This is a genomic window from Pseudomonas sp. Leaf434 (assembly GCF_001425545.1).
Taxonomy (GTDB): Bacteria; Pseudomonadota; Gammaproteobacteria; order Pseudomonadales; family Pseudomonadaceae; genus Aquipseudomonas; species Aquipseudomonas siliginis.
This window is the reverse complement of record NZ_LMQZ01000001.1, coordinates 230687-346029: the sequence shown is the minus strand read 5'-3', so window position 1 is coordinate 346029 and position 115343 is coordinate 230687. Positions and strand designations below refer to the sequence as shown.

Below are 115343 nucleotides of genomic sequence, written 5' to 3'. Positions count from 1 at the left end.
CGATGTCGACCGGCTTCTGGCTCAGATCGGACGGGAAGAATGTCACGCCAATGTCGTTGGCCAGGGTTTCCAGTTGCTTGATCGCGGCCGGACGGTAAATGTCCGCAGACACGACCATGACCGACTTCTTCTTGCGCTCTTTAAGGAAGCGCGCCAGCTTACCGGCAGTGGTGGTTTTACCCGCGCCCTGCAGACCGGCCATCAGAATCACGGCTGGCGGAACGGCACTCAGGTTGAGGTCTTCGTTGGCCGCGCCCATCAGGCTTTCGAGTTCGGCCTGGACGATCTTCACGAACGCCTGGCCCGGCGTCAGGCTGCGCGACACCTCGGTGCCGACAGCGCGCTCCTTGACCGAATTGACGAAGTCCTTGACCACCGGCAGTGCGACGTCAGCTTCGAGCAACGCCATGCGCACTTCACGCAGGGTGTCTTTGATATTGTCCTCGGTCAGCTTCGCCTTGCCGGTGACATGGCGCAGCGTCTGCGAGAGACGGTCGGTTAAGTTTTCAAACATTGCGCGATCCTTTCAGGCCCTGTACGAACCGGGATAATGGCGGCCCAGACCGGAATCAACATGTGCTCGGCGAGCCTGCGGCGTGGGCAGGTCGCGGATTATAGCGAAGACTGCGGCCGGCGGACACCTCGCCGTCAGCTTGCGGAGTCTTTCGTGCCGTGGCGGTTCTATGCCAAACTCAGCGCCTTTCGGGCTCGCCTAACAGGATTTATGCTCCCCTTGTCACCCAGTTTGCTGACCACCCTCGCCGCCGCCCTGCTCTATGCCGCTGCGACCGTCTATCAAAGCACTCGCCTGGCCACCGGCGCCAAGGCGAACAAGCGCCTGCTGGTCAGCCTCGGCGTCTTCGCCGTGCTCGCCCACGGCGCCAGCCTGCTTACTCATCTATTGACCCCGATCGGCCTCGGCCTGGACTTCTTCAGCGCGTCCAGCCTTATCGCCGCTGCGGTGATTGCCCTGACTCTGCTGGCCTGTTCGCGGATCCCGGTGGAAAACCTGCTGGTGCTCCTGTTCCCGCTCGGTGCGATCACGGTATTGCTGGCGCAGTTCGCGCCGACCGGCACAGTGCAGATCATCGACGAAGAGCCGGGCATTCTCGCGCACATTCTACTGTCGATCCTCGCCTACGGCATGTTCACCATCGCCGTGTTCCAGGCGTTGCTGCTGCTGGTTCAGGACCATCAGCTCAAACACAAGCACCCGTCCGGGCTGATCAAGAACTTCCCGCCCCTGCAAACCATGGAAAGCCTGCTGTTCGGCTTTCTCTGGGCCGGCTGGACGCTGCTGTCGCTGTCGCTGATTTCCGGTTGGCTGTTCGTTGAGAATCTGTTCGCCCAGCATCTGGTGCACAAGACCCTGCTGGCCTGTCTGGCATGGATCGTCTTCAGCGTGCTGCTGTGGGGTCGCAACCGACTGGGCTGGCGCGGCCACAAGGCGATTCGCTGGACCCTCGCCGGTTTCTGCCTGCTGATGCTGGCGTACTTCGGCAGCAAACTGGTTCGTGAATACATACTGCACATCTGACGGGCGGCATAAATGGACGGTTTGCCCATAGGGCCGATGCTCGCGGTATTTGTCCTGCTGATCTTATGGTCAGGGCTGTTTACCGCCGTCGAAATCGCGCAGCAGCACTTGCTCGCGCAACGGATCGCCTCGCGCGCCAGCGACAAGCCGCTGGCGAAGCTGAGCTTCCCGCTCGACAGCCTGATCCTCTGCAACACCCTGTGCCGCGCCCTCGCGGTGATCCTCGCGACGCTGCTGGCGATTTTTCTCTGCGAAGAAAATGGCCCGTGGGCGGCCTGCCTGGGCGCCGGTGGCATCCTGTTGGTGTTCGCCGATTATTTCCCACGCACCGTGGCCCGGCGCTATCCCGACGCCGTGCTGGCGTTCGGCAATGCCCTGCTGGCCGTACCGATGAAAATCGTCTACCCGTTCGCGTGGCTGTTCAGCCGGGTCAGCGCTTTGCTGCTGAGCCCGTTCACGCGCAAGGCTCAGGTGGTGCAACAGAGCGAGGACGAGTTGCCGGCCGATCACGATGATGATCCCGAACATCCGGTCCGCGCCCACCCGGTGTCGGGCATTCATGCGCTGGACAACATCACGGTCAACGACATTCTGGTGCCGCGCAGTGACGTCGACGGCATCAACCTCGACGATCCGATCGAAGAGATCATCGAGCAACTGCGCGAGAACAAGCGCACGCGTCTGCCGGTGTTTCACAGTGACATCAATCAGGTCGAAGCGGTGCTCAACACTCGCCAGATCGGCCATTTGCTGAGCAACGGCGGATTGACCCGCGAGGCGCTGCTGGCCGCCAGCTACGAGCCCTACTTCGTCCCGGAAAGCACGCCGCTGCAATTGCAACTGCTGAACTTCCACAAACAGCAACGCCGTCTCGGCATGGTCGTGGACGAGTACGGTGAAGTGCTGGGCATCGTCACCCTTGAAGACATTCTCGAAGAAATCGTCGGCGAATTCGAAAGCGAGCACAGCCTCGACAATCCGCACATTCATCCCCAGGCCGACGGTCGAATGGTGATCGATGGCGCCGCGTCGATCCGCGACCTGAACAAGTGCCTGGGCTGGCACCTGCCGAGCGACGGGCCGAAGACCCTGAACGGCCTGGTCACCGAAGCGCTGGAAACCATTCCGGAAAGCGCGGTGTGCCTGAAGATCGGGCGTTATCGACTGGAAATCCTCGAGACCGAAGAGAACCGGGTGAGCAAGGTGCTGATCTGGCATACCTCTTCTGCTCCTGCTTTGGTGCCCGCCAGATAAAAGATCAAAAGATCAAAAGATCGCAGCCTTCGGCAGCTCCTACCCTGCGATCTTTTGCGCTTGTTTGATCGTTAGCCCCCTTCCTATAATCGAGGCGCTTACCCAAGCGCCGTCGATCCCTGTGCCTACCCGGCACTGCCCGGATCCTGGCTGTTTCCGCTGCAAACCGACGACTGTTCCTACTCGAAACAGCGCTCGCGCCCTACCCCACATCCCTGGGTGTTCCACCATAATAATTCGCTCCACTGGAGCTCATGACTGTCAGGGATCACCGCATGACGACCCATACCGCTTACAGCGAAACCGCGCCTGCCCAGCCGACCAATTCCGCCACCCGCGTGGCCACGGCAAGCTTTATCGGCACTGCTATCGAGTTCTACGACTTCTACGTTTACGCCACTGCTGCGGCGCTTGTGATCGGGCCGGTGTTCTTTCCGCAGACCTCCGGCACGGCGCAGATGCTTTCGGCGTTTCTCACTTTCGGCATTGCCTTCCTCGCCCGACCACTGGGTTCAGCACTGTTTGGCCACTTCGGCGACCGCATCGGGCGCAAGTCGACGCTGGTCGCCTCGCTGCTGTTGATGGGCGTGTGCACCACCTTGATTGGCGTGCTACCGGGCTACGACAGCATTGGTGCCTGGGCGCCGATTCTGCTGTGCGTGCTGCGTTTCGGTCAGGGCCTGGGCCTTGGCGGCGAATGGGGCGGTGCGGCGCTGCTGGCCACGGAAAACGCGCCGAAGGGCAAACGCGCCTGGTTCGGCATGTTCCCGCAGCTCGGGCCATCGATTGGTTTTCTTGCGGCCAACGGCCTGTTTCTGACCCTGGCGATGACCCTGGATGATGAACAGTTCCGCAGCTGGGGCTGGCGCATTCCGTTTCTGCTCAGCGCGGCGCTGGTGATGGTCGGCCTGTATGTGCGCCTCAAATTGCATGAAACGCCAGTGTTCGCCAATGCGATCGCCCGTCAGGAGCGAGTGAAAGTGCCGCTGGTCGAGTTGTTCAGCCAATACTGGGCGCCGACCCTGCTCGGTGCGGCGGCAATGGTCGTCTGCTATGCGCTGTTCTATATCTCGACAGTGTTTTCCCTGAGCTACGGCGTATCGACGCTGGGTTACAGCCGCGAAACGTTCCTCGGCCTGCTGTGCTTTGCCGTGTTGTTCATGGCCGCCGCGACGCCATTGTCAGCCTGGGCCAGCGACCGTTACGGGCGCAAACCGGTGCTGATCATCGGTGGCGTGCTGGCGATTCTGTCCGGGTTCCTGATGGAACCGTTGCTGACGCAGGGCTCGACCTGGGGCGTGGCGCTGTTTCTGTGCATCGAGTTGTTTTTGATGGGCGTGACATTCGCACCGATGGGCGCGCTGTTGCCTGAGCTGTTTCCGACCCACGTGCGTTATACCGGCGCATCAGCGGCGTACAACCTGGGCGGCATCGTCGGGGCCTCGGCGGCGCCGTTCTTTGCGCAGAAACTGGTGGCGATGGGCGGGTTGAGCTATGTCGGCGGGTATGTGTCGGCGGCAGCGGTGTTGAGCCTGATCGCGGTGTTGTGTTTGAAGGAGACGCGCAATAACGATCTGAATCAGGTTGCCTGACAGAAGATCAAGAGCTTCGCGAGCAGGCTCGCTCCCACAGGGAAATGCATTCCAAATGTGGGAGCGAGCCTGCTCGCGAATAGCTGCCGCGACCCGGTTTACAGCTCTACAACAACCGCCTGAGACGCACGAGTCGCCTTGGCGCGAGCAGCCTCGATCGACTCATCCCGCGCCAGCGCCACGCCCATGCGGCGCTGACCGTTCACTTCCGGCTTGCCGAACAGACGCAGCGCGGTATCCGGCTCGCTCAACGCAGCGCCCAGATTGGCGAATGCGGTCTGGGTCGACTGGCCTTCCACCAGAATCACTGCCGACGCCGACGGGCCGAACTGACGGATCAGCGGTACCGGCAGGCCGAGAATAGCGCGGGCGTGCAGAGCGAATTGCGACAGGTCCTGGGAAATCAGCGTCACCAGCCCGGTGTCATGCGGCCGTGGCGAGACTTCGCTGAACCACACCTGGTCGCCCTTGATGAACAGCTCGACGCCGAACAGACCACGACCTCCCAGCGCCTCAGTCACAGCTTTGGCAACACGCTCGGATTCAGCCAGAGCAATCGGGCTCATGGCCTGTGGCTGCCAGGATTCCTGATAGTCGCCCTTCTCCTGACGGTGACCGACCGGTGCGCAGAACGTGGTGCCGCCAATGTGGCGCACGGTCAGCAGGGTGATTTCGTAATCGAAATCGATGAAGCCTTCGATGATCACCCGACCTTTGCCGGCGCGACCGCCCTCTTGCGCGTAATCCCAGGCTTTTTGCACATCATCGGCGCTGCGCAGCAGGCTCTGACCCTTGCCCGACGAACTCATTACCGGCTTGACCACGCAGGGGAAACCCAGGTCCTGAACGGCTTTGCTGTAGTCCTCGAAGGTGTCGGCAAAGTGGTACGGCGAAGTCGGCAGATCCAACTCTTCGGCAGCCAGACGACGGATGCCTTCGCGGTTCATGGTCAGTTGCGCCGCACGCGCGGTCGGAATCACGGTGAAGCCTTCGGCTTCCAGCTCGACCAGCGTGGCGGTGGCGATGGCTTCGATTTCCGGCACGATGAAGTGCGGCTTCTCGGCTTCGATCACTGCACGCAGAGCAGCGCCGTCGAGCATGTTGATCACGTGGCTGCGATGGGCGACTTGCATGGCCGGCGCGTTGGCGTAGCGGTCGACGGCAATCACTTCAACGCCCAGGCGCTGCAGTTCGATTACCACTTCCTTGCCCAACTCACCACAGCCACACAGCAATACGCGGGTCGCGGTTGGCGACAATGGAGTTCCGATACGGGTCATCTCAGGTCCTCAAAGGAAGCGGATCATCGAGGAAAGCCACGCAGGTGCGCTTTCCATGGGGAGAAAGCGCGGCATTTTACATGAACCCGAGGGTTTGGCTTCAGCTGGCGACAGCCTGTTTGCGATCACGCCAGGCCATGATCAGCCAGACGGCGGTGACGCCAGCGAACTTCGAGGCCAGCGCGGTGATGATCACCGGCGGCGTCAAGGCGTCGATCATGCCGAAGAAGATGAAGGTATCCAGCGGAATGCTCAGCGCCGAACTGATCCATAAACGGTCGCGCAACGGCCGCTTGGTGACGCTGAACACCAGCCAGTCGATGCACTCGGAGACCGCGAACGCCGTGGCGCTGGCCAGCGCGATGGAAGGGTCGGACGTGATGTAGGAAAGCACCAGCGCCGCCAGCATCGCCACGATCGCGCCGTGACCGAAGCGCGTTTGCACCATGTCGCGCAGCACGAACACCAGCCCGCCCCAGGCCGACCAGATGATGTCCAGGTGCGGTGCGGTGGAAAAGGCGAAGTTGATCAGCACGACGCTGCTGATGTAGGCGATGAGAAAGATCATGGGGGCGGCCTGTCGATTTGGCGCACAGGTTACTTGAGCGCTGGTATTGCGCCAATAGGTGCGGTGACAGGACCGACGTCTTCGCGAGCAGGCTCGCTCCCACATTTGAATGCATTTCAAAGTGGGAGCGAGCCTGCTCGCGAAAGCGGTGGTTCAGACGCCTGACTTCGCGGGAATCATCCAGACCAATCCACTCGCCTTCGCCCGTTCATGACACAACCCCAGCACCACGCGGCGCTCGTCATTGTTCATGCGGCCCCAGCGGGTGATCTCCGCGACCGTGCGCTGGCACCCGGTGCAAACATCTTCTTCGTCCAGCGCGCAGATATTCACACACGGCGACGCGACTGGTCGTTCAACAGTCGTCATTGTTCCTGCTCGACCAGATCGCGGGCGTAACGCTGCGAGTTATGCACATAGTGCGCGGCGCTGGCTTCGAGCATCTTTTTCTGCGCCTCGGTCAGTTCACGCACGACCTTGCCCGGCGAGCCCATCACCAGCGAACCGTCGGGAATTTCCTTGCCTTCGCCGATCAGCGAATTGGCGCCGATGATGCAGTTCTTGCCGATCTTCGCGCCATTGAGAATCACCGCGTTGATGCCGATCAGACTGTAATCGCCGACCGTGCAGCCGTGGAGCATCGCGTTGTGGCCGATGGTCACGCCGGTACCGATGGTCAGTGGATAGCCCATGTCGGTGTGCATCACCGTGCCATCCTGCACGTTGCTGTTCTTGCCGATGAGGATCAGTTCGTTGTCGCCGCGCAATACGGCGTTGAACCAGACGTTGGCGCCCTCTTCCAGGCGGACCTTGCCCACTAGTACGGCATTGGGCGCGACCCAGCTCTGTGGATGGGTTTCGACACGGGCGTCGCCCAGGCGGTATTTCATTTTGTTTTCCTCGGGCTCACGGCCGTTCGAACGACGGCTCAGGTATCGATAAAACTTTTCGGCGGTCGGTGCAGGCTGATTTTGGCGTCATAGAGCAGGTTGATCAACTCGACGATCATGATCGCCGTCAGGCCCCAGATCTTGTACTCGCCGAAGCGATAGCTCGGCACGTACCAGCTGCGGCCCTGATAGTCGATGCGATGGGTATGCTCGCGCGGGTCCTTGCGGAAGAATTCCAGCGGTACGCTGAAGACGGCGGCGATCTCGGCATCGTTGGGCTGGTATTCGACAAAGTCGGGAATCACCCCGACATACGGCGTTACCTTGATGCCGTGCAGGGAAATCAGCGGACTCAGCGGGCCGATGACTTCGACCAGACCCGGCGGCAGGCCGATTTCTTCTTCGGCTTCGCGCAGCGCGGTGAAGATCAGGTCCGGGTCTTCCGGGTCGCGGCGTCCACCAGGGAAGGCGACCTCGCCGCCGTGGGTCGAAAGCCCGCTGGCGCGCAGGGTCAGGACCAGTTCCGGTTCGTCACTGCGGGTGATCGGCACCAGCACGGCGGCTTCGGGAAAACGTGCGTCGGTCTCCAGCGTGCGCGGTGTGTGGTTGCTTACCCTATGCAGTAGCTCGTCCAGCATGAGTGTTCTCGATCGGTGCCTTGCTCCGCATCATGCACCAATCAAAGCGAGCGCCCAAGCCCCCGAAACCCGTCGTGTCGCGAAACGACAACTTGCCGACCGGCCCCGCTGCACGCCAAGATAGGCGCAGCATTCAGGAACCCGAGCATGAAATTTTGCAGCCACTGCGGTAACCCGGTCACCCAGCGCATTCCCGAAGGCGACTCGCGGCTGCGATTTGTCTGCGACAGCTGTCAGACCATTCACTACCAGAATCCCAATATCGTCGCCGGTTGCGTGCCGACCTGGGGGACGAAAGTGCTGCTCTGCCGCCGCGCCATCGAGCCGCGTCTCGGTTACTGGACGCTACCTGCCGGCTTCATGGAAAACGGCGAGACCATCGAGCAGGCCGCCATCCGCGAAACGGCTGAAGAAGCCTGCGCCCGGGTGCGCAACCTGAGCATTTACACGCTGATCGACGTGCCGCACATCAGCCAGGTGCATGTGTTCTTCCGCGCCGAACTGGCCGATCTGCAATACGCGGCCGGGCCGGAAAGCCTTGAAGTGCAGCTGTTCGAAGAAGCCGACATTCCTTGGGACGAGCTGGCTTTCCGCACGGTCGGGCGTACCTTAGAATGCTTCTTCGCTGATCGGCGCGTCGAGAAGTATCCGGTTCGTTCGGAATCGATTCCGCCATTGGTTCAGCCGGTGATTGTTGGCTAGAAGATCAAAAGATCGCAGCCTTCGGCAACTCCTACCTAAAACCTGATTGCGTCACTCCCTGGGGAATCGTTTCAATGCGCTGGTTGCTTGCCCTGTTGTGCCTGTCGTTCGTCAGCGTTTCGCAAGCGTCATTCGTGACCACCGTGACGCCCTCGAACACTCCACTGATCGAAAAAGTCCTGGTACTCAAATCAGCCCACCAACTGCAGCTGATTGCCGACGGCAAGCCGCTGAAGACCTATCGCATTTCCTTGGGCAAGGGCGCGAAGAAAGGCCCGAAACTGATCGAGGGCGACAAACGCACACCCGAAGGTTTCTATTGGATCGACTGGCGCAAGACCAGCGAGAAATTCAACCTGTCGATGCACATCTCCTACCCGAACATCAGCGATGCCGCCCGCGCGCGTCGTGAAGGCGTTGAGCCTGGCGGGATGATCATGATCCACGGCACTCCGGACTCGGCAGACAACCCGGAACAGCTGTTCCATACCCTCGACTGGACCGATGGCTGTATCGCCATGCGCAACGTCGATATGCGTGAAGTGTGGAATCTGGTACCGGACGGCACGATGATCGAGATTCGTCCGTAACCTCGACCGCTGGTCACCGCAAAAAAAATAAATCAAAAGATCGCAGCCAGCGACGGCGCCTACAGGGGTGATACCACTCTCAACTGTAGAAGCTGTCGCAGGCTGCGATCTTTTGCTTTTTATAGGCCATCACTAATACCACTTTAAACACTGCCCCCTGAAAACCGCCAATCCACTGGGTCATACGCCGGTTCATCGCGTTGACATGGTATTCAAGTGGTATTAGCTTCCGTCGCACAAGCGAGCCACAACAATCCTATACTCGCGACGGAAACGACCTACATGAACGACCTCCAGCCCCTACGTCCCGACGATTCCCAGCCGACGCCGCTGTACTTGCAACTGGCGCGCAATCTGGAAGCGGCGATTCATGCCGGGCAGTGGAAGGCCGAACAGGCGATGCCGTCCGAGCGTAACCTCAGCGACCAGCTCGGCATCTCCCGGGTCACCGCACGCAAGGCGCTGGAAGTCTTGCTCGAGCAAGGCCTGATCCGCCGCCTGCAAGGCTCGGGCACCTTCATCACCCCACGCCTGGAACAACCGCTGTCGCGTCTTTCCGGCTTCAGCGAAATGCTGCGCCTGAAAGGTTTCGTGCCGAGTTCGAAATGGCTGGAGCGGGAGATCACCCTCCCAACCCACGAAGAACTGATCCGCCTCAGCCTGTCGCCGAATGACAAGGTGGCGCGCATGAAGCGCCTGCGCAAAGCCGATGACACGGTCATGGCGATCGAGATGAGCACCCTGCCCGCGTCGATCATGCCCAGGCCGCAAGCGGTGGGCGATTCGCTTTACGAATACCTCGACGGCATCGGCAAACCGATCGTCCGCGCCCTTCAGCACATCCAGGCAATCAACGCCTCGGACGAATTCGCCGCACTGGTCGGCATCGCCCCCGGCACCGCCATGCTGCTGATGACCCGGGTCGGCTATCTGGAAGACAACACACCGATCGAAGTCACCGACACCTATTGCCGCAATGACTACTACGACTTTGTTGCAGAGCTTCGTCGATAAAGAGCTTCGTAGATAAAGAGCCGCGTCGCTGAGCGCGGCCCCAAGCGAGAACGAAAATGTCCGAAGACAACATCCTCACCGCCAGCGGCTGGGTTCGCGGCCGGCTGATTCACGAACACGGCAAGATCGTGTCGATCGAAGGCGTGCCCTGCGATCCGGCGGCTAACGATCTGCCCTATCTGCTGCCGGGCTTCATCGACCTGCATGTGCATGGCGGCGGTGGCAAAGACATCATGGAAGGCGCCGAAGCCTTCGAAACCATCAGCAGAACCCACGTGCGTTTCGGCACCACCTCGCTGTTGGCCACGACCATGACTGCGCCGAGCGCGGAGATCTCCAGCGTCCTCAAAGAGGTAGGAGAATTCTGTGAACAGCGTCCGAAAGGCGCCGCGCGAGTCCTCGGCGTGCACCTTGAAGGCCCGTACATCAACCCGGGAAAACTCGGCGCTCAACCGAACTTCGCCCACACCGCGTTGATGGCAGAAGTCGAAGAATATCTGGCGCTGGCGCCGATCCGCGTCATCACCATTGCCCCGGAAATCGCCGGTCACGACGGGTTGATTCGCGAACTCAGCAGCCGTGGCATCCGCATGCAGATCGGCCACACCCTCGGCAGCTACGAGGAAGGCGTCGCCGCGCTGGCTGCCGGTGCCAGCAGTTTCACTCACCTCTATAACGCTATGAGCCCGCTGCATCACCGCGAGCCGGGCATCGTCGGCGCAGCACTGGCCCACGCCAAATACGCCGAGCTGATTCCCGATCTGCTGCACGTGCACCCCGGCGCCATCCGCGTGGCCCTGCGCTCGATTCCGTGCCTGTACTGCGTCACCGATTCGACCGCCGCCGCCGGCATGCCCGACGGTGAATACAAGCTCGGCAGCCACACCGTGACCAAATGCCTGGGCGGCGTGCGTCTGCCCGACGGCACGCTGGCCGGCAGCACCCTGACCATGGATCAGGCCCTGCGCAATCTGGTGAAGATCGGTTTGCCGATCGCCGAAGCCTCGCAGCGTCTGTCGCAATTTCCCGCCGACTATCTCGGCATCACCGAACGCGGGCGCCTTGCCCCCGGCGCCTGGGCCGACTGCGTGCGGCTCGATCGCTCACTCACACTGACCGCCGTCATGGTCGAAGGAGAAGACATTGACTTCAAAAATGCTTGAAGAGGCGCTGTCCTCGTTCGAGGCCGTGCAAGCCCAACTGCAACAGCTCGACGCGCCGATGATCGAGATCGCCGGGCGCCTGCGCCGCCAGCCGCCGCAAGTGGCGATGACCGTCGCCCGTGGCAGCTCCGACCACGCGGCGAGCTACTTCGCCTACCTGACCATGCAGCAACTGGGCGTGCCGGTGGCCTCGTTGCCGATGTCGGTGGTGACCATGCAGCAGGCGCCGCTGAAAGTCAGCGGTCAGGTCGCCTTTGCGTTTTCGCAGTCGGGGCAGAGCCCGGATCTGGTCAACAGCCTGCGCCTGTTGCGCAAACGTGGCGCGCTGAGCGTGTCGATGGTTAACGCTGCCGATTCGCCACTGGAAGCGGCCTGTGAATTCAGCCTGCCGCTGCTCGCCGGCACGGAAAGCAGCGTCGCTGCGACCAAAAGCTTTATCGCCACCCTCAGCGCCAGCGCGCGTTTGATCGCGCACTGGAAAGAGGACAGCGAATTGCTGCAAGCCCACGATGCGCTGCCAGAAGGCCTGCGCGAAGCGGCTAAACAGGACTGGAGCTTGGCCATCGAAGCCCTGCGCGATTGCGAGCGCCTGATGGTGATCGGCCGCGGAGCCGGTTTCGCCATTGCCCAGGAAGCGGCGCTGAAGTTCAAGGAAACCTCGGCGATTCAGGCCGAAGCGTTCAGCAGCGCCGAAGTCCGTCACGGCCCGATGGCATTGATCGACGAACACTATCCGCTGCTGGTATTCGCCCCACGCGGCGCCGAGCAGGCCGGCCTGCTGAGCCTGGCGGCGGAAATGCGCCAGCGCGGCGCCCGGGTCTTGCTCGCCGCGCCGGATGACGTCAGCGAACGCGACCTGACCCTGAGCCGCGCCGAACACCCGGCCCTCGACCCGATTCTGGCGATCCAGAGTTTCTACGTAATGGCCGCTGGCCTGGCCGAGGCGCGGGGCATGGACCCGGATCAGCCGCGCCATTTGAGCAAAGTAACCCGCACGCATTAAGTCCGACTGACTGCACACCTGATGAGACCCAGCCATGCCCGACAACAATAAAGAGCTGACCCTCAGCGCCCCGCTCAGCGGCCCGGTACTGACGCTCGCCAACGTCCCGGACGCGGTGTTCGCCAGTGGCGCGATGGGCGACGGCATCGCCATCGACCCGCTCAACGACACGCTGTATTCGCCCTGCGCCGGCGTGGTCATCCACGTCGCGCGCAGCAGCCATGCGGTGACCGTGCGCGCCGACAACGGCGCGGAAATCCTCCTGCATCTGGGCCTCGATACCGTTGAGCTGAACGGCGAAGGTTTCGCCATGCTGGTCAAGGAAAGCGATCGCGTCAGCCTCGGTCAGCCGCTGCTGCGCTATGACCTGGACAAGGTCGGCCAGCACTGCAAAAGCCTGGTCAGCCTGTTGATCCTGACCAACAGCGCGGATTTTCAGGTGCGGCCGATCACCCTCAAAACAGTGAAAGTCGGCGAGCCGCTGCTGCACATCATCGCGCGCAATGTGGTGGCGGCGAATACCGATACAAGCGGCGGGCCTGAGGTTCGTGGCCAAGTGCAGGTCGCTCATCGCGGCGGCTTGCATGCGCGCCCGGCTGCGCTGATCCGCCAGACCGCCCAGGTTTTCAGCAGCCATTCACAGCTGCACTTCAACGGTAAGTCGGCGCCGTGCAACAGCCTGATCGGTTTGATGGGTCTGGCCATTGGCGAGCAGGATGAGGTGCAGGTCAGCTGTCAGGGGCCGGACGCCGATGCCGCATTGCAAGCTCTGCTCAGCGCATTGGCCACGGCGCTGCCGGACGATCTTCACGCGCAAGCGCCGGTCAGCACTGCGGCGCCGAAACGCCCTGCCGAGGCAGGTGTGTTGCACGGTGTTTGCGCGGCGCCGGGGCTGGTGGCCGGGCCGTTGTTTCGCTTGAACGCGATCACCTTGCCGGCGGATACGGGCCATCACGATCCGGTGCAACAGCAGCCGATTCTTGAAACGGCATTGAACGCGGTGCGCAGCGAAATCGCCGCCACCCTCGCCCAGGCGAAAAAGCACAGGAACGCCGACGAAGAAGCGATCTTCGCCGCACACATGGCGCTGCTCGAAGACCCGGCCCTGCTCGACGCCGCGCAGCAATTCATCGCGCAAGGCACCGCAGCGACGCACGCCTGGAGTCAGTCGATCGACACCCAGTGCGACATGCTGCAAGGCACCGGCAGTCCGCTGCTGGCCGAACGTGCCAACGATTTGCGCGACCTCAAGCAACGCGTCCTGCGCGCTCTGCTTGGCGAGGCCTGGGGATACCAGGTGCAGGCCGGCGCCATCGTTGCCGCCCATGAACTGACGCCGTCGGATCTGCTGCAACTCAGCGCGCAAGGTGTCGCCGGGTTGTGCATGGCCGAAGGTGGCGCGACCTCGCACGTCGCGATACTGGCACGCGGCAAAGGTCTGCCGTGCCTCGTCGCTTTGGGCGCGCAATTACTTGAGCAGCCGCAGGATCAGGCCGTAGTGCTCGACGCTGACGGCGGGCGCCTCGAATTGACGCCAAACGCCGAGCGCCTGAGCGAAGTGCAACAGGCACAAATCGAGCGCCGGCAGCGCCGCGACAGCCAACAGGCCAAAGCCCATTTACCCGCTGAAACGCGCAATGGCGTGCACATCGAAGTGGTCGCCAACGTCGCCTCAAGCAGCGAAGCGGCAGACGCATTTGCCAACGGTGCTGATGGTGTAGGCCTGTTGCGCACCGAGTTTCTCTTCGTCGATCGCCAGACGGCACCGGACGTCGAAGAACAGCGCAGCGCCTATCAAGCGGTGATCGATGCCATGGGCGACAAGTCGGTGATCATCCGCACCATCGACGTCGGTGGCGACAAGCAACTCGACTACCTGCCACTGCCCGCCGAGGCCAACCCGGTGCTCGGATTGCGCGGCATTCGTCTGGCGCAGGCGCGCCCGGAAATTCTCGATCAGCAACTGCGCGCGCTGTTGCAGGTCACGCCGTTGCCGCGTTGCCGGATTCTGTTGCCGATGGTCACCGAGGTCGACGAGCTGCTGCACATCCGCCAGCGCGTCGATGCCTTGTGTCTGGAGCTGGGGATTACCGAGCGCCCGGAAATCGGCGTGATGATCGAAGTCCCCGCCGCCGCGCTGCAAGCCGAGCAACTGGCCGAACACGCCGACTTCCTCTCGATCGGCACCAACGATCTGTCGCAATACACCCTGGCCATGGACCGCGACCACGCCGGGCTGGCGGCGCGGGTCGATGCCCTGCACCCGGCGTTGCTGCGCCTGATCGCCATGACCTGCGAGGGTGCGGCGGTACACAAGCGCTGGGTCGGCGTCTGCGGCGCCCTCGCCTCCGACCCGTTGGCGACGCCGGTGCTGATCGGCCTGGGCGTCACCGAACTGTCGGTGAGCCCGGTGCAGATCGGTGAAATCAAGGACCGCGTGCGTCAGCTGCATGAAGCCGAATGTCAGCGCCTGAGCCGCGACCTGCTCAAGCTGGCCAGCGCCGCCGCCGTTCGCCACGCCTGTCATCAACATTGGCCTCTGCGCTAACAAAAACAAAAAGGACAAACGCCATGTACCAACTCTTCATCGAAGGCCTGCAACGCCTGGGCCGCGCGCTGATGCTGCCGATCGCGATCCTGCCGATTGCCGGCCTGCTGCTGCGCCTGGGCGACACGGACCTGTTGAACATCGCGATCATTCACGATGCCGGGCAAGTGATCTTCGCCAACCTGGCGATGATCTTTGCCATCGGCATCGCCGTCGGTTTCGCCCGGGACAACAACGGCACCGCCGGCCTGGCCGGAGTGATCGGTTATCTGGTGATGATCTCCACGCTCAAGGTGCTCGATGCGAGCATCAACATGGGCATGCTCGCCGGGATCGTCAGCGGCCTGATGGCCGGTGCGCTGTACAACCGCTTCAAGGACATCAAGCTGCCGGAGTACCTGGCGTTCTTCGGTGGCCGCCGTTTTGTGCCGATCGTCACCGGTTTTGCAGCGGTGGGGCTGGGCGTGCTGTTCGGCTATATCTGGCCGCCGATCCAGCAGGGCATCAATGCGTTCGGCGCGCTGATGATGGAAAGCGGCAGCATCGGCGCCTTCGTCTTCGGCGTGTTCAACCGCCTGCTGATCGTCACTGGCCTGCACCACATCCTCAACAACATGGCGTGGTTCGTCTTCGGCAACTTCACCGACCCGACCACTGGGGCATTGGTGACCGGCGATCTGTCGCGTTATTTCGCCGGCGATCCGAAGGGTGGGCAGTTCATGACCGGCATGTTCCCGATGATGATCTTCGGCCTGCCCGCCGCGTGTCTGGCGATGTATCGCAACGCGTTGCCGGAGCGGCGCAAGGTGATGGGCGGGATCTTCCTGTCGATGGCGCTGACCTCGTTTCTCACCGGTGTGACCGAGCCGATCGAATTCGCCTTCATGTTTCTCGCGCCGTTGCTGTTCCTTCTGCACGCGCTGCTGACCGGGCTGTCGATGGCGATCACCAACGCCCTGAACATTCATCTGGGCTTCACCTTTTCCGGTGGTTTCATCGACATGATTCTCGGCTGGGGCAAGTCGACCAATGGTTGGCTGGTGGTGCCGGTCGGGCTGGCTTACGCGGTTATTTATTACCTGGTTTTCGACTTCTGTATCCGTCGTTTCAACCTGAAGACGCCGGGGCGCGAAGACGTCGCCAGCGCCGAAAAAGCCGTGCTCTCGGAAACCGAACGCGCCAGTGCGTATATCAAAGCCTTGGGCGGCGCCGAGAATCTGCTCACCGTCGGCGCCTGCACGACCCGACTGCGCCTTGAGATGGTCGATCGCAACAAGGCCTCGGATGCCGAGCTGAAAGCGCTGGGCGCGATGGCGGTGGTGCGCCCGGGCAAGGGCGGCAGTTTGCAGGTCGTGGTCGGGCCGTTGGCTGACAGCATTGCCGATGAGATTCGCTTGGCCATGCCTGCCCTGGGCCGTACAACTTTGGCAGAAACCGTAGTAATTGCCGATGAGCCGACGACTGTCGCGCTTACCCGCAACGAGGCGCAGCAATGGCTGAATGCGCTGGGCGGTCGCGACAATGTGCTGCAACTCGATTGCATCGCCATGACCCGTATTCGCCTGCAACTGGCCGATGCCAAGGCGCCGTCCGAGGCGCAGCTCAAAGCGCTCGGCTGCCTGGGTGTCAGCCGGTTGGACGGTGGCGTCTGGCATTTGCTGGTGGGGGACAAGGCCGCGAGTTTGAGTGGCGCGATCGAGGCGTTGCTGAGTCGCGGGGAGATCCGCGCGCAGGTTTGATCTGCGCGGGTGGCGGGAGGGCTGGAGCGGGCGCCGAAAATACGGCACGCGCACGATACATGAATACCACCCTCCTCCACGCCCTGCTCGCCATGCTGGCCCTTCATCCCCAGCATGGAAATCGTGCCCATGAGCACCCCCAACGCACCCACACCCGATGAGCTCAAAAACGATCTCAACCAGATCGGTCGTCTTCTCTTCAACACCGAAACCCCGCTGTTGCCCGAGCACAAACCGAGCACCGAGCAGGCTCATCTCAAACGCCTCGAAGAGCAGCTGAAAACCTATCGCGACGGCTACCTGCAACGCAGCCGTGCGCTCTATCAGGCGCTGACAACCACCGACCTGCAGAGCGAGGCAGGCAAGCAACTGATCGCCACGCTGAAGGTGCGCCTCAACACGCAACTGATCAACATGGATCTGCGTGACGAGATCAACGGCAAAGCGGCAAAAACCTTCCTCAAATACGACGCCGGCTTCACTGCGCTTGAGTACGAAGCGCAACAGGCCGTCACCGATCGCCTGCTGCACCCACAGGCCGGCGAGCTGATGCAGAAACTGGCACTCGGCCCGCTGTTGCGTCCGGCCATGTATGCGTTGCAGTTCACTTATCAGCAAACCACTGTCGAGCTGGCCGGGGCCTTTGTTGTGACGCAAAAAGACACCCCGAAAGTCAGCGATCTATTGACCGACCAGAGCGCGGGCTTCGTCGTGTTGTTCACACCGGCCAGGGGCCTGGAGTTGTTCAATTCCCTGGCTGATCTCGATGCCCATCTGCTCAAGACCATGCAGCACAGCATTAGCCGTGGCGAATTGATGCAGCTGCTGCCCAGCCGCTACCACGATGTCGGTACAGCGGGAATCTGGCCATTGCAGCTGGCGCCCATCGACAGCAAACCGCTGTTCGAACACATCTACGATGCCTTGATCGAAAAGCGCACTCAGGATATCGAACATGCATTGAGTTTCGCCGCCAATCCGCAGCAGGATGCCGCTGTACTGATCGCCGAGCTGGAGCGCGCCATCGGCGCTGCGCTGCCGGATCTCACCCCGCGCCTGGCACTTCAGGCACAAACCCTGTTCGAGCGGCATTTGCGCAACAGCGCCCCGGACTGGTACCGCAGCGCCGACGTCGCCAAGCGGGCCGAACTGGCGTTGCACCTGGGCAACTACAATCAGGCCCGGCAAAACCTGCTTGACCTGATGGGTCCGGCGGTCAGCCTGATGGCCGTGGCCCGCCACCAATGGCTGGAACGGCTGAGTGATGATCTGCAAATCGACGACCTGGAACCGGACAAGCTGCAGATCATTACGGATCGGCAGGTCCCCGGATTCGGCGCTTATGTGCACAAGAGCAATTTGCTCGAGCTGACCTTGCGCGGCCCGCACACCGGCGATGAGTTACCAGGCTCGGCGTTTCTCAGCCACACCCGGCTGACTTACAACGACCTGCCGTTATCCGACGAGTACGCGGACGTAACGCCCGCCTGGGTGATCAAGCAGGCACTGGAGCTGGAACCGCGCGTCGACTTCGCACGCTTGCAAACGCAGATGCAGGCGAGATCCGCGATCAAACCTGCGATCGAGCAGATGCTCGATCAGCGCATCGTCGCGCTCGCCCATGCCGCAGCGCTGCAAGGGCACCTGCTCGACGGCGATCTGCAAATGCTCCAGCGCCTGCGTAACGGCAGCGATCCACAGCTGCGCGCCGCCACCCTGTCTTTGCACGGCGCCCAGCTGCAGGATCTTTGGGTGCTGCGTCAGACCGACGAATCCGGTGCGATCCGCCGCCTGCTGCTCTGCACACCGCAGGCGCCCCGTGAACGCCAGTTCGAGGCGTTCGACAGCGAGCGCCAATTGCAGACCCATCTCTTGGGTTGGGCCAAGCAGAATGACGCCGCCGAAAGCATGGCCGGCTATCTGATCAGCCGCGCGCCGATGCGCTTCCGTTCGACCCTGCGCAAGGTGTTGTCGGGGCTGAGCCTCAAGCCGGAAGCAGCAGAGCACCAGAAAGTCACGTTCGACCACCTGGGCAACCATCTCGATTGCCTCAAAGCGATGGCTGAACACATGCTCGCCACACGCATCGACGACTACGATTTCAGCACCCCGGTGTGGTATCGCTCGACCACTGCGGCCAATCGCCGAAAACTCTCGACCCTGAGCGACGACGCTGAGGGCGCTTTGCGCGCGTTCAATCAGCATCCGCTGTCGGGCGGACGTTTTCAGGCGTTTGACGATTTCGTGCATGCGCAAGCGAAGATCAGCCTGAACCGCTTGCTCAAACGCCCTGCCAATGACGTCGATCCGGACACCGTCTGGGCCTATTCGCCAAAGTCGATCGTGCCCTCATGGACGCCGAAACCGCTGACCTATACCCGGCTGTATCGCGACGGCTATGCCGACGGCGTCGGTTTTCTCGACCAGAAATTCTCACGCTCGGCGCGCTTCAAAGGTCCGCCAGGCGTCGATATCAGTAGCCTGACCGCGCAGAACGTAGCCCGCTCGGTCACGGGGGTCTGGATCGGCAAACGCTATACCGACAAAGTCAAAAACGAGCTGCAGGATTCGAAAAGCGAAGGCTACGCGTTCCGACGCAACGCGACGCTGGCCATCACTCAGCGCCAGATGCAAAGCGCCGCGCTGGAATGCCAGCTGCAAGGACATATCGCCAGCAGCGACCTGCAATGGCTGCAGCAAAGCATCAGCAGCATGGATCAAACGTCGGGGCAGACCCGGACGAAATACCCGATCCACCGGTTGATGATCGACGGCGAATGGGTGATCGATGCCTGGTTGTTCAGCCATGGCGGCGATCCGGTCCTGCTGTATACGCCGGACGCACCGGACGGCGTGCGTTTTCGCGAAGCGCGCCTGTTCAATTACCTGCTGCTGCAGTCCGGCATGATCGAATACCTGACCCAGCGGGTGGGTGTCAGTGCCCAGACCCGGGTGCGCACGTACCTGGAAAACATCCGCAAGAAAATGCCCAAAGACCTCAACAGAACCAGCCCCAGCCCCGCCCGTTATGACTCGATGCGCCCGGCCGACGCCGTCAGCGACCTGCGTACCGCGCTCTACGACATGAAGTTGCAACGGCGGATCGACAACGTCCATGCCACGACCACCAGTCGCGCCGAAATGATCGCCGGCCTGATCTGGACGAGCGTCGAATGGGTCGCTGCCATCGCCACCGCGCCGTTCCCGCTGTTGAGCCTGAGCACCGGCCTGTTGCTGGCCTTCAAGGACGCGATGCTCGCCCTGCATGCCTATCGTCAGGGAAATAACAACGAAGCGTTCCGGCACTTGCTCGGTTATCTGTTCAACAGTGCTGGCGCGGTGCTGACGGATCTGCGTCCGGCGCTGCGTTCACTCAAGCCCGTCCGGCGCCCGTTGCGTCGGGCTGTCACCACCGTTGGCGACGAGCAAGAGGATCTTCTGCCATTGATCGATCAAATGGCGACCGAACCGGTCCGGGACGATATGCATGCCGTCGTTTTCAGAGGGCAGTCGTATTACGCCAGCACGACCCCGGACGCACTCGGCCGTTATTTGCTCTACCGCCCGGATCCGAATGGCTCCGGACTGCTTTCGACCGGCATTCTGACCGTGCGCAACTCCGACGGAGTGATGGTGCGCAGCGGCCTGTCCGGCGGTGCACCAAAATACGAAGCCGTGCCCGAGACACCCGGCCCGCATAAGGACTATGGAGTCGCGATCAAGTACCGGGATCTCGTTGAAGAGTTGCTGGACCCGCAATCGCGACGACGAATGCTCCAGGAGGGCGAGCATTACATGGGCTTCTCACCCCAGGTCATCCTGGTCAACGTGGTCGACAAAATGGCCAGCATGCGCCAAGCCTATCTGCAACAGGTGGAAAAACTCACCACGGACGCCACGCGCCATTTTGCCCAACTCGCACCGCTGCCCGCTCGCGCCGAAGTGCCGGCGGTTGCCGCCAACACCTCATTCGCACAGTTGATTGCCAGCGATGCATTCGCCGCAAAGAATCTGGTCATCGGTGCACAGCCCGGCTCCATCGCCAGCAAACAGGCACTGATCGAAAATCTCGACGTGCTTTTGGAGAACGGCTACAAGCACCTCTTCCTCGAATACCTGCCGGGAGACGTATTTCATCTCAAACTGGAAAAATTCAACAAGGGAGAATCCTGGCGCCATATCAAGAAACATCTGAAAGCGCTCGATAAAGCCATGGGCCATGAGCCAGACGCGCCTTTCTCTTACCTGGCGCTGGTGCGCAAGGCACGGGAAAAAGGCATGAGCATTCATGCGCTGGACGGCTCGACCAGTTATCAACTCGAAGGGATCATGGTGATGTCCAGGCTCTCGCCTTTGACCCCGCGAAACAACCGCATCAGAAACTTTTATTCGCACAAGGCGCTTGCCACCGATATGGCCGAGATCGGCGAAGAGCGCTGGATTGCCCTGACCGAGCAGTCGCGCATGACCACGTTCGACAACACCCCGGGCCTGGCCGACCTCCACGAGGCCGTTGCCGTGCGTATTGAAGACATCGACTTGTACCAACCCGCACGCATAAGCAGGGACGCGCCCGGTGCCATCGCGGGAGACGCGACAGCGCAAGGTGATTACCTCCTACAGATGCCGAGTGCCTACAAGGCACCTCTACCTGTCTCCAAGCCGCCCGCCGCAGCTAGCGCCGTTGAACATTTCAGCGAGTTCGATATTGCTTCGCCACTGCGCGACGATATTGCTGAAATGTTGCATAAGCCCTACTCCATGGATTCCCATTACACCCCGACAGTAGCCAGTGAAAGAACGGCCTACGAGGCTTTCCTTGCCCAACGCAAACGTCTGGAAAAAACCGCCAGGGACGCTTTTACCGACTACGTCCCACCCGATGCGCCGATCCTGCCGGTGCTCGCCTCCGACTGCACATTCGAAGCTTTTTTACGGCAATTGACCGACGGACGTCTGAATCTGCTGATCGGCGAAGCCCACGTCGATGTAGCGAGCAAAGCGCTGCTGAAAAAGCACATGAAAGCCCTTAAGCAAGCCGGTTATGACACGTTGTACGTCGAGCACCTGCTCACCGACCTGCACCAGGCCGATCTCGACACTTTTCTGCGTACCCAGCGCATGCCCGACAGGCTCAAGGCTTATCTGCATCGTCAGGATCAAGGGCAGATGCCGAATTACACAGGGAACGATACGTACACGGCGGTCTGTCAGGCGGCGGCCAAATACAACATTCGCATCAGAGCCCTCGATTGCACGGCGTCCTATCACCTCAAGGGCGTGTATGACGAACACGTCTCGCGAAACGAGATGTTCAGCTATTTTGCAACCCAAGTGATCGAGGCTGATCAATTGGCCAACGGGCCGCATAAATGGGTGGCCTTCATCGGCAGTGCGCATACCAATTACAACCTCGGTGTGCCAGGTCTGGCCGATACACTGTCCGCCGTCAGCCTGCACGTGCGCGACACAGCCCCTGAACTGGCCCGGGATATTCACCGTGGGTCGTGGGAATTTGTCAGCGGCAAGCACGAGGCCAACGTCAGGGCTTTGAGCAGCGATTTTGTGATGGAGGTGGCCGTCCCCGGAACGAAAAAGCCTGCTGCGACGCCTTCTGTCAGTCGCAGCAAACTGACCGAACCCGGAAACTTCCTTATAGAAAATGCAGACACCCGCAACGCCAGCGTGGTGCATAAATCCAGGTCCGGCGAGATCGTTGAGACGCCGATTCAGATCAATGACAAGGGTCTGTTCTTCGTTGATCGCTGGGAGAAAAAAGATCAGACCTTCACCTACCTGCGCACGTTGATCGACATGCTCGTCACAGACGTGAAGCTGACACAGGTGACGTGACGCCCGGGCGATTGCACGTTGTGGAAAACCACTGGGCTTGACGGCCCAGTGGTTTTTTCATGCCTGAGGATCCACCCGATCCAGCGCACGGTTCACCGCCAGCTCAGCGAGCATGATGATCTGCTGAATCGCCAGCGCCGTATTGCGCTGCGGTCGCCCCAACTGATCAGCGAAATCACTGGCCAGAGTGTTGGCTGAAGCGAGCGATTCACAGGCATGGGCGAGCAGGGTTTCGGTGTCGATTTCCGGCTGGATGAGAAACATGGTGCTGGGCGGGTGCGCCTTGCCAGGTTGCGGGCACAGGTAAAAATCCAGAGCCCGCTTGATCGCTTCGCGGTTTTTCGCGAGGTCGTCGGCGCGGATGGTTTGTTCGAGGGGGGAGGGTTCGTATGGTGGATCAGGCACAGGTTTTGACATTGATACGTTCCTAATCAATAGCCAATCACTTGCCGTTTCTCACGCGGCGGAGTGGTGGCAGCAGTGTGCGGGGTGAGAAACCGGTAGGAACAAGCCCGGCCGGACCGAAGTCCGCCCGCACACAGCCGCCATAACAATGCAGACAGCAGGAATGCCGGCGGCGATTATGGTGGTACTGATTGTGGATTAACAGTTCCTAAGGGTTCTCACACCCGATCGCCGAAGTTTCGGCGACACCAAAAGACTAGAGATCGCGCGTCCGACGGACAACCTGAAAACCTTGTGGGAAGGTTCTGCGAACTCAGATACCGCTTTAAACACACTCCAGATCGCCACCCTCACCCTAGCCCTCTCCCAGAGGGAGAGGGGACTGACCGAGTTGTTCAGGCGAGGTACGCCGACGTGAAAGTCCGAGTTGAACTCAGGATTTGCAAACCACACAAAATCGGCCCCCTCTCCCTCGGGAGAGGGCTGGGGTGAGGGGCAGCAACAACACAAATCAAAAGCCGGACACACACGCTTTTCACCACTCAATAGGCCGAGTATTGATCCGGGCGTGGGAGCGTAGCGACCGTCTGGCGCAGCCAGACACAGCGGAAGGAGGTGCAGCGAAGCAAACCGGAGCCGCTGCGCCCGGATCAGTCCCGGAGCGAAGGAATCCGAGCCTGCGAGGGCCGAACGTAGGAGCAAGCGTTTTTTTGCTTACTTTTTTTAGGCGTTTGTAAAAAAAGTGAGTCGCCGTAAGGGCGAAACCGCCAGCCGCCACACCCGAAGCAACGGATATTCACCCAAATCAAAACAAAACCAAGGCCAACAAAAAACCCGCAGACAATCCCTCATCTGCGGGTTTCCCGTTCAAGCAGCAAAGAAGATCAGAAATCCTCCAGCCGCCACACCTCATAAGCCGGCGTCTCATACGGATGACTGAGTTTCAACGCCGCCACAACAGCCACAATCAACTCATCCGCAACGACAAGCTCAACCTTCCATTCCTCAACCCGCTCAACCTGCCCCGCCTCACCGATAAACGGCTGACTGCCGTCCAACGGTCGAAACTGGCCCAGGCCAAGCACCTGCCACGCACAGTGGTCATAGTCACCGATCCGCCCACCACCGGCAGCGAACACAGCCCCTTTGACTACCTCGACATGACTGTCAGGAACAAAAAACGCCAGCTTGTACACAGGCCTTAGTTCACCCAGACGCGCGCATTACGGAACATGCGCATCCAAGGAGCATCCTCGGTCCAGTCTTCCGAACGCCACGAGTTCTGCACCGCACGGAACACACGCTCCGGGTGCGGCATCATGATCGTCACGCGACCGTCACGGCTGGTCAGACCGGTGATCCCGCGCGGCGAGCCGTTCGGGTTTGCCGGGTAGGCTTCGGTGACCTTGCCGTGGTTGTCGACAAAACGCATCGCCACGCAACCGGACAGATCGGCTTCCAGCAGTGCTTCTTCGCTGGCAAACTCGGCATGACCTTCACCGTGGGCGATAGCGATCGGCATGCGCGAACCGGCCATGCCCTGCAGGAAGATCGAGTTCGATTCCTGGATCTGCACCATCGCCACCCGCGCTTCAAACTGCTCGGAGCGGTTGCGCACGAAGTGCGGCCAGAACTCGCTGCCCGGGATCAGCTCGTGCAGGTTGGACATCATCTGGCAACCGTTGCACACGCCCAGCGTGAAGCTGTCGTTACGCTCGAAGAAGCCTTGGAACGCATCGCGGGCGCGGCTGTTGAACAGCGCCGACTTGGCCCAGCCTTCACCGGCGCCGAGCACGTCGCCGTAGGAGAAACCGCCGCAGGCCACCAGGCCCTTGAACTCGTTGAGGTCGACACGACCGGCGAGGATATCGCTCATGTGCACGTCGATCGCGCTGAAACCGGCGCGGTCGAATGCGGCGGCCATTTCCACCTGACCGTTGACGCCCTGCTCACGCAGCACGGCAACCTGTGGGCGGATGCCTTTCTTGATGTAAGGCGCGGCGATGTCCTGATTGACGTCGTAGCTGAGCTTGACGCTCAGGCCCGGGTTGTCTTCTTCCAGCAGCGCGTCGAATTCCTGCTCGGCGCAGTCGGCGTTGTCGCGCAGACGCTGGATCTGGTAGCTGGTCTCGGCCCACTGACGCTGCAGCAGACGACGCTGGCCTTCGAACACGGTGTCACCGTTGAAGGTGATGTTGATCTGGCCATTGTTGATCGGCTGACCGATCACCGACACGCAGTCGCCCAGGCCAGCGGCGCTGAATTGCGCGAGGATGTCCGGGGTGGCGTCCTGACGAACCTGGATCACCGCGCCGAGTTCTTCGTTGAACAGGATCGCGGCGATTTCCGAAGCGGATTCGGCAACGCTGTCCAGGTTCAGGCTCAGACCGCAGTGGCCGGCAAAGGCCATTTCCACCACGGAAGTCAGCAGACCACCGTCGGAACGGTCGTGGTAAGCCAGCAGGTGACCGTCGGCGTTGAGGCCCTGGATCACCGCGAAGAAGGCTTTCAGGTCTTCGGCGTCATCGACGTCCGGCGCATGCTTGCCGAGTTTGCCGTGGACTTGCGCGAGGATCGATGCACCCATGCGGTTCTGGCCGCGACCGAGGTCGATCAGGATCAGGTCGGTGGTGCCCTTGTCCATGCGCAGTTCCGGGGTCAGGGTCTGACGAATGTCAGCCACTGGCGCGAAACCGGTCACGATCAGCGACATCGGCGAAGTGACGGTCTTGTCTTCGCCGTTGTCATTCCAGCGCGTGGCCATGGACATCGAGTCCTTGCCCACCGGAATGGTGATGCCCAGCTCAGGGCACAGCTCCATGCCGACCGCTTTCACGGTGTCATACAAACGCGCGTCTTCGCCCGGGTGACCGGCCGCCGACATCCAGTTCGCCGACAGTTTGATGTCGGAGAGCTTGTTGATGCGCGAGGCGGCAATGTTGGTGATGGTTTCGCCGATGGCCATGCGGCCCGAGGCCGGCGCGTCCAGCAGCGCCAGCGGAGTACGCTCGCCCATCGCCATGGCTTCACCGGTGTAGACGTCGAAACTGGTGGCGGTGACGGCAACGTCGGCCACCGGCACTTGCCATGGGCCGACCATCTGGTCACGGGCGACGAGACCGGTGATGGTGCGGTCGCCGATGGTGATCAGGAAGCTTTTGCTGGCCACGGCCGGATGATGCAGAACGCGTTCGATGGACTCGCTGATGTCGAGGTTCGACGGATCGAAGTCATCGCCCAGCTCGGCTTCACGAACCACCGAACGGTGCATGCGCGGCGCCTTGCCCAGCAACACTTCCAGCGGCATGTCCACCGGGTTGTTGCCGAAGTGGCTGTCGGTGACGGTCAATTGCGGTTCGGCAGTGGCTTCCCCGACCACGGCAAACGGGCAACGCTCGCGTTCGCAGATCGCCTGAAAGCGCTCGAAATCTTCCGGGCCGACCGCCAGCACGTAACGTTCCTGGGATTCGTTGGACCAGATTTCGTGCGGGGCCATACCCGGCTCGTCGTTTGGAATGTTGCGCAGTTCGAAACGGCCACCGCGATCGCCGTCGTTGACCAGTTCCGGGAAGGCGTTGGACAGACCGCCCGCGCCAACGTCATGGATGAAGCTGATCGGGTTCTTGTCGCCGAGCTGCCAGCAACGGTCGATGACTTCCTGGCAGCGACGCTCCATTTCAGGGTTTTCACGCTGCACGGAAGCAAAATCCAGATCCGCCGAGCTGGTGCCGGTGGCCATCGACGAAGCCGCGCCGCCACCGAGACCGATCAACATCGCCGGGCCGCCGAGCACGATCAGCTTGGAGCCGACGACGATCTCGCCTTTCTTGACGTGTTCTTCACGGATGTTGCCCATGCCGCCAGCGAGCATGATCGGCTTGTGGTAACCGCGAACTTCGTCACCGTGCGGGGTGGTGATCGATTGTTCGAAGGTACGGAAGTAGCCGGTCAGGGCCGGACGGCCGAATTCGTTGTTGAACGCAGCGCCGCCGAGCGGGCCTTCGATCATGATGTCCAGCGCGGTGACGATGCGCTCAGGCTTGCCGTACGGCACTTCCCACGGCTGTTCGAAGCCCGGGATCTGCAAGTTCGATACGGTGAAACCGGTGAGGCCGGCCTTGGGCTTGGCGCCACGACCGGTTGCACCTTCGTCACGGATCTCGCCACCGGAGCCGGTGGATGCGCCCGGGAACGGAGCAATCGCGGTCGGGTGGTTATGGGTTTCAACCTTCATCAGGATGTGCACCGGCTCCTGCACCGCGCCGTACTGGCGGGTTTCAGGGTTCGGGAAGAAGCGGCCGGCAACGTTGCCGACAATCACCGAAGCGTTGTCCTTGTAAGCGGACAGCACGCCTTCGCTGTGCATCTGATAGGTGTTCTTGATCATGCCGAACAGGCTTTTTTCCTGGCTCTGGCCGTCAATGTCCCAACTGGCGTTGAAGATCTTGTGGCGGCAGTGCTCGGAGTTGGCCTGGGCGAACATCATCAGTTCGATGTCGTGCGGGTTGCGCCTCAGACCGTTGAAGGCGTTGACCAGATAGTCGATCTCGTCTTCGGCCAGGGCCAGGCCCAGCTCGGTGTTGGCCTTTTCCAGCGCGGCGCGGCCGCCACCGAGGATGTCGATGGCGGTCAGCGGCTTCGGCTCGGCGTGGCTGAACAGTCCGGCGGCCTGCTCGAGGTTGGCCAGCACGATCTGGGTCATGCGGTCATGCAGCGCGTCCGAAATCAGCTGGGCTTCGGCTTCGCTGAACTGCCCTGCAACATAGAAGGCGATACCGCGTTCCAGGCGCTGGATCTTGCTCAGGCCGCAGTTGCGGGCGATGTCGCTGGCCTTGCTCGACCACGGCGAGATGGTGCCGAAACGCGGCAACACCAGAAACAGACGACCGGTCGGCTCTTGAACCGGAACACTTGGGCCGTACTTCAGAAGGCGCGCTAGCACCTGCTGTTCGTCGCCGGTCAGGACGCCGGTGACTTCGGCGAAGTGAGCGAATTCAGCATACAGGCCACTGACAGCTGGAACCTTCTGGCTCAGTTGCTCAAGGAGTTTGCTGTGGCGAAAGGCAGAAAGGGCAGGAGCGCCGCGCAGGATCAACATCTTCGGGACAGCCTCGGGAAGGGGTGTGCTTTGAGGCCGTGCATTCTAGCCTAAACCGACCTCAACATCACCCGAAACGCTACGCACGGTTGCACTCGGGTAGCAATCTGTGTTTCTGCCTTCGGGGTCAGGTAAATCGAGCGTTTCAGCATGGCTTATTTTTACTGTAACAAAATGCCCTGAAGGCCCGTATTCAAGGGATTTCGCTCGGATTTGTGATCGCTAGCAGACTAGTCCTACGCTGTCGAGATATGGCGCTCGTGGCCGTTTGCGTATACTGCGCAGATGTTTTTCCCAACGGCTTTGCGTCCGCGATACGCCAAATGGCTGATCGCAACCGGACTCTTCCTGATGCTCGGTGGCTGTGTTGATAAACCCAACACACTCGAGCGCGTAAAGGAGGATGGTGTGCTGCGCGTGGTTACCCGCAACAGCCCCGCCACCTACTTTCAGGATCGCAGCGGTGAAACCGGCTTCGAATACGAGCTGGTGAAGCGCTTCGCCGACGATTTGGGCGTCGAGCTGAAGATCGAGACGGCCGACAATCTCGATGACCTGTTCAACCAGGTCGGCAAGCCGAACGGCCCGGTACTCGCGGCCGCCGGTCTGGTCAGCAGCGATGAACGCAAGAAGCAGGTGCGGTTCTCCCACTCCTACCTCGAAGTCACCCCGCAGATCATCTACCGCAACGGCCAGTCGCGCCCTACAGATCCGGCGGATCTGGTCGGCAAGAAGATCACCGTGCTCAAGGGCAGCACCCACGCCGAACAACTGGCCGCGCTGAAACAGAAATATCCCGGCATCGAATACGAAGAATCCGACGCCGTTGAAGTGGTCGATCTGCTGCGCATGGTCGATGAAGGCCAGATTGACCTGACCCTGGTCGACTCCAACGAAGTGGCGATGAATCAGGTGTACTTCACCAACATCCGCGTGGCCTTCGACCTCGGCGACGCGCGCAGCCAGAGCTGGGCGGTGGGCCCGGGCGAAGACAACAGCCTGCTCAATGAAATCAACGCCTATCTGGACAAGGTGCAGAAAAACGGCACCCTGCAACGCCTGAAGGACCGCTACTACGGCCACGTTGATGTGCTTGGCTACATGGGCGCCACCACCTTCGCCCAGCACTTGCAGCAGCGCCTGCCGAAATACGAACAGCACTTCAAGAACTACGCGAAGAAAGAGAAAGTCGACTGGCGCCTGCTGGCCGCCATCGGTTATCAGGAATCCCTGTGGCAGCCGACGGTGACCTCGAAAACCGGCGTGCGCGGTCTGATGATGCTGACCCAGAACACCGCGCAGGCGATGGGCGTGTCGAACCGCCTCGATCCCAAGCAGAGCATTATGGGCGGTGCCAAGTACCTGGCTTATATGAAAGATCAGCTCGACGATTCGATCCAGGAACCGGATCGCACCTGGTTCGCCCTGGCGGCGTACAACGTCGGCAGCGGTCATCTGGATGACGCGCGCAAACTGGCGGCGAAGGAAGGCTTGAATCCGGACAAGTGGCTGGACGTGAAAAAGATCCTGCCGCGCCTCTCGCAGAAGCAGTGGTACAGCAAGACCCGCTACGGTTACGCCCGCGGTGGCGAGCCGGTGCATTTCGTGGCGAACATCCGTCGCTACTACGACATCCTGACTTGGGTGACCCAGCCGCAGCTTGAGGGCGATCAGGTGGCCGAGGGCAATCTGCATGTGCCGGCGATCGACAAGTCGAAACCGGCGCAAGAGCCCGCCCCGCTCTAACCCAAACCTCAAATCCAACTGTGGGAGCGAGCCTGCTCGCGAAAGCGTCGTGTCAGTCGACATTATCTTTGACTGATACATCGTTTTCGCGAGCAGGCTCGCTCCCACAGGGGTTTTGTGCAGCTGCTCAGGATTTGGCAGCAGCCAGAATCAGCGCTTTCATTTCCGATACGGCGGACTTGAAGCCCACGAACAACGCATGCGCCACCAGCGCGTGGCCGATGTTCAGTTCGTTGATGCCTTTGATCGCCGCCACGGCCTCGACGTTGTGGTAATGCAGGCCGTGCCCGGCATTGACGATCAGGCCCTGCGCCAGTCCAAACGCCACGCCATCAGCGACGCGTTTGAGCTCTTCTGCCACTTCAGTCGGGGTTTCGGCATCGGCGTAACGCCCGGTGTGCAGCTCGATGGCCGGTGCACCGATGCGCTTGGAGGCGGCGATCTGGCGCTCGTCGGCGTCGATGAACAGCGACACTTCGCTGCCGATCTTCGACAAACGCTCGACCGCAGCCCTGATGCGCTCCTCCTGCCCCGCTACATCCAGGCCACCCTCGGTGGTCAGTTCCTGACGGGTTTCCGGGACCAGGCAAATGTGCGCCGGGCGAATGCGCTCGGCGAAAGCCATCATTTCTTCGGTGACGCCCATTTCGAAATTCATGCGCGTTTGCAGCACATCCTTGAGCAGCAACACGTCGCGCTCCTGGATGTGACGGCGGTCTTCGCGCAGGTGCACGGTGATGCCATCGGCGCCCGCCTCTTCTGCATCCAGCGCCGCTTTGACCGGATCCGGGTAGCGCGTGCCACGGGCCTGACGCAAGGTGGCGACGTGGTCGATGTTCACGCCGAGAAGAATGCGATTGCTGCTGGTCACGGATGCGCTCCTGAATTGAGAGGTTCGGCGCACAGCATATCAGGGCTTGCGAAACAGCTCGCGACTGACAAGCGGACGCCCGCCCAAATGCACCGCCAGCGCCTGGCGCATCAGACGCTTGGCCGCCGACAGCGCACCGGGCGCCGACCAGTCGGCTTCGGCCATGGCCAGCAGCTCGGTACCGTTGAACAGGCCGGGTTGCAGCAGATACACCCGCTCGAGTCCGGCGTCCACTTGCAAACGGTAGAGGCCGTCAGCAGCGACGGGCTCACCGTGCATATCGGTGTTCATGGAAAAGCCGTAGCCGAGATCATCCAGCAATCGCCATTCGAAGGAGCGCAACAATGGCTCCAGCGGTCGACCTTCGGCCAGCGCCAGCAAGGTCGCGGCGTAATGATCGAACACCGCCGGATGCGGATCTTCGGCAGGCAACAGGCGAATCAACAGCTCGTTGAGATAGAGGCCGCTGAACAGCGCCTCGCCGTTGAGCCACGCAGAGGTGCCAGAACTCTCCATGCGCCCGACATTCTTCAGCTCGCCCTTGCCACGGAACTCGACCTCCAGCGCCACGAACGGCCGCGCCAGCGTCCCGGCCTTGCCCCGCGCACTGCGCAACACCGCCCGCAGCCGACCTTGCGGCGTGAGGAAATCGACCAGTGCGCTGGTTTCGCGATAGGCGCGCGAATGCAGGACATAGGCGGGTTGGGCGGGAGGCGGGTTTTGCGACATTGAGTTCTCGATGAAGAAACGCGGTTTTACATACAACCCAAAACCACTGTGGGAGCGAGCCTGCTCGCGAAAGCGGAGTGACAGTCAACATCAATGCTGAGTGTTACATCCTCTTCGCGAGCAGGCTCGCTCCCACAGTGAGTAGCGGTGTTTTCGAGATCGCTACTTACAGATCGCCATAACCCAGCGAACGCAGCGCGCGCTCGTCATCGGACCAGCCGCCCTTCACCTTGACCCACAGGTTGAGCATGATCTTGGAGTCGAACAGCAGCTCCATGTCCTTGCGCGCTTCGGTGCCGATGCGCTTGATGCGCTCGCCCTTGTCGCCAATGATGATTTTCTTCTGGCCGTCACGCTCGACGAGAATCAGCGCGTGGATGTGCAGGGTCTTGCCCTGCTGCTTGAATTCTTCGATTTCGACGGTGATCTGGTACGGCAGCTCGGCACCCATCTGGCGCATGATTTTCTCGCGCACCAGTTCGGCGGCAAGGAAACGGCTGCTGCGGTCGGTGATCTGGTCTTCCGGGAAGAAGTGATCATTCTCCGGCAAGTGATCGGCGATGACCTTTTCCAGCGCTTCGAGATTGTGCCCGTGCTGCGCGGAAATCGGGATGATCTGGGCGTTTGGCAGCTGTTCCTGCAACCAGCTCAGGTGCGGCATCAGCTCGGCTTTGTCTTCGATGCGATCGGTCTTGTTCAGCGCGACGATCAGCGGGCCGGTCACGTATTGCACACGCTCGAGCACCATCTGGTCTTCGTCGGTCCACTTGGTGCGGTCGACGACGAAGATCACCACGTCGACGTCTTTCAACGCCGCCGAAGCGGTTTTGTTCATGTAACGGTTCAGGGCCTTTTCGCCACCCTTGTGCATGCCCGGGGTGTCGACGTAGATCGCCTGGACGTCGCCCTCGGTCTTGATGCCGAGCATGTTGTGGCGAGTGGTCTGCGGCTTGCGCGAAGTGATCGCAAGCTTCTGCCCGAGGATGTGGTTGAGCAGCGTCGACTTGCCGACGTTGGGACGGCCGACGATGGCAACGTAGCCACAGCGAGTTGCGTTTGTATCAGTCATTGCCATTCTCCACGCCCAGGGCAATCAGTGCTGCGGCGGCCGCTACCTGTTCGGCAATACGACGGCTCACACCCTGACCTCGGCTTTTTTCATTCAGTAAGACCACTTCGCATTCGACGAAGAAGGTACGGCAGTGCGGTTCGCCCTGAATATCCACCACTTCGTAGCGTGGCAGTTCGCAACCGCGCGATTGCAGGTGTTCCTGCAAGCGGGTTTTCGGATCCTTGTTGGTGTCGACCAGCGTCAGGCCTTCGAATTCGCCGGCTAGCCACGCCAGTACGCGCTCGCGGGCGACGTCCATGCCGGCATCGAGGTAGATCGCACCGATCAGAGCTTCGAGGGCATCGGCGAGAATCGATTCACGGCGGAAACCACCGCTCTTCAGTTCACCTGAACCCAGGCGCAGATAATCACCGAGGTCGAAACCGCGAGCCAGTACGGCCAGCGTCTCACCTTTTACCAGCCGTGCGCGCAAACGCGACAACTGACCTTCGCGGGCCAGCGGGAAGCGATCGAACAGCGCCTCGCCAGCGACGAAGTTGAGGATGGCATCACCGAGGAATTCCAGACGCTCGTTGTTGCGCCCGGCAAAACTGCGGTGCGTGAGGGCCAGCAGCATCAGCTCCTGGTCCTTGAAGGTGTAACCGAGCTGGCGCTCGAGACGGCTTAGAGAAACGCTCACGGTTTACCCACGCTGAGTTCGTGGCTGGTTTCCACTGCCATCGCCGGGGTACGGCGCAGGCCTGGGACAATTAACGCTGTGTTCAAAAAATAGATCCTGGCGATTGCGAAGCCGATTGTGCCGGCTCCAGAAATGCATTCGGCGCTGTGGTCAACAGCGCCGTGTTTGATTACTTGATCAGGCCGACCCGCGAGAAATTCGGCAGGTGGCTGAGTTTCGGCTCTGGCCAGCTCATCCAGACCGCGAAGGCCTTGCCGACAATATTCTTGTCGGGAACCATGCCCAGCAGATCCTTGGGAATGTTCGGATCATCCCAGTAGCGGCTGTCGTTCGAATTGTCGCGGTTGTCGCCCATCATGAAGTAGTGCCCGGCAGGCACCGTCCACGAACGATCCGGAGTGGCGCGGTAACGGCTCATTTCCTTGCGGATCAGGTGCTCGGCTGCGCCGAGTTTTTCCTGATAGAGCTCCGCACTGCCCAGCGAACCTGCTTCGGCGCCGGCCATCTTCTCGGCGATCGACTCACCGTTGACGAACAGACGCTTGTCGGCGGTGTAACGCACCGTGTCACCCGGCAGGCCGACCACACGCTTGATGTAGTTGACGTTCGGGTCGCTCGGGTAGCGGAACACCATCACATCGCCGCGCTGCGGGTCACCGACTTCGATGATCTTCTTGTCGATCACCGGCAGACGGATGCCGTAGGAAAACTTGTTCACCAGAATGAAGTCGCCGACGTCCAGGGTCGGTTTCATCGAGCCGGACGGAATCTGGAACGGCTCCACCAGGAACGAACGCAGCACCAGCACGATGAACAGCACCGGAAAGAACGACTTGCCGTATTCAACCAGCAGCGGCTCTTTGTTCAGCTTCTCGACCACCACAGGCTCGGGTTGGCTGACACTGCCTTGATAGGAGGCAATGGCAGCCCGCCGACGCGGTGCCAGGAACAGCAGATCAATCAACGCCAACAGGCCGCAGACGAACACGGCGATGACCAGCAACAGCGGGAAATTTAGCGACATAGGACCTGATTATTCCAACCTGAGCACGGCGAGGAAGGCTTCCTGTGGAATTTCCACGTTGCCGACCTGTTTCATGCGTTTCTTACCGGCCTTCTGCTTCTCGAGCAGCTTCTTCTTACGACTGACGTCACCGCCGTAGCATTTGGCCAATACGTTCTTTCTGAGCGCCTTGACGGTTGTCCGGGCCACGATCTGACCACCGATGGCGGCCTGAATCGCCACGTCGAACATCTGACGAGGAATCAGTTCTTTCATCTTCTCGGTCAACTGGCGACCTTTGAAGTGCGAATTGTCACGGTGCACGATCAATGCCAGGGCATCGACCTTGTCGCCGTTGATCAGCACGTCCAGTTTCACCAGATTAGCCGATTGGTAACGATCGAAATGGTAGTCCAGCGAAGCATAGCCGCGGCTGGTGGATTTGAGACGGTCGAAGAAGTCCAGGACCACTTCGTTCATCGGCAGGTCGTAGGTGACTTGCACCTGATTGCCGAGGAACAGCATGTCGACCTGAACGCCGCGTTTCTCGATGCACAGGGTGATGACGTTGCCCAGGTGTTCCTGCGGTACGAGGATATTGGCGCGCACGATTGGCTCGCGCATGTCCTCGATCGCCGACACATCCGGAAGCTTCGACGGGTTGTCGACGTAAATCGTTTCACCGGTTTTCAGCACCAGCTCGAAAATTACTGTCGGCGCGGTGGTGATCAGGTCCAGGTCGTATTCGCGCTCGAGGCGCTCCTGGATGATTTCCATGTGCAGCATGCCGAGGAAGCCGCAACGGAAGCCAAAGCCCAGGGCGTCGGAGCTTTCCGGGGTGTACTGCAGCGACGAGTCGTTCAGGGTCAGCTTCTGCAGCGCTTCGCGGAAATCCTCGAAGTCGTCGGAGCTGACCGGGAACAGACCGGCGTAAACCTGTGGCTGAATGCGTTTGAAGCCCGGCAGCACCGGCACGTCCGGCGTGGAGCTCAAGGTCAGGGTGTCACCGACCGGCGCACCGTGAATATCCTTGATGCTGGCGATGATGAAGCCCACTTCGCCGGCCTTCAGATCAACGGTGGCGGTGTGTTTCGGGTTGAACACGCCGACGCTGTCGACCAGGTGCACCTTGCCGGTGGACTTGACCAGAATCTTGTCGCCCTTCTTCACACGGCCGTGGCGCACGCGTACCAGGGAAACAACGCCCAGGTAGTTGTCGAACCAGGAGTCGATGATCAACGCTTGCAGCGGATCTTCGATGTTGCCGGTCGGCGCAGGAATGGTGTGCACCAGACGCTCGAGCACTTCGTCGACACCCAGGCCGGTCTTGGCGCTGCAGGTGACGGCGTCGGTAGCGTCGATGCCGATGATCTTCTCGATCTCGTCCTTGACGCGATCCGGCTCGGCCTGGGGCAGGTCGATCTTGTTCAGTACCGGCATGACCTCCAGGCCCTGCTCGATGGCGGTGTAGCAGTTGGCCACGGACTGGGCTTCGACGCCCTGCCCCGCATCGACCACCAGCAAGGCACCTTCGCACGCGGCCAGGGAACGGCTGACTTCGTAGGTGAAGTCGACGTGGCCCGGGGTGTCAATGAAGTTCAGCTGGTAGGTGATGCCGTCTTTGGCTTTGTAATAGAGGGTAACGCTGTGGGCCTTGATGGTGATCCCGCGCTCACGCTCAAGATCCATGGAATCCAGTACCTGGGCTTCCATTTCACGCTCGGCCAGGCCGCCGCACATCTGGATGAAACGGTCAGCCAGCGTCGACTTGCCATGGTCAATGTGGGCGATGATGGAGAAATTGCGGATATGACTCAAATCACTCACGGATCAACACTCAAAAAGGCTGCAGGCTTGGCCCGCCGAAAAATAGCCGGGAATTGTACCTGATACACGGCGCAAGCGTCACGTTCGCCTGTCACCCGGATCGCATGCAAAAACGCCCCGGTCTGGCGACCGAGGCGTTTTCAGGGCTCAAGCGCTGAATGAAAGCTTGTTCATCAGCCCGCTCGCCTGAGCAGCCAGACACCCGCCAGCGCACACACGCCGGCCGGCACCAGCACCGCAAACAGCGGCGAGAAACCGAACACCAGACTCGATGGCCCCAGCAGATCCTGGACGATGCGGAAGGTGAAGCCCACCAGCACGCCAGTGAAGACCCGCTGACCAAGGGTCACCGAGCGCAGTGGGCCGAAGATGAACGAGATCGCCATCAGCACCAGCGCGGCGGTCACCAGCGGCTGCAACACCTTGACCCAAAATGCCAGCCAGTAGCGACCATTGCTCAGGCCCTGCTCCGCCAGATAGTGGATGTAGCCCCACAGACCGCTGATCGACAGCGATTCCGGCGCCATCACCACGGTGCTGAGCAGCTGCGGGCTCAACGCCACGTCCCACTCCTCGCTCGGACTGTTGACCACTTCAGTACTGCGCTCATGGAACAGCGTGGTGGCAACGTCGGTGAGCTGCCACTTGGTGCCGTCGAACTCGGCCTTCTTGGCGAAGCTGGAGCTGAGCAGATGGCGCTCCTTGTCGAAGTGATAGCGCGTCACGCCGTACAACAGACCGTTCGGCTGAACCGCGTTGATGTGGATGAATTCCTCACCCTGACGGTGCCACATACCGTGCTTGGCGCTTTGCGCGTCGCCGCTGCCCTGGGCCAGCGAGCGATTGGCCTGGGCCATGCTTTCGGTGGCCGGGGCGACGTATTCGCCGATCAGCACGCCGGCGAGCATCAGCACCAGCATCGGCTTCATGACAGCCCAGACGATACGGCCGATCGACACGCCAGCAGCGCGCATGACCGTCAGCTCACTGCTGCTGGCCAGACTGCCGAGACCGATCAGGCAGCCGATCAATGCGGCCATCGGCAACATTTCATACAGCCGGCGCGGTGCGGTCAGCAATACAAAGCCGAGCACGTCGACCAGCGTGTAGGTGTCGCTGACGTCGCCCATTTCATCGATGAAGGCAAACAGCGTCGCCAGGCCGAGGATGATCGCCAGCACAGCGATGATCGCCATGAACACGCTGCTGCCGATGTAGCGGTCGAGTTTAACCACGGGCCACCTCCAGCGCAGCGCTGCGACGGCTGGCCAGTTTCAGACGCAGCGGCTCCCAATACAGCAGGCCGAGGCCGATCACCAGGAAGATCGCGTGCACCCACCACAGGCCAAGGGCCGGCGGGATCTTGCCTTTTTCAAGGGCGCCGCGAGCGGCAATCAGGATGGTCAGGTAAGCCATATAAAGAAGAATCGCCGGCAGCAGCTTGAGGAAACGCCCCTGGCGCGGATTCACCCGCGACAGCGGCACCGCCATCAGGGTCACGATGAACACCAGCAACGGCAGCGACATACGCCATTGCAGTTCGGTTTTCGAACGAATGTCGTCGCTGCCCCACAGGGACGAGGTCGGCATCGCGTCACGGTCGGTGACTTCTTCGCTTACGTCCGGCTTGGGCAGCAGCACGCCGTAGGTTTCGTAATGAATGGCGCGGTAATCGGCCTGCCCCGGGCTGCCGTCATAGCGATAGCCGTTGTCGAGAATCAGATAGCGATTGCCATCGGGGCGGATTTCCTGACGGCCCGACTCGGCCACCAGCACGGAAATCCCACGGTCCTTTTTATCGGCGCCGAGGTTCTTCTGCGAGATGAACACGCTGCCGAGATTGACGCGATCGTCGCTCAGGGTTTCGGTGTAGGTCACCCGAGTGCCATCACGCAGGGCCTGGAAGCGGCCCGGCTCGAGGGTATCGAACTCGGTCAGCGCGTCCTGCTTGTTCAGCAGCAGCTGAAACTGGTTGGCGCCCTGCGGAGCCAGACCGAGGCTCAGCCACGCCACTACCAGTGCCACCAGCGTCGCCGGAAACAGGGTCATGCGAAACAGCTTCTGCTGGCTCATGCCGGTGGCCGAGAGCACGGTCATTTCGCTTTCAAGGTACAGGCGACCGTAGGCCAGCAGGATCCCGAGGAACAGGCCCAGCGGCAGAATCAGTTGCAGGAAACCCGGCAGACGAAAGCCCATGATCAGGAACAGCGAGCCCGGATCGAGCTGACCGGCTGCAGCCTGCGCCAGGTATTTGATGAAGCGACCGCTCATGATGATGACCAGCAGCACGGCACTTACGGCGCTGAGGGTCAACAGGACTTCGCGGGACAGATAACGGAAGACGATCAAACCAGACACTCCAGGGTTGTCAGGCTAAGGCGGCCAAACAAGCAAACACATCGACCGGCCCGCCATGCAGAGCGGTCGAAAAAAGATGCGGCATTATCCTGTGATTGGGTGCGCCTGTCACTGCGCACACTCATCCATCGCTGTAATCCTTTGCTGAGGGTTGTCAGGCGCGGGGAGCGAGGTTCAAACTGCGGCCCTTGTCGCAGGCTTTGGCCTGCGCCTCTTCTATCTATAAGCAGGCGACTGCGGACAGCGTCGAACGCCTGCGTGTTGACCATTCATTCAGGGATCCGGACATGGAACTGGTTGTAAAAAGCGTTAGCCCAGAAACGTTGAAAACCGCCACCCTGGTGGTTGCCGTCGGCGAAGGCCGCAAACTCGGTGTCGCCGCCAGACTGGTCGACGAGTCGAGCGGTGGTGCCATCAGCGCCGTGCTCAAGCGTGGCGACCTGGCCGGCAAGGTCGGTCAAAGCCTGCTGCTGCACAGCCTGCCGAATCTCAAAGCCGAGCGCGTGTTGCTGGTCGGCGTGGGCAAGGACGAGGAGCTGGGCGACCGTCCGTTCCGCAAAATCGTTGCCGGCATCCTCAACACCCTCAAAGGCCTGGGCGGCGGTGATGCCGTGCTGGCGCTGGATGAAGTCATCGTCAAAGGTCGCGACAGCTACGGCAAGACCCGCCTGCTGGCGGAAACCCTGGTCGACGGCGGCTACACCTTCGACCAGTTCAAGAGCCAGAAAGCCGAACCGCGCGCGCTGAAGAAAATCACCCTGCTGACCATCAAGGCTGCGCAAGCCGAAGTGCAGCGCGCCGTGAACCACGCCACCGCCATCGCCAACGGCATGGCCTTCACCCGCGATCTGGGCAACCTGCCGCCGAACATCTGCCACCCGACGTTCATGGGCGAACAGGCCAAGAATCTGGGCAAAGAGTTCAAGGATCTGAAAGTCGAAGTCCTCGACGAGAAGAAGATCAAATCCCTCGGCATGGGCTCGTTCTACGCAGTGGGCCAGGGCAGCGCCCAGCCGCCGCGCCTGATCGTCATGCAATACAACGGTGGCAAGAAATCCGAGAAGCCATACGCGCTGGTCGGCAAGGGCATCACCTTCGACACCGGCGGCATCAGCCTGAAGCCGGGCGCCGGCATGGACGAGATGAAGTACGACATGGGCGGCGCTGCCTCCGTGTTCGGCACATTGCGCGCCGTGCTTGAGCTGAAACTGCCGATCAATCTGGTGTGCATCCTCGCCTGCGCCGAAAACATGCCGAGCGGCAATGCGACCCGTCCGGGCGACATCGTCACCACCATGAGCGGCCAGACCGTGGAAATCCTCAACACCGACGCCGAAGGCCGTCTGGTGCTGTGCGATGCGCTGACCTACGCCGAGCGCTTCAAGCCACAAGCGGTGATCGACATCGCCACCCTGACCGGTGCTTGCGTGGTGGCCCTGGGCGCACACACGTCCGGCCTGCTGGGCAACAACGACGAACTGATCGAGCAACTGCTCAGCGCCGGCAAGGCTGCCGACGACCGCGCCTGGCAACTGCCGCTGTTCGACGAGTATCAAGAGCAGCTGGACAGCCCGTTCGCCGACATCGCCAACATTGGCGGGCCGAAGGCCGGCACCATCACTGCCGCCTGCTTCCTGTCGCGCTTCACCAAGAACCTCAACTGGGCGCACCTGGACATCGCCGGCACGGCATGGACCAGCGGCGGCAAGGACAAGGGCGCCACTGGCCGTCCGGTTCCGCTGCTGACCCAGTACCTGCTCGATCGCGCCAAAGCCTGACACCGCTGATGGGCGGCGGCGCCACTTTCGGGTGACGCCGCTTGCCGCTCTGGAACCGCAATGACCAAAGTCGACTTCTATATCCTGCCCAGCGCCGATCCTTCAGCGCGTCTGGATTTCGCCTGCAAGCTCACCGAGAAAGCCTGGCGCATGGGCCATCGCATCTACCTGCATTGCAGCGATGCGGCCCAACGTGACGATCTCGATGCGCGGCTGTGGGCATTCAAGGGCGAAAGTTTCGTGCCTCACGGCCCTGCCGACAGTGAGCCCGACGGTTTGATCGTGCTGGGACACGGGGCAGACTGCGGTGAGCACCAGGATCTGCTGGTCAATCTCGATCTGAAAGTCCCGGCCTTCGCCAGCAAATTCGCCCGCGTGGCGGAAGTGGTGGTGGAAGATCCGACCATCCGCGCAGCGGCGCGGGAGAGTTTCCGTTTCTACCGCGAACAGGGCTATTCTCTGCAAGACCACCGTTTACAGCGACTCTGAGCATTCCAATGGACACTCCGAAACCGCAACAGAAATCCGCACACCTGCTGGACGATCTCGAATCGATCCGCCAGTTGCTCGGCGATGACAACCTGCAACCGCCGCTGTTGACCGATACGGTCGATGACGGCGAACAGGAACAGATTCCGATGCTGTTCGATTCCGTCGGCAATCAGCCGGCGGCCGTCGAGCCGCCACCAGCGCCGCCGGCTGCCCCGGCTGCCGCACCGGTCGATAAAGGCCCGGATGCCTTGCTGCACCTGGACAGCGAACTGCGCGCCGCCGCGCAATTGATCATGCAAGACGTGATCGACGACTTCGCCCCGCACATCGAAACCGAAATCAAACGTCGCCTGGATGCGCGGATGGAGCGGCTGCTCAGCCAGTACGAATAAGCCGCTGGTGTAGGAGCTACCGAAGGCTGCGATCTTTTGACTTTGCTTTCAAAAAAAACAAGATCAAAAGATCGCAGCCTTCGGCAGCTCCTACATTTAGATCTCCGCCCGACCTCCCCCGCTCGCCCTCGGCACCACGCCCCGCTATACTTCCCGGCTTTTCCTGAATAAATGCCAATAGGGTCCCGCCGCGCATGGATAAGACCTACCAGCCGCACGCCATTGAAACTTCCTGGTACAAGACCTGGGAGTCCGAGAACTACTTCGCCCCGCAAGGCGCGGGCGAGTCCTACACCATCATGATCCCGCCGCCGAACGTCACCGGCAGCCTGCACATGGGTCACGGTTTCAACAACGCGATCATGGACGCGTTGATCCGTTTCCGCCGCATGCAGGGTCGCGACACCCTGTGGCAGCCGGGCACCGACCACGCCGGTATCGCCACGCAGATGCTGGTGGAGCGCCAACTCGAAGCCCAGGGCCAGAATCGTCACGATCTGGGCCGGGAAAAATTTCTCGAGAAAGTCTGGGAGTGGAAAGATCAGTCCGGCGGCAACATCAGCCGGCAGATCCGCCGCCTCGGCTCGTCCGTCGACTGGAGCCGCGAGCGCTTCACCATGGACGACGGCCTCTCGGAAGCGGTCAAGGAAGCCTTCGTGCGTCTGCATGAAGACGGCCTGATCTACCGCGGCAAGCGTCTGGTCAACTGGGACACCAAACTGCACACAGCGATTTCCGACCTCGAAGTGGAAAACCACGAAGAGAAAGGCTTCCTGTGGAACCTGAAATACCCATTGGCCGATGGTGTAAAAACCGCCGAGGGTGATGACTTCCTGATCGTCGCCACCACCCGTCCGGAAACCATGCTCGGCGACTCCGCCGTCGCGGTTAACCCGACCGACGAGCGCTACAAAGCGCTGATCGGCAAATTCGTCGAGCTGCCACTGGTTGGTCGCCGCATCCCGATCATCGCCGACGATTACTGCGATCCTGAATTCGGCACCGGCTGCGTAAAAATCACCCCGGCCCACGATTTCAACGACTACGAAGTCGGCAAGCGCCACAACCTGCCGCTGCTGAACATCTTCGACAAGAACGCCAACGTGCTGCCTGCCGCTCAGGTGTTCAACCTCGACGGCACGCTGAACGAGAGCATCGACGGCAAGATTCCGGCCGAGTTCGCTGGCCTGGAACGTTTCGAAGCGCGCAAGCAAATCGTTGCCGCGTTCGACGCTGCCGGCCTGCTGGTGAGTGTCAACGATCACAACCTGAAAACGCCAAAAGGCGATCGTTCCGGCACGGTCATCGAGCCGTGGCTGACCGACCAGTGGTACGTATCGACCAAGCCGCTGGCCGAGCCGGCGATTGCTGCCGTTGAAGACGGTCGCATCCAGTTCGTGCCCAAACAGTACGAAAACATGTACTTCTCGTGGATGCGCGACATCCAGGACTGGTGCATCAGCCGTCAGCTGTGGTGGGGCCACCGGATTCCGGCCTGGTACGACGAGTCGGGCAAGGTCTACGTCGGTCGCGACGAAGCCGAAGTCCGTGCCAAGCACAACCTCGGCCCGGACGTTGCGCTGCAACAGGACAACGACGTACTCGACACCTGGTTCAGTTCCGGCCTGTGGACCTTCTCGACCCTGGGCTGGCCTGAGCAGACCGAGTTCCTGAAGAAATTCCACTCCACCGACGTGCTGGTCACCGGTTTCGACATCATTTTCTTCTGGGTTGCCCGGATGATCATGATGACCATGCACCTGATGAAGAACGAAGACGGCACGCCGCAGGTTCCGTTCAAGACTGTGTACGTACACGGTCTGGTACGCGACGGCCAAGGCCAGAAGATGTCCAAGTCCAAGGGCAACGTCCTTGACCCGCTGGACATCATCGACGGCATCGACCTGGAAACCCTGGTGCAGAAGCGCACCTCGGGCCTGATGCAACCGAAACTGGCGAAGAAGATCGAGAAAGCCACCCGCGAAGAGTTCGCCAACGGCATCGAAAGCTACGGCACCGACGCCCTGCGCTTCACGTTCTGCTCGCTGGCCTCGACCGGTCGCGACATCAAGTTCGACATGGGTCGCGTCGAAGGCTATCGCAACTTCTGCAACAAGATCTGGAACGCCGCGCGTTACGTTCTGGACAAGGGCGAAGACTGCGGCCAGAACGGCGAAGCCTGCGAGCTGTCGCTGGCTGATCGCTGGATCATCTCGCAGCTGCAACGCACCGAAGCCGAAGTGACCCGCCAACTGGATCAGTTCCGTTTCGACCTCGCCGCGCAAGCGCTGTACGAGTTCATCTGGAACCAGTACTGCGACTGGTATCTGGAACTGTCCAAGCCTGTGCTGTGGGACGAGAACGCGCCGGTCGAACGTCAGCGCGGCACTCGCCGTACGCTGGTGCGCGTGCTGGAAGTGGCGCTGCGTCTGGCGCATCCGTTCATGCCGTTTATCACTGAAGAAATCTGGCAGCGTATCGCGCCGCTGGCCGGTATTCAGGGCAAAACGATCATGCTGCAGCCTTGGCCGGTGGCCAACGAGGAGCGCATCGATCCGGCGGCGGAAAACGACATCGAATGGCTCAAGGAACTGATGCTCGGCACGCGCAACATTCGTGGCGAGATGAACATCGGCCCGGGCAAGCCACTGCCGATCTACCTGAAGAACGTCAGCGCTGAAGACCAGCGCCGCCTGACCGAGAACGAAGCGCTGCTGAAGAAGCTGGCGCGCCTGGAATCGATCACCGTACTCGCCGCTGGCGAAGAAGCACCGCTGTCCGCCACCGCACTGGTCGGCGAAATGGAAGTGCTGGTGCCGATGGCCGGTCTGATCGACAAGGGCGCCGAACTGGCGCGTCTGGACAAGGAAATCCTGCGTTTGCAGGGCGAAGTCCAGCGGGTTGGCGGCAAGCTGTCCAACGCAGGTTTCGTCGACAAGGCCCCGGCCGAAGTCATCGAGAAGGAACGCGCCAAACTGGCCGAGGCCGAACAAGCCCTGGGCAAGCTGGCCGAGCAGCATGCGCGGATTGCCAGCCTGTAACGGCAAACCGCACTGAAAAAGGGAGGCCCAAGTGGCCTCCCTTTTTTATTCCTGAAAAACCTTGAGTCCCCTGTGGGAGCGAGCCTGCTCGCGAAAGCGCTGTGTCAGCCGACAAATCTGCCGGATGTGAAACCGCCTTCGCGAGCAGGCTCGCTCCCACAGTTTGAACGGTGTTGCCTTCAGATGTGGGACAATGCCCGCCACTTTCAGCCATACCCGAATCGACCACGCCCATGACTGCCCCCCGCACACCCAAACCTGCGCGCAAGAAGCCTGACGCCGCGTCCCCGAGCAAAGCCGTCGAGCCGCGCGAGAAGGCCAGCCTGCATCCGCGCAATCGCCATCAGGGTCGTTACGACTTTCCGGCGCTGATCAAGACCACGCCGGAACTGGCCAAGTACGTGATCACCAACCCGTACGGCAAGGAAAGCATCGACTTCGCCAGCCCCGACGCGGTGCGTGTGTTCAATCGGGCGCTGCTCAAGGCGTTCTACGGCATTCAGCATTGGGATATCCCGGCGGATTACCTCTGCCCTCCGGTTCCGGGGCGTGCCGACTATGTGCACTTTCTCGCTGACCTGCTGGCGAGCATGAACGACGGTAAGGTTCCGCGCGGCGCGATCGTCAATGTGCTGGATATCGGCATGGGCGCCAACTGCGTTTATCCGTTGATCGGCAACAGCGAATACCGTTGGCACTTCCTCGGCTCGGAGATCGACCCAACAGCCGTGGCGGCGGCGCGAGCCATCGTGCAGTCCAACGATCTGAGCAAGGTGATCCAGCTGCGCCAGCAGGAAAACCGCAAACACATCCTCATCGGCTTGCTGGAGCCGGGCGAGCGCTTCGACCTGACCATGTGCAACCCGCCGTTCCACGCTTCGATGGAAGAAGCGACCAAGGGCAGCGAGCGCAAATGGCGCGCCTTGGGCAAGGCCGACCCGAAACGCAAGCTACCGGTGCTGAACTTCGGCGGGCAATCGGCGGAGCTGTGGTGTGAAGGCGGTGAAGCACGCTTCGTGACGCAGTTGATTGCCGAGAGCGCGAACTTCCAGCACAAGGTGTTGTGGTTCAGCACACTGGTGTCGAAGGCCTCGAACCTGCCGGCCATCGAGACGGCACTGAAGAAGGCTGGCGTGCTGGAGAGCCAGGTCGTGGAGATGTCGCAGGGCCAGAAGCAGAGCCGCTTTGTCGCCTGGACCTTCCAGACCAAGTCCGAGCAGCAGATCTGGCGACGCGAGCGCTGGGTTCGCTAACACACAGCAGATCCCCTGTGGGAGCGAGCCTGCTCGCGAAGGCGGCGTGTCAGTCAGCTTCAATATCGACTGACCTACCGCTTTCGCGAGCAGGCTCGCTCCCACATTGGCACTGCGATTCAGTCGCTAAATTGCAGACACAAAAAAACCGTGCCCCGGATCACTCCGAAGCACGGTTTTTTTATCGCTGCGTCTTACTTGTTCACAGCGTCGGTCAGGCCTTTGGCCACAACCAGCTTGATCACTTTCTTTGCAGGGATTTCGATGGCAGCGCCAGTCGAAGGGTTACGGCCGGTGCGGGCAGGACGCTCGGTCACTTTCAGCTTGCCGATACCTGGCAAGGTGATTTCGCCGCCGTTTTCCAGCTGATCGGCAACGATTTGGCCCAGTTGGTCCAGAGCGTTACGCGCGGTGGTTTTCGGCGCGTCGATAGCTTCAGCGATGTCGGCGATCAGTTGGTCTTTAGTAAGAGCCATGTAGTGTTCCTTCCCTATCAAATTCATATGGATTGCAGAGTGCAGTGTCAGCCATCGAGCCCGATCTTCTGGATCTGGCACCCTCGGCGATTAACCACGACGAGTCGGGTTATAGATGCCGAAATCAGGGTTTGGTTCGACCTGACAAATGCTGAATGCACGCTTAACGCAGTGACTTCGCGTAAGACCGGGCAAAACTAGCACAGCGACAAGGAAATATCCGCCTCTAGCTACCCATTTGGTCAGCTTTATTGCGCTAAATCGGTAAAAAACCGCTTAAGGCCGGGCGCGCGCCCCGGTTTTGCCCTGCAACCCGCGCCAAAACCAGTGGTTGCGGTACACTGAGCGCTTTTTCGGGGGAGCCTGCCCTCCTCCCTTCCAACAGCCGAGAAGCCCATGCCGATCCGTCATTGCATCGTCCACCTGATCGACAAAAAACCCGACGGCACGCCCGCAGTTCTGCACGCCCGTGACTCTGAACTGGCCGAGTCCGCCGCCATCGAAAACATGCTCGCCGACCTCAACGAAAGCTACAACGCAAAACAGGGCAAAGCCTGGGGCCTGTTCCATCCGGAATCCGGCGCATTCCCCTTCAGCGGCTGGCTGAAGGAGTACATGGAAGGCGGCCGTGACTTCACCGCGTTCAGTAAAGTGGCGGTCGAGCATCTGCAGAAGCTGATGGAAGAATCCAACCTGTCGGTGGGTGGCCACGTGCTGTTCGCCCACTATCAGCAAGGCATGACCGACTATCTGGCGATCGCCCTGCTGCATCACAGCGAAGGTGTGGCGGTGACCGACGAGCTCGACGTGACGCCCTCGCGCCATCTCGACCTTGGCCAGTTGCATCTGGCAGCGCGGATCAATGTCTCGGAGTGGCAGAACAACAAGCAGTCGAAACAGTACATCTCGTTCATCAAGGGCAAGAATGGCAAGAAGGTCTCGGAGTATTTCCGCGACTTCATCGGTTGCCAGGAAGGCGTCGACGGCCCCGGCGAGACGCGCACACTGCTCAAGGCCTTCAGTGACTTTGTCGAGAGCGAAGACCTGCCGGAAGACTCGGCCCGCGAGAAAACCAAGACCCTGGTTGACTATGCCAGCAGCCAGGCCAAGCTCGGCGAACCGATGGGTCTTGAGGAGCTGTCGGAGCTGATCGACGAAGAACGCCCGAAAGCCTTCTACGATCACATCCGCAACAAGGACTATGGCCTGTCGCCAGAGATTCCGGCAGACAAGCGCACCCTCAATCAATTCCGTCGTTTCACCGGCCGCGCCGAAGGTTTGTCGATCAGCTTCGAAGCGCACCTGCTGGGTTCGAAGATCGAGTACGACGAAGAGAACGGCACCCTGATCATCAAAGGCCTGCCGACTTCGCTGACCGATCAGTTGAAGCGGCGTAACTGATGCTCGGCAATGTGCTGAAAAAAGTCGCCCTGGTATTGCTGGTGGTCGTGGTCTATCAGAACTGGGGCAAGATCGAGCGGGTGTTCAATCCCGCGCAAATGGTCTCGCCGCAGACCCGGGCGCAAGCCAATGTCGTGCTTTATGCCACCGACTGGTGCGGCTACTGCAAACAGACCAAACGCTTTCTCGACAGCAAGGGCATACCGTTCAAGGAGTTCGATATCGAGAAAGATGCTGATGCGCGCAAGGCGTATGAAGCATTGGGTGGACGCGGGATTCCGCTGATCGATGTGAACGGCACGTTGATTCGCGGGTTCGATCCGGACGAAATCCTTGCAGCCCTGAAATAACCAATGTGGGAGCGAGCCTGCTCGCGAAAGCGCTGCATCAGCCAACAACCATGTTGAATGATCCATCGTCTTCGCGAGCAGGCTCGCTCCCACAGGTTTTGCAGCTGCTTGATAAATCAGCGCGCTTCGATACGGAAACCAAAACGCGGAAAGTGCACATGCACCACGCCGCCACGTTCGTCTTCACGGCGAATGATCAGCTCTTCACTGCCAGCAAACAACAACTCGCCTGCCACCGGATCAACGCCGTAATCGACAGCGGCAATTGCCACTTGCTGTCCCGTCTTGAAGCCGTTCGGATCAACGAACCGCTCATCCGGCAATGCCGCTGGCGTCGCGTTACGCGCGACCTCCAATGCCTCGGCAGAGGACATCTCGCTCGCTGCGCCATGGCCGAACCCCAGCACCCGACCCAGCCACGCCGCAACCGCCGGATATTCATCCACCAGCGGCGCCGTGACGTGGGTCGCCTTGAGGAACCACATCGGATGCGCCAGGGCGAAGTCGGCAATCGATGGCTCGCCGAAGAGGAAGTCGCCCTGCTCGCGCTGCAACTGCTGCTCCAGACGCGCCATGATCGTCGGCCACTGATGCTTGGCCTGCTCGGCGGACAGACGTGTGGCGCTGCCACCGCTGAACAACCCGGCGCGGTCGGCCAGGAATGCCTTGATCGCTTCCGGCGGCAATTTGCCGAAACGCACCGCCACTGACTCCGGCTGGAACACCAGGCTCACCGCGTGCTGGAACACCACCGAATCGGCCCACGCCGCGAAACTGGCGGTGGTCATTTCCTGGCCTTCGGGAAAGAACGCCGGCAGGGCTTTTTCCTGCTCCAGGCGTCGAGCGATCAGTGCGGTGTCGCAATAGATGTCAGCACCGATCTGCAACACTGGGGTCTTGCGGTAGCCACCGGTCAATGCCGTCAGATCAGGCTTGGGCATCACCGGGGAAATATGCACCGAACGCCAGGACAGGCCTTTGAAGCCCAGCAGCAGGCGCGCCTTCTCGGCAAATGGAGAGGTCGGGTAATGGTGCAGAATCAACTCGGACATGCTCGGCTCCGCCGCTGGAAAAGTGAATCCGCAGCTTAGCGCGCATTGCCTGACAGGCCTACCGATCTGCCTGATGGGAACCAATCAGTCAGATTGATAAGACGCGACCAGGCATTCCTTGGCGCTCTTCTTGAGCTTTTTGATCAGCCGTTCCTGGCGCAACGCATCGCTTTTGTCGCGGCACAGTTCGGTGTAGACCAGCGCCATCGCCGGGCTGGAAAGAAAGAACCGCGCGCCCTTGCCGCTCTGGTGCTTGGCGAAACGCCGCACAGGGTCGTCGCTGATTCCGCAATACAACGAGCCATTGGCGGCACGCACGAGGTAGACGAACCAGGATTTGCTCACTGGCTCGGCAGCATCGACGGATTGTTCGCTAAGGCTGGTCACTTCGGGATCTGAACGTGTAGGAAAACAGGCGGCGATCTTATCAGCGCCCGGCCTGAAATGCCTTCAGTCCCTTGCGCGCCTGGGCACGTACGGCGTTGCGCACCAGCGGCGTCCAGCCCAGCAGCAGGCCTTTGAAACCCAACGCCTGCCGCGACCAGCGCCACAGATCGAAGTGGTCGTGGTGCTCACAGATCTTGCCGTCCCGGAAGACGAAGCGCGCCTGGATGTCGTTGACCACGACGTTGCCGGTCTGACTGAACAGGTAAGTCGCCACCCAATGCGCGCCGCCGGTGCGCTCGTCGGCGCGGACATTGTCAAAAGTCAGGGAGAAATCCTTGGCGCGGGTAGTCAGCATGCGCCACATGTCGCCGGCATCGCGCCCGCGCAACTCGCCGAAGGCCGGATCGCTGAAGACCACATCATCGGTGTAGCAGGCGGCCATGGCTTCTGCGTCAAGGCGCTGAAAGGCTTGGTAGAAGCGGGTGATCAGGGCGCTATGGGCTTCGCTCAAGGCAGTCTCCAAAGAAATAGGTACAGATTGCCAGCACCATAATCTGCCGCGCGCAGAAACACTATCGGCAATACGCAAAACCCTTGTGGGAGCGAGCCTGCTCGCGAAGGCAATTCAACATTCAACATCCATGTTGACCGAAACACCGCTTTCGCGAGCAGGCTCGCTCCCACATTTGCACCCAGTGCATTCAGATCTTTTCGCTTTGCACCTGCACATACAGCGCCCGCCCGGCACCCAGCCCGGCGAGGATTGCACCGGCGCCGATAATGCCGAAAATCCAGCCCAGAGCATTCCAGCCGCCGGTCCAGTCATGCACCACGCCCACGGCAAACGGCCCCATGGACGCCAGCGTGTAGCCAAAACCCTGGGACATGCTAGACAGGTTCGCCGCGACATGGGAATCGCGCGAGCGCAGCACGATCAGGGTCAGGGCGAGACTGAACGTGCCGCCCTGCCCCAGTCCGAGCAGAATCGCCCAGCCCCACAGACCTTCGATCGGTGCGTACAGGCAGCCGAACAGGCCGGCCAGGGTCAGCGCCATGACCACGACGATCGCCAGGCGCTGATCCTTGCCCCGGGTCGCCAGCCACGGCGCGGCCAGCGAACTGGCCAGCTGAATGATCACCGAACCGGACAGCACCAATCCGGCCTGAGTCGGTGTCAGCCCGCGCCCGATGAGGATCGACGGCAACCATCCAAACACGATGTAGGCCAGCGACGATTGCAGGCCCATATACAAGGTCACCTGCCAGGCCAGCGGATCACGCAGCAACCCGCGCACGCGATAAGCGACGTTGTGCGCGCCATGCTTCGAGCCAACTTGCGGCAACCAGAAAACCGCCGCCACCAATGCCGGAATCACCCAGAACCCCAGGCCCATCGCCCAGCTGTTGCCGAAGTGTTCACTCAGCGGCACGGTCGAACCCGCCGCCATCGCTGCGCCCAGGCACAGCGCCATGGTGTAGACGCCGGTCATGGTCCCGGCATGTTTGGCGAAATCGCGTTTGACAATGCCCGGTAACAGCACGCCGACAATGCCGATGCTGGCGCCCCCAAGCACGCTGCCGGCGAACAGGCCGATCTCGCCGAAATTACTGCGCAGGATAATCCCGCCGGCCAGCGTCAGCAGAATCCCCAACACCACCCGCTCGGCACCGAAACGCCGCGCCAGAATCGGCGCCAGCGGTGCGAACAAGCCCAGGCACAGCACTGGCAACGTGGTCAGCAATCCCGCCTGCGCCGCAGACAGCCCGAGGCTTCTGGAGACCTCGCTGAGCAATGGCGCCATGCTCGACAACGCCGGGCGCAGGTTCAGCGCCACCAAAATCAACCCGAGCAGCAACAGCCACGGGCGTTTTACCAATGGGTGGCTTTGCTGGACCTGCTCGTCATCAGCCTCGGCATCGATCAGCAGTTCTTCAAGTTCGGCGGAGCGTTTCGACGCTGTGGATAACTCACTGCGGGACATGGTTTTCTCGGTTTCAAGGTTCATTGATCAACTGCCTCGACAAGGCTTTGGCCCGCTCCGGGTCGCGTTGCTCGACCGCATCGAGCAAGTCGATGTGCAGATCAAACACTTCCTGACGGCGCGGGGAGATATTCAAGGTCTGGCGCAATTGCGCGCCGACGATGCTGGAGAAATATCGATACAGCTCGCTGAGGGTCGGGTTGTGCGCGGCGTCGACCAGTCGGCGATGGAACACCAGATCGCAGGCGATGTAGGTGTCGATATCGCCGTGGTAGTGGCTGCCGCTGGTGCCGAGCGCTTCGCGCAGGGCCGCCAGATCCTCATCGGTACGGCGCAACGCGGCCAGGCCGATGGCCTCGACTTCAAGGATGTGTCGGGTCTCCCGAGCCTGCTCCAGCGAACAGCGGGATAGCGCTTTAAGTGTGTCGAGCGGGTCGACCACCGCCCGAAGATAACTGCCGTCACCCTGGCGAATTTCGATCAATCCCGAGAACGCCAGAACACGCATCGCCTCACGCACCGTGTTGCGGCTGATGCCCAGCTCGGCGCACAGCTCAGGTTCGGTCGGCAGACGCTCGCCGACCTGCCACGCACCGCTGTTGATGCGCTGACGCAGTTGATCCAAAGCCTGATCGACTAGGGACCGCTTGATCAAAGGGGAAATATCTGACATGTGCCTCGCCTTTTCATCCAATCATAGGATGAATTTTCCGACATGTTAGTCAGACCCATGTAGGACGGCAACCACCTAGGGTCAATCGGAGACACATGGAGCGGCATTTTCGATTGGTCAAAATTACCCTTTAAGGGTAATTTCAGGGACAGGGTTTTGGCTTCTTATGGAAAAGAACACACCCCATTACGACTTGACAGTCGTGAAGGCCGAAGTAGTTAGACGAGGCAAAGAAGCCTTTACACGTTATGCACTTGAGACAGGCCGGGACATGGGCATGTCCTGGAAAGTGATGATGCAGGTTGTGGCAACGCTTGAGCGGCGGATGCTCTACAAATCCATGACCTCTTATTCCAACCATCGTAACTGGCACGACGTCTATCACGTATCGTTTCGAAATCGGGAGATCTATATCAAAGTGACCTACTGCACGAGCGGTGGTTCTCCGGTGATCTCCTTCAAGGAGAAAAACACATGAGCAAGAGGCAATGCCTGAGTTGCGGCACCGAACACGCAATGCACCACTTTCAAGATCGCAGTCTCGACGTCAATTACAAACAGTTTTCGCGGCCCGTACACCTTCTCGCCGGCTGGGAGTGCAGGATCTGTGGCGAAATCATTTTTGACAGTGGTACCGACAGTGCCGAGCGCTACGTAGATGCCGGCGATCAATTACTCGAAGACGTACTTCGGCTGATCGGTACCGAAATGAAGCGTATTCGCCGAAAGCTCCATCTCACTCAAAGAAGTGCGGTGAAGTGGCTGTCAGGAGGTGGGCATAATGCGTTTTCACGATATGAACGCGGCGAACTGGCTCCGCCGCAGCCGTTGTTCACACTGATGCGGCTTCTGGATCGTCATCCCGATCTGCTAGAGGAAATTCAGGCACTTCACGCAGACGACGGTCTCAAACAACTTCTGGAAACTCGTTACCCGGAGCGGGAACCTGTTCTGGCCAGATGAGCCCAGATAAAACAAACCCGGAACTGAGTCCGGGTTTGTTTCAGCGCCTGACGGGCATCAATGCAAAATCTGACTCAAGAACAACTTGGTCCGATCATTCTGCGGATTATCAAAGAAGTCGTTCGGCGCCGCCTGTTCAACGATTTCGCCCTTGTCCATGAAGATCACGCGGTTGGCCACGGTGCGGGCGAAGCCCATTTCGTGGGTCACGCAGAGCATGGTCATGCCGTCTTCGGCCAGACCGATCATGGTGTCCAGAACTTCTTTCACCATTTCCGGATCAAGCGCTGAAGTCGGTTCGTCGAACAGCATGATTTTCGGCTTCATGCACAAGGCGCGGGCGATCGCCACACGCTGTTGCTGACCGCCGGAAAGCTGCCCCGGATATTTGTGCGCCTGCTCCGGAATGCGTACGCGCTCCAGGTAATGCATGGCGATTTCTTCGGCCTTGCGCTTGGGCATCTTGCGCACCCACATCGGCGCCAGGGTGCAGTTCTGCAAAATGGTCAGGTGCGGGAACAGGTTGAAGTGCTGGAACACCATGCCGACTTCGCGGCGGATCGCTTCGATCTGCTTGAGGTCGTTGGTCAGTTCCACGCCGTCGACGACGATGCGGCCCTGCTGGTGTTCTTCCAGGCGATTAAGGCAACGAATCGTCGTCGATTTGCCGGAACCCGACGGGCCGCACAGGACGATACGCTCGCCTTGTTTGACATTGAGGTTGATGTCTTTCAGCACGTGAAACTGGCCGTACCACTTGTTCACGCCCTGCATCTGGATGATGCCTTCCGGACCCACAGGCTTTTTGATTGCTTCGCTCATTTACAGAGAACTCCTAACGCTTGTGGCCAGTGTCGAGCTTGCGTTCCAGATGCATGGAATAGCGCGACATACCAAAACAGAAAATCCAGAACACCAGGGCGGCGAACACGTAGCCTTCGGTGGCCATGCCCAGCCATTTCGGGTCGGCGGCGGCTTGCTTGACGCTGTTGAGCAGGTCGAACAGGCCGATAATGATCACCAGGCTGGTGTCCTTGAACAGCGCAATGAACGTGTTGACGATGCCCGGGATTACCAGCTTCAGGGCTTGCGGCAGAATCACCAGGCCCATCGAACGCCAGTAACCGAGGCCCATCGCCGCAGCCGCTTCGTACTGCCCTTTGGGAATCGCTTGCAGACCACCACGCACCACTTCGGCGACGTAGGCTGACTGGAACAGGATCACGCCGATCAGCGCCCGCAGCAGCTTGTCGAAGTTCATGCCTTCGGGCAGGAACAGCGGCAGCATTACCGAGGACATGAACAGCACCGTGATCAACGGCACGCCGCGCCAGAACTCGATGAAGGTCACGCAGACCACACGAATCGCCGGCATGTTCGAACGTCGTCCCAGCGCCAGCACGATACCCAGCGGCAACGCCCCGGCGATGCCGACGGTGGCGATCACCAGGGTCAGCATCAGGCCGCCCCACTGGCTGGTCGGCACGGTGGTCATTCCGAAACCGCCATGCAGCAAAGTGAAGGCAATGATCGGGTACAGCACCAGGAAGCTCAGGCCGTACACCGCTTTACGCGGCACGCGCGAGATAAACAGGGGGGCTGCGCCAATGACCGCCAGCCACACGGTCAGGTCAACGCGCCAGCGCAGTTCGGTCGGGTAGTAGCCGTACATGAACTGGCCGAAACGCTGCTGAATGAACACCCAGCAGGCGCCTTCCTTGGTGCAGTCGGCGCGGGTGGTGCCGACCCAGTTGGCGTCGACGATCGCCCAGCTGAGGATCGGTGGCACGACCAGGTAGATCAGATAGAACGCAAACAGCGTCAGCAGGGTGTTGAGCCAGCTGGAGAACATGTTCGCGCGCATCCACGCCACCACGCCGATACTGCTGTTCGGTGGAGGCATGTCGGGTTTGAAAGTATGAGTACTCATGCGCTTTTCCTTACCGCTCGATCAGCGCAATGCGCTTGTTGTACCAGTTCATCAGCAGGGAAATGCTGATACTGATCGCCAGGTACACGCTCATGGTGATGGCAATCACTTCGATGGCCTGCCCGGTCTGGTTGAGCACGGTGCCGGCGAACAGCGAAACCATTTCCGGGTAACCGATGCCGGCGGCCAGCGAGGAGTTTTTCGCCAGGTTCAGGTATTGGCTGGTCAGCGGCGGAATGATCACGCGCAGGGCTTGCGGGATGATCACCTTGCGCAGGGTCGGGCCGTTGCGCAGGCCAAGCGAACGCGCCGCTTCGGTCTGACCGTGGCTGACCGACTTGATCCCGGAACGCACGATCTCGGCGATGAACGCTGCGGTATACACAGTGAGCGCCAGGGTCAACGCCAGCAGTTCCGGGATCAACACCCAGCCGCCGACAAAGTTGAAGCCCTTGAGCTCAGGCATTTCCCAGTGCAGCGGAGCGCCGAAGATCAGCGCGCACAGGGTCGGGATCACCAGCGCAATTGCCAGGCAGGTCCAGAACTTGTGGAACGGTACGCCGGTTTCTTCGAAACGCTTGTTGGCCCAGCGGCACATCAGCACGATGCCGACGATCGCCAGCACGATGCTGATCACGAATGCCCAGAAGCCGTCAGCGGCGAGTGCGGCCGGCATGTTCAGGCCACGGCTGCTGACGAAAAAGGTGTCGCCGAAGTTGTGGCTGTTGCGCGGCCCCGGCATGGTCAGGAACACCGCGAAGTACCAGAACAGGATCTGCAGCAGCGGCGGAATGTTGCGGAATACTTCCACATACACCGTCGCCAGTTTGGCAATGATCCAGTTCTGCGACAGCCGCGCTACACCGACGATGAAACCGAGAATCGTCGCCAGGATCACGCCGATAAATGTCACCAACAGGGTGTTGAGCAGGCCGATGACAAACACCCGCGCATAACTGTCCGCTTCGGTGTAGTCGATCAGGGTTTGAGCGATGCCGAACCCGGCACTACGCTCCAGAAAGCTGAAACCGGAAGTGATACCCCGGTGCTGAAGGTTGGTTTGCGTGTTGTCGAACAGGTACCAGCCAAGCGAGACCACCGCCACAACGGTGATGATCTGGAATAGCCACGCACGCACTCGTGGATCGCTGAGGCTGAGCCTCTGCTTTGGTGCGCCGATTGAATTTTGCATGAAGTGCCCCGGAAGAAATGGAACAAGAACATCACCCGGCGGTTGGCCCGCCGGGCGATAGAACCATTAGCGCACTGGTGGTGCGTACTGAATGCCGCCGTTGTTCCACAGGGCGTTCAGGCCACGGTCGATTTCCAGCGGAGTGCTCTTGCCGAGGTTTTTCTCGAAGATTTCGCCGTAGTTGCCGACCTGCTTGACGATCTGCACAACCCAGTCTTTCGGCAGTTTCAGGTCTTTGCCGTATTCGCCGTCAGCACCGAGCATACGGGCCACGTCCGGGTTCTTGGTGGACTTGGCTTCAGCTTCGACGTTCTTCGAAGTGATGCCGGCTTCTTCGGCATTGAGCAGCGCGTAGCCGACCCAACGCACGATGGCCAGCCACTCGTCGTCGCCGTTACGTACGACCGGACCCAGTGGTTCTTTGGAAATGGTTTCCGGCAGAACCACGTAGTCCTTCGGCGAGGCCAGCTTGCTGCGCTGGGCGAACAGCTGGGACTTGTCGGAGGTCAGCACGTCGCAACGACCGGATTCCAGCGACTTGGCGCTTTCATCGGAGGTGTCGAAGGTGATCGGGGTGTATTTCAGACCGTTGCCACGGAAGTAGTCGGAAACGTTCAGTTCGGTGGTGGTACCGGCCTGGATGCAGATAGTCGCGCCGTCGAGCTCTTTGGCACTTTTCACGCCCAGCTTGTTGTTCACCAAAAAGCCGATGCCGTCGTAGTAGGTGATGAAGCCCGGGAATTTCAGGCCCATGCCCGCGTCACGGGAGCTGGTCATGGTGGTGTTGCGCGACAGGATGTCGATCTCGCCGGACTGCAGCGCGGTGAAGCGCTCCTTGGCGTTCAACTGGCTGAACTTGACCTTGTTGGCGTCGCCGAAAACGGCTGCGGCCACAGCGCGGCAGACGTCTGCATCGATGCCGAGGATCTTGCCGGTCGCATCCGGTACCGAGAAGCCCGGCAGACCGTCGCTCACGCCACACTGCACGAAACCTTTTTTCTGTACCGCATCCAGGGTTGCACCCGCCTGAGCGAACCCGCTGACGCCGAGTACTGCTGCAGCAGTCACGACCGCCAGAGTGGATTTCAACATCTTCATTCAAACCTCCAGTTTTGCTCTTGTTGTGTCGGAGCTTGAGTCCAGTCGCACCCTTTTGAGGCGTTGTTGACCCGTGTTGGCTTTTTTTGGGGTCAACCGACGTAAGACCTTCGCTATGAGTCTAGTAGGAGAAAATCCACATCATGGATCACTCACTTCTCACCAATCGGCCGAACGGGCTGTAGCCCTTTCACGTTCGCTAAGCCCGTAGCGGCCATTGGCGAACATCCATCACCGGATTCGTTGCTATCCCATCACGCGACTGACACTGATAGTGTTACCGCCACGCGTAGGACGCTTCGTACGCAAACCTCCATAGCAAACGCCGTACCACACCGCTTGCGAAAGTGATTGCGCGACACGTCAATAGCTAAACTTGTAACCTTGCGACATCTTGTTAACGGATCAACCGGGCGCGCACTTCAATCACGCACTCAATGAGAGCGCCCGCACATTTTTGGAGCAGACATGACCGAGCCCTTGATTCTTCAGCCTGTTAAGCCCGCAGACGCCTGCGTGATCTGGCTGCACGGCCTCGGCGCCGACCGTTACGACTTCCTGCCGGTGGCCGAGGCGTTGCAGGAAAGCCTGCTGAGCACGCGTTTTGTGCTGCCGCAGGCGCCGACGCGTCCAGTGACGATAAATGGCGGATATGCCATGCCCAGCTGGTACGACATCAAGGCCATGAGCCCGGCCCGGGCGATCGACCGTGACCAGTTGGAAGCTTCGGCAGAGCGCATCATCGAACTGATCGAAGCCGAGCGCGCCAGCGGAATAGACGCCTCGCGGATTTTTCTCGCCGGTTTTTCCCAGGGCGGCGCGGTGGTTCTGCACACCGCATTTCTGAAGTGGCAGGGGCCGTTGGGTGGGGTGCTGGCGTTGTCTACTTACGCACCGACATTCAGCGACGAACTGGAGTTATCCGCCAGCCAGCAGCGCATTCCGGTGCTATCGCTGCACGGCCAGTTCGATAACGTGGTGCAGAACTCGATGGGCCGCAGTGCTTACGAGCATTTGAAGAAGCATGGTGTCACCGTGACATGGCAGGAATACCCAATGGAGCACGAAGTGTTACCTGAAGAGATTCGCGACATTGGTGTCTGGTTGAGCGAACGACTGCGCTGATTGTCGACCAATCCCTGCCCATTGATCCCTCCTACTACGCCGCGCCCGATTCTTGCATTACACTGGCCGGCGTACATTCCTTAACCAATTGATGAGATGACCGTGCTCAAAGCACTCAAGAAAATGTTCGGTAAAAGCGAGGCTGAGCAGCTCGCGCCAGTTCCCAGTGCGCCGTCGCACGCCCCCGGTCATCGCGCCGATGCCCCGCAGGCCGACCGCCCCGCTCCCGCAGCCGCACCGAAGCCCGAAGAAAAACCCGCTGCGGCCGCGCCAATGGCCGTAGAGCCTGCACCCGGCGAAGCGCCGAAACCGGCCAGACCGCGTCGCGAACCGAAGCCCAAGGCACCGGTCATTCCATGGAAACTCGAAGACTTCGTCGTCGAGCCACAGGAAGGCAAAACCCGCTTTCACGATTTCAAGCTTGCCCCGGAACTGATGCACGCCATCCAGGACCTGGGCTTTCCGTACTGCACGCCGATCCAGGCGCAGGTGCTGGGCTTCACCCTCGCCGGCAAAGACGCCATTGGCCGCGCGCAGACCGGCACCGGCAAGACCGCCGCGTTCCTGATCTCGATCATCACCCAGTTGCTGCAGACGCCGCCGCCGAAAGAGCGCTATATGGGCGAGCCGCGTGCGCTGATCATCGCGCCGACCCGCGAACTGGTGGTGCAGATCGCCAAGGACGCCGCTGACCTGACCAAATACACCGGCCTCAATGTCATGACGTTCGTCGGCGGCATGGACTTCGACAAACAGCTCAAGCACCTCGAAGCGCGGCATTGCGACATCCTCGTCGCCACGCCGGGCCGCTTGCTCGACTTCAACCAGCGCGGCGACGTGCACCTGGACATGGTCGAAGTGATGGTCCTGGACGAAGCCGACCGCATGCTCGACATGGGTTTCATCCCGCAGGTACGGCAGATCATTCGCCAGACCCCGCCGAAGTCCGAGCGCCAGACCCTGCTGTTCTCCGCGACCTTCACCGAAGACGTGATGAATCTGGCCAAGCAATGGACCACCGACCCGGCGATTGTCGAAATCGAAATCACCAACGTCGCCAACGAGAACGTCGAGCAGCACATCTACGCCGTGGCCGCTGCCGACAAATACAAGCTGCTCTACAACCTGGTCAACGATAACGGTTGGGAGCGAGTCATCGTGTTTGCCAACCGCAAGGACGAAGTACGCCGCATCGAAGAGCGTCTGGTGCGTGATGGCATCAACGCCGCGCAGCTGTCCGGCGACGTGCCGCAACACAAGCGCATCAAGACTCTGGAAGGCTTCCGCGAAGGCAAGATTCGCGTGCTGGTGGCCACCGATGTCGCCGGTCGCGGCATCCACATCGACGGCATCAGCCACGTGATCAACTTCACCCTGCCGGAAGTCCCGGACGATTACGTGCACCGCATTGGCCGTACCGGTCGTGCCGGCGCCGATGGCGTGTCGATCAGCTTTGCCGGCGAGGACGACTCTTACCAGTTGCCGTCGATCGAAGAAAAGCTTGGTCGCAAGATCAGCTGTGAAACCCCGCCGACGCATCTGCTGCGTGCGGTTGAGCGCAAGCGTCCGCAGTAAGCGCCACGAAATGAAAAAGCGCAGCCGGCAACGGACTGCGCTTTTTTTATGCCCGATGGTTGCTCGCCAGAACTAAAAGTCCATAATGGAAAAATAAGTTTAGTTTCGGAGCGCGAAATGTCCAGTACGCCCTATGTGATCGATCAAGCCCAGGCCCATGAGCTATTGGCGCGTATCGATGTGCCGCAGATCCTGCACAAGCTGTTCCGCGATCTGGCGGCCGGGAACGCCGTGCAGCCGGCGCAGCAATGGGTCGAGTTTCCGCAGGGTGCCGGCGACTTCATCAACTACTTGGGTGTACTGGCCGAGGACGGCGTGTACGGAGTGAAGACTTCGCCGTACATCGTCCGTGAGCAGGGAGCGCTGGTGACGGCATGGACCCTGCTGATGTCGATGAAAACCGGCCAGCCGCTGCTGCTCTGTGATGCCGGCGAACTGACCACCGCGCGCACCGCCGCGACCACGGCCGTGGCGGTCGACGCCCTCGCCCCGTTGAATGCCCAGCGACTGGCGATCATCGGCAGCGGCAAGGTTGCTCAAGCGCATCTGCATTACGCCAAAGCGCTGCGCGACTGGAAGAGCATCAGCCTGTATTCGCCGTCGCTGCTGGAAGATGCGCAAACACAGGCCGAGTTGAAGTGCATTGTGCCGTCAGTGAAGATTGCCGACAGCCTTGAGACCGTCACCGCCGATGCGGATGTGATCATGCTCTGCACCTCGTCGGCCGGGCCGGTGATTGATCCTGCAACGTTAAGCAAACCGGCGCTGATCACCTCGATCAGCACCAACGCCCCCCGCGCCCATGAAGTACCGCCGCAAAGTCTCAACGACATGCAGGTGTTCTGCGACTATCGTCTGACCACGCCGGGTTCGGCAGGTGAGATGCTGATTGCCGCCGAACAGCATGGCTGGAACAAGGATTCGATTGTCGGCGACCTCGCCGACTTGCTCAGCGAAAAAGTGCCGCGCCCGGGTTACGACCGTCACGTGTTCTTCCGTTCAATCGGCTTGGGCCTGGAAGACATTGCCCTCGCCAATGCGGTTTATCACTTAACCCACTAACGCCAAAAATCCCCTGTGGGAGCGAGCCTGCTCGCGAATGCGGTCTGACATTCAGCGAAGATGTCGACTGATACACCGCTTTCGCGAGCAGGCTCGCTCCCACAAGGGACTAGCGAACGCCTTGATATTGCGTACCCACTGGAGACCTACATGAGCCACGCAGATTTCATCATCATCGGCGGCGGGATTGCCGGCGCTTCCACCGGGTTCTGGCTGGCGCCGCACGGCAAAGTGATCGTGCTCGAGCGTGAAACCCATCCCGGCTATCACTCCACCGGTCGCTCCGCCGCGCTGTACACCGCCGCCTACGGCACCGCACAGGTCCGCGCACTGACTCAGGCGAGCCGCGCGTTTTTCGACAGTCCTCCGAGCGGCTTTTGCGAGCACCCGCTGCTGACCCCGCGCGGCGAAATGACCGTCGACTTCATCGGTGATCCCGCCGAACTGAACAACCAATACCTCAGCGCCAAAGCCACCGTGCCGCAGATGCAACTGCTCAGCGCCGACGAAGCCTGCGCGCGTCTGCCGATCCTGCGCCGGGAAAAAGTCCACGGCGCGATCTACGATCCATCGGCCTGCGACATCGACACCGACGCGCTGCATCAAGGCTACCTGCGCGGCATCCGGCGCAACCACGGCGAAGTGCGCACCGATTGCGAAGTGCTCGGCTTGAGCCGCGATGCCGATGGCCTGTGGATCGTGCAGACCAACGGCGAGACATTCACCGCACCGGTGCTTATCAATGCCGCCGGTGCCTGGGCCGACAAGATCGCTGCCCTGGCCAGTGCGCAGCCGCTGGGTCTGCAAGCGAAACGCCGCGCCGCATTTATCTTTGCCGGCCCGGAAGGCGTTGACACTCATCATTGGCCAATGCTGGTCAGCCTCGACGAATCCTTCTACATGAAGCCCGACGCCGGCATGTTCCTCGGCTCGCCGGCCAACGCCGATCCGGTCGAACCGCACGATGTGCAGCCGGAAGAACTCGACATCGCCATGGGCATTTATCAGATCGAAGAGGCCACCACGCTGACCATCCGCCGTCCGACCCGCACCTGGGCCGGTCTGCGCAGTTTCGTTGCCGACGGTGATTTGCTCAGCGGCTTTGATCCGCAGGTGCCAGGGCTGTTCTGGGTCGCCGCGCAGGGCGGCTACGGCATTCAGACGTCGCCGGCGATGGGCCAGGCCAGTGCGGCGCTGGTGCGCGGCGAGCCATTCCCCGAGCACCTGCATCAATTCGGTCTGGACAGCGCCATGCTCTCCCCGGCCCGACTGGTTTGATCGCATCGACTCGTCGAAAAGATTGCGGCACACTCGCAGCGCCCCGGCACAAGGGGCGCTGACGCTGCCTGGAGCTCCACTGTCATGACTGCCCCCGAATTCGACCCGGCGCTGGATAACTTCCGCGCCATCGCCGACGCCATTGCCACGCTGTTCTTCCCCCACGCCGAGGTGGTGCTGCACGACCTGCGCACGCAGAAGGTCGACTACATCGCCAACAACCTGTCCAAGCGCGAGATCGGCGACGACTCGTCACTGGAAGACATGCTCAGCGAGGATGTCAGCGACAGGAACATCGGCCCGTACGAAAAGCTCAACTGGGACGGTCAGAAAATTCGCAGCCTGAGCACCGTGCTGCGTGACAGCGAAAGTCGGCCGCTGGCGGTGCTGTGCATCAATCTGAATATTTCCCTGTTCGAGAACGCCAAAGCGGCGCTGGACCTGTTTCTCTCGCCGAGCAAGCTGATTCCGCAGCCGGACTCGCTGTTCCGTGATGACTGGCAGGAACGCATCAACACCTTCCTCCACGCCTGGTTGCGCGAGCGGCAGTTGAGCCTGAACCTGCTGACCCGCGATCACAAACGCGAACTGGTGCTGGCGCTGCACGCCGAGGGCGCGTTCAAGGGCAAGAGCGCCTCGAACTACGTGGCCAATGTGCTGAACATGGGGCGGGCGACGGTGTACAAACATTTGAAGGAATTGAAGGGCTGAAGATTTGCATCGCTAGCGCTGGCCTCTTCGCGAGCAGGCTCGCTCCCACATTTGGAATGCGTTACCCCTGTGGGAGCGAGCCTGCTCGCGAAAGCGCTTGATCAATCGCCGTAGATATCGGTCTTGAAATACTTCTCGGAAATCTTCTGATACTCGCCATTCGCGCGAATCCCGTCGATGGCGCTGTTCAACTGGCTGACCAGTTCACCGTTGCCCTTGCGCACGGCAATCCCGGCACCCTCGCCGACGTACTTCGGATCCTTCAGCTCCGGCCCGACAAACTCATAACCCTTGCCACGCGGCATCGACAGAAAGTCATTGAGCGGGATGGTGTCGGCGAAAATCGCATCGAGGCGCCCCGCCGCCAGGTCCATGTAGATTTCTTCGTTGTTGCTGTAGCGCTTGACGTTGATGCCCTTGGGTTCGAACACCTCGGTGGCATAACGATCGGTGGTGGTCGCGCGCTGCACGCCGACGTTCTTGCCTTTGAGGCTGGCGTACTGATCATCGACCGTAGCGCCTTCCTTCATGACCAGACGCGAAGAAGTGAAATAGTACTTGTGGCTGAAATCCACCGACTTCTTGCGATCTTCGTTGATGGTCATCGACGACAGCGCCATGTCGATCTTCTTCACTTTCAGCGAAGGAATCAGCCCGTCGAACTCACCTTCGACCCACACGCACTTGACCTTCATCTGCGCACAAAGGGCATTGCCGATGTCGTAGTCGAAGCCGACGATTTCACCTTTGTCGGTTTTCGACGCGAATGGCGGATAGGCCGCTTCGATGCCGATACGCAGGGTTTTCTCGGCGGCGAAGACGCTGGAGCAAGCCAGCAGACTGAGAGCCAGACCGGTGATGAGGGGAAGTTTCTTCATGTTCGTTCTCTCGCGGGTTGTTGTTGGTTTGGCGAAGAAGAGCAGCTACAAGCGGCAACCTGATAGCTGCAAGACAGAAGCTTTTTTGTACTTGGAAATCCATACTGGACTCTCAGGTACAAATCGTCAATCGGGTAGAGAGGGAAGGATTTTCGGTGTCACAGATGACGCCTTCGCGAGCAGGCTCGCTCCCACAGGGGAACGCTTTCCAATTGTGGGAGCGAGCCTGCTCGCGAAGACTGACCGGAGGGCGCTACAGAAACTACTTCTTCCAGCGATCCGCAGCCGCATGATCACTGTCACGCCCTTCGACCCAACGCGGGCCGTCACTGGTGTTTTCTTTTTTCCAGAACGGCGCGCGGGTTTTCAGGTAGTCCATGACGAAGGCGCAGGCATCGAACGCGGCCTGGCGGTGGGCGCTGGCGGCGCCGACGAAGACGATCGGTTCGCCCGGTTCCAGCGCGCCGATGCGGTGCAGCACTTCCAGTTTCAACAGCGGCCAGCGCTGCTCGGCTTCGACAGTGATCTTGCCCAGAGCCTTTTCGGTCATGCCCGGATAGTGTTCGAGGAACATCCCGGCCACGTCGAGACCGTCGTTGAAGTCGCGCACATAACCGACAAAGCTCACCACCGCGCCAACGCCGACATTGGCCGCGTGCATCGCATTGACTTCAGCGCCCGGATCGAACGGCGTGGCCTGCACGCGAATCGCCATGCTCAGCCTCCGGTCACGGTGGGGAAAAACGCCACTTCGTCGCCATCGACCACCGGCTCGTCGAGCTGGCAGAGGTCTTCGTTACGTGCGCACATCAGGTTCTGCTCGCTCAGCACTTCGGCGCCATCACGTTGCGCCAACAGTGCGCGAACGTCATCGACGGTGGCGAAATCGCCTTCAACCGCAACCGAATCCACGCCCAGCGCTTCACGGTAGCGGGCAAAAAATTTCACGGTCAGTTTCATGGCTGCTCCGCCTGGAAGTGGCCGCTCTTGCCGCCGACTTTCTCCAGCAGACGCACGCTTTCGATGGTCATGCCCCGGTCGACGGCTTTGCACATGTCGTAAATGGTCAGGGCGGCGACGCTGGCGGCGGTCAGCGCTTCCATCTCGACGCCGGTCTGCCCGGACAGCTTGCAGCGGGCGACGATACGCACGCTGTCATCGCCTTCGGCGCTGAGTTCGACTTTGACGCCGGTGAGCATCAGCGGGTGGCACAGGGGAATCAGATCGCTGGTCTTCTTCGCCGCCTGAATTCCGGCAATGCGCGCCACGGCGAACACATCACCCTTGGGATGACCGCCGCTGACGATCATCTGCAAGGTTGCGGGGAGCATGCGCACCAGCGCTTGAGCGGTCGCTTCACGGAACGTCACGGCTTTTTCAGTGACGTCGACCATGTTGGCGCGACCTTGGGAATCGAGATGAGTCAGCACGGGATTACTCCTGATCAGGAGCGTGGATTGTAAACCTGTGGGTCAGATATCCGCATCACTGATTATGAAATCACCGTTGCCCCCTGTGGGAGCGAGCCTGCTCGCGAAAGCGGATTCAGATTCACTATAGATGTCGACTGATAAACCGCATTCGCGAGCAGGCTCGCTCCCACAGGAGATATGCATTTATCCATAAAAAAACCGGGCGGCTTTAAGGGCCGCCCGGTTCTGGGTGAAAGGTTACAGATGCGATTCGGCGTATTCGGCCAGGATCGAGCGAGGCACCCCTTGCAGGGTGATGTGCACACCGTTGGGGAAGTCCTTGAAACGTTCGGTCAGGTAGGTCAGCCCGGAGCTGGTCGCGGACAGGTAAGGGGTGTCGATCTGCGCCAGGTTGCCCAGGCACACCACTTTGGAACCGGCGCCGGCACGGGTGATGATGGTTTTCATCTGGTGCGGCGTGAGGTTCTGGCATTCGTCGATCAGGATCAGGCTCTGCTGGAAGCTGCGACCGCGAATGTAGTTGAGCGATTTGAACTGCAACGGCACTTTGCTGAGGATGTAGTCGACGCTGCCATGGGTGTTTTCGTCATCCATGTGCAAGGCTTCGAGGTTGTCGGTGATGGCGCCCAGCCAAGGCTCCATTTTTTCCGCTTCGGTGCCGGGCAGGAAGCCGATTTCCTGGTCCAGACCCTGCACGCTGCGGGTGGCGATGATGCGGCGATAACGTTTGCTGACCATGGTCTGCTCGATCGCAGCGGCCAGCGCCAGAATGGTTTTACCGGACCCGGCGGCGCCGGACAGGTTGACCAGATGAATGTCCGGGTCAAGCAACGCGTACAGCGCCAGACTCTGATAGATGTCGCGCGGCTTCAGCCCCCAGGCCTCTTGATGCAGCAGTGGCTCCTGGTGCAGGTCGAGGATCAGCAGGCGGTCTTCCTGGATTTCCTTGATCCAGCCAACAAAGCCCTGCTCGTCGATGATGAACTCGTTGATGTGCACGGCCGGCAGGTTATCGATCAGTTGCACCTGATGCCAGGTGCGGCCGTGGTCCTGACGGGTTTCGACCTTGCTCACGCGGTCCCAGAAGGAGCCGGTCATGTTGTGGTAGCCGTTGGGCAGCAGGGACACGTCATCGACCAATTGGTCGGTGCTGTAGTCCTCGGCGTCGATCCCACAGGCGCGCGCCTTGAGGCGCATGTTGATGTCTTTGGTGACCAGCACCACCGGTTTTTGCGGATCGCGGGTATGCAGATCAATCAGTTGGTTGATGATTTTGTTGTCGTTCAGATGTTCGGGCAGAATCAGGTTCGACTCGGCCTGCTTGCTCATCAGAATTGACAGCAAGCCCTTCGGCCCGCCCTTGCCACGCTGGATCGGCACGCCCAGCTCAACGTCTTCAGGGGACGCATCGCCCAGGGTCTTGTCGATCAGGCGGATCGCCTGGCGGCATTCGGCGGCCACGCTGTGATGGCCGCTCTTGAGCTTGTCCAGCTCTTCCAGCACGGTCATCGGGATGGCGACGTGGTGTTCTTCGAAATTCAGCAGGGCATTTGGATCGTGAATCAATACGTTGGTATCGAGTACATACAGGATTGGCTGGTTGGAGGAAGGGCTGCGTCCGTGATCATCCATACTCGGTCACCTTTGTGGGAGCCATTCGACGCAATACCGTGACAGTGCTGCGCCTCGAGGTGACTGCCGAATTCATCCACGAGGGCCTGGATGAACTGCACACAATAGGAGTCTGGGAAGACGCCACCTGTGTTGCAGGTTTCGGCGGTCTGTCTTCGTAATACTCCAAAACCGATGACATAAAAAAGCTCTTTGACGGTTTTTTTAAGTTTATTTTGCAGAGTGACGAAAAGCCCTTGGCGGACTCCCCGTACCCCGCTAAAGTCGGAAGTCCGCCTGCATCGAATTCCTCCTGAAAATCACCCCAAGTCCAATGTTTACGGGCTTGTTCTCATTTCTCAACGAAACGCGTCCTGACAGTCTTCCCAGCCGATGCCGCTCTGCGCAGTCTGGGTGATCAGCCACGGCAGGGACGTCTTCACCGCATCCTGTTTCATGTTGAAATTGATCACCCCGTGCCGCCACAGCAGCATCAGGGTCAGCACCCGCTGCGCGCTTGCCGGGCCTTTGAGCTTGCCGGCACCGTCCTGGGCATCGATGTCCCACAGCGCCACTTGCAGGCCCTGGCTATTGAAGAAACCTTGTGCGTCACTGCGGCGCTGGCCATCCGGCGGACGGAACAGCGGCACGTAGTTTTCCGGCAGTTTGTTCTTCACCAGATCGGCGCTGCGCCGCACCGAATCCTGCCAGTCCTGCCAATGGCTGTGGGAGCGGAACTCCCAGCCCTGCACGCCTACGCATTGCCGGGAAAAACTCGCCTGCAGGCTGCTGACCGAACGGCCGGTGAGTCGCGCCTGAATATCCTTGCCCAGGACAAAGAACGTTGCGCTCAGATTCGATTTTCGCAGGTACTCGGTCAGCCAGTCGGTGTTGTCCGGTTGCACGTTGGCGGCGCTGTCGAAGGTCAGCAGAAACAGCCGGTCGTGCATGTCGTCGCCGTTGCGCTCGTAGTCGCCGAAACGATCGAATTCGTTACTGGTTTGCGGTGACAGCGCGGCCTTGCGCATCAGCTCGTCGAGGTACTGCAAATGGAAGATCCGGCTCGGCTCGGCCCACTTGGTGTAATAGCTGTCGTCGCTGACGACGAACTTGGCCGCCTGCTCGCGCAGGGTCGGCAGGTCTTCGACGAGGAAGCAGAACGAGGCGTCCTGATCGCAGCTTTGCTGGGCGTGGTTGTAGTTGGCGAGCAAGCGCTGCCAGAGGCGCTGGCGCAGCTGATTGACCGCATCGATATTGACCGTGCGCAGGCCCAGGCGCTGGGCCAGTGCCGCCTCGTCGATGGACTCGGTGCCGAGCAGGCCGCGAGCGAACATGAGGATTTCCGCCCGCGACGCGACGTCGAACAGGGTCGGATTGCTGAGCTGCTCCGGCCAGGTCGTGCGATCCAGCGTCGCCGCATCACCGGGCGCCGCCATGGCGCCGAAGCTCAGCAGCCACGAGGTGAATAAAAGAACAATGCGCAAAGGGATGTCTCCATAACAAAACCCGCGCGGCACTATAGCTGATGTGCAAGATTCAAGGTCGTCACCCTCATCCCAGCCCTCTCCCAGAGGGAGAGGGAGCTGACCGAGCGGTTCTTTCGATATCCGTCTACCTGAGCTATCGAGTCGAACTCAAATTTGAAGCCAGCGAACATCGGCCCCCTCTCCCTCTGGGAGAGGGCTGGGGTGAGGGTAAAATCCACCAACCGTCGCAAATCCCGGCACTTGCACCGACCTATAACCCCCATAGCTGGAGTCAACACGGACAACCCCCTAGAATCGCCCCCACGATTAAAGGAGACGACTTCATGCTGATGGTGATTTCCCCCGCCAAGACCCTCGACTATGAAACACCGCCGGCGACCCAGCGCTTTACCCACCCGCAGTACCTCGACCATTCCCAGGAATTGATCCAGCAGTTGCGCGAGCTGAGTCCGGCGCAGATCAGCGAGTTGATGCACGTGTCCGACAAAATCGGTGGCCTCAACGCCGCGCGTTTCGGCAGTTGGACCCCCAACTTCACCCCGGAAAACGCCAAGCAGGCGCTGCTCGCCTTCAAGGGTGACGTGTATACCGGCCTCGACGCTCAGTCCTTCAGCGAGGCGCAATTCGATTACGCGCAAAAGCACTTGCGCATGCTCTCCGGCCTTTATGGCCTGCTGCGGCCGCTGGACCTGATGCAACCCTATCGCCTGGAAATGGGCACCAAACTGGCCAACGGCCGTGGCAAGGATCTGTATGCGTTCTGGGGTACGCGCATCAGCGAGTGGCTGAATGAAGCGCTGGCCGATCAGGGCGATGACGTACTGCTCAACCTTGCATCCAACGAATACTTTTCTGCGGTCAAGCGCAGCGCGTTGAAGGCGCGGATCATCAATACCGAGTTCAAGGATCAGAAGAACGGCCAGTACAAGATCATCAGTTTCTACGCGAAGAAAGCGCGCGGCCTGATGAGCCGTTTTGTGATCCAGGAACGCATCAACGACCCGGCTCAGCTCAAGCAATTCGATGTACAGGGTTATCGCTACAGCGCCGAACAATCGAAACCTGACAATCTGGTGTTTTTGCGCGACCACGCCCCGGAATAAAGCATGCCCTTTGCACGACTCTTTTCCTCCAGAGTCGTGCAGTCCGCCCGAAGTCAAAATTCCCCCGCTGCATATCGCCAAATTCATGGCGCCAATAAAACCACACACTCTTTTCTAATTTTAGTTTCACTCGACACTGAAGTTTTTTTTCAGTAGTGGCACTTAAATTTTTTACCCGTAGTGGCACAAAAATATCGACCCCGGTTTCGCCCCGATAACTAAAGGGCGAAATCGTTAGTGCTATCAGTTTGCACCCAGTGCCATCTTCATCAATATTTCAAAAAATTTCGGCTAGCACGATGAGCGGGCTGGAACTATGTCCAAATGCGTTGCTCATACCACCGGTAACGATTCTCGCCGAGTTTGTACGAGATAACTTACGCAGAGCTGATAGCCATGTAACCAAGTTGTCACAGCAACTTGCCTGAGTGACTAACTAGTCTCAAAACAATCGAAGGACAGGAGATACGCACCATTAATATCCCCTACAAAGGCCAAGGCCGCGCCCCTATAAACGTGCTCGCCTGAGCACCTAACTGCTTGATTTACCGGCCCCCTACCGGACGTCGAGCAGGCTACACGACTGCACTAGAGTCTTCCCGCACGGAAGATCGGCTGCATAACAGGGCAAGTCATAACAACAAGGCCTAGTTGCGCACATCTTGAGTGCACTTATTAGACACTCGGAACTTTGTATGCCTGCACACGGCATTGTGGCGCCTGTAAGCCGCACTTCCGAGTGCACTAGTGACCGCTGAACACCATTAACTCCGGCCTTCTAAGGCCTGATATATACAGAGGTAATTGCGATGCGCATCAGCATATTTGGTTTGGGTTACGTTGGCGCAGTATGTGCCGGTTGCCTGTCTGCACGGGGCCATGACGTAGTTGGCGTCGATGTTGCCAAAGACAAGATCGACATGATTAACGCCGGCAAATCGCCGATCGTTGAACCGGGCCTGGGTGAACTGTTGCAACAGGGTATCCAGACCGGTCGTCTGCGCGGCACGACCAACTTCGCCGAGGCGATTCGTGATACCGACCTGTCGATGATCTGCGTCGGCACGCCAAGCAAAAAGAACGGCGACCTGGAACTGAACTACATCGAGGCCGTGTGCCGCGAGATCGGTTTTGTCCTGCGTGAAAAAACCACCCGCCACACCATCGTCGTGCGCAGCACCGTGCTGCCAGGCACCGTGGCCAACGTGGTCATCCCGATTCTGGAAGACTGCTCGGGCAAGAAAGCCGGCGTCGATTTCGGCGTTGCGGTCAACCCGGAATTCCTCCGCGAATCCACCGCCATCGCTGACTACGATCAGCCACCGATGACCGTTATCGGCGAGTTCGATACCGCCTCGGGCGACGTTCTGCACTCGCTGTACGAAGAACTCGACGCACCGATCATCCGCAAGGACATCGCCGTTGCCGAGATGATCAAGTACACCTGCAACGTCTGGCACGCGACCAAAGTGACCTTCGCCAACGAGATCGGTAACATCGCCAAAGCCGTCGGCGTCGATGGTCGTGAAGTGATGGAAGTGGTCTGCCAGGACAAGACCCTGAACCTGTCCCAGTACTACATGCGTCCGGGCTTCGCCTTCGGCGGCTCGTGCCTGCCCAAAGACGTACGTGCGCTGACCTACCGCGCCGGTTCCCTGGACGTCGAAGCACCGCTGCTCAACTCGCTGATGCGCAGTAACGAATCGCAAGTGCAGAACGCTTTCGACATCGTTGAAAGCCATGAAAAACGCAAAGTCGCCCTGCTCGGTCTGAGCTTCAAGGCCGGCACCGACGACCTGCGCGAAAGCCCGCTGGTCGAACTGGCGGAAATGCTGATCGGCAAGGGTTACGACCTGAGCATCTACGACAGCAACGTCGAATACGCCCGTGTCCACGGTGCGAACAAGGACTACATCGAATCGAAGATTCCGCACGTATCGTCCCTGCTCAACTCCGACTTCGACTCGGTGATCGACAACTCCGACGTGATCATCCTCGGCAACCGCGACGAGAAATTCCGTTCGCTGGCCCAGGAAGCGCCGCAGGGCAAGCAAGTCATCGACCTGGTGGGCTTCATGTCCAAGGCCACCAGCGCCGGTAGCCGCACCGAAGGCATTTGCTGGTAAGGCAAGCCTCAAGCTTCAAGCCGCAAGCAAAAGCAACACGCTTGCGGCTTGAAGCCTCCATCACCTTCGGATGACGGTTATGACCAAGCTCAAACATTTTTTTCTGCAATCAGCCGGCTGGCTTTTTTATCTCAGTCTGCTGATGGGCCTGGCCTTGATGCTGCCCACGTCCACATTCGACTCCGAGTCGAAGGACTTCATTTTCCTGATTGGCGCCGTGGGTATCTGGCGCTACTCGATGGGTGCAACGCACTTTGTGCGCGGCATGATTTTTCTCTACATCGTTTACCCGCACCTGCGTCGCAAAGTACGCAAGCTGGGTAAAGCGGCCGATCCGTCGCATGTGTTTCTGATGGTCACCAGCTTTCGTATTGACGCGCTGACAACCGCGCAGGTCTACAGCTCGGTGATCCGCGAAGCCATCGACTGCGAACTGCCGACCACCATTGTCTGCTCGATCGTGGAAATGTCCGACGAGCTGCTGGTCAAGGCGCTGTGGGCACGGATGAATCCGCCGGAGCGGGTCAAGCTCGACTTCGTACGAATTCCCGGCACCGGCAAGCGCGATGGTCTGGCCTTCGGTTTCCGCGCGATCTCCCGTCACCTGCCGGACGACCGTGCCGTGGTGGCCGTGATCGACGGCGACACCGTGCTCGGCGAAGGCGTCGTGCGCAAGACCGTGCCGTGGTTCCAGCTGTTCGGCAATGTCGGCGGCCTGACCACCAACGAGTTCTGCGAAGTGCGCGGCGGTTACATCATGAGCGAATGGCACAAGCTGCGTTTCGCCCAGCGCCACATCAACATGTGCTCGATGGCCCTGTCCAAGCGCGTACTGACCATGACCGGTCGGATGTCGGTTTTCAAAGCCTCCGTGGTGACCAATCCGGAGTTCATCGCCGACGTTGAAAGCGACTCGCTGCAACACTGGCGTCTGGGCCGCTTCAAGTTCCTGACCGGCGACGACAAGTCGAGCTGGTTCAGCCTGATGCGCCTGGGTTACGACACCTTCTACGTGCCGGATGCCGCGATCAACACCGTTGAACATCCGCCGGAAAAGAGCTTCATCAAGGCCAGCCGCAAGCTGATGTTCCGCTGGTACGGCAACAACCTGCGCCAGAACTCGCGTGCACTGGGTCTGGGTATCCGCCGCCTCGGCGCGTTCACCTCGGTGGTGCTGTTCGACCAGCGCGTGTCGATGTGGACTTCGCTGCTCGGCCTGACCGTCGCACTGATCGCCAGCTTCAAGTACGGCACCGCGTTCATCCTCGTGTACCTGCTGTGGATCGGTATCACCCGCCTGATCCTGACGCTGTTGCTGTCGTGTTCCGGTCACCGCATCGGCCCTGCTTACCCGGCGATTCTGTATTACAACCAGATCGTTGGCGCCCTGGTGAAGATCTACGTGTTCTTCCGCCTCGACCAACAATCCTGGACTCGCCAGCCCACATCCCTGACCCGTGATCTCGCCAGCTTTCAACGTTGGTTCAACACCTGGTCGTCTCGGACCATGACCTTCTCCGCCGGCAGCATTTTTGTCGCCGTGCTGCTGATGATGGTCTGACCCGCTCCTATTGAATTAACAAGGAAATCGCCCCTATGAATACCGCCGTCAACGTCAACGTAGTGCATGAATCCGAAGCCCAGCGCCAGCACGCTCGCGTGAAAATCCCGGCCAAACTGCGTTTCTTCGGCCCTGACCGGACTCCGCTCGAAGCGCGGGTCCTCGATCTGTCGGCTGGCGGTCTGGCGTTCAACGCCGGGCAGATGCCACTGACCATCGGCGAGGTGTACAAGGCGCGTCTGCAATTTGTCATCGACAACCTCGGCCTGGCCATGGACGTTGAACTGCAGGTGCGTTCCTTTGACCGCGCCACCGGCCGCGCCGGCTGCCAGTTCCAGAACCTCGAGCCGCAGGACATTTCCACCCTGCGCCACCTGATCACTTCGCACCTGGCCGGCGACATCGTCAGCATCGGCGAAGTGCTGGCGACCCTGCAGCGCGACAACTTCACAAAGGCGCGCAAGAACAAGACCAACGACACCGGCATGACCCCGTTTGGCCGTCTGAAAGCCGTGACCTTCAGCGCCGGTATTTTCGCTGTTGGTCTGGTCGCTGCCGGTTTCATCTTCAAGTCGGTGTACGGCATGTACTTCGTCAGCCACGCGCAGGCCGGTCTGGTCAGCGTGCCGGGGATGAACATCACCATGCCGCGTGACGGCACCGTACAGAGCCTGGTCAAGTCCGACGGCGTTGCCGCCAAAGGCGCACCGCTGGCGACCTTCAGCACCAGCATGCTCGACGTGCTCAAGGGCCATCTGGCCGAAGACCAACTGGCCCCGGCCAAGGTTGAAGAACTGTTCGGCAAGCAAATGACCGGCACCCTGACTTCGCCGTGCGACTGCACCGTGGCCCAGCAACTGGTGGCTGACGGGCAGTACGCGAGCAAGGGCGACGTGATCTTCCAGTTGGTGCCGCGCAACACCCAGGCCAACGTTGAAGCACGCTTCTCCTATCGCCAGTTCGGCGACGTGCGCCCGGGCACCCCGGTGAGCTTCCAGATCGCCGGCGAAGACAAGACCCGCACCGGCAAGATCGTCAGCAGCACGAGCCTGAAGAGCGCCGACCTGTCCTCCGACATCCGCGTGCAGATCCAGCCTGACGAGCCGCTCGACAGCAGCCTGGCCGGCCGCCCGGTTGAAGTGAACAGCGACCGTGGCCCGAACCTGAACTGGCTGATCGACAAAGCCATGGCAGCCGGTCTTTAAGTCGAGGACATGCCTGTGACTACGCATAACTTGAACACACCGCCGACCCTGTGGGAGCGAGCCTGCTCGCGAAAGGGCCAGCGCGGTTTGTCTGAAGTACCGAGTCGACTGCTTCGCGAGCAGGCTCGCTCCCACATGGGATTGATGGTGTGCTCGCTGGCACTGGCAGTTTCTCTGGCCGGTTGCGCCGGGCTGCCCGATCAGCGTCTGGCCAACGAAGCGCTCAAGCGTGGCGACACTGCCACCGCTGCGCAGAATTACCAGCAACTGGCCGATCTGGGTTACAGCGAGGCGCAAGTCGGCCTGGCCGATATCCAGGTCGACAGCCGTGACCCGGCGCAGATGAAACAGGCCGAGGCGACTTACCGCGCAGCGGCCAGCGTGTCGCCGCGTGCCCAGGCACGTCTCGGTCGTTTGCTGGTGGCCAAGCCGGGCTCCACCGAAGCCGAGCACCACGAAGCCGAAACCCTGCTGAAAAAAGCCGCCGCCAATGGCGAAGGCAACACGTTGATCCCGCTGGCGATGCTGTACCTGCAATACCCGCACAGCTTCCCCAACATCAACGCGCAGCAGCAGATCGATCAGTGGCGCAAGTCGGGCTACCCGGAAGCGGGTCTGGCGCAGGTGCTGCTGTATCGCACCCAGGGCACTTACGACCAGCATCTGGATGACGTGGAAAAGATCTGCAAGGCCGCGCTCAATACCACCGACATCTGCTACGTCGAACTGGCCACCGTCTACCAGAAACGTGGCCAGGCGGACCAACAGGCCGAGCTGATCAAGCAGATGCAGGCCGGTTACAGCCGTGGCACCGTCACCGCGCAGCGTGTCGACTCCGTAGCCCGCGTGCTGGCCGATTCGACCCTGGGCAAGACTGACGAAAAAACCGCGCAGGCGCTGCTCGAGCCGATCGCTCCGGGCTACCCGGCGTCGTGGGTCACCCTCGCCCAACTGCTTTACGACTTCCCCGAACTGGGCGACGTCGACCAGATGATGAAGTACCTGGACAACGGTCGCGCTGCCGACCAGCCGCGCGCCGAACTGCTGCTGGGCAAGGTCTACTACGAAGGCAAAATGGTCCCGGCCGACGCGAAAGTCGCCGAGGAACACTTCCAGAAAGCCGTTGGCCGCGAAGTGGCCGCCGATTACTACCTCGGCCAGATCTACCGTCGTGGCTACCTGGGCAAGGTCTATCCGCAGAAGGCTCTGGACCACCTGCTGACCGCTGCGCGCAACGGCCAGAACAGTGCCGACTTCGCCATCGCCCAGTTGTTCTCGCAAGGCAAGGGCACCAAGCCCGACCCGCTGAATGCCTACGTGTTCAGCCAGTTGGCCAAGGCCCAGAACACCCCGCAAGCCGATGAACTGGCAGCGACCCTCGAGGCGCAATTGCCGCCCGAGCGCTTGCCCGAAGCCCGCCGCCTGTTGCAACAGGAACAGGCCAGCCGTGGCGCCCTGAACTCGAACACGCTGCAACTGCACGCCCTGCAAGAAGAAGACGGCGAGGAAAAACTATGAAGCTGAACCCATTCGTGAAGGCCGGTATTGGCCTCACCTTCGCGCTGCTCTGGTCTTGCCCGACACTGGCTGCGATGACTGAAACCAAGAATTTCGGTCTGGAAGTGAAACTCACCGGCCAGTCCGAAGACGACCGTGACCTCGGCACTGCCGGCGGCGGCGACGTCAATGGCGTGGGCCTCGACCTGCGTCCGTGGATCTACGGCGAAAGCGGCGCGTGGAGCGCCTACGCGATGGGTCAGGCCGTGACCTCGACCGACATCATCGAAACCGACACCCTGCAACAATCGGACGGCGAACAAGCCACCGACAACAGTGATCGCAAAACCAAGAAGAACTACCTGGCGATGCGCGAGTTCTGGGTCGGCTACAGCGGCCTCACCCCGTACCCGGGCGAGATGCTCAAGTTCGGTCGCCAGCGTCTGCGCAATGACGACGGCCAATGGCGTGACACCAACATCGAAGCGCTGAACTGGACCTTCGACACCACCCTGCTGCGGGCCAATGCCGGTGTTGCCGAGCGTTTCAGCGAATACCGCACCGACTTGAAAGAGCTGGCGCCGAAAGACAAGGATCGCCTGCACGCCTACGCCGACGCTGCTTACCAGTGGACACCGGGCCAGTGGGTCGGCATTCGCGGCCACCACACTCACGATGACGGCAAACTCGATTACGCCGAGCCGGGCGTCCCGCGCGACTCGCTGGACAAGACCGAGAACGGCGACATCAGCTGGATCGGCCTGACCGCTGACAGCGACGCCTACAACTGGCGCAACACCAACACCGTCAACTACTGGGGCAGCATCACCGGCATGAGCGGCGACCGCGACACGGTCAACGCGCTGAACGCCGACGGCACGCGCCCGACACAAGCCAAGCGCAGCGATGACATCAGCGGCTGGGCAGCCGACGTCGGCGTACGTCTGCGCCTCGATCCGCAGTGGCAAGTCGGCGGTGCCTACGCCCGCGCCAGTGCCGATTACGAACAGAACGGTCTGGAGAGCAACCGCTCCAACTACACCGGTACCCGCTCGCGCGTGCACCGTTTCGGCGAAGCGTTCCGTGGCGAAATGAACAACATGCAGACCGCCACCCTGTTCGGTTCGTGGATGGTCAACGACGAGTACGACGCCAGCCTGATCTACCACAAGTTCTGGCGTGTCGACGGCAACAAGCCGGTCGGCAGCAACGGCATCAATGCGGTGGAAAACAACACCGACGACGTCACCGGCGCAATCCTCTCCAGCACATCCTTGCCGCTTGAAGATGGCAACAAGGACCTGGGTCAGGAAATGGACCTGGTCGTCACCAAGTACTTCAAGCAAGGCCTGTTGCCGGCGGCGTTGAGCCAGTCGATCGACGAGCCTTCGGCACTGGTGCGATTCCGTGGCGGTGTGTTCAAACCGGGCGATGCCTACGGCAGCCAGGTTGATTCCTACATGCACCGCGCATTCATTGACGTGATCTGGCGCTTCTGATGCAAACCGCCAAGGGAGTGCCCGACATGATCAGCACCAGAACAGGCTCACTCAGCCTGCTGGCCGGCGCGATGCTGCTGGCCAGCGCCGGCGCCTTCGCCAATGTTGAACCGGCGAAACCTGCGACCGTGGCCAAGGAACTGCAACAGGCCAAGACCTACACCGTCAGCAGCGCGCCGACCGACGCACTGAAACTGGCCAAGCCGACACTGCCCGACCTGTCCGGCTTCACCGCCGAAGCCGCTGCCGCGAAGATCGTGCGCAGCAAACCGGGCAAGATCAGTGTGCGCCGGATGATGCAGGAAAACGCCCTGAAGGACTTCATCGGCGGCGATAACAAGATGGCCGAATGGGTCGTGCGTCAGCACGGCATTCCGCAGGCGATCTTCATCGACGACGGCTACATGAACCTCAAGGATCTGGCGAAAAAACTGCCCAAGCAGTATTTCAGCGAGACGTCCCCGGGCGTGTACCTGGCCAAATTGCCGATCGTGGTCGGCGAGAAAGGCATCCTCGAAATCGATGGTCAGACCCAGGAACTGCGCCTGTCCCAAGAGGCCGGTTCGTTCCTGGTCAATGACGGCAAACTGTTCGTGCGTGACACCAAAGTCACCGGCTGGCGCGAGAAGGACAACGGCCCGGCAACCTTCCGTTCGCCGAAGGAATTCCGTCCGTTCCTGCTCGCCTGGGGCGGCACCGAGACCTACATCGTCAACAGCAAGATGGCCAGTTTCGGTTACGCCAACAGTAAGTCGTACGGGGTGAGTATTTCCCAGTACACGCCGAACATGGCCAAGGTCCTCAAGCGCCCGGAACCGACCGGCTGGATCGTCGGCTCCGAGTTCTCGGACATGTGGTACGGCTTCTACTGCTACGAAACCAGCGACTTTGTGGTCAAGGGCAACACCTACAAAGACAACATCGTCTACGGCATCGACCCGCATGACCGCTCGCACCGTCTGATCATTGCCGAGAACACCGTTCACGGCACGAAGAAGAAGCACGGGATCATCATTTCCCGTGAGGTCAACGACAGCTTCATCTTCAACAACAAGAGTTTCGACAACAAATTGTCGGGCCTGGTGATCGACCGTAACAGCGTCAACAACATCATTGCCTACAACGAGATCTACAAGAACCACACCGACGGCATCACGCTCTACGAGTCTGCCGACAACCTGCTGTGGGGCAACAAGGTCATCAGCAATACCCGTCACGGCATTCGTATTCGTAACAGCGTGAACATCCGCCTCTACGAAAACGTTGCCATGACCAACGGCCTGACCGGTATCTACGGCCACATCAAGGACCTGACCGACACCGACCGTGACATCAAGCTCGACCCGTTCGACGCGCAGGTCTCGCTGATCGTCGTCGGCGGCGAGCTGGCGGCCAATGGCAGCGGTCCGCTGTCGATCGACTCGCCGCTGAGTGTCGAGCTGTATCGCGTGTCGATGCTGGCGCCGACCAAGTCCAGCGGGATCAGCTTCAACGGCATCCTCGGCGAGCGCCAGGATGAAATTCTCGATCTGTTGGTGCGCCAGCAGAAAGCCGTGCTGATCGACCCTGTCGAACGCCAGACCGAATTGCAGGACTGAGGATAATTTTATGCACCCACACATGATCAAACTGCTCAGCCTCTCGGCCCTGACTCTCGGCATTCTCGCTGCCGGCAACGCCCGCGCCGACGCTGACGGCGCAAGCGTCACGCCACCGAAGTTCACCGCCGAGCCGTGCTGCAACCTGTGCCCGGCGGCCCATGACGCGAAGAACTACACCACGCGTTATCAGCAGAACTTCACCACCCTGGTACAGGCTCAGGGCGACTGGCTGTTCCGTACCCAGGAAGATCTGCGTACCGAGTTCAACACCACGCCGGCCGGCTACAAGCGCCTGCAACAACTGCACGATGCGTTCAAGAGCAAAGGCGTCGAGCTGGTGATCGTTTACCAGCCGACCCGTGGCCTGGTGAACCGCAACAAGCTCAACCCGCAGGAAAAAGCCGCGTTCGATTACGAGAAAGCGCTGGGCAACTACAAGACCATGCTCGGCCGTTTCGCCAAGATGGGCTACGTGGTGCCTGACCTGTCGCCACTGACCAACGAATCGCTGCCGGACACCCTGCCCGCCCACGATTTCTACTTCCGTGGCGACCAGCACTGGACACCTTACGGTGCCCAGCGCACGGCAAAAATCGTCGCCGAAAAGGTCAAGCAGATCCCGGCCTTCGCCGACATTCCCAAGCGTGAATTCGAGACCAAGCGCTCCGGGCGCATGGGCAAGACCGGCACTCTGCACAACATGGCCGGGCAACTGTGCGGCACCAGCTATGCGATCCAGTACATGGACCAGTTCACCACCGAGCCGAAAGGCGAGGCAGGCGACGGCGATCTGTTCGGCGATTCCGGCAATCCGCAGATCACCCTGGTCGGTACGTCGCACAGCGGCAAGAACTACAACTTCGCCGGCTTCCTCGAAGAAGCCATCGGCGCCGACATCCTCAACGTGGCCTTCCCCGGCGGCGGTTTCGAAGGTTCGATGCTGCAGTACCTGGGCAGCGAAGAATTCCAGAAGACCCCGCCGAAGATTCTCATCTGGGAATTCTCGCCGCTGTATCGCCTCGACCAGGAAACCATCTATCGCCAGATGATGGCGCTGCTGGATAACGGTTGCGAAGGCAAGGACGCGCAGATGTCCGCCAGCGCCACGCTGAAGCCGGGCAGCAAGCAAGAACTGCTGGTCAACAGCAAGAACCTGAACCTGCAGAACGCCAACCATCAGGTTGATATCCGCTTCGCCGACACCTCGGTGAAAACCCTGCAAGCCACCCTCTGGTACATGAACGGTCGCCACGAGGACATCAAGATCGAGAAACCGGAAACCTCCGACACCGACGGTCGTTTCGCCTTTGAGCTGCGCACGGACGAAGACTGGGCCTCGCAAAACCTGCTGGCAGTCGAAGTCCAGGGTCCTGAAGCCGGACCTGGCGCCGCGCCACAAAAAGTCGAAGCGAAAATCTGCAAACGCAACGTATTCCCGGGCGTCGGTCAACAGACCGCGCAGCTCGGGCAATGAGGTCTGCTATGCGAAATCCGAAACTGAAAAATCTGTTGGCACCGACACTCCTGAGCCTGGCGATGTTCGCCGGGGCAACTCAGGCCGCCGCGCCATTGCGTCCACCGCAGGGCTACTTCGCCCCGGTGGATAAATTCAAGACCGGCGACAAGAGCGACGGCTGCGACGCGATGCCGGCGCCATACACCGGTCCGCTGCAATTTCGCAGCAAATACGAAGGTTCGGACAAGGCCCGCGCGACGCTGAATGTGCAGTCGGAAAAAGCCTTTCGCGACACCACCAAAGACATCACCACGCTGGAGCGCGGCACCGCCAAGCGCGTCATGCAGTTCATGCGCGACGGTCGCCCGGAGCAGCTCGAATGCACGCTCAACTGGCTGACCGCATGGGCCAAGGCTGACGCGTTGATGTCCAAAGACTTCAACCACACCGGCAAGTCGATGCGCAAATGGGCACTGGGCAGCATGGCCTCGTCGTACATTCGCCTGAAGTTTTCCGACTCGCATCCGCTGGCCCAGCATCAGCAGGAAGCGCAGCTGATCGAAGCCTGGTTCAGCAAAATGGCCGATCAGGTGGTCAGCGACTGGGACAACCTGCCGCTGGAAAAAACCAACAACCACTCGTACTGGGCCGCCTGGTCGGTGATGGCCACCGCCGTCGCCACCAACCGCCGCGACCTGTTTGATTGGGCGGTGAAGGAATACAAGGTTGGCGTCAATCAAGTCGATGCCGATGGCTTCCTGCCCAACGAACTCAAGCGCCAGCAACGCGCCCTCGCCTATCACAATTACGCCCTGCCACCGTTGGCGATGATCGCCAGTTTCGCCCAGGTCAACGGTGTCGATCTGCGTCAGGAAAACAATGGCGCACTGAAGCGTCTGGGTGACCGCGTGTTGGCCGGCGTGAAGGACCCTGACGAGTTCGAAGAAAAGAACGGCAAAAAGCAGGACATGACCGACCTGAAAGAGGACATGAAATTCGCCTGGCTCGAACCGTTCTGCACGCTCTACACCTGTGCGCCGGATGTGATCGAGAAGAAGCGCGACATGCAACCGTTCAAGACTTTCCGTCTTGGCGGCGACCTGACCAAGGTCTACGACCCGTCGCATGAAAAGGGCTAAAAGCCCCTCACCCTAACCCTCTCCCGGAGGGAGAGGGGACTGACCGAGGTGGCTGTGCGAGTTACGCCGAAATGAAATACCGAGTCGATCTCCATTTTTGAAAACCATGGAGATCAGGCTCCCTCTCCCTCCGGGAGAGGGCGGGGGGTGAGGGGCGCGGTTTGACGGCCAGCCCAGACCTCAAGCAAACACTGTGTCACCCCTCCACTACCACGGGGGGTTTGGGGGGGCTTTGGCCCTTGACTGTTGGTTCAAACATGGAGAGATCGGGATGGTATTTTCATCCAACGTGTTCCTGTTTCTGTTCTTGCCGATCTTTCTCGGCTTGTACTACCTGAGCGGGCAACGCTATCGCAACCTGCTGCTGCTGATCGCCAGCTATGTGTTCTACGCCTGGTGGCGGGTGGACTTCCTCGCGCTGTTCGCAGCGGTCACGCTGTGGAACTACTGGATCGGCCTGAAAGTCGGTGCCGCTGGCGTTAGAACCAAACCGGCGCAGCGCTGGCTGCTGCTCGGTGTGGCCGTCGACCTGTGCATCCTTGGCTACTTCAAGTACGCCAACTTCGGTGTCGACAGCATCAACGAAATCATGACTTCGTTCGGTCTCGAGCCGTTCATCCTGACCCACGTGCTGCTGCCGATCGGTATTTCGTTCTACATCTTCGAATCGATCAGCTACATCATCGACGTGTACCGTGGCGACACTCCGGCCACGCGCAACCTGATCGACTTCGCGGCATTCGTGGCGATCTTTCCGCACCTGATTGCCGGCCCGGTTCTGCGTTTCCGCGACCTCGCCGACCAGTTCAACAACCGCACGCACACCCTCGACAAATTCTCCGAGGGCTGCACGCGGTTCATGCAGGGTTTCATCAAGAAAGTATTTATTGCCGACACCCTCGCCGTGGTCGCCGACCATTGCTTCGCCTTGCAGAACCCGACCACGGGTGATGCCTGGCTCGGTGCGCTGGCGTACACCGCGCAGCTGTATTTCGATTTCTCCGGTTACAGCGACATGGCCATCGGTCTGGGCTTGATGATGGGTTTCCGCTTCATGGAAAACTTCAAGCAGCCGTATATCAGCCAGTCGATCACCGAGTTCTGGCGCCGCTGGCACATCAGCCTCTCCACCTGGCTGCGTGACTACCTGTACATCACCCTCGGCGGTAACCGTAAAGGCACGCTGATGACCTATCGCAACCTGTTCCTGACCATGCTTCTGGGTGGTCTGTGGCACGGCGCGAACATCACTTACATCATCTGGGGCGCCTGGCACGGCATGTGGCTGGCGATCGAGAAAATGCTCGGCCTGAACACTTCGCCGCGCAGCCTCAACCCGATCCGCTGGGCACTGACTTTCCTGCTGGTAGTAATGGGCTGGGTGATCTTCCGTGCCGAGAACCTGCACGTTGCCGGGCGCATGTACGGTGCAATGTTCAGCTTCGGCGACTGGTCGCTGTCGGAACTCAATCAGGCCAGCCTCACCGGTCTGCAAGTGGCGACTCTGGTGGTGGCTTACGTGACCCTGGCGTTCTTCGGCCTGCGTGATCTGTACACCAATCAGCCGCCAGCCAAGACCAAACCGGAAGTCAACGTCGAGGCCAATGGCCCTGCCACGGCGACGCCGGGAATGATCAAGGCAGCGCCTGGGGAAAATCCGGCGAGCATCCACGAACCTGGCTACACCGTTGGCGTCGAAGCCCAGGTGCAATCGGCTTACTGGACCGCTGACTGGTCGCGCTACGTGATGCGCGGGCTGATCCTGCTGCTGTTCATCGCCTCGATTCTCAAACTCTCGGCGCAAAGCTTCTCGCCGTTCCTTTACTTCCAGTTCTGAGGGATCTGACATGACCCGCTCATTACGCATCTTCTACATCGCCCTGTTCCTGGTGACGCTGTTGGTCCTGGGTCTGTGGTCGGTTCGCAGCTTCTTCGGCTTCAGCACCAACGCCGATGCGACGGTGCTCAACGGCCGCTGGACGAAGGCGGTGGAAACCCACTACGACGATGAATTCCCGATCAAGCGCCTGGGCACCAACCTCTGGGCCGCGCTGGATTTCAAACTGTTCAACGAAGGTCGTCCGGGCGTTGTGCTCGGCCGCGACCAGTGGTTGTACAGCGATGAGGAATTCAACCCGATCGTCAACGAACAGCAGAACCTGCAAGGCAACTACGCGCTGGTCGAAGGCGTGCGCCAGACCCTGAAAGAGAAAGGCGTGAAACTGGTGATGGCGATTGTTCCAGCCAAGGTGCGTCTGTATCCGGAGCATCTGGGTGAAGTGAAGCCTTCGAGCATTCACCAGAACCTGTATCAGGATTTCCACGCCCGTGTCGCGGCCGACAAAATCCTCGCCCCTGACCTGCTCGGCCCGCTGCAACAGGCCAAGCAGAACGGTGAGCAAGTGTTCCTGCGCACCGACACCCACTGGACGCCTGAAGGCGCCGAGATCGCCGCCAACACGCTGGCGAAAACCATTGCCGAGAAATTCCCGCTGAGCGGCGAGCCACAGCGCTTCGTCACCACGCCAGCGGAGAAGGTCACGCACAAGGGCGATCTGCGTCTGTTCCTGCCACTCGACCCGCTGTTCGAAAACATGATGCCGGCGCCTGAGCCACTGCTCAAACGCAACACCGTTGCCGCCGAACAGCCTGCCGGTGACGACGCCCTGTTCGCCAACAGCGAAGTACCGGTCGCGCTGATCGGCACCAGCTACAGCGCCAACCCCAACTGGAACTTCGTCGGTGCGCTCAAACAAGCGCTGCACAGCGACGTCGTCAACTACGCCGAAGACGGCCACGGCCCGATTCTGCCAATGCTCAGCTACCTGAAAAGCGATGACTTCAAGAACAGCCCGCCACAAGTGCTGATCTGGGAGTTTCCTGAACGATATCTGCCTGTGAACAACGAAATCGGCGACGCCGACCCGCAGTGGGTCGCAGAGCTCAAACAAGCCGGCGCCCGCCAACAAAACGTAGCCATCAACACTAAATCCGAGACGCCCGATCGGGCGCAAAACTGAAAGAGAGGTACACCATGACTTTCACTACTACTCCTCGTCGTCTCGCTAAAAGCTTCGCACTGGTTGCTGGCCTCAGCGTACTTTCCGTCCCAGCCTTCGCCGGTGGCGACGCCGCGCTGTACGGCCCGACCGCTCCGAAAGGCTCGAGCTTCGTGCGTGTCTACAACGCCAGCAACGCCGAAGTCAGCGCGACTGTCGGCAGCACCAACCTGAGCGATATCGCGCCACTGGCCAGCAGCGACTTCAGCTTCATGCCGGGCGGCGATTACAGCGCCAAGGTCGGTAGCCAGACCCTGCCGGTCAAACTCGCCGGTGACCACTACTACACCCTGGTCAACAACGCTTCCGGCGCGCCACAACTGATCGAAGAGCCGCCATTCAAGAACAAGCAGAAATCCCTGGTGCGTGTACAGAACCTCAGCGACAAATCGCTGACCCTGAAAACCGCCGACGGCAAGACCGAAGTGGTGCCGAACGTGGCAGCCAAGGGCCGTGGCGAACGTGAAATCAACCCGGTGAAAGTCAGCCTGGCGCTGTACGAAGGCGACAAGAAAGTCGGCGACGTGAAACCGGTCGCTCTGGAGCGTGGTGAGGCAGCCGTGCTGTACGTCACCGGCAACGGCAGCAACCTGTCGCCAGTCTGGGTGAAACGCCCGGTGTCGACTCGCTAACCAATTTCCCGCAGAGACGCTGATCCCTGTAGGAGCTGTCGAGTGAAACGAGGCTGCGATCTTATGATTTTGAAGATCAAGATCAACAGATCGCAGCCTTCGGCAGCTCCTACAAGGGATGCGGCGTCTTCGGACACGAGACAAAAACAAGAGTGAAACGACACAACGTTCGTTGCTCTAACCAAATTGATTTTATGGAGTAAACACTATGATTCCGGTGATCTTGTCAGGTGGTAGCGGTTCGCGTCTGTGGCCTCTTTCGCGCAAGCAATTCCCCAAGCAATTCCTCGCCCTGACCGGCGAACACACACTGTTCCAGCAAACCCTCGAGCGTCTGGTGTTCGAAGGCATGGACACGCCAATCGTGGTCTGCAACAAAGAGCACCGTTTCATCGTCAACGAGCAACTGGCCGCGCGCAATCTGGAATGCCAGCGCATCCTGATGGAACCGTTCGGCCGCAACACTTCGCCGGCCGTAGCATTGACCGCGATGATGCTGGTCAATGAAGGTCGTGACGAACTGATGCTGGTGCTGCCGGCCGACCACGTGCTGGAAGACCAGAAAGCCCTGCAACGTGCGCTGGCCCTGGCGACTGTCGCTGCCGAGAACGGCGAGATGGTCCTGTTCGGCGTACCGGCAACCAAACCGGAAACCGGCTACGGCTACATCAAATCCACTGCTGATTCGCTGCTGCCCGAAGGCGTCAGCCGCGTCTCGCACTTCGTCGAAAAACCGGATGTGAAGCGCGCCACCGAGTACGTCGAATCCGGCGGTTACTATTGGAACAGCGGCATGTTCCTGTTCCGCGCCAGCCGCTTCCTCGAAGAACTGAAAAAGCACGATCCGGACATCTACGACACCTGCCTGCTGACCCTTGAGCGCAGCCAGCAGGACGCCGACACCATCACCTTCGACGAAGCCACCTTCGCCTGCTGCCCGGACAACTCCATCGACTACTCGGTGATGGAAAAAACCCAGCGCGCCTGCGTGGTGCCGCTGACCGCCGGCTGGAGTGATGTCGGCTGCTGGTCGTCGCTGTGGGAAGTCAACGAGAAAGACGCCAACGGCAACGTCAGCAAAGGCGATGTGGTCATCCAGGACAGCAAGAACTGCATGATCCACGGCAACGGCAAACTGGTCTCGGTGATCGGTCTGGAAAACATCGTCGTGGTCGAAACCAAGGACGCGATGATGATTGCCCACAAGGACAAGGTCCAGGGCGTCAAGCAGATGGTCAACACCCTCAACGCCCAGGGCCGCAGCGAAACCCAGAACCACTGCGAGGTTTATCGTCCGTGGGGCTCGTACGACTCGGTGGACATGGGCGGGCGTTTCCAGGTCAAGCACATCTCGGTCAAGCCGGGCGCGTGCCTGTCGCTGCAGATGCACCACCACCGCGCCGAACACTGGATCGTGGTCAGCGGCACCGCCGAAGTGACCTGCGACGAGAACGTGTTCCTGCTCACCGAAAACCAGTCGACCTACATCCCGATCGCCTCGGTGCACCGCCTGCGCAACCCGGGCAAGATTCCGCTGGAAATCATCGAAGTGCAGTCGGGTTCGTACCTGGGTGAAGACGATATCGAGCGTTTCGAAGATATCTACGGCCGCTCCACCCCGATCGAACGCGGCGTGTCGGTGAAAACCATCGCGCAGTAATCGCCTGCTGAAACAAGAAGCCCTCGTCCAGCCCGTTGCGTTCCCTATCCGCAGCGGGCTGGGCGGGGGCTTTTTTTGTCTAGCCGAAGACTGAATTGCGGCGTCTCGCCAGTGGTGAATCTTCATCGACCGACTCGCCTTCCGTCGCCTGCGCCAGCCCCGCTGGACCTTGTGCAAACGCGGCTGCAAACAGTTGCTGCGCCAACGGTGTGGGCGTTGATTCCGGTTCTGCGAACAACGGCTGCCGCCGGGTCGATCGATTGAAGGACTGCAAGTCGACCGCCGGACTGTTCGAGGAGATGGCAAGAGGCACGGCAACGGGTGTGCTGAGCAGTTTGTACTGAATCCGCGTCTGAGCCTCGGAAACCTGCATGGCATTGCCCATTGCCACACTCAGTGAGCCCACCAACTGAGCTGCGGGGTTAGCGGCGTGCATCAGCAGATTTCCGCCGATCTGGAAGCCTTTGGCCACGGCACCGCGCCTGGCTGCAAGCACTTGCGGTTCTTCGACAGGGCTGTTGAACGCAACGGACATGGGTCCCATGATCCGGCTGGTGGTCTCCTCCCCCAACACCCGATTCATTGTCGAAGAAACGAATTCACCGGAGTGGTACAGCACGGCCCCCGAAGGTGGCGCGGTGTGCGTCCGGACGGCGGCAATGACATGTGCCTGATGTGTGTTGAGCACGGAGTTGTCCCGGGCTCCCAGCTCTGCCAGCGCTACCGGTATTTCGCGGCGGTAGGCCTGGACGTCGGGATTTGGATCATTCTCGAAGTAACGGCGCACGGGCTGCATGCCGGCGGCTTGCACGGGATTGACCAGTTTCTTGTCGGCAAGATCGTGATACACCCGGTCGCCAGCACGCTTGTCGGGCTTGTCGGGCTTGCGCCCGTCGCTGTCCCTGTAAGTCATTGGGTTGTTGCGCAGCGCGCGGTAGCGATTATGGCCGTCGATCGCTCCACCAGGATCGCTGTTCAGCCAGCGTTGCAGCCACGGGACGTAATAGCGAAACCCGTAATAGTAAAGTCCCGTGGCGTCACGTTCCTTTGCCGAATACCGCGCGGTCTTGTAGCTGACGTCGGGTTCTTCGGCCCACGCCGTTGCACCGAATGGATAAAAATGCTCGCGGCTGATCAGTTGCGCATCCGCGTCCAGCTCAAGACTGATTGAGCCCAGATGATCATTGAAACTGTATCGGTAGAGATTATTGAGGCCGGTCGGCGGTGCGCTTTGCCAATGCAGGACGCGTACGATATTGAGTCCGGTCCGCACGATGATCACCTGCAGGCTCTCACCGGTGCCGGTATCGGTGCGTAATTCCAGCGCTGGCAGATAACGCACCTGTGCAAGAAGACTGCGTGCAGAGGCCCGTGACGAACGCGTCTTGCATACCCGCTGACCGGCGCCGTCATAGAGATAGCTTTCACGATCATCGGCATCTGTTCGGCGTGAGACGACCACGACCGAGTCCAGCTGGCAACGCAGATTCCACTGCAACCGGCGTCCCTGATCCAGCAACAGCAAATTACCCCGCGAATCGAAAGCTTCCGCGATCTCTGCTTCAGAGGGCGGCTTACCGTCGTGCCACGGCAAACACCGATTGCTAAAGCGTGCGGCCTGCAGTTGATGACCTGGACTCTGTTGGCCGACGTGAGTCAGCTCGCGCAAATTGCCGCCGGCGTCGTAATGATAACGCTGGCTGTAGTTGGCGACAGCGGTCGGCCCGCCACCGCCAACGCCGGCCTCCCAGCCAGTGGCATGGGACAACTGATAAAGACTGTCATAGCGGTAACGACTGACCGGCTCGATACGCTGGTTGGCGAACCAGCGCACGGGCAATGCCTGGTCTTCGATACTCGTTACATTGCCGATCGGGTCGTAGGCGTAGATCAGTTGCTGCAGCACATTGCCCAGATTGTCCCGAGCATGGCGCGTGAGCAGGCGGCCGTCTTCGGGACGGTAGCTCAGCGTAGTCAGCACGCCGTTGCCTGCCAGTTCATGAGTGACTTGTCCGTAAGCGTTGTAGCGAATATCACTGACGACCGAATGGTTCTGAGTCTGAAGTTTGAGCCGTATTTCAACTGCGCGTAACTGGCCGTGGAGAGTCAGTGCGAAGGCCTGCCGATTGCCACCGGCATCGAACTGTTCGAGCACAGGTCCCAGCGGGGCGTAGCGCCACTGTGTGGTTGCCCCTTGGGGTTCGAGCAACTTCTGTCGATCGGCGATAGCCTCTGGCCAATCCGCGGCAACCGGCTCAAGCGTGAAGTGACGGATGTTTTCACTGCACTGCCCGGTGATCGCAAACTGCGAGAACAGAACACTGCCACCGGGATCGTCATGACGAATCACTTGACCGAGCTGATTGCGCAGCGGATCGCCCGCGCCGGGGCGGCCATAGGCAAGGCGCTCGGAACAACGGCGAGGTACGCCGGTGCCTTCCTCGAACACCGCGACAGGTCGCAACAAGTCATCGTATGCAATTTCGCGGCATGTGCCACGGCTGTCCCAGTTGCACAGCGTCTGGCCGGCCAAACCCGGCAACTGGACCTGGACTCCCGCATCGGTACTGTCCGAGCGCAGCGCGATATCGTTCAAGGCATGGACAGTGGTGAGGCTGGCGGGCGCTTGTGGATCATTCGCCTGCAACGCCCACAATCGCGCATCCCATTGTTTGACTGCACGGCCGGCGTTGTCGCGCAACGTCCGCTCGATCCGGGGCTCGCTTGCCAGCGCCGCATCGGCGCGCCAGTAGTTGACGTTGAGGATGGCCAAACCGCGCGGATCGTTCACGGCAAGCGTTGGCGTATTGCTGTGGATGCCCATAGTGCGTCAACGTCCCAGTGTGCCCTTGGCTCATGAGAGCAAGCGCGGAACCGCATTCCTACTGTCAGAAATTACAGTCCCGACCAACGGTGCGCACAAACTCGTCCCGAATACCCATTGCGCCAAGCCTTCGGTAGGATGGGGCTCACTCACCCACGGAGCGCTCACGCATGTTCATCGGCATCCTGCTGGTCATTACCTGGTTGATCCTGCTGCTGCGCTACCCGGCCAAGGCCTTGCCGGTTTCGGTAGCCGCTGCGATTGGCCTGGGTTTCGTGGCCATGTGGGTGGTGTGGCTGGACAACCGCGAGATCAAGCAACTGGCGCGCCTGGAACTGCGCATTGCCTACGCTCCCGAGCAATGCCCGGCCGACCGTCCGCTGCAATTGAAAATGAACAATGGCAACAATGTGCCGCTGACCGAGCTGCGCTGGCGCATCGCCGCTTATGCGCCGGGCGATACGGTCAACCTGGCCGACAATCAATACACTGCCCCACGCTATCGTGGCCCCGGCGAGTTGCAGGCCGGTGCAACCTGGGAAGACTGCTTGCCACTGCCGCCGCTGCGCCCCGGCTATCGCCCGCAAACCCTGGAGTTTCGCGCCGAGCATTTGCAAGGTAGTTTCTCCGACTGATCCCCTCCCCCGACTGTTTGCACAAGGAATGCGCCATGCCCGTTGCGTTGATTACCGGTTGTTCCAGCGGCATCGGCCGCGCCCTTGCCGACGCGTTCAAAGCCGCCGGCTACGAAGTCTGGGCCAGTGCGCGCAAGGCTGAAGATGTCAGCGCGCTGAGCGCTGCCGGTTTCACCGCTGTCGAGCTGGACGTCAACGATGGCGCCGCGCTGGAACAACTCGCCGAGCGTCTGAGCCAGCAACACGGCAGTCTTGATGTACTGATCAACAACGCCGGTTACGGCGCGATGGGGCCACTGCTCGACGGCGGCGTACAAGCGATGCAGCGCCAGTTCGAAACCAACGTATTTTCGATTGTCGGCGTCACCCGCGCGTTGTTTCCGCTGCTACGTCCGGCCAAGGGGCTGGTAGTGAATATCGGCAGTGTGTCGGGTGTGCTGGTCACACCGTTTGCCGGCGCCTACTGCGCGTCGAAAGCGGCGGTGCATGCGCTTAGCGATGCATTGCGCATGGAGCTGGCACCGTTTGGCATCCGTGTGATGGAAGTCCAGCCCGGTGCGATTGAATCGAGTTTTGCGAAGAATGCCGGACATGAAGCCGAGCAGTTGATCAACGAGCAATCGCCGTGGTTTCCCCTGCGTGAAGGCATTCGGGCACGGGCCAAGGCATCGCAGGACAAGCCAACACCGGCCAGTGAGTTTGCGGCTGAGCTGTTGAAAGCGGTGCGGCAGAGCAAGCCGCCACGGCTGGTTCGCATCGGCAACGGCAGCCGGGCGTTGCCGTTGTTGGCGGCGTTGTTGCCGCAAGGGTTACTCGAATCGACGTTGATGAAGCGGTTCGGGTTGCGCGCCAAGCTCTGATCCCCAGTCGTTGCGACCAGCGGTAGCCAGACCTGTCAGAGTTGACAGTAGGCGCCCTCTAAGCGAAGGCCTATCGTGAGTTCAAGCCAGGTGAATAGTGTTAAGACAGCGTTAGCGCCCGGCGAGTAAACCGACCTCCCGACAACCGCGCAGGGACGTATATGGCAATCGCAGAGAAGGCCGCGAACATCAGGGCGACAATCGACGCTACATGGGGACGCGGCCAAGGCAAACTTCAACTTGACGATATATTCCAGGACGACCCGACGAAGTCCCGGCCCCTCACGGGGTCAACGCTGCTGCGCGATAAATCGTTGCTGGTCACCAGTACCTTCGACAAAGGCGTCTTCTTCATTTCCAAGCTGAACCACTTGGGTGCCGTAGACCTGGCGTTTGGGGTCGCAGGGCGTGTCACGGGTTCGTTCCTGGCCAATGAGCAGGCCTCTGGCGGGCCGATTGCAGAAGGTGCCGATGGGCGGCTGTTCATGGCAGGCAGCACAGCCAATGAGCAATCGAACGAGGTTAGCGCTGCGATTCTCTGCCTTGACAGCAAAGGCAATCGAGTGAGCAGCTTTGGCGAGAATGGCCAAGTCATCATCGATCCCCCAAACACACAACGGCTTACGAAAAAAGGCCCGGCATTCGTCTTCGCGCTACCCGATGGCAGCGTTATTGTCGGCGTTGATTACCACACGCCTGACGTGCTCAGGGCGCACCTTTACAAATTCGATGCGCAAGGCGCACCCGTGAAGGCATTCGGCACAGATGGCCGAGTTGAAATTAATCACGGGATGCCGCATGCATCGACTTCACTCAGCGACGGTTGCGTGCTCGACAATGGACTCTTGTTATTTGCAGGCTACGAAAAATACGAGCCCGACGTGAACACGGACGGTCTCCTCGTGATGTTGAATTCAGACAGTGGCGCGCTCCATGAGAGTTTCGGCCTCTCGGAAAGACCCGGGGTTGTGGTAGTCCGGTACAACTTCATGGGTGCCGAACTCAATACTGTGAGACAGCGAGCCCCTGATAGATTTACGGCATCTGGCTACACCAACATGGGCAGCGGTGTCAGTGAGCGATACGGCATGTTGTTCGCCTTCGATGAAAAAGGTAAGCCCGATTTTGACGTTTTCGGCAGTCCGAATGCCATGCCACTCCCACCAGCTCTCGGCAGCGACAGGCGAGTCAACTGGGCGGACCATGTTCCTTTCGCTGATAACATCGTAGTTTCTGGTGGAGACGAGAAGGGCAATTATATTGCCTGTGTGAAAACCCGGAGCGGTGGCTACAACTCCGATTTTTCAGACGCGGGTGGCGTCATCCATCGCGAGGAGACCACCGACTCGCTCTCCAGGCTTCATTATCAGCAGACCCCAGGCAAATTGATTGTTGCCCTCAACATCAATCCAGAAAACCCTCTGGGTTGTCTGTATCGCTACAACATTTCCCAGTAGCTGGAAGCATCACCGCGTCGCCCGGTTCAGGGGCGACGCCGTCGATCACTTGTCTGTCAGGTCCTGCTTCACCACTACCGTGCAAGTAATCCCCGCCGCCAGCAACACGCCCTCTGGCACCTCATCAATATGAATCCGCACCGGCACGCGCTGCGCCAGCCGCACCCAGTTGAACGTCGGGTTCACGTCGGCAATCAGTTCGCGGCTTTCCGGGTTGTCGCGGTCGTAGATCCCGCGCGAAATGCTTTCGACATGACCCTTGAGCACTTCGCCGCTCATCAATTGCATGTCGGCTTGGTCACCGACTTTGACGTGCGGCAGTTTGGTTTCTTCGAAAAAGCCGTAAACCCAGAACGAGTTCATGTCGACCACGGCCATCTTCGCTTCGCCGATACGTGCGTAATCGCCGCGATGCACATTGAGGTTGGTCACGTAACCGTCCACCGCCGCACGCACTTCGGTGCGTTTGAGGTTGAGTTCGGCGGCTTCCAGTTGCGCCTGGGCGTGTTGGTAATCAGCCAGTGCGGCGTCGGCGATGTTGCTGGCGTCGTCGCGGTTCTCTTTAGAGATCACCAGATTGTCGAGGTCGGCGCGGCGATGGGCGTTGACCTTGCGCATTTCCCAGGTCGACTTGCGCGAAGCGACCAGTGACTGCGCCTGCTTGACCGCAATGCGGTAGTGCTCGGGGTCGATGCGCATCAGCAGATCGCCCTTTTTCACCAGTTGGTTGTCACGCACCGGCACTTCGACCACTTCGCCGGTGACGTCGGCGGCAACGTTGATGATGTCGGCGCGAACGCGGCCATCGCGGGTCCACGGCGTGTTCATGTAGTGCTCCCACAACGTGCGGCCAATCCACAGCGCCAGGGCCAGCACCAGCAGAGTCGCGAGCAGGCTGAAAAACTTTTTCATCAAGATGTTCTCAACGGTAGACAGTCAGCGCCATGGCACCGAACAGACAGGTAAACAGGCTCAGGCGCAGCAGCGCCGGGTGCCAGAAAAAGCGGTACAGGTCGAACCCCGAGAGGAAGCGGTCAACTGCCCAGGCCAATCCCGCAGCAATGAAAAACATCAGGGTCATGGTCGGCATGTACACGCCGTGGAAGGCGATTTCACGAGGCATGGGCAAGTCCTTCGGGCCTGGCGGGAGCGAATTCGGCCAGGGGTGATTGCGGGTCGAGCAACGAGGTGCGGATGAAGTGCAGGTAGCTCTTCACCCGGCGCAACGCCGAGGTATCGAAGTGCGGCGCGAACGGCTCATCGGTGGCGGCGACGCGGCTGATGGCGTGATCGACCGCGACCAGTGCGCGTTCGAGATTGCTTGCGTTCGGCTGCAAGAACAGCCGCACCAACGCACGCCCCATCACGCGGATTGCCTGACGCCACGGCTGCGATTCGGCATACGCCGGGTGCACCGGCAGGATCGCCTGCTCCTTGCGCAACTCGATGATCGCGTGGCCGACTTCCAGCACCACGAACATCCAGCGCAGCAGACTCTTCTGCACCTTCGGTTGCCCTGCCGCGAGGCCATAGGCCTGATGCAGCAGATCGCGTGTGCGGCTCTCGAAACTCGAGGCCAGGCCCTTGAGTTTGCCGCTGATCGCGTAGACCACTTGCCCGCGCAAGTCCTGCTCCAGGCGCTGCCACAGCCAGCGACTGTTCGGCGGCAGAATAATCGCCCCCGCCGCCGCACACACGAGCATGCCCATGACCATGGCGATGTAGTCGTTGATGAAGGTGTAGGGGTTGTAGATCGTGAGATTGTCCGGCACTGAACCGGTGCTGAAAAAAATCAGCAGGCCCAGTCCGACACCGGCGTATTGCGGCCGCGAGGCGAGGAACGAACCGAGCACGATCACCGGCGCGAGCATCACGCAGAGCAAGGGGAAACCGTCGATCCACGGGAAGATGAAAAACATCTCGACGAAGCCGATCAGCGCGCCGAGAAAAGTCCCGCAGGCCATTTGAAAAGCCATGCGTTTCGGGTTCGGTGTGGCGGCGGAAAGACCGACGGTGGCGGCGGCGATCAGGGTCATGGTCGCCCCGCTCGGCCACGCGGTGGCGACCCAGTAACTGCCCAGCACAAGCAGAATGAACGAGGCGCGGATCCCCGAAGCGGCCGCCGCCCACCAGTTGGTTTGCGGGGTGAACGGCTCGTCCCAGCGTTCGCGTTCGTGACGATGCTCGCCCAGCGACGCGTGGGTCTGCGCATAGCTGTGCAGGTCATCGACGAAGCGGTAGAGCAATTCATAGGCGGTGTGAAAATCCAGTTGTTCGGCCTCGCTCGGAGCAGTGTCCTGAAAGATTCCGCGCAACGCTCGGACACGAGCCGGCAGACCTTCCTTGTAGGTGGCCAACGCGGTCGCCAAACGTGCCGCATCCGGGCTGGTCAGCGCGCGACCGCTGAAGCCGTCGAGCACTTCGGCGAGGTCCTGCAAGCCCGGTTTGATCGCCGCAACAACATGTTCTTCGCCATTGCCGCGCAGGCGTTCAAGCAATTGATGCAAGGCGTTGAAGCGCGTGGTGATGCCCATGAACTCGCTGTTCAAACGACTCAGACGACCGTTGCGCCGGCGCATGTGCGGGTCTTCGAACACGGTCACGCTGCGCAGCCCTTCCAGGCCGACGGCTTCAGCAATGAAGCGCACGTTGCTGGCTTCGAACGCCTCGGCTTTGCTGCGCCCGCGCAGGCCGTCGGTGACGAACAGCGCGAACACACCGAAGCGCTGATACAAGGCATTGCGCATCGCCGCGCTGGCGGTCTGCGGCAGAATCGCCGCGCTGATCAGCGTCGAACAGAGAATCCCCAGCGAGATCTCCAAGACCCGCCACACTGCCGCCATAAAGGCGCCGTCCGGGTGCGCCAGCGCCGGCAGACCGACCATCGCTGCGGTGTAACCGGCGAGAACAAAACCATACGCGCGAAAGTTGCGGCAACGTGCGGCACCGGCTGAGCAGATGCCGACCCAGATCGCCAGCGAGCCGAGAAACAGCTCCGTGTTTTGCGCGAACAAAGCGATCAGCGTGACCATCATCGCCGATCCGGCCAGCGTGCCGAGCAAGCGATAGAAACTCTTGGCGAACACCTGGCCGCTCTGCGGCTGCATGACGATAAACACCGTGATCATCGCCGTACGCGGTTGCGGTAGTTCCAGACGCATCGCCAGCCATAGCGTGAGAAACGCGGCGAGCAACACCTTGAAGATATACACCCAGGTCACGCCATCGCTGCGTGCCCAGTCGAAAAAACCGCGACGCCATTCCAGGGAATGGAGCCAGCGCAGGGGGGCGGGCAAGGAGGTCATTGAAAATACTCAGGCATGCAATGCGGACTCGAAACCTGTGGGAGCGAGCCTGCTCGCGAAAGCGCAGTCTCAGGCAACATGTTCATTGACTGATACGCCCCCTTCGCGAGCAGGCTCGCTCCCACAATGGATGCTGTGTTCAACGCAGGAGCGCCGGGGTTTTCGGAGCCTGGGTCTGCTCGGCTGTCGGCACGTCATTACCCGCACCGAGGCCGCCCCCCAAGGCAGTCACCAGCTCTGCATGCGCACTCAACCGCGCGGCCTGCACTTGCTGCTGAACCTGCTGCTGCTTGAACAGTAAGGTCTGCGCATTCAGCACATTGAGGTAATCGGTGAGGCCGCGTTGATAAGCGATCATCGCGATGTCGTAGGTTTTCTGTGCTGCGGCCACGGACTCGGCGGCGAAGTCCTGCTGCTTGTCCATCGACTCGCGGCGGATCAACTGATCGGAAATGTTCTTCAGCGCGTTGATCAGAGTCTGGTTGTAGTGCGCCACGGCGATGTCATAACCGGCCGCCGCTTCGCCCAGTTCACCACGCAGTCGGCCGCCGTCGAAGATCGGCAACGAGATCGCCGGGCCGACGTTGTAGTTGAGTTTCTTGCCGGTCAGAAACTCCAGCGCGCCGCCGCCCGTGGCCATGTAGCCGAGGCTGCCGACCAGATCGACGTTGGGGTAGAAACCGCCGTGGGCAACATCAATGCCACGCGCCTGCGCCGCCACTTGCCAACGACTGGCGACCACGTCCGGACGCTGCCCGAGCAGTTCGGCAGGCAATGCCGAGGGCAATTTCAACGGCGCCGCGAGGGACAGCGTCGGCCGCTGCAGTTGCGCAGCAGCGCCCGGGCCTTTACCGGCCAGCGCTGCAATCTGGTTGCGGCTCAGGGCGATTTCCTCGTCCAGCGCATCGAGTTGGCGATGGGTTTCGGGCAGCGGCGCTTCGGCCTGGCTGACTTCGAAATGCGTGCCGATACCGCCGCTGAGGCGTTTCTGCGCCAGATCGAGAATCTGCTGTTGCTGCTGGAGCATCGCCGCGACGATGTCGCGCTGGGCGTAATGCAGCGACAACTCGATGTAGGCGCGGACCAGATTGCTCTGCAGTTCCAGCTGCGCCAGTCGCGCCTCGGCCACGCTCACATGGGCCAGATCCACCGCGCGTTCACTGGCATTGCGCTCGCGGCCCCAGAGGTCGAGGGCGTAGCTGAAGCCGAGCGCGGCGTTGTTGTCCCATGTGGTGGTATTGGCCAGTTCGCCGGGGCCGTAGAACTGATCGGTCGGCCAGTTGTGTCGCTTGAGGGTCGACTCGCCATTGATCTGCAACGCCTCGGCCGCTTCGGCAACACCGGCCATGGCCTTGGCCTGACGCACCCGCGCAGCGGCCATGGCCATGCTCGGGCTGCCTTGCACGGCGAGGTCGATCCAGCGATTAAGTTGCGCATCACCAAACGCCTGCCACCATTGGGCGCTGGGCCAGTGGGCGTCTTTGGCGGCCTCGGCAATGGCCGCGTCGGTGGCCAGTGAATCGGCCGCGAGAGCCTCGCCGTGAGGGGCAATGCCTTGGGTAGAGATGCAGCCGCCGAGAGCCAGGGTTAAAGCCAGAACACTGAGCGGCAAAAGCGCTCTGTTGATGCGACGCGGCACAGCTGCGAATTCCTGAGAAAGGGATCAATCGAGGGACTTGTGTAGGAGCTGCCGAAGGCTGCGATCTTTTGATCTTTTTAAAGACAACATCAAAAGATCGCAGCCTTCGGCAGCTCCTGCAGGGATCGGCGCAATTCTATGGAGCTGCCTCTGCGGCGATAAGCTGGGATTTCTGTGAATCTTTGTTACGGTTAACGAGATAATCCCTTGGTCGGGGGTCTCAGCCCCTGAAACTTCGTGTCACAATTTGCCATCTCCCTTGAGAGCACCCCATGGACACTTTGCAAAACATGCGCGCCTTCAGTTGTGTTGCCGAAGCGGGCAGCTTCACCGCCGCCGCCGTGCAACTGGACACCACCACCGCCAACGTCTCGCGCGCGGTCTCCAACCTCGAAGCCCATCTGCAAACCCGTCTGCTCAATCGCACAACCCGGCGCATCGCCCTGACCGAAGCCGGCAAGCGCTACCTGCTGCGCTGCGAACAGATCCTCGCCTACGTCGAAGAAGCCGAAGCGGAAGCCAGCGACGCCCACGCGCGCCCGGCCGGCCAGCTGAAAGTGCACACCATGACCGGCATCGGTCAGCACTTCGTCATCGACGCCATCGCCCGCTACCGCAAGACCCACCCCGACGTGACCTTCGACCTGACCCTGGCCAACCGCGTGCCGGACCTGCTCGACGAGGGCTACGACGTGTCCATCGTGCTGGCCAGCGAACTGCCAGACTCGGGCTTCGTTTCGCAGCGCCTGGGCATCACCTACAGCATCGTCTGCGCCTCGCCGGCGTACGTGAAAGCCAACGGCGCCGCACAGAAACCCAGCGACCTGCTCAACCACGCCTGCCTGCGCCTGGTCAGCCCGGTGATCCCCCTGGAGAAATGGGCCTTCGACGGCCCGGACGGCCAGGAAACGGTCACCATCAACAGCTCACCATTCCTGGTGAACTCCGCCGACGCCATGAAAACCGCCATCACCAGCGGCATGGGCGTCGGCGTGCTGCCGGTCTACGCCGCCATCGAAGGCCTGCGCAACGGCACTCTGGTGCGCGTGATGCCGAACTACCGCTCGCAGGAACTCAACCTCTACGCGATCTACCCGTCGCGGCAGTACCTGGATGCCAAGATCAAAACCTGGGTGGAGTACTTGCGTGGGTCGTTGCCGGAGATATTGGCGGCGCATCAGGCGGAATTGGTCGCGTATGAGTTGAGCGGGAGTCTGGCTGGCGCGCGCGTCGCCACCTGACTTTAAACACCGCTGACTTCGTGCAGGAGCTGACGAGTGCAACGAGGCTGCGATCTTTGGATCTTGCTGTTTAAAAATCAAAAAATCGCAGCCTACGACAGCTCCTACATCGCGGTGTTTACGGGGAAGTTTCCGACAGGTTTTGCAGGTTGTCCGTCGGAAGTGCGCTGGCTAGGATTTGGCGGTTGCTGACGAATCAGCGACCGGGTCTGGAAAACCCGCAGGATCACAGCGCATGACATAATGCCGCGCTCTTTCAGCGCCGGTATTCAGTTATGGCGGCTGTACGTGGGAGACCTTCGGGTCTGCCGGGTTTGATCCTTTGCCGGTTTTTCCAGTCCGCGTACAGCTGCCACCCCTTTCGCCTGGAAAACGAAAAATGGCAGCTCCATAAATCCAAAAGGATCTTCGCCATGTTCAAACCCACACCCAATCCCCCCGAATCCGCAAGCACCTCACCCTACCAATCCCCCGACTCAACGAAACTCCACGACGCCGCCGAGCGTGCGCTGGATCACTCCCTCAAACCGTCCGCCAGCGCGCAGCAAAACCACAAACCCAGCACCATGTTCCAGGTCGCCCCGGACCAGGACAACGAAAGCCTGCTGGCCCACGCCTGCGAATCCCTCGCCTCGGCCAGCATCATGAGCAGCGACATCGCCGCCCACGTCGACAGCCCACAACGGCACACGATATTGGCCATCCAGCAGGTGATCATGCTGGCGGAACTGGCGGTGAACCGCGTGCTGGATAACTACGAAATCCATCAGCTCCCGTCACGCAGCTGACCTCCCGGGAGCGAGCCCGACCGCGAGGGCTTCGGCACATTCAACATTCGAGGTGTCAGATAAACCGCTTTCGCGAGCAGGCTCGCTCCCTCAGTTTGAATCGTGTACATCAGCGAGATATGAGTCGGCTGTCAGGCCGCCTTCGCTGGCAAGCCAGCTCCCACAGGGACGGGGTGAATCTGGCAGAGATGGGTTGACAGTGGAGACGCCTTCGCGAGCAGGCTCGCTCCCACAATTCTGGATCGTATACGTCAGCAAGATATGAGTCGGCTGTCAGGCCGCCTTCGCTGGCAAGCCAGCTCCCACAGGGACAGGGTGAATCTGGCAGAGATGGGTTGGCAGTGGAGACGCCTTCGCGAGCAGGCTCGCTCCCACAATTCTGGATCGTGTACATCAGCGAGATATGAGTCGGCTGTCAGGCCGCCTTCGCTGGCAAGCCTTCGCGAGCAGGCTCGCTCCCACAATTCTGGATCGTGTACATCAGCGAGATATGAGTCGGCTGTCAGGCCGCCTTCGCTGGCAAGCCAGCTCCCACAGGGACAGGGTGAATCTGGCAGAGAGAGGTTGGCTGTGGAGACGCTTTCGCGAGCAGGCTCGCTCCCACAGTTTGAATCGAGTACATCAGCGAGAAACAGGTCGGCTGTCAGGCCGCCTTCGCTGGCAAGCCAGCTCCCACAGGGACGGGGTGAACCTGGCAGAGATGGGTTGGCAGTGGAGACGCCTTCGCGAGCAGGCTCGCTCCCACAATTCTGGATCGTGTACATCAGCGAGATATGAGTCGGCTGTCAGNTTCGCGAGCAGGCTCGCTCCCACAATTCTGGATCGTGTACATCAGCGAGATATGAGTCGGCTGTCAGGCCGCCTTCGCTGGCAAGCCAGCTCCCACAGTTTGAATCGAGTACATCAGCGAGAAACAGGTCGACTGTCAGGCCGCCTTCGCTGGCAAGCCAGCTCCCACAGTTTGAATCGAGTACATCAGCGAGAAACAGGTCGGCTGTCAGGCCGCCATCGCGAGCAGGCTCACTCCCACAAAAGCAAAGGCAAAGCAGCGCAGCTGCCCGCGGCGCAGCCGCCCCACTCAACAATGAGCGCAAGCTCGAGTACTGCTTTTGATCTTGATCCACCGGCGACGTCGGAAGGCTGAGTGGAGGGATTGATCCGGGCGTGGGAGCGCAGCGACCGTACGACGCAGTCGTACACAGCGAGTGTAGGTGCAGCGAAGCAAACCSGAGCCTGCGAGGGCCGAACGCAGGAGCTAGCGTTTTTTGCTTACTTTTTTAGGCGCTTGTAAAAAAGTAAGTCGCCGTCAGGCGAAACCGCCAGCCGCCGCACCGAAACCTTCGGATATTCACACCAGACAAACCAAGGCATGGCCGGCCCAGAGGCCGCCAAGACAACCCGAGCGAGAAAATGTTAGCGTGCTTGCAATCAAGCCCCGACGAGCCCAAGCCCAATGAAAAAAACAGTCCTGGCCTTCAGCCGCATCACCCCGCCCATGATCGAACGCCTGCAAGAAGAATTCGACGTCATCGTCCCCAACCCCAAGACCGGTGATATCAACGCCCAGTTCAACGAAGCCCTGCCCCACGCCCACGGCCTCATCGGCGTCGGCCGCAAACTCGGCCGCGCACAACTCCAAAGCGCAACAAAACTCGAAGTGGTCTCGAGCGTCTCGGTCGGCTACGACAACTACGACCTCGACTACTTCAACGAACGCGGGATCATGCTCACCAACACCCCCGACGTGCTCACCGAAAGCACCGCCGACCTCGCCTTCGCCCTGATCATGAGCAGCGCCCGCCGCGTCGCCGAACTCGACGCCTGGACCAAGGCCGGGCAATGGCAGGCCAGCGTCGGCGCCCCGCTGTTTGGTAGTGATGTGCACGGCAAGACCCTCGGCATCGTCGGCATGGGCAACATCGGCGCCGCTGTCGCCCGGCGCGGGCGCTTCGGCTTCAACATGCCGATCATCTACAGCGGCAACAGCCGCAAGACCGAACTGGAAGAGGAACTCGGCGCGCAGTTCCGCAGCTTGGATGAACTGCTGGCCGAAGCCGATTTTGTCTGCCTGGTAGTGCCGTTGAGCGACAAGACCCGCCACCTGATCAGCCATCGCGAACTGGCGCTGATGAAGCCGAGCGCTATTCTGGTCAACATCTCGCGCGGCCCGGTGGTCGACGAACCGGCACTGATCGAAGCCCTGCAAAACAACCGCATCCGCGGCGCCGGGCTGGACGTCTACGAAAAAGAACCGCTGGCCGAATCGCCGCTGTTCCAGTTGAAAAACGCCGTGACCCTGCCGCACATCGGCTCGGCCACCACCGAGACCCGCGAAGCCATGGCCAACCGCGCCCTGGCCAACCTGCGCAGCGCCCTGCTCGGCGAACGGCCGCAGGATCTGGTCAACCCGCAAGTCTGGCGCGGCTGAAAAAAAGGGCCGGCGCAATATTACGCCGGCCTTCACCTTACATAACTTGCAACCGAACAAAAACGCCAGACCAAGTAACAGCAATATAAGCTCTCGCAACTTATCAACTTATTGATTAATTGCCATGGAGAGCCAACCCCGTGAACACCCTGACCACCGACAAACTCATTCGTTTCAGCAAAGTCATCTTGATGGCTTATATAAGTTTCTTTGGCCTGCTGGTGATGATCCATAACTTCACTGACTATGAGTCCAACTATACTTACGTTGCACATATCCTGAGCATGGACACCACCAACGCCAGCGAAAACATCATGTACCGCGCGATCGATTCGCCGATGATCCATCACCGGATCTACTGGTTCATCATCACTATGGAAGTCACCTATACCGTGCTTTGCCTGATCGGTACTTACCAGTTGTATCGCTACATCGATGCATCGCCAGCGGCATTTCATGAAGCCAAGAAGTTTTCAATCATGGGCATATTGGTCGCCATCTTCATCTACTACGTATGCCTGCAAACGGTCGGCGTCGAGTGGTTCGACATGGACACTTCGCAATCCTGGAATGCCAAGGACTGGGCGCGACATATTGTCGACTTCATCTTCCCGGTAATGATCTACATCACTTTGAAAGTTGAGCGCTGAGTATCAGCGCTCGCTTTATCAAGCCAACTTCCCTTGACCTGCAGACAACAGCACTTTCGGTTTACGAAACACCAGCACGTTGCCCAACATCACCAACACCAGCCCGACCAGCGCCGGTGCGGTCCATTGATAACCTTCGGCAAACGCCGACACGTTCAACGCCACCACCGGGAACAGCACCGTGCAGTAAGCCGCCCGCTCCGGGCCCATGCGCCCGACCAGCGTCAGGTACGCAGTGAAGCCGATCACCGAGCCGGGAATCACCAGATACAACAGCGCACCGACATATCGCGGCGACCAGTCCATGGTGAAGGGTATGCCGTTGAACAGACACCACACCGTCAGCATCGCCGCGCCGTAGGCCATGCCCCAGGCGTTGGTGGTCAGCGGTCTGAGGCCGGCCTTCTGTTGCAGGCTCGAAAGCATATTCCCCGCTGAAAAACACAAGGTGCCACACAACGCCAGACCCAGCCCCAGCAGGGTTTGCGGACTGGCCTGATGCCCGGCCAGTTCCGGCCAGAACAACAGCCCCAGACCGAACAGCCCCAGCGCACCGCCCATCAACACATTGCGCGCAATGCGCTGGCCGAAAAACACCCGCGCGTTCAGCGCGTTCCACAACGTCGCCGTAGAAAACACCACCGCCACCAGACCGCTGGGAATCCACTGACTGGCGGTCAGAAAACACATGAAGTTCACGCAGAACAGACATAACCCTTGAGCCACACAAATCAAATGCCCACGGCGGTTCATCGGTTGCAGACGCCGGCTGAGCAGCAAGAGGGCAAACAACACCAGCGCAGCCAGGCCGAAGCGATAGACAATCGACACCGGAATTTCGACCACGCCCAATTGCCATTTCAAGGCAATCCAAGTGGTGCCCCAGATCAGTACGGTCAGCAAGTACAACGACAGGTTCATGGCCAACACTCCTTAAACAGGCCTTGAGTGTCTGCCTTGGGCAGCCTTCGACGCTTGCACAATCTTGCGCTTTTGTCTGGCGGCAGGCTGGCAGCGCGGCCTCTACGGAGTAGGATGCAAAGCGTTGGAGAGAACCGAACATGGCCGCTATCGATACCCTGCAAGTCTTTCAAGCCCTCAACCGCTCGCCGAATGCACGCCTTGTGCACAGCGCCGAGCTCGGTGACGGCATGTCTGCGGCTTTGTGGACCAACCACCACGATGCCCAGGAATACGAAGCGCCAAGTCATCACACGCTGTCCTGCTACGTCGCCGGCGGCACCGGCACATTCCGTCGTGGCCAGCCGGGCCGCAAAGGCGGGCCGGACAAGCTGTGCATCCTGCCGGCCGACCATGAATCGGGCTGGGTGATCAATGGCGACATCCGCTTGGCGCACCTGTATTTCAGCGCCGAACAATTCGCCCTCGGTTGCGTCACTTTGCTCGATCGCGAACCGCGCGAAATGCAATTACGCGAGCAGACCTTTCTCGAAGATCCGCAGCAGGCGCAGCGCTTTCGGCAATTGCTGAACCTGAACTGGCAAGAGCCGGCCGAGCGCTTGCTGACCAGCAGCCTCGCCCATGAATTGATCAGCCACACCTTGCTCAGCCAGGTCGGTGCGCGACACGGCTTGCGCTTGAAGGGCGGGCTGGCACCGCATCAGCGCCGACAACTGGTGGAGTTCATCGACAACCAGTTGGCCGAGCCGATCAGCCTCGGGCAACTGGCCGGGCTGTGTGCACTGTCGGAATATCACTTTGCGCGGATGTTTCGCCTGAGCTTCGGCCTGCCGCCGCATCAATATGTGCTGGCGCGGCGCTTGAGCCGGGCGCGGGAATTGTTGCGCGGCACGGCGCTGCCCTTGGGGGAGATTGCACTGGCGTGCGGGTTTGCCAGTGCGAGCCATTTTACCAATCGGTTCAGGCAGGTTTTGGGTGGGACGCCGGGCGAGTATCGGCAGGCGTTTTTGCGTTGAGCCCTTTTCCCCTCACCCCAGCCCTCTCCCAGAGGGAGAGGGGGCCKAYCGAGTTGTCTTGCACTGTACGTCGACCTGAAACACCGAATCGATTATGGATTCAAAGCAACACATTCAAGTCGGTGTACCTCTGGAATATCCCACGGTCAGCCCCCCTCTCCCAGAGGGAGAGGGGGCYKACCGAGTTGTCTTGCACTGTACGTCGACCTGAAACACCGAATCGATTATGGATTCAAAGCAACACGTTCAAGTCGGTGTACCTCTGGAATATCCCACGGTCAGTCCCCTCTCCCTCCGGGAGAGGGCTAGGGTGAGGGGCTTTTGATCTTGCCTCAAAACTCCAGCGTGCTGGAAAGCGAAACCTGCCGCGAATCCCCCATCGACACAAAGAAGCGGCTCGCCGAAGAAGTGTAATAAGTGCGATCAAACAGGTTCTTCACGTTCAACTGAAACTTGACCTTCTGCCCCTCAACCGTGGTGTCGTAAGTGGCAAACGCATCCGCCACGGTATAGCTCGGCAGGTCAAAATCATTCACCGCGTTGCCGGCACGCTCGCCGACATATCGCGCCCCCGCCCCGACACGCAGTTGGTCGCCGCCAAACACATTGCCGAAGTCATACACCGCCGACAGCGAGCCGGAATTCTTCGCTACGTTTTGCAGGCGCTTGCCTTTGTATTCCGGGTCTTCGGTGACTTCGGCATCGGTGTAGGCATAGCTGCCGATGAGGTTCCAGTGATCGCTGAGTTGCCCACTCAGGTCGACTTCCAACCCACGGGAACGCACCTCGCCAGCGGCGCTGTAGATCGTCGTCGGACCTTCGGAGTTGGCCACCAGCACGTTGCGTTTCTTGATGTCGAACAACGCGATATTGCCGGTGATGCTGCCCGGCATATCCAGCCGCGCACCCAGCTCCCACGACTTGGCTTCTTCCGGCGCAATGCTGCCGTCGAGCACGGTGCTGCTGCCGCTCAGCGGGGCGATGGTCGAGTTGGGTTTGAAGGATTCGGTGTAGCTGCCGTAGAACGACAGCGCGTCGGAGTAGCGATACACGACACCGGCGCGCGGCACCCATTTCTGACCATTGCTGTCGGTATTGGCCTTGAACGGCACGCCTTTGCCGGCGTACTGGTCGTACTCCTGAAAACGTCCGCCAGCGACCAGAATCCACTGCTCGTTGAGGTGAATCGAATCCTGCAGGAACAGCGAATCGCTGCGCAGCTTATCGGTCTGCGCGCTGTCGGGCGCACTCACCGTAGTGCCCATCACTTCGCGGCCATACACAGGGTTGAGATAGCTGAACGTGGTCAGGCTTTTCTGCCGGATCAGATCTTCGCGGTAGATCTTGCGGTACTCGTCATCGACGCCGAACACCAGATCATGCTGCATGCCCAGTACATTCACCTTGCCTTCGAGGCTGGCGGTGGTGAAACGATCGGTGCTGATCGCATTCTGGGTGCCGTCCATGCTGCGGGTCAGTGTGCCTTTGTTGGTGTCGATCGCAGTCACGCGCACTTGGCTGGCGTCGTAGGTTTCGCGGTTCCAGCTGAAGCCGAAGTGGGCTTTCCAGTCGTCGTTGAGTTCGTGGTCGGCTTCGAAATGGTAGAGGTCCGAGCGCCCTTCCATGTCGTTGAACGGCTCGTCGAGACGCTGTTTGCGCGAGATATCCAGCGGATGGTTGGTGCGCGGATCGATCAGCGTGCCACGGTCGAAGGGGGTGAGAAACTCGCGGTGCTCGTAGGCGAACAACAGCTTGGTGCGCTCGCCGTACCAGGCCAGCGACGGTGCGATCAGCGTCTCGCGGTGGGTGCCGAAGTTGCGCCAGTAATCTTCGTCTTCATGATCGACGACCATGCGATAGGCGAAGCCGGAGTCGCCCAGCGCACCGGTGCTGTCAAAGGCGCCACCGCTGCCATTCTTGCCGTCACCGTAGCTCGAACCGCGCACGGTCACGGCATTGTACTGGGTCAGTTCCGGCTTCTTGCTGACCAGGTTGACCACGCCACCCGGATCCTGAATCCCGTAGAGCAGCGAGGCCGGACCCTTGAGCACTTCGACGCGATCCACGGTCGCGTTCATGCCACGACCCTGCACCAGCGGCATGCCGTCGCGCATGATCGAGCCATTGCGGTTGTCACCGAAGCCGCGAGTCATCACCGAGTCCTGGGTACTGCCCAAGGTGTTGCCCTGAGTGATGCCGCTGACATTGGCCAGCGCGTCATCGAGATTGCGCGGCGCCTGATCGCGAATGACCTGCGCCGGGATGACATTGACCGTCTGTGGAATTTCTTGCAGCGACGCCGATGAGCGCATCACCGAACTGGTTTCCGGCGGCTGATAGCTCATCGATTCGTCGCGCGTGGACGTGATGGTGGTGGCGCCGAGATTGAGCGCCCCTTCGGTCGGCATCGGCTCCAGCGCCAGGGTATGACTGTCGGTGCGGCGAAAGCTCAGGCCGGAATTGCCGAGCAGGCGTTGCAGCGCCTGTTCGGCGCTCATCTGGCCGTTGACTGCCGGAGCATTGAGGCCGTACGGCGCTTCATCGGTGTAGACCACGCTTTGCCCGGTCACGCGGCTGAAGTCGCTCAGGGCTTGCGGCAATGGTTTGGCGGCGAGGGCAAAATTGAATTGCTGTTGCGCCTGATTGCTCACCGCTTCTGCCGCCAGCGCGATACTCATCGGCAGCAATGCCAATGATGAAAAACTCAACGCCGACACGCTTAACCACTGTTTGACCGAACCGGATTTTGCCCTGGACTTCATTGCTCAATGACCTGTGTAGAACCGCAACGGATGCGAATGGCTCGCAGTTTCAGTCACTACACGGATGGGGCTCGGGGTTACCTCACCTTTAATTTGAAAATATTTTGCGGGGGATTTGTTGCCTGGGCTGACGCCTTCGCGAGCAGGCTCGCTCCACCTTTGGAATGCGTTCCCTGTGGCAGCGAGCCTGCTCGCGAAGAGGCCGGCAGCCTCAGCGCAAAATAATCAGCTGCCCCAACACCCGATGCTGCTCAAACCCCAATACCCCTTGCAGCGAATTGAGCACCGCTTGCGGATCCTTGCTCGGAAAGCTGCCGCTGACCTTGCGCGCCGCCAGCTCATCGTTGAGCAGCACAATCCGCCCCGGGTAATAGCGGCGCAGATCCTCGACAACTTCGGCCAGCGTGGTCTTGTAGTAAGTCAGCCAACCCTGACGCCAGGCCAGTTGCGCTTCACTGTCCACAGCATGCAGTTTTTCCGCAGTGCCGTCGGCATAAGCAACTTGCTGACCAGCAGTGAGAATCTGTTGTTGACCGTGCTCGTCCGCCGTCACCGCGACACGTCCGGACAACACCGTCACTTGCGCGCCGTGGAGTTGCCGGCGCACTTCGAACTGCGTGCCCAGCACCCGCGCCTCGCCCTGCTCCGCCGCCACCACAAACGGATCGCCGGTGTGGGTGACGCTGAAGAAAGCAGCGCCTCTGATCAATTTCACGCGGCGCTGACCATGACTGAAATCCACAGCAATCGCGCTGTCGGCATCCAGCGTCACTTGCGATTGATCGGCCAAGATCACCGTGCGAATTTCGCCAGGCGTGGAGACATGATCGGCGCGCAGATCGTCGAGCCAGCGCTGCGCCTGCCACCCCGTGCCGAGGCTGACCATCAACAGCAGACACGCGGCCAGCGCCAGCGCGCCCGACCAACGCAACATCGGCGAACGACGCGGGGCGTCCATCGCCTGCAGATAACCTTGCAGCGCGAGCGCTTCTTCATCGGCCAGCGTGCGCGCGGGGCTTTCGCTGAGTTCCCAGATCACCTGCGCCTGCGCATACGCTTGGGCATGGGCCGGGTCGGCGCGCAGCCATTGGCTGAAGGTCAGCTGATCGCCAGTGCTCGGGCGGTCGTGCAACAGGCTCAGCCAGGCCAGCGCGGCCTGCTCCTGAGCCGGTGTCGGTGTGATCGGATCGGATGGCTTCACGGTGCTTTCCCTGGCAGGCGTGGCGCGGGGTCGCGCAGGCTGGCCTTGCAGGCCTCGAGGGCGCGCATCATATGTTTTTCCACGGCACTTTGGGACAGGCCCATGGCCTTGGCGATGTCGGCGTACTTGCGCCCATGAATGCGATTGAGCAGAAAAATCTGCCGGGTACGCTCGGGCAAGGCGCGCAACGCCGCTTCGACATGGCGCAGATCGTTGCCGGCTTCGAGGGCAGCCTGGGGTTCGCTGCCGTAGCTGTCGGATTCGTCCGGCTGCCAGCCTTCGTTGACCCGCGTGCGCGTGCCTTCGCTGCGTAAATGATCGATGGCGATGTTGCCGGCGCAGCGCAGCAGATAAGTGCTGAGCTCTTCGACCTGGACCAGCGGCCGCCGCCAGAAGCGCAAAAACAGATCCTGGACCAGATCCGCCGCGGTCGCCCGACAACCGACGCGGCGGTTCACCAGCGCTTCCATTTGCGCACGCTGGGACAGAAACACCTGGAGAAAATGCGCACGCGCGCCACGCGCTTCGTCATCGCGTGATTCCGGTGGCAGACCGATCAGCACTTCAGCACTGCGCCCAGGCGGCGACCGGGCTGGCCAACAGGCTCAACCCGGCCAGTGCGATGGCCAGACGCGGGCGATACGGCAGCAAAAGCACCAATGCCAAAGCGCTGAGCATCAGCACTGCAAACCAGTCGACCAGACCGAAACTCCAGCCACCGGCCGCCACCGCCGCCCACAGCGAAAGCGCCAGCAACAGCCATCCCGCCAACGCCAGACCCTGACGGCGGCGCATCGACGGTTTGGCGCCGAGCAACTCGGCGTGATGACGTGGCATCGACAGGCACAACGCGGTGAAGCCGGCATAGGTGAGCAACAGGGCCAGCAGCATCAGTTGGCCCCCTGTTCGACTGTGATCGAGCGAGGCGAAGAACTTGCTTTGCGAACGCTGACGCGGTCGCCCGGACGCTGCATCTTGCGCGCAGCCCAGCCGAGAAAAAGCCCCGTCGCCAGACACGTCAGATCAAATCCGGCCAGTGCCCAGTCGCGCTGCATCAGGGTCGCGCCAAGATTCCACGGCGTGGTCAGCGCATTGATCAGCGGCACCGCGATAAACAGCGCAGCGCCGAGCGTCAGCTGTTCGATCCACGCCTTGCGTCCCGGACGCAACACCGCGTGCACAACGCTCAGGCCCCAGGCTATGAAGAACGCATTTACTTCCCAATCGGCCCGCCCCGCCAGACTCACCGGCAACAGTCGATTAGCCAGAAAAAACACCGCCACCGCCGATACCAGGCCGGCCATGCTGGCGATATTCAGCACCTCGACCAGGCGCAATTCGAACGGCAGCGCCGCGCTTTTCACGTGCTTGAGCTGCCGCTTGCCGAGCCAGATCACCAGCCCGGTGCCGATCATTGCCGTGCCGGCCAGCCCGCAAATGAAATACAGCCAGCGCAACAGCGGCCCGGCGAAATGGCCCATGTGCAAACCGTAAAACGCGCCACCCACGGCCATCGCCGCTGGCTGATCCGGTGTGCTGCCGAGTTGCTCCCCGGTGACCCCGTTAAAAGTCACCGCCCGGCCGAAATCATGCACCACCCGATCGCCCGCGCGGGACAGCACCACCGTGGCGCTGGCATCGCCCGGGTTGCTCACCGACAGGCGCGCGGTATGGCCGCCCGACCACTGCTCGCTGGCCTTGGCCAGTAGCGGCGCCATGGCGGTCAGCGGTGCGGCGACATCGGCGCGCTCGGGCGTCTTCGAGGCGGGAAAGACTTCGTCGTAGAACTTGCGCACGTCGCTGCCGTAAGAGGCGACGATGCTGGCGGGCATGACCATCGACATGAAAATCACCAGGCTGCTGTAAGTGATCATCAAATGAAACGGCAGCACCAGCACACCCACAGCGTTATGCCCGTCGAGCCAGGAACGCTGGCCCTTGCGCGGGCGGAAGGTGAAGAAGTCCTTGAAGATTTTCTTGTGGGTGATGATGCCGCTGATCAACGCAACGAACATCACCATCGCAGCGAGGGTCGCCAGCCAGCGACCCCACGGATAAGGCATCTGCAACTGGAAGTGGAAACGGTAAAAGAACTCGCCGCCCATGCTTTCGCGACCCTGTACTTCGACTCCGGTTTGAGCATCGAGGGTTCGGGATTCGAAGCGGCCGCGCTCGCCGGGTTTGCCCGGCGCCTGCTGCCAGCGCACCGTCAGGCCGGGGTCGCGGGCATCGGGCAGATCGATCAGCCAGCGCGAGGCACCGGCGGCGTGTCGCTGCAGATAATCTTGCGCCAGCGCCAGGCTCGCTTCGCTGTCAAGCGAATGTGCAGCGATCTCCGGCTGCATCCAGTGGCTGATTTCATCTTTGAAGTAAGCGAGCGTGCCGGTGAGGAAAATCGCGAACAGCAACCAGCCGAACACCAGCCCGGCCCAGGTGTGCAGCCAGGCCATCGCCTGCCGGAACCCTTCCTTCATGCCAGCCCCAGACCGCGCGCGGCACCGGAAACGGTGGCGAGAATCACGCTCGGCACCAACAGGCCGACCCACGCCGACCACGCGCTGCGGCAGGCAAAGCACCAGAGCACGGCAACCAGATAGACCAGAAAGGACATGGTCATGCCAGTGACCACCGCTTCGGCGCGGTTCAGCGGCAGCCACAACGTCAGGGTGACACTGGCCAGCGCCGCGACCAGATAGCCGCCGAAAATCGCCGCCAGTACCCGCGAAGTGACGGCCAGACGATAGGACATGGGAAGGGTTGCGAGTTTGCCTTTCATGTTTCGACCCTGAAACGAAAAACGTTCGGCCGACAAGCCGAATCTACAGGCGAGCAATATTAATGATAAATATTCTCATACGCAAAAGCATCTGATTGCCGGACACTGTCGCCAGCCTCTACAATGCGAACCGTTCTTGTTCTCTAATGCACGTTCTCTACGCAAGTTTTGCGTCCGGAGTCATTTCGTTGCCGCCCGCCCATTCCGTCGAATCGCTCTACCACGCTCATCACAGCTGGCTCACTGGCTGGTTGCGGCGCAAGCTCGGCTGCCCCGACAGCGCGGCGGATCTGGCCCAGGACACGTTCATCAAGGTGCTGACCGCCCGCGAGCCACCGGTGATCATCGAACCGCGCGCCTTTCTCACTACGCTGGCCAAGCGCGTGCTGTTCAATCATTACCGACGCCAGGATGTGGAACGCGCCTACCTCGAGACGCTGGCGCAGATGCCGGAAATGGTCGCGCCGTCGGAAGAGCACAAAGCGATCATCCTGCAGACATTGGTCGAACTCGATGAGCTGCTCGACGGTTTGCCGCGCCAGATCAAACGCGCGTTCCTGCTCGCTCAGGTCGATGGTCTGACTTATCCACAGATCGCCGCAGAACTGGGAATCTCGGTGGCCACGGTCAAACGCCATCTGAACAAAGCGGCCATGCGCTGCTATTTCGCCCTGTGAATCGCACGCCGGATTTCTCCGCGCAAGTCGCCGAACAGGCGGTGCACTGGTTGCTGGAAATGCAGCAGGGCACCCTCACACCGCGCCAGCAGCAGGCCTGGCAACACTGGCTGGATGCGCACAGCGAACATCGCCGAGCGTGGGAACACATGCAACGGGTCAACCAGCGCTTGCGCGGCGTGTCGTCGCCGTTGGCCCACGCCGCGTTGAACGGACCGAAGTCCGGCAGCCGCCGTCAGGCGCTGAAAATGTTGCTGATTCTCGGTGCCGGCTCAGCGGCGACCTGGGGCATGCGCGAGCACACTCCGTTGCCGTCGCTGCTCGCCGATTACCGCACGCCGGTCGGCCAGCGACGCAAGATTGCCTTGGGCGGTGCCGATTCGTTGCAGCTCAATACCGCCAGCTCGGTTGATGTTGATGGTGCGCAGCGGTTGATTCGTCTGCTTGAAGGCGAAATGCTGTTGAGCGCTGCAAATCCGTTCGAAATACGTACGGCACACGGTGTGCTGAAAACCCAAAGTGCGCGCCTCAATGTGCGGCAGTTTGTTGATCGCACGCAGATCGCCCTGTTCGAAGGACGAGTCGAACTCATCGCCAACCAGCGCGCGCCCCTGCTGCTGCCGATCGCGCGGCAGTTGAGTTTTACTGCCAGCTCGGTCAGCGAGGCTAAACCGCTGGACGCCAACAGCGGTGCATGGACCGACGGCATGCTGGTCGCCGCCCATATGCGCCTCGGCGATTTCCTCGAAGAGCTTGGCCGCTACCGGCGCGGGCAGCTGCGGTGCGACAGTCAGGTTGCCGATCTGCTGATTTCCGGGACGTATCCACTGGATGACAGCGAGCGGATTCTCGACCTGTTGCAGATCAGTCTGCCGGTCAGAGTGAAGCGCTTTACCCGTTATTGGGTGAGCGTCGAAGCGCGGGTTTAGAAAGCAAGATCAAAAGATCGCAGCCTTCGGCAGCTCCTACATTTGGAATGCATTTTTTCTGTAGGAGCTGCCGAAGGCTGCGATCTTTTGATTCTGAAAAAATAAATGAGCCGTTTTTCAGATCTGGCGTGACAGAGAAGGAAAGCCCCCTTGATTCCACCTTCTCAGGATCATCCACATGCAGCCCACCCGCCTTACGCCACTGGCCCGCAGCCTGCGCAATCTTCTGCTCGGCGCCAGCCTGAGTTTCACCGCCCTGCCCGCTGCGCTGGGCGCCGAGACCAAGGTTTATCACATCGCCCCGGCGTCGCTGGAAACCGCGCTGAACCAGTTTGGCCGTGAAGCAGGCGTGCTGATTTCCTTCGGTTCGCAAGTCACCAGCGGTGTGCAGAGCCGTGGTCTGGAAGGCAACTACACCGCGCAACAAGGCCTTGACGCCTTACTCGAAGGCACCGGCCTGCAAGCCCGCGCCGAAGGCGACAATGCCTTCAGCCTGCAACCGCTGGCTGACGCGGCGCTGGAGCTGGGCACTTCGACCGTGGTCGGCGACTGGCTCGGCGATGCAGCGCAGATCAACGTCTTCGAACACCCCGGGGCGCGTGATGTGATCCGCCGCGAAGAATTCGAACGCCAGGGCGCGACCCAGGCCCGCGATGTACTCAATCGCATCCCCGGTGTGAATGCGCCGGAGAACAACGGCACGGGCAGCCACGACATGGCACTGAATTTCGGCATTCGTGGTTTGAATCCACGCCTGGCCGCACGCTCGACAGTATTGATGGATGGCATCCCGGTGCCGTTCGCGCCGTATGGTCAGCCGCAGCTTTCGTTCGCGCCGATCAGCATGGGCAACATGGATGCGGTGGACGTGGTGCGTGGCGGCGGCGCGGTGCGTTACGGCCCGCAGAACGTCGGCGGCGTGGTCAACTTCGTGACCCGGGCGATTCCCGACGAGCCAACGGTCAAGGGAGGTTTGCAGACTGAAACCAGCCCATCGTCGAGCCACGACGGTTTCAAGACCAGCGCCAATCTGCTGGCCGGCGGCACCAACGCCAACGGCCTCGGTGGCGCCTTGCTGTACTCCGGCACCCGTGGTGGTGACTGGCGTGAACACAGCGATACCGAGATCGACGACCTGATCCTCAAGGGCAAGTACCAACTCGACGACGCCAACAGCTTCAACGCCATGGCCCAGTATTACGAGGGCAAGGCCGACATGCCCGGCGGTCTCAATGTCGCCGATTACGATGCCGATCCGTATCAGTCGACGCGACCGAAAGACCAGTTCTGGGGGCGCCGCACGATGTTCAACTTCGGCTATCGCTATCAGCAAGATCGCCGCGAATTCACCGCCAACACCTTCTTCACCAAAACCCTGCGCAGCGGTTATCTGGATCAGGGCACGTTTCTTTCGCTGTCGCCTCGCGAGTATTGGGTGCGTGGTCTGGAAACCCGTTTCGCCCAAGGCTTCGACCTGGGTCCGAGCAGCCACGAAGTCGGCGTCGGCTACCGCTACATCAATGAGGCCGGCCACGAACTGCGTTATCGCACGCCGATCAGCGCCAACGAATACCCGACCACCAGCAGCCGCAACGACCGTGACACTCGCGGTGGTACCGAGGCCAACGCATTCTTCGTCGATGACCGCATCGACATCGGCAAATGGACCATCACCCCGGGCGTGCGCTACGAGATGATCGAGTCGCAACAGACCAACAACCTGACCAACGTCAAATACAAGGGCGACTACAACACCGCGCTGCCGGCGCTGAACGTGCTCTATCACCTCACCGACAGCTGGAATCTGTACGCCAACACCGAAGGCTCATTCGGCAGCGTGCAGTACAGCCAGATGCCCAACCGGGTCAGCAGCGGCGAAGTGAAGCCGGAAAAGGCCCGCACCTGGGAACTCGGCACGCGCTATGACAACGGTGCCCTGCGCGCGGAAATCGGCGCGTTCCTGATCAACTTCGACAACCAGTACGAAAGCAACCAGACCAACGACTCGGTGATCGCTCGCGGCGAAACCCGCCATCAGGGCATCGAGACCAGCGTCAATTACGCGCTCGACGACTTGAGCCCGGCGCTGGCCGGTTTCGATGTCTACGCCAGTTATGCCTATGTCGATGCGACCATTCGCGAAGACGGGCCGAACAAAGGCAACCGCGTGCCTTTTTCCTCCAAGCACAAAGGCACGATTGGCGTCGGTTATACCGAAGGGCCATGGAAGCTGAATCTGGACAGCAGCTTCCAGAGCGACCAGTTTGCCGACAACGCCAACACCTCGAAGGAAAGTGCCGATGGCAGCACCGGCAAGATCCCTGGCTACATGCTGTTCAGCAGCCGCGCCGGGTATGACTTCGGACCGCAACTGTCGGATTTGAATGTGGCGGTGGGGGTGAAGAACATCTTCAACACGCAGTACTTCACACGCTCGTTCGATGACAACAACAAGGGCAAGTACGTGGGAGAGCCGCGGACGGTTTATGTGCAGACGTCGGTGGCGTTCTGACCCCACCCCATCGAAGATCAAAAGCCCCTCACCCTAACCCTCTCCCAAAGGGAGAGGGAACTGACCGAGGTGTATTTACGCTTTACGCTCGCCTGCAATATCGAGCCGAACGCTGGACTTGAAAACAACCGGGATCGGCCCCCTCTCCCAGAGGGTGAGGGACTGACCGAGGTGTATTTACNTTACGCTCGCCTGCAATATCGAGCCGAACGCTGGACTTGAAAACAACCGGGATCGGCCCCCTCTCCCAGAGGGTGAGGGACTGACCGAGGTGTATTTACGCTTTACGCTCGCCTGCAATATCGAGCCGAACGCTGGACTTGAAAACAACCGGAATCGGCTCCCTCTCCCAGAGGGTGAGGGACTGACCAAGGTGTATTTACGATTTACGCTCGCCTGCAATAT

At 60.5% G+C, this 115343-nt stretch carries 95 protein-coding genes (1 of these 95 cut by a window edge); 50 read left to right on the top strand and 45 right to left on the bottom strand.

Going from position 1 to position 115343, the window contains the following annotated elements:
• On the bottom strand, positions 1-514 hold the start of the coding sequence (ffh, locus tag ASG55_RS01480) for a signal recognition particle protein (RefSeq protein ID WP_007967791.1). The gene continues 863 nt to the left of window position 1, outside the view; the window shows 514 of its 1377 coding nt (coding positions 1-514); its start codon is at positions 512-514; the stop codon falls past the left edge of the window.
• Between the two features lie 210 nt (positions 515-724).
• On the opposite strand from ffh, the gene ASG55_RS01475 reads away from it, so the two are divergent.
• The 3 genes from ASG55_RS01475 (at position 725) to ASG55_RS01465 (ending at position 4383) form a co-directional block, all read left to right on the top strand.
• Complete coding sequence (locus tag ASG55_RS01475; protein WP_016771539.1) at positions 725-1537, top strand: cytochrome C assembly family protein; 813 nt, start codon at positions 725-727, stop codon at positions 1535-1537.
• A gap of 12 nt (positions 1538-1549) precedes the next feature.
• Positions 1550-2791: a CNNM domain-containing protein gene (locus ASG55_RS01470; RefSeq protein WP_056783122.1), complete on the top strand. Its 1242-nt coding sequence runs from the start codon at positions 1550-1552 to the stop codon at positions 2789-2791.
• Positions 2792-3066: 275 nt separating this feature from the next.
• Entirely contained in the window at positions 3067-4383 is a 1317-nt protein-coding gene (locus ASG55_RS01465) for an MFS transporter (protein ID WP_016771542.1), read from the top strand.
• 98 nt (positions 4384-4481) lie between these two features.
• On the opposite strand, the gene purT is transcribed toward ASG55_RS01465, so the two are convergent.
• The 5 genes from purT to ASG55_RS01440 all read right to left on the bottom strand — a co-directional run bounded on the left by purT (position 4482) and on the right by ASG55_RS01440 (position 7759).
• Complete coding sequence (gene purT / locus ASG55_RS01460) at positions 4482-5663, bottom strand: formate-dependent phosphoribosylglycinamide formyltransferase (RefSeq protein ID WP_024011715.1); 1182 nt, start codon at positions 5661-5663, stop codon at positions 4482-4484.
• 100 nt (positions 5664-5763) lie between these two features.
• Positions 5764-6231 (bottom strand): VUT family protein, encoded by a 468-nt coding sequence (locus ASG55_RS01455; protein ID WP_056783120.1) that lies wholly within the window; start codon positions 6229-6231, stop codon positions 5764-5766.
• A gap of 153 nt (positions 6232-6384) precedes the next feature.
• Complete coding sequence (locus ASG55_RS01450) at positions 6385-6600, bottom strand: DUF1289 domain-containing protein (RefSeq protein ID WP_056783118.1); 216 nt, start codon at positions 6598-6600, stop codon at positions 6385-6387.
• A complete protein-coding gene (locus ASG55_RS01445; protein ID WP_016771546.1) occupies positions 6597-7121 on the bottom strand; it encodes a gamma carbonic anhydrase family protein in 525 nt (174 codons plus the stop codon). Before ASG55_RS01445 ends, ASG55_RS01450 begins: the two co-directional genes overlap by 4 nt.
• A 38-nt stretch (positions 7122-7159) precedes the next feature.
• Positions 7160-7759 carry a CoA pyrophosphatase gene (locus ASG55_RS01440; RefSeq protein ID WP_016771547.1) on the bottom strand — a complete coding sequence of 200 codons (600 nt, stop codon included), beginning with the start codon at positions 7757-7759 and terminating at the stop codon, positions 7160-7162.
• Between the two features lie 147 nt (positions 7760-7906).
• Between ASG55_RS01440 and ASG55_RS01435 the strand changes: the two genes are divergently transcribed.
• The 8 genes from ASG55_RS01435 to ASG55_RS01400 all read left to right on the top strand — a co-directional run bounded on the left by ASG55_RS01435 (position 7907) and on the right by ASG55_RS01400 (position 22371).
• Positions 7907-8461, top strand: coding sequence for an NUDIX hydrolase (locus tag ASG55_RS01435; protein WP_056783116.1), 555 nt, complete (start codon positions 7907-7909; stop codon positions 8459-8461).
• Positions 8462-8535: 74 nt separating this feature from the next.
• On the top strand, positions 8536-9051 hold the full coding sequence (locus ASG55_RS01430; RefSeq protein WP_016771549.1) for a L,D-transpeptidase family protein: 516 nt from the start codon (positions 8536-8538) through the stop codon (positions 9049-9051).
• A 282-nt stretch (positions 9052-9333) separates the two neighbouring features.
• Positions 9334-10065 (top strand): GntR family transcriptional regulator, encoded by a 732-nt coding sequence (locus ASG55_RS01425; protein WP_056783114.1) that lies wholly within the window; start codon positions 9334-9336, stop codon positions 10063-10065.
• A 56-nt stretch (positions 10066-10121) separates the two neighbouring features.
• On the top strand, positions 10122-11228 hold the full coding sequence (nagA, locus tag ASG55_RS01420; RefSeq protein WP_056783113.1) for an N-acetylglucosamine-6-phosphate deacetylase: 1107 nt from the start codon (positions 10122-10124) through the stop codon (positions 11226-11228).
• Positions 11209-12231 carry an SIS domain-containing protein gene (locus ASG55_RS01415; RefSeq protein ID WP_156388158.1) on the top strand — a complete coding sequence of 341 codons (1023 nt, stop codon included), beginning with the start codon at positions 11209-11211 and terminating at the stop codon, positions 12229-12231. Before nagA ends, ASG55_RS01415 begins: the two co-directional genes overlap by 20 nt.
• 34 nt (positions 12232-12265) lie before the next feature.
• A complete protein-coding gene (gene ptsP / locus ASG55_RS01410) occupies positions 12266-14779 on the top strand; it encodes a phosphoenolpyruvate--protein phosphotransferase (protein ID WP_056783110.1) in 2514 nt (837 codons plus the stop codon).
• Between the two features lie 23 nt (positions 14780-14802).
• Positions 14803-16518, top strand: coding sequence for an N-acetylglucosamine-specific PTS transporter subunit IIBC (nagE, locus tag ASG55_RS01405; RefSeq protein ID WP_056783107.1), 1716 nt, complete (start codon positions 14803-14805; stop codon positions 16516-16518).
• 129 nt (positions 16519-16647) lie between these two features.
• Complete coding sequence (locus ASG55_RS01400; RefSeq protein WP_056783106.1) at positions 16648-22371, top strand: membrane-targeted effector domain-containing toxin; 5724 nt, start codon at positions 16648-16650, stop codon at positions 22369-22371.
• A gap of 57 nt (positions 22372-22428) precedes the next feature.
• On the opposite strand, the gene ASG55_RS01395 is transcribed toward ASG55_RS01400, so the two are convergent.
• From ASG55_RS01395 to purL, 3 genes are all read right to left on the bottom strand, one after another.
• Complete coding sequence (locus tag ASG55_RS01395) at positions 22429-22788, bottom strand: DUF6124 family protein (RefSeq protein WP_056783103.1); 360 nt, start codon at positions 22786-22788, stop codon at positions 22429-22431.
• Between the two features lie 872 nt (positions 22789-23660).
• On the bottom strand, positions 23661-23972 hold the full coding sequence (locus tag ASG55_RS01390) for a Nif3-like dinuclear metal center hexameric protein (protein ID WP_042607740.1): 312 nt from the start codon (positions 23970-23972) through the stop codon (positions 23661-23663).
• A 5-nt stretch (positions 23973-23977) separates the two neighbouring features.
• Positions 23978-27874 (bottom strand): phosphoribosylformylglycinamidine synthase, encoded by a 3897-nt coding sequence (gene purL / locus ASG55_RS01385; RefSeq protein WP_056783101.1) that lies wholly within the window; start codon positions 27872-27874, stop codon positions 23978-23980.
• A gap of 285 nt (positions 27875-28159) precedes the next feature.
• On the opposite strand from purL, the gene mltF reads away from it, so the two are divergent.
• Complete coding sequence (gene mltF, locus ASG55_RS01380; protein ID WP_081932530.1) at positions 28160-29620, top strand: membrane-bound lytic murein transglycosylase MltF; 1461 nt, start codon at positions 28160-28162, stop codon at positions 29618-29620.
• Between the two features lie 127 nt (positions 29621-29747).
• Here mltF and pdxJ read toward each other — a convergent pair whose 3' ends face one another.
• The 8 genes from pdxJ to lptF form a co-directional block, all read right to left on the bottom strand.
• A complete protein-coding gene (gene pdxJ / locus ASG55_RS01375) occupies positions 29748-30491 on the bottom strand; it encodes a pyridoxine 5'-phosphate synthase (protein ID WP_056783098.1) in 744 nt (247 codons plus the stop codon).
• A 39-nt stretch (positions 30492-30530) separates the two neighbouring features.
• Complete coding sequence (recO, locus tag ASG55_RS01370; protein ID WP_056783095.1) at positions 30531-31220, bottom strand: DNA repair protein RecO; 690 nt, start codon at positions 31218-31220, stop codon at positions 30531-30533.
• A 166-nt stretch (positions 31221-31386) separates the two neighbouring features.
• Positions 31387-32289 (bottom strand): GTPase Era, encoded by a 903-nt coding sequence (gene era / locus ASG55_RS01365; protein ID WP_016771562.1) that lies wholly within the window; start codon positions 32287-32289, stop codon positions 31387-31389.
• Positions 32282-32971, bottom strand: coding sequence for a ribonuclease III (rnc, locus tag ASG55_RS01360; protein ID WP_024011703.1), 690 nt, complete (start codon positions 32969-32971; stop codon positions 32282-32284). Before rnc ends, era begins: the two co-directional genes overlap by 8 nt.
• Positions 32972-33140: 169 nt before the next feature.
• On the bottom strand, positions 33141-33995 hold the full coding sequence (gene lepB, locus ASG55_RS01355; protein WP_056783094.1) for a signal peptidase I: 855 nt from the start codon (positions 33993-33995) through the stop codon (positions 33141-33143).
• 9 nt (positions 33996-34004) lie between these two features.
• A complete protein-coding gene (gene lepA, locus ASG55_RS01350; protein WP_016771564.1) occupies positions 34005-35801 on the bottom strand; it encodes a translation elongation factor 4 in 1797 nt (598 codons plus the stop codon).
• Positions 35802-35974: 173 nt separating this feature from the next.
• Positions 35975-37036 carry an LPS export ABC transporter permease LptG gene (gene lptG, locus ASG55_RS01345; RefSeq protein ID WP_056783092.1) on the bottom strand — a complete coding sequence of 354 codons (1062 nt, stop codon included), beginning with the start codon at positions 37034-37036 and terminating at the stop codon, positions 35975-35977.
• Positions 37029-38150: an LPS export ABC transporter permease LptF gene (gene lptF, locus ASG55_RS01340; protein WP_016771566.1), complete on the bottom strand. Its 1122-nt coding sequence runs from the start codon at positions 38148-38150 to the stop codon at positions 37029-37031. The genes lptG and lptF overlap by 8 nt, the downstream gene beginning before the upstream one ends.
• A 296-nt stretch (positions 38151-38446) precedes the next feature.
• On the opposite strand from lptF, the gene ASG55_RS01335 reads away from it, so the two are divergent.
• The 5 genes from ASG55_RS01335 to rlmF all read left to right on the top strand — a co-directional run bounded on the left by ASG55_RS01335 (position 38447) and on the right by rlmF (position 45115).
• The gene (locus ASG55_RS01335) at positions 38447-39937 is read left to right on the top strand and encodes a leucyl aminopeptidase (RefSeq protein ID WP_056783090.1); all 1491 of its coding nucleotides are present in this window, start codon (positions 38447-38449) and stop codon (positions 39935-39937) included.
• 60 nt (positions 39938-39997) lie between these two features.
• Positions 39998-40426, top strand: coding sequence for a DNA polymerase III subunit chi (locus ASG55_RS01330; RefSeq protein WP_056783088.1), 429 nt, complete (start codon positions 39998-40000; stop codon positions 40424-40426).
• 8 nt (positions 40427-40434) lie between these two features.
• Positions 40435-40821: a hypothetical protein gene (locus ASG55_RS01325; RefSeq protein WP_056783087.1), complete on the top strand. Its 387-nt coding sequence runs from the start codon at positions 40435-40437 to the stop codon at positions 40819-40821.
• A gap of 194 nt (positions 40822-41015) precedes the next feature.
• The gene (locus tag ASG55_RS01315; protein WP_056783083.1) at positions 41016-43862 is read left to right on the top strand and encodes a valine--tRNA ligase; all 2847 of its coding nucleotides are present in this window, start codon (positions 41016-41018) and stop codon (positions 43860-43862) included.
• Positions 43863-44095: 233 nt separating this feature from the next.
• Positions 44096-45115 (top strand): 23S rRNA (adenine(1618)-N(6))-methyltransferase RlmF, encoded by a 1020-nt coding sequence (rlmF, locus tag ASG55_RS01310; protein WP_016771571.1) that lies wholly within the window; start codon positions 44096-44098, stop codon positions 45113-45115.
• A gap of 194 nt (positions 45116-45309) precedes the next feature.
• Here rlmF and ASG55_RS01305 read toward each other — a convergent pair whose 3' ends face one another.
• On the bottom strand, positions 45310-45591 hold the full coding sequence (locus tag ASG55_RS01305) for an HU family DNA-binding protein (RefSeq protein ID WP_003221909.1): 282 nt from the start codon (positions 45589-45591) through the stop codon (positions 45310-45312).
• 396 nt (positions 45592-45987) lie between these two features.
• On the opposite strand from ASG55_RS01305, the gene yejK reads away from it, so the two are divergent.
• Both yejK and ASG55_RS01295 read left to right on the top strand, forming a co-directional pair.
• The gene (gene yejK, locus ASG55_RS01300; protein WP_039759184.1) at positions 45988-46992 is read left to right on the top strand and encodes a nucleoid-associated protein YejK; all 1005 of its coding nucleotides are present in this window, start codon (positions 45988-45990) and stop codon (positions 46990-46992) included.
• Positions 46992-47342, top strand: coding sequence for a glutaredoxin family protein (locus tag ASG55_RS01295; RefSeq protein ID WP_056783081.1), 351 nt, complete (start codon positions 46992-46994; stop codon positions 47340-47342). Before yejK ends, ASG55_RS01295 begins: the two co-directional genes overlap by 1 nt.
• A 116-nt stretch (positions 47343-47458) precedes the next feature.
• On the opposite strand, the gene ASG55_RS01290 is transcribed toward ASG55_RS01295, so the two are convergent.
• The 5 genes from ASG55_RS01290 to ASG55_RS01270 all read right to left on the bottom strand — a co-directional run bounded on the left by ASG55_RS01290 (position 47459) and on the right by ASG55_RS01270 (position 51436).
• Entirely contained in the window at positions 47459-48394 is a 936-nt protein-coding gene (locus ASG55_RS01290; protein WP_056783079.1) for a glutathione S-transferase family protein, read from the bottom strand.
• 84 nt (positions 48395-48478) lie between these two features.
• Positions 48479-48781 (bottom strand): GIY-YIG nuclease family protein, encoded by a 303-nt coding sequence (locus ASG55_RS01285; protein WP_039759190.1) that lies wholly within the window; start codon positions 48779-48781, stop codon positions 48479-48481.
• A 40-nt stretch (positions 48782-48821) separates the two neighbouring features.
• Entirely contained in the window at positions 48822-49292 is a 471-nt protein-coding gene (locus tag ASG55_RS01280; RefSeq protein WP_041479505.1) for a nuclear transport factor 2 family protein, read from the bottom strand.
• 190 nt (positions 49293-49482) lie between these two features.
• Positions 49483-50787, bottom strand: coding sequence for a CynX/NimT family MFS transporter (locus ASG55_RS01275; RefSeq protein WP_056783077.1), 1305 nt, complete (start codon positions 50785-50787; stop codon positions 49483-49485).
• Positions 50777-51436 carry a FadR/GntR family transcriptional regulator gene (locus tag ASG55_RS01270; RefSeq protein ID WP_056783076.1) on the bottom strand — a complete coding sequence of 220 codons (660 nt, stop codon included), beginning with the start codon at positions 51434-51436 and terminating at the stop codon, positions 50777-50779. The genes ASG55_RS01275 and ASG55_RS01270 overlap by 11 nt, the downstream gene beginning before the upstream one ends.
• A 166-nt stretch (positions 51437-51602) precedes the next feature.
• On the opposite strand from ASG55_RS01270, the gene ASG55_RS01265 reads away from it, so the two are divergent.
• Both ASG55_RS01265 and ASG55_RS01260 read left to right on the top strand, forming a co-directional pair.
• Positions 51603-51914, top strand: coding sequence for a type II toxin-antitoxin system MqsR family toxin (locus ASG55_RS01265; protein WP_056783074.1), 312 nt, complete (start codon positions 51603-51605; stop codon positions 51912-51914).
• Positions 51911-52399, top strand: coding sequence for a type II toxin-antitoxin system MqsA family antitoxin (locus tag ASG55_RS01260; RefSeq protein WP_056783073.1), 489 nt, complete (start codon positions 51911-51913; stop codon positions 52397-52399). The genes ASG55_RS01265 and ASG55_RS01260 overlap by 4 nt, the downstream gene beginning before the upstream one ends.
• 57 nt (positions 52400-52456) lie before the next feature.
• Here ASG55_RS01260 and ASG55_RS01255 read toward each other — a convergent pair whose 3' ends face one another.
• The 4 genes from ASG55_RS01255 to ASG55_RS01240 all read right to left on the bottom strand — a co-directional run bounded on the left by ASG55_RS01255 (position 52457) and on the right by ASG55_RS01240 (position 56619).
• Positions 52457-53221 (bottom strand): amino acid ABC transporter ATP-binding protein, encoded by a 765-nt coding sequence (locus tag ASG55_RS01255; protein WP_016771581.1) that lies wholly within the window; start codon positions 53219-53221, stop codon positions 52457-52459.
• A 13-nt stretch (positions 53222-53234) separates the two neighbouring features.
• On the bottom strand, positions 53235-54329 hold the full coding sequence (locus tag ASG55_RS01250) for an amino acid ABC transporter permease (RefSeq protein ID WP_016771582.1): 1095 nt from the start codon (positions 54327-54329) through the stop codon (positions 53235-53237).
• 10 nt (positions 54330-54339) lie between these two features.
• Entirely contained in the window at positions 54340-55521 is a 1182-nt protein-coding gene (locus ASG55_RS01245; protein WP_056783071.1) for an amino acid ABC transporter permease, read from the bottom strand.
• 66 nt (positions 55522-55587) lie between these two features.
• Positions 55588-56619 (bottom strand): amino acid ABC transporter substrate-binding protein, encoded by a 1032-nt coding sequence (locus tag ASG55_RS01240; protein WP_016771583.1) that lies wholly within the window; start codon positions 56617-56619, stop codon positions 55588-55590.
• A gap of 468 nt (positions 56620-57087) precedes the next feature.
• Between ASG55_RS01240 and ASG55_RS01235 the strand changes: the two genes are divergently transcribed.
• The 5 genes from ASG55_RS01235 to ASG55_RS01215 all read left to right on the top strand — a co-directional run bounded on the left by ASG55_RS01235 (position 57088) and on the right by ASG55_RS01215 (position 62370).
• Positions 57088-57744: an alpha/beta hydrolase gene (locus ASG55_RS01235; protein WP_056783069.1), complete on the top strand. Its 657-nt coding sequence runs from the start codon at positions 57088-57090 to the stop codon at positions 57742-57744.
• 96 nt (positions 57745-57840) lie between these two features.
• A complete protein-coding gene (rhlB, locus tag ASG55_RS01230; RefSeq protein WP_056783067.1) occupies positions 57841-59319 on the top strand; it encodes an ATP-dependent RNA helicase RhlB in 1479 nt (492 codons plus the stop codon).
• 117 nt (positions 59320-59436) lie between these two features.
• The gene (locus ASG55_RS01225) at positions 59437-60381 is read left to right on the top strand and encodes an ornithine cyclodeaminase family protein (RefSeq protein ID WP_056783066.1); all 945 of its coding nucleotides are present in this window, start codon (positions 59437-59439) and stop codon (positions 60379-60381) included.
• Positions 60382-60531: 150 nt separating this feature from the next.
• The gene (locus tag ASG55_RS01220; RefSeq protein WP_056783064.1) at positions 60532-61659 is read left to right on the top strand and encodes an NAD(P)/FAD-dependent oxidoreductase; all 1128 of its coding nucleotides are present in this window, start codon (positions 60532-60534) and stop codon (positions 61657-61659) included.
• A gap of 84 nt (positions 61660-61743) precedes the next feature.
• Complete coding sequence (locus ASG55_RS01215) at positions 61744-62370, top strand: helix-turn-helix transcriptional regulator (protein WP_016771588.1); 627 nt, start codon at positions 61744-61746, stop codon at positions 62368-62370.
• Between the two features lie 101 nt (positions 62371-62471).
• On the opposite strand, the gene ASG55_RS01210 is transcribed toward ASG55_RS01215, so the two are convergent.
• The 6 genes from ASG55_RS01210 to ASG55_RS01185 all read right to left on the bottom strand — a co-directional run bounded on the left by ASG55_RS01210 (position 62472) and on the right by ASG55_RS01185 (position 67728).
• Positions 62472-63248: an ABC transporter substrate-binding protein gene (locus tag ASG55_RS01210; RefSeq protein WP_056783062.1), complete on the bottom strand. Its 777-nt coding sequence runs from the start codon at positions 63246-63248 to the stop codon at positions 62472-62474.
• 262 nt (positions 63249-63510) lie between these two features.
• On the bottom strand, positions 63511-63963 hold the full coding sequence (gene moaE, locus ASG55_RS01205) for a molybdopterin synthase catalytic subunit MoaE (RefSeq protein ID WP_056783060.1): 453 nt from the start codon (positions 63961-63963) through the stop codon (positions 63511-63513).
• A 2-nt stretch (positions 63964-63965) separates the two neighbouring features.
• Complete coding sequence (locus tag ASG55_RS01200) at positions 63966-64208, bottom strand: MoaD/ThiS family protein (protein WP_016771591.1); 243 nt, start codon at positions 64206-64208, stop codon at positions 63966-63968.
• Positions 64205-64678 carry a cyclic pyranopterin monophosphate synthase MoaC gene (gene moaC, locus ASG55_RS01195; protein ID WP_041479492.1) on the bottom strand — a complete coding sequence of 158 codons (474 nt, stop codon included), beginning with the start codon at positions 64676-64678 and terminating at the stop codon, positions 64205-64207. Before moaC ends, ASG55_RS01200 begins: the two co-directional genes overlap by 4 nt.
• A 240-nt stretch (positions 64679-64918) precedes the next feature.
• Positions 64919-66313: a PhoH family protein gene (locus ASG55_RS01190; protein WP_024011685.1), complete on the bottom strand. Its 1395-nt coding sequence runs from the start codon at positions 66311-66313 to the stop codon at positions 64919-64921.
• 338 nt (positions 66314-66651) lie between these two features.
• Entirely contained in the window at positions 66652-67728 is a 1077-nt protein-coding gene (locus ASG55_RS01185; RefSeq protein WP_404822223.1) for a polysaccharide deacetylase family protein, read from the bottom strand.
• A 374-nt stretch (positions 67729-68102) separates the two neighbouring features.
• On the opposite strand from ASG55_RS01185, the gene yaaA reads away from it, so the two are divergent.
• From yaaA to ASG55_RS01120, 13 genes are all read left to right on the top strand, one after another.
• Positions 68103-68882, top strand: a complete 780-nt coding sequence (yaaA, locus tag ASG55_RS01180) for a peroxide stress protein YaaA (protein ID WP_056783057.1) — start codon at positions 68103-68105, stop codon at positions 68880-68882.
• A gap of 809 nt (positions 68883-69691) precedes the next feature.
• Positions 69692-71008, top strand: coding sequence for a nucleotide sugar dehydrogenase (locus tag ASG55_RS01175; RefSeq protein ID WP_056783055.1), 1317 nt, complete (start codon positions 69692-69694; stop codon positions 71006-71008).
• Positions 71009-71087: 79 nt separating this feature from the next.
• Positions 71088-72569 (top strand): mannuronan synthase, encoded by a 1482-nt coding sequence (alg8, locus tag ASG55_RS01170; protein WP_162098720.1) that lies wholly within the window; start codon positions 71088-71090, stop codon positions 72567-72569.
• Positions 72570-72604: 35 nt separating this feature from the next.
• Positions 72605-73774, top strand: coding sequence for an alginate biosynthesis protein Alg44 (locus ASG55_RS01165; protein WP_024011680.1), 1170 nt, complete (start codon positions 72605-72607; stop codon positions 73772-73774).
• Positions 73775-73783: 9 nt separating this feature from the next.
• Positions 73784-75292 carry an alginate biosynthesis TPR repeat lipoprotein AlgK gene (algK, locus tag ASG55_RS01160; RefSeq protein ID WP_177342702.1) on the top strand — a complete coding sequence of 503 codons (1509 nt, stop codon included), beginning with the start codon at positions 73784-73786 and terminating at the stop codon, positions 75290-75292.
• A complete protein-coding gene (locus tag ASG55_RS01155) occupies positions 75289-76770 on the top strand; it encodes an alginate export family protein (protein ID WP_056783051.1) in 1482 nt (493 codons plus the stop codon). The genes algK and ASG55_RS01155 overlap by 4 nt, the downstream gene beginning before the upstream one ends.
• Positions 76771-76796: 26 nt before the next feature.
• The gene (algG, locus tag ASG55_RS01150; RefSeq protein ID WP_051600606.1) at positions 76797-78368 is read left to right on the top strand and encodes a mannuronan 5-epimerase AlgG; all 1572 of its coding nucleotides are present in this window, start codon (positions 76797-76799) and stop codon (positions 78366-78368) included.
• A gap of 10 nt (positions 78369-78378) precedes the next feature.
• Complete coding sequence (locus tag ASG55_RS01145) at positions 78379-79845, top strand: alginate O-acetyltransferase (protein ID WP_056783047.1); 1467 nt, start codon at positions 78379-78381, stop codon at positions 79843-79845.
• 8 nt (positions 79846-79853) lie between these two features.
• Positions 79854-80966 (top strand): mannuronate-specific alginate lyase, encoded by a 1113-nt coding sequence (locus ASG55_RS01140; protein WP_056783046.1) that lies wholly within the window; start codon positions 79854-79856, stop codon positions 80964-80966.
• A 271-nt stretch (positions 80967-81237) separates the two neighbouring features.
• The gene (locus ASG55_RS01135) at positions 81238-82803 is read left to right on the top strand and encodes an MBOAT family O-acyltransferase (RefSeq protein ID WP_056783044.1); all 1566 of its coding nucleotides are present in this window, start codon (positions 81238-81240) and stop codon (positions 82801-82803) included.
• 10 nt (positions 82804-82813) lie between these two features.
• Positions 82814-83986, top strand: a complete 1173-nt coding sequence (locus tag ASG55_RS01130; RefSeq protein WP_041479484.1) for an alginate O-acetyltransferase — start codon at positions 82814-82816, stop codon at positions 83984-83986.
• A gap of 14 nt (positions 83987-84000) precedes the next feature.
• Positions 84001-84657 (top strand): alginate O-acetyltransferase AlgF, encoded by a 657-nt coding sequence (locus ASG55_RS01125; protein WP_041479483.1) that lies wholly within the window; start codon positions 84001-84003, stop codon positions 84655-84657.
• Between the two features lie 208 nt (positions 84658-84865).
• Entirely contained in the window at positions 84866-86317 is a 1452-nt protein-coding gene (locus ASG55_RS01120) for a mannose-1-phosphate guanylyltransferase/mannose-6-phosphate isomerase (protein ID WP_024011673.1), read from the top strand.
• A 79-nt stretch (positions 86318-86396) separates the two neighbouring features.
• Here ASG55_RS01120 and ASG55_RS01115 read toward each other — a convergent pair whose 3' ends face one another.
• The gene (locus ASG55_RS01115) at positions 86397-89141 is read right to left on the bottom strand and encodes an RHS repeat domain-containing protein (RefSeq protein WP_056783042.1); all 2745 of its coding nucleotides are present in this window, start codon (positions 89139-89141) and stop codon (positions 86397-86399) included.
• 170 nt (positions 89142-89311) lie between these two features.
• Between ASG55_RS01115 and ASG55_RS01110 the strand changes: the two genes are divergently transcribed.
• The 3 genes from ASG55_RS01110 (at position 89312) to ASG55_RS01100 (ending at position 92093) form a co-directional block, all read left to right on the top strand.
• Complete coding sequence (locus tag ASG55_RS01110) at positions 89312-89776, top strand: hypothetical protein (RefSeq protein WP_056783040.1); 465 nt, start codon at positions 89312-89314, stop codon at positions 89774-89776.
• 35 nt (positions 89777-89811) lie between these two features.
• A complete protein-coding gene (locus ASG55_RS01105) occupies positions 89812-90636 on the top strand; it encodes an SDR family oxidoreductase (protein ID WP_056783038.1) in 825 nt (274 codons plus the stop codon).
• A gap of 161 nt (positions 90637-90797) precedes the next feature.
• Positions 90798-92093, top strand: a complete 1296-nt coding sequence (locus ASG55_RS01100) for a hypothetical protein (protein ID WP_056783036.1) — start codon at positions 90798-90800, stop codon at positions 92091-92093.
• 45 nt (positions 92094-92138) lie between these two features.
• On the opposite strand, the gene ASG55_RS01095 is transcribed toward ASG55_RS01100, so the two are convergent.
• The 4 genes from ASG55_RS01095 to ASG55_RS01080 form a co-directional block, all read right to left on the bottom strand.
• Positions 92139-93005 (bottom strand): efflux RND transporter periplasmic adaptor subunit, encoded by an 867-nt coding sequence (locus tag ASG55_RS01095; protein WP_056783035.1) that lies wholly within the window; start codon positions 93003-93005, stop codon positions 92139-92141.
• A gap of 10 nt (positions 93006-93015) precedes the next feature.
• The gene (locus tag ASG55_RS01090; RefSeq protein WP_016771611.1) at positions 93016-93216 is read right to left on the bottom strand and encodes a DUF1656 domain-containing protein; all 201 of its coding nucleotides are present in this window, start codon (positions 93214-93216) and stop codon (positions 93016-93018) included.
• Positions 93206-95398, bottom strand: coding sequence for an FUSC family protein (locus ASG55_RS01085; RefSeq protein WP_056783032.1), 2193 nt, complete (start codon positions 95396-95398; stop codon positions 93206-93208). Before ASG55_RS01085 ends, ASG55_RS01090 begins: the two co-directional genes overlap by 11 nt.
• Positions 95399-95537: 139 nt before the next feature.
• The gene (locus tag ASG55_RS01080) at positions 95538-97037 is read right to left on the bottom strand and encodes an efflux transporter outer membrane subunit (protein WP_056783030.1); all 1500 of its coding nucleotides are present in this window, start codon (positions 97035-97037) and stop codon (positions 95538-95540) included.
• Positions 97038-97309: 272 nt separating this feature from the next.
• Between ASG55_RS01080 and ASG55_RS01075 the strand changes: the two genes are divergently transcribed.
• The 4 genes from ASG55_RS01075 (at position 97310) to ASG55_RS01060 (ending at position 102144) form a co-directional block, all read left to right on the top strand.
• Entirely contained in the window at positions 97310-98278 is a 969-nt protein-coding gene (locus ASG55_RS01075; protein WP_024011667.1) for a LysR family transcriptional regulator, read from the top strand.
• Between the two features lie 413 nt (positions 98279-98691).
• Complete coding sequence (locus ASG55_RS01070) at positions 98692-99066, top strand: DUF6124 family protein (RefSeq protein WP_041479475.1); 375 nt, start codon at positions 98692-98694, stop codon at positions 99064-99066.
• A 1453-nt stretch (positions 99067-100519) separates the two neighbouring features.
• A complete protein-coding gene (locus tag ASG55_RS01065; protein WP_056783028.1) occupies positions 100520-101494 on the top strand; it encodes a 2-hydroxyacid dehydrogenase in 975 nt (324 codons plus the stop codon).
• Between the two features lie 140 nt (positions 101495-101634).
• The gene (locus ASG55_RS01060; RefSeq protein WP_041479679.1) at positions 101635-102144 is read left to right on the top strand and encodes a DUF2165 domain-containing protein; all 510 of its coding nucleotides are present in this window, start codon (positions 101635-101637) and stop codon (positions 102142-102144) included.
• 18 nt (positions 102145-102162) lie between these two features.
• On the opposite strand, the gene ASG55_RS01055 is transcribed toward ASG55_RS01060, so the two are convergent.
• Positions 102163-103065 (bottom strand): DMT family transporter, encoded by a 903-nt coding sequence (locus ASG55_RS01055; RefSeq protein WP_056783026.1) that lies wholly within the window; start codon positions 103063-103065, stop codon positions 102163-102165.
• A gap of 140 nt (positions 103066-103205) precedes the next feature.
• On the opposite strand from ASG55_RS01055, the gene ASG55_RS01050 reads away from it, so the two are divergent.
• The gene (locus ASG55_RS01050) at positions 103206-104081 is read left to right on the top strand and encodes a helix-turn-helix domain-containing protein (RefSeq protein ID WP_056783023.1); all 876 of its coding nucleotides are present in this window, start codon (positions 103206-103208) and stop codon (positions 104079-104081) included.
• A gap of 332 nt (positions 104082-104413) precedes the next feature.
• Here ASG55_RS01050 and ASG55_RS01045 read toward each other — a convergent pair whose 3' ends face one another.
• The 6 genes from ASG55_RS01045 to ASG55_RS01020 all read right to left on the bottom strand — a co-directional run bounded on the left by ASG55_RS01045 (position 104414) and on the right by ASG55_RS01020 (position 110820).
• On the bottom strand, positions 104414-106843 hold the full coding sequence (locus ASG55_RS01045) for a TonB-dependent siderophore receptor (RefSeq protein WP_056783021.1): 2430 nt from the start codon (positions 106841-106843) through the stop codon (positions 104414-104416).
• Positions 106844-107054: 211 nt separating this feature from the next.
• Positions 107055-108044 carry a FecR family protein gene (locus ASG55_RS01040; protein ID WP_056783019.1) on the bottom strand — a complete coding sequence of 330 codons (990 nt, stop codon included), beginning with the start codon at positions 108042-108044 and terminating at the stop codon, positions 107055-107057.
• A complete protein-coding gene (locus ASG55_RS01035) occupies positions 108041-108607 on the bottom strand; it encodes an RNA polymerase sigma factor (protein ID WP_056783017.1) in 567 nt (188 codons plus the stop codon). The genes ASG55_RS01040 and ASG55_RS01035 overlap by 4 nt, the downstream gene beginning before the upstream one ends.
• A 1-nt stretch (position 108608) precedes the next feature.
• Positions 108609-108935: a DUF3325 domain-containing protein gene (locus tag ASG55_RS01030; protein WP_056783015.1), complete on the bottom strand. Its 327-nt coding sequence runs from the start codon at positions 108933-108935 to the stop codon at positions 108609-108611.
• A complete protein-coding gene (locus tag ASG55_RS01025) occupies positions 108935-110518 on the bottom strand; it encodes a PepSY-associated TM helix domain-containing protein (protein WP_056783013.1) in 1584 nt (527 codons plus the stop codon). Before ASG55_RS01025 ends, ASG55_RS01030 begins: the two co-directional genes overlap by 1 nt.
• Entirely contained in the window at positions 110515-110820 is a 306-nt protein-coding gene (locus ASG55_RS01020; protein ID WP_056783011.1) for a DUF3649 domain-containing protein, read from the bottom strand. The genes ASG55_RS01025 and ASG55_RS01020 overlap by 4 nt, the downstream gene beginning before the upstream one ends.
• A 146-nt stretch (positions 110821-110966) precedes the next feature.
• Here ASG55_RS01020 and ASG55_RS01015 point away from each other — a divergent pair, with 146 nt between their 5' ends.
• The 3 genes from ASG55_RS01015 to fecA all read left to right on the top strand — a co-directional run bounded on the left by ASG55_RS01015 (position 110967) and on the right by fecA (position 114938).
• Entirely contained in the window at positions 110967-111497 is a 531-nt protein-coding gene (locus ASG55_RS01015) for a sigma-70 family RNA polymerase sigma factor (protein ID WP_056783009.1), read from the top strand.
• Positions 111494-112426 (top strand): DUF4880 domain-containing protein, encoded by a 933-nt coding sequence (locus ASG55_RS01010; protein ID WP_056783008.1) that lies wholly within the window; start codon positions 111494-111496, stop codon positions 112424-112426. The genes ASG55_RS01015 and ASG55_RS01010 overlap by 4 nt, the downstream gene beginning before the upstream one ends.
• Before the next feature lie 178 nt (positions 112427-112604).
• A complete protein-coding gene (gene fecA / locus ASG55_RS01005; protein ID WP_056783006.1) occupies positions 112605-114938 on the top strand; it encodes a TonB-dependent Fe(3+) dicitrate receptor FecA in 2334 nt (777 codons plus the stop codon).
• Positions 114939-115343 lie beyond the last annotated feature (405 nt).

Bases quoted from the DNA above. Each gene is read 5' to 3' on its own strand.
- ASG55_RS01475 (WP_016771539.1), top strand. From the start codon at position 725: ATGCTCCCCTTGTCACCCAGTTTGCTGACCACCCTCGCCGCCGCCCTG.
- ASG55_RS01470 (WP_056783122.1), top strand. From the start codon at position 1,550: ATGGACGGTTTGCCCATAGGGCCGATGCTCGCGGTATTTGTCCTGCTG.
- ASG55_RS01465 (WP_016771542.1), top strand. From the start codon at position 3,067: ATGACGACCCATACCGCTTACAGCGAAACCGCGCCTGCCCAGCCGACC.
- purT (WP_024011715.1), bottom strand. From the start codon at position 5,663: ATGACCCGTATCGGAACTCCATTGTCGCCAACCGCGACCCGCGTATTG.
- ASG55_RS01455 (WP_056783120.1), bottom strand. From the start codon at position 6,231: ATGATCTTTCTCATCGCCTACATCAGCAGCGTCGTGCTGATCAACTTC.
- ASG55_RS01450 (WP_056783118.1), bottom strand. From the start codon at position 6,600: ATGACGACTGTTGAACGACCAGTCGCGTCGCCGTGTGTGAATATCTGC.
- ASG55_RS01445 (WP_016771546.1), bottom strand. From the start codon at position 7,121: ATGAAATACCGCCTGGGCGACGCCCGTGTCGAAACCCATCCACAGAGC.
- ASG55_RS01440 (WP_016771547.1), bottom strand. From the start codon at position 7,759: ATGCTGGACGAGCTACTGCATAGGGTAAGCAACCACACACCGCGCACG.
- ASG55_RS01435 (WP_056783116.1), top strand. From the start codon at position 7,907: ATGAAATTTTGCAGCCACTGCGGTAACCCGGTCACCCAGCGCATTCCC.
- ASG55_RS01430 (WP_016771549.1), top strand. From the start codon at position 8,536: ATGCGCTGGTTGCTTGCCCTGTTGTGCCTGTCGTTCGTCAGCGTTTCG.
- ASG55_RS01425 (WP_056783114.1), top strand. From the start codon at position 9,334: ATGAACGACCTCCAGCCCCTACGTCCCGACGATTCCCAGCCGACGCCG.
- nagA (WP_056783113.1), top strand. From the start codon at position 10,122: ATGTCCGAAGACAACATCCTCACCGCCAGCGGCTGGGTTCGCGGCCGG.
- ptsP (WP_056783110.1), top strand. From the start codon at position 12,266: ATGCCCGACAACAATAAAGAGCTGACCCTCAGCGCCCCGCTCAGCGGC.
- nagE (WP_056783107.1), top strand. From the start codon at position 14,803: ATGTACCAACTCTTCATCGAAGGCCTGCAACGCCTGGGCCGCGCGCTG.
- ASG55_RS01400 (WP_056783106.1), top strand. From the start codon at position 16,648: ATGAGCACCCCCAACGCACCCACACCCGATGAGCTCAAAAACGATCTC.
- ASG55_RS01395 (WP_056783103.1), bottom strand. From the start codon at position 22,788: ATGTCAAAACCTGTGCCTGATCCACCATACGAACCCTCCCCCCTCGAA.
- purL (WP_056783101.1), bottom strand. From the start codon at position 27,874: ATGTTGATCCTGCGCGGCGCTCCTGCCCTTTCTGCCTTTCGCCACAGC.
- mltF (WP_081932530.1), top strand. From the start codon at position 28,160: ATGTTTTTCCCAACGGCTTTGCGTCCGCGATACGCCAAATGGCTGATC.
- recO (WP_056783095.1), bottom strand. From the start codon at position 31,220: ATGTCGCAAAACCCGCCTCCCGCCCAACCCGCCTATGTCCTGCATTCG.
- era (WP_016771562.1), bottom strand. From the start codon at position 32,289: ATGACTGATACAAACGCAACTCGCTGTGGCTACGTTGCCATCGTCGGC.
- lepB (WP_056783094.1), bottom strand. From the start codon at position 33,995: ATGTCGCTAAATTTCCCGCTGTTGCTGGTCATCGCCGTGTTCGTCTGC.
- ASG55_RS01335 (WP_056783090.1), top strand. From the start codon at position 38,447: ATGGAACTGGTTGTAAAAAGCGTTAGCCCAGAAACGTTGAAAACCGCC.
- ASG55_RS01330 (WP_056783088.1), top strand. From the start codon at position 39,998: ATGACCAAAGTCGACTTCTATATCCTGCCCAGCGCCGATCCTTCAGCG.
- ASG55_RS01325 (WP_056783087.1), top strand. From the start codon at position 40,435: ATGGACACTCCGAAACCGCAACAGAAATCCGCACACCTGCTGGACGAT.
- ASG55_RS01315 (WP_056783083.1), top strand. From the start codon at position 41,016: ATGGATAAGACCTACCAGCCGCACGCCATTGAAACTTCCTGGTACAAG.
- rlmF (WP_016771571.1), top strand. From the start codon at position 44,096: ATGACTGCCCCCCGCACACCCAAACCTGCGCGCAAGAAGCCTGACGCC.
- ASG55_RS01305 (WP_003221909.1), bottom strand. From the start codon at position 45,591: ATGGCTCTTACTAAAGACCAACTGATCGCCGACATCGCTGAAGCTATC.
- yejK (WP_039759184.1), top strand. From the start codon at position 45,988: ATGCCGATCCGTCATTGCATCGTCCACCTGATCGACAAAAAACCCGAC.
- ASG55_RS01295 (WP_056783081.1), top strand. From the start codon at position 46,992: ATGCTCGGCAATGTGCTGAAAAAAGTCGCCCTGGTATTGCTGGTGGTC.
- ASG55_RS01290 (WP_056783079.1), bottom strand. From the start codon at position 48,394: ATGTCCGAGTTGATTCTGCACCATTACCCGACCTCTCCATTTGCCGAG.
- ASG55_RS01275 (WP_056783077.1), bottom strand. From the start codon at position 50,787: ATGAACCTTGAAACCGAGAAAACCATGTCCCGCAGTGAGTTATCCACA.
- ASG55_RS01270 (WP_056783076.1), bottom strand. From the start codon at position 51,436: ATGTCAGATATTTCCCCTTTGATCAAGCGGTCCCTAGTCGATCAGGCT.
- ASG55_RS01265 (WP_056783074.1), top strand. From the start codon at position 51,603: ATGGAAAAGAACACACCCCATTACGACTTGACAGTCGTGAAGGCCGAA.
- ASG55_RS01260 (WP_056783073.1), top strand. From the start codon at position 51,911: ATGAGCAAGAGGCAATGCCTGAGTTGCGGCACCGAACACGCAATGCAC.
- ASG55_RS01255 (WP_016771581.1), bottom strand. From the start codon at position 53,221: ATGAGCGAAGCAATCAAAAAGCCTGTGGGTCCGGAAGGCATCATCCAG.
- ASG55_RS01250 (WP_016771582.1), bottom strand. From the start codon at position 54,329: ATGAGTACTCATACTTTCAAACCCGACATGCCTCCACCGAACAGCAGT.
- ASG55_RS01245 (WP_056783071.1), bottom strand. From the start codon at position 55,521: ATGCAAAATTCAATCGGCGCACCAAAGCAGAGGCTCAGCCTCAGCGAT.
- ASG55_RS01240 (WP_016771583.1), bottom strand. From the start codon at position 56,619: ATGAAGATGTTGAAATCCACTCTGGCGGTCGTGACTGCTGCAGCAGTA.
- ASG55_RS01235 (WP_056783069.1), top strand. From the start codon at position 57,088: ATGACCGAGCCCTTGATTCTTCAGCCTGTTAAGCCCGCAGACGCCTGC.
- rhlB (WP_056783067.1), top strand. From the start codon at position 57,841: ATGACCGTGCTCAAAGCACTCAAGAAAATGTTCGGTAAAAGCGAGGCT.
- ASG55_RS01225 (WP_056783066.1), top strand. From the start codon at position 59,437: ATGTCCAGTACGCCCTATGTGATCGATCAAGCCCAGGCCCATGAGCTA.
- ASG55_RS01220 (WP_056783064.1), top strand. From the start codon at position 60,532: ATGAGCCACGCAGATTTCATCATCATCGGCGGCGGGATTGCCGGCGCT.
- ASG55_RS01215 (WP_016771588.1), top strand. From the start codon at position 61,744: ATGACTGCCCCCGAATTCGACCCGGCGCTGGATAACTTCCGCGCCATC.
- ASG55_RS01210 (WP_056783062.1), bottom strand. From the start codon at position 63,248: ATGAAGAAACTTCCCCTCATCACCGGTCTGGCTCTCAGTCTGCTGGCT.
- moaE (WP_056783060.1), bottom strand. From the start codon at position 63,963: ATGGCGATTCGCGTGCAGGCCACGCCGTTCGATCCGGGCGCTGAAGTC.
- ASG55_RS01200 (WP_016771591.1), bottom strand. From the start codon at position 64,208: ATGAAACTGACCGTGAAATTTTTTGCCCGCTACCGTGAAGCGCTGGGC.
- ASG55_RS01190 (WP_024011685.1), bottom strand. From the start codon at position 66,313: ATGGATGATCACGGACGCAGCCCTTCCTCCAACCAGCCAATCCTGTAT.
- ASG55_RS01185 (WP_404822223.1), bottom strand. From the start codon at position 67,728: ATGGCGGCGCCCGGTGATGCGGCGACGCTGGATCGCACGACCTGGCCG.
- yaaA (WP_056783057.1), top strand. From the start codon at position 68,103: ATGCTGATGGTGATTTCCCCCGCCAAGACCCTCGACTATGAAACACCG.
- ASG55_RS01175 (WP_056783055.1), top strand. From the start codon at position 69,692: ATGCGCATCAGCATATTTGGTTTGGGTTACGTTGGCGCAGTATGTGCC.
- alg8 (WP_162098720.1), top strand. From the start codon at position 71,088: ATGACCAAGCTCAAACATTTTTTTCTGCAATCAGCCGGCTGGCTTTTT.
- ASG55_RS01165 (WP_024011680.1), top strand. From the start codon at position 72,605: ATGAATACCGCCGTCAACGTCAACGTAGTGCATGAATCCGAAGCCCAG.
- algK (WP_177342702.1), top strand. From the start codon at position 73,784: ATGCCTGTGACTACGCATAACTTGAACACACCGCCGACCCTGTGGGAG.
- ASG55_RS01155 (WP_056783051.1), top strand. From the start codon at position 75,289: ATGAAGCTGAACCCATTCGTGAAGGCCGGTATTGGCCTCACCTTCGCG.
- algG (WP_051600606.1), top strand. From the start codon at position 76,797: ATGATCAGCACCAGAACAGGCTCACTCAGCCTGCTGGCCGGCGCGATG.
- ASG55_RS01145 (WP_056783047.1), top strand. From the start codon at position 78,379: ATGCACCCACACATGATCAAACTGCTCAGCCTCTCGGCCCTGACTCTC.
- ASG55_RS01140 (WP_056783046.1), top strand. From the start codon at position 79,854: ATGCGAAATCCGAAACTGAAAAATCTGTTGGCACCGACACTCCTGAGC.
- ASG55_RS01135 (WP_056783044.1), top strand. From the start codon at position 81,238: ATGGTATTTTCATCCAACGTGTTCCTGTTTCTGTTCTTGCCGATCTTT.
- ASG55_RS01130 (WP_041479484.1), top strand. From the start codon at position 82,814: ATGACCCGCTCATTACGCATCTTCTACATCGCCCTGTTCCTGGTGACG.
- ASG55_RS01125 (WP_041479483.1), top strand. From the start codon at position 84,001: ATGACTTTCACTACTACTCCTCGTCGTCTCGCTAAAAGCTTCGCACTG.
- ASG55_RS01120 (WP_024011673.1), top strand. From the start codon at position 84,866: ATGATTCCGGTGATCTTGTCAGGTGGTAGCGGTTCGCGTCTGTGGCCT.
- ASG55_RS01115 (WP_056783042.1), bottom strand. From the start codon at position 89,141: ATGGGCATCCACAGCAATACGCCAACGCTTGCCGTGAACGATCCGCGC.
- ASG55_RS01110 (WP_056783040.1), top strand. From the start codon at position 89,312: ATGTTCATCGGCATCCTGCTGGTCATTACCTGGTTGATCCTGCTGCTG.
- ASG55_RS01105 (WP_056783038.1), top strand. From the start codon at position 89,812: ATGCCCGTTGCGTTGATTACCGGTTGTTCCAGCGGCATCGGCCGCGCC.
- ASG55_RS01100 (WP_056783036.1), top strand. From the start codon at position 90,798: ATGGCAATCGCAGAGAAGGCCGCGAACATCAGGGCGACAATCGACGCT.
- ASG55_RS01095 (WP_056783035.1), bottom strand. From the start codon at position 93,005: ATGAAAAAGTTTTTCAGCCTGCTCGCGACTCTGCTGGTGCTGGCCCTG.
- ASG55_RS01090 (WP_016771611.1), bottom strand. From the start codon at position 93,216: ATGCCTCGTGAAATCGCCTTCCACGGCGTGTACATGCCGACCATGACC.
- ASG55_RS01085 (WP_056783032.1), bottom strand. From the start codon at position 95,398: ATGACCTCCTTGCCCGCCCCCCTGCGCTGGCTCCATTCCCTGGAATGG.
- ASG55_RS01075 (WP_024011667.1), top strand. From the start codon at position 97,310: ATGGACACTTTGCAAAACATGCGCGCCTTCAGTTGTGTTGCCGAAGCG.
- ASG55_RS01070 (WP_041479475.1), top strand. From the start codon at position 98,692: ATGTTCAAACCCACACCCAATCCCCCCGAATCCGCAAGCACCTCACCC.
- ASG55_RS01065 (WP_056783028.1), top strand. From the start codon at position 100,520: ATGAAAAAAACAGTCCTGGCCTTCAGCCGCATCACCCCGCCCATGATC.
- ASG55_RS01055 (WP_056783026.1), bottom strand. From the start codon at position 103,065: ATGAACCTGTCGTTGTACTTGCTGACCGTACTGATCTGGGGCACCACT.
- ASG55_RS01050 (WP_056783023.1), top strand. From the start codon at position 103,206: ATGGCCGCTATCGATACCCTGCAAGTCTTTCAAGCCCTCAACCGCTCG.
- ASG55_RS01045 (WP_056783021.1), bottom strand. From the start codon at position 106,843: ATGAAGTCCAGGGCAAAATCCGGTTCGGTCAAACAGTGGTTAAGCGTG.
- ASG55_RS01030 (WP_056783015.1), bottom strand. From the start codon at position 108,935: ATGCTGCTGGCCCTGTTGCTCACCTATGCCGGCTTCACCGCGTTGTGC.
- ASG55_RS01025 (WP_056783013.1), bottom strand. From the start codon at position 110,518: ATGAAGGAAGGGTTCCGGCAGGCGATGGCCTGGCTGCACACCTGGGCC.
- ASG55_RS01020 (WP_056783011.1), bottom strand. From the start codon at position 110,820: ATGAAAGGCAAACTCGCAACCCTTCCCATGTCCTATCGTCTGGCCGTC.
- ASG55_RS01015 (WP_056783009.1), top strand. From the start codon at position 110,967: ATGCACGTTCTCTACGCAAGTTTTGCGTCCGGAGTCATTTCGTTGCCG.
- fecA (WP_056783006.1), top strand. From the start codon at position 112,605: ATGCAGCCCACCCGCCTTACGCCACTGGCCCGCAGCCTGCGCAATCTT.